At 67.7% G+C, this 97,011-nt stretch carries 80 protein-coding genes, 2 tRNA genes and 2 pseudogenes; 42 read left to right on the top strand and 42 right to left on the bottom strand.

Features of this window, described 5'->3' with window-relative positions; translation table 11 throughout:
- The 3 genes and pseudogenes from ACN469_RS12495 to ACN469_RS12485 form a co-directional block, all read left to right on the top strand.
- A pseudogene (locus ACN469_RS12495) lies at positions 1-376 on the top strand (right-handed parallel beta-helix repeat-containing protein); the annotation flags it as partial.
- Positions 377-497: 121 nt separating this feature from the next.
- Entirely contained in the window at positions 498-1,157 is a 660-nt protein-coding gene (locus ACN469_RS12490) for a hypothetical protein (RefSeq protein WP_498767447.1), read from the top strand.
- 90 nt (positions 1,158-1,247) lie between these two features.
- The gene (locus ACN469_RS12485; RefSeq protein WP_498767445.1) at positions 1,248-2,723 is read left to right on the top strand and encodes an amino acid permease; all 1,476 of its coding nucleotides are present in this window, start codon (positions 1,248-1,250) and stop codon (positions 2,721-2,723) included.
- 19 nt (positions 2,724-2,742) lie between these two features.
- Here ACN469_RS12485 and ACN469_RS12480 read toward each other — a convergent pair whose 3' ends face one another.
- Positions 2,743-3,210, bottom strand: coding sequence for a carbonic anhydrase (locus tag ACN469_RS12480; RefSeq protein WP_498767443.1), 468 nt, complete (start codon positions 3,208-3,210; stop codon positions 2,743-2,745).
- Positions 3,211-3,350: 140 nt separating this feature from the next.
- Here ACN469_RS12480 and ACN469_RS12475 point away from each other — a divergent pair, with 140 nt between their 5' ends.
- Together ACN469_RS12475 and ACN469_RS12470 are read left to right on the top strand one after the other, a co-directional pair.
- Positions 3,351-4,427 (top strand): MBL fold metallo-hydrolase, encoded by a 1,077-nt coding sequence (locus ACN469_RS12475; RefSeq protein WP_498767441.1) that lies wholly within the window; start codon positions 3,351-3,353, stop codon positions 4,425-4,427.
- Positions 4,428-4,535: 108 nt separating this feature from the next.
- Positions 4,536-5,135: a hypothetical protein gene (locus tag ACN469_RS12470; RefSeq protein ID WP_498767440.1), complete on the top strand. Its 600-nt coding sequence runs from the start codon at positions 4,536-4,538 to the stop codon at positions 5,133-5,135.
- Between the two features lie 43 nt (positions 5,136-5,178).
- On the opposite strand, the gene ACN469_RS12465 is transcribed toward ACN469_RS12470, so the two are convergent.
- Positions 5,179-6,504, bottom strand: a complete 1,326-nt coding sequence (locus ACN469_RS12465; protein WP_498763318.1) for an IS701 family transposase — start codon at positions 6,502-6,504, stop codon at positions 5,179-5,181.
- A gap of 243 nt (positions 6,505-6,747) precedes the next feature.
- Positions 6,748-10,158 carry an Ig-like domain-containing protein gene (locus ACN469_RS12460; RefSeq protein WP_498767438.1) on the bottom strand — a complete coding sequence of 1,137 codons (3,411 nt, stop codon included), beginning with the start codon at positions 10,156-10,158 and terminating at the stop codon, positions 6,748-6,750.
- Between the two features lie 184 nt (positions 10,159-10,342).
- Here ACN469_RS12460 and ACN469_RS12455 point away from each other — a divergent pair, with 184 nt between their 5' ends.
- The gene (locus tag ACN469_RS12455) at positions 10,343-10,711 is read left to right on the top strand and encodes a hypothetical protein (RefSeq protein WP_498767436.1); all 369 of its coding nucleotides are present in this window, start codon (positions 10,343-10,345) and stop codon (positions 10,709-10,711) included.
- Between the two features lie 3 nt (positions 10,712-10,714).
- Here the strand turns inward: ACN469_RS12455 and ACN469_RS12450 are convergent, their stop codons facing one another.
- The 5 genes from ACN469_RS12450 to ACN469_RS12430 all read right to left on the bottom strand — a co-directional run bounded on the left by ACN469_RS12450 (position 10,715) and on the right by ACN469_RS12430 (position 15,145).
- Positions 10,715-11,368 (bottom strand): tetratricopeptide repeat protein, encoded by a 654-nt coding sequence (locus tag ACN469_RS12450; protein ID WP_498767434.1) that lies wholly within the window; start codon positions 11,366-11,368, stop codon positions 10,715-10,717.
- Between the two features lie 513 nt (positions 11,369-11,881).
- Positions 11,882-12,613, bottom strand: a complete 732-nt coding sequence (locus ACN469_RS12445; protein WP_498767432.1) for a DUF7873 family protein — start codon at positions 12,611-12,613, stop codon at positions 11,882-11,884.
- A gap of 74 nt (positions 12,614-12,687) precedes the next feature.
- Positions 12,688-13,326, bottom strand: coding sequence for an immunity protein Imm33 domain-containing protein (locus tag ACN469_RS12440; RefSeq protein ID WP_498767430.1), 639 nt, complete (start codon positions 13,324-13,326; stop codon positions 12,688-12,690).
- Positions 13,327-13,367: 41 nt separating this feature from the next.
- Positions 13,368-14,159: an enoyl-CoA hydratase/isomerase family protein gene (locus ACN469_RS12435; RefSeq protein ID WP_498767428.1), complete on the bottom strand. Its 792-nt coding sequence runs from the start codon at positions 14,157-14,159 to the stop codon at positions 13,368-13,370.
- Positions 14,160-14,236: 77 nt separating this feature from the next.
- Positions 14,237-15,145, bottom strand: coding sequence for a hypothetical protein (locus ACN469_RS12430; protein ID WP_498767426.1), 909 nt, complete (start codon positions 15,143-15,145; stop codon positions 14,237-14,239).
- Between the two features lie 306 nt (positions 15,146-15,451).
- Between ACN469_RS12430 and ACN469_RS12425 the strand changes: the two genes are divergently transcribed.
- The gene (locus tag ACN469_RS12425; RefSeq protein ID WP_498767425.1) at positions 15,452-16,279 is read left to right on the top strand and encodes an SDR family NAD(P)-dependent oxidoreductase; all 828 of its coding nucleotides are present in this window, start codon (positions 15,452-15,454) and stop codon (positions 16,277-16,279) included.
- A 24-nt stretch (positions 16,280-16,303) separates the two neighbouring features.
- Here ACN469_RS12425 and ACN469_RS12420 read toward each other — a convergent pair whose 3' ends face one another.
- The 3 genes from ACN469_RS12420 to ACN469_RS12410 all read right to left on the bottom strand — a co-directional run bounded on the left by ACN469_RS12420 (position 16,304) and on the right by ACN469_RS12410 (position 19,979).
- Positions 16,304-16,690 (bottom strand): hypothetical protein, encoded by a 387-nt coding sequence (locus tag ACN469_RS12420; protein WP_498767423.1) that lies wholly within the window; start codon positions 16,688-16,690, stop codon positions 16,304-16,306.
- A 29-nt stretch (positions 16,691-16,719) separates the two neighbouring features.
- Positions 16,720-18,903 (bottom strand): methyl-accepting chemotaxis protein, encoded by a 2,184-nt coding sequence (locus tag ACN469_RS12415; protein WP_498767453.1) that lies wholly within the window; start codon positions 18,901-18,903, stop codon positions 16,720-16,722.
- Positions 18,904-19,184: 281 nt separating this feature from the next.
- Positions 19,185-19,979, bottom strand: coding sequence for an outer membrane beta-barrel protein (locus ACN469_RS12410; protein ID WP_498767421.1), 795 nt, complete (start codon positions 19,977-19,979; stop codon positions 19,185-19,187).
- A 304-nt stretch (positions 19,980-20,283) separates the two neighbouring features.
- Here ACN469_RS12410 and ACN469_RS12405 point away from each other — a divergent pair, with 304 nt between their 5' ends.
- The 3 genes from ACN469_RS12405 to ACN469_RS12395 all read left to right on the top strand — a co-directional run bounded on the left by ACN469_RS12405 (position 20,284) and on the right by ACN469_RS12395 (position 24,780).
- Positions 20,284-22,251, top strand: coding sequence for an APC family permease (locus ACN469_RS12405; protein ID WP_498767419.1), 1,968 nt, complete (start codon positions 20,284-20,286; stop codon positions 22,249-22,251).
- A gap of 335 nt (positions 22,252-22,586) precedes the next feature.
- Complete coding sequence (locus tag ACN469_RS12400) at positions 22,587-24,242, top strand: DUF6923 family protein (RefSeq protein ID WP_498767417.1); 1,656 nt, start codon at positions 22,587-22,589, stop codon at positions 24,240-24,242.
- A 13-nt stretch (positions 24,243-24,255) separates the two neighbouring features.
- On the top strand, positions 24,256-24,780 hold the full coding sequence (locus ACN469_RS12395; RefSeq protein WP_498767415.1) for a hypothetical protein: 525 nt from the start codon (positions 24,256-24,258) through the stop codon (positions 24,778-24,780).
- 65 nt (positions 24,781-24,845) lie between these two features.
- Here the strand turns inward: ACN469_RS12395 and ACN469_RS12390 are convergent, their stop codons facing one another.
- The 8 genes from ACN469_RS12390 to ACN469_RS12355 all read right to left on the bottom strand — a co-directional run bounded on the left by ACN469_RS12390 (position 24,846) and on the right by ACN469_RS12355 (position 34,093).
- Positions 24,846-26,297, bottom strand: a complete 1,452-nt coding sequence (locus ACN469_RS12390; RefSeq protein ID WP_498767414.1) for a serine/threonine-protein kinase — start codon at positions 26,295-26,297, stop codon at positions 24,846-24,848.
- Between the two features lie 208 nt (positions 26,298-26,505).
- Positions 26,506-27,132, bottom strand: a complete 627-nt coding sequence (locus ACN469_RS12385; RefSeq protein WP_498767412.1) for a hypothetical protein — start codon at positions 27,130-27,132, stop codon at positions 26,506-26,508.
- 289 nt (positions 27,133-27,421) lie between these two features.
- A complete protein-coding gene (locus tag ACN469_RS12380) occupies positions 27,422-28,666 on the bottom strand; it encodes an endonuclease (RefSeq protein ID WP_498767410.1) in 1,245 nt (414 codons plus the stop codon).
- 117 nt (positions 28,667-28,783) lie between these two features.
- Positions 28,784-29,320 (bottom strand): DUF4833 domain-containing protein, encoded by a 537-nt coding sequence (locus tag ACN469_RS12375; RefSeq protein WP_498767408.1) that lies wholly within the window; start codon positions 29,318-29,320, stop codon positions 28,784-28,786.
- Between the two features lie 262 nt (positions 29,321-29,582).
- On the bottom strand, positions 29,583-31,229 hold the full coding sequence (locus ACN469_RS12370) for a hypothetical protein (RefSeq protein WP_498767455.1): 1,647 nt from the start codon (positions 31,227-31,229) through the stop codon (positions 29,583-29,585).
- 204 nt (positions 31,230-31,433) lie between these two features.
- Entirely contained in the window at positions 31,434-32,825 is a 1,392-nt protein-coding gene (locus tag ACN469_RS12365; protein WP_498767406.1) for a hypothetical protein, read from the bottom strand.
- 140 nt (positions 32,826-32,965) lie between these two features.
- On the bottom strand, positions 32,966-33,628 hold the full coding sequence (locus ACN469_RS12360) for a hypothetical protein (RefSeq protein WP_498767404.1): 663 nt from the start codon (positions 33,626-33,628) through the stop codon (positions 32,966-32,968).
- A 60-nt stretch (positions 33,629-33,688) separates the two neighbouring features.
- Complete coding sequence (locus tag ACN469_RS12355) at positions 33,689-34,093, bottom strand: hypothetical protein (protein WP_498767402.1); 405 nt, start codon at positions 34,091-34,093, stop codon at positions 33,689-33,691.
- A 305-nt stretch (positions 34,094-34,398) separates the two neighbouring features.
- Between ACN469_RS12355 and ACN469_RS12350 the strand changes: the two genes are divergently transcribed.
- From ACN469_RS12350 to ACN469_RS12330, 5 genes are all read left to right on the top strand, one after another.
- Positions 34,399-35,160: a hypothetical protein gene (locus tag ACN469_RS12350; protein ID WP_498767400.1), complete on the top strand. Its 762-nt coding sequence runs from the start codon at positions 34,399-34,401 to the stop codon at positions 35,158-35,160.
- A 348-nt stretch (positions 35,161-35,508) separates the two neighbouring features.
- Positions 35,509-36,765 (top strand): glycosyltransferase family 4 protein, encoded by a 1,257-nt coding sequence (locus tag ACN469_RS12345; protein WP_498767398.1) that lies wholly within the window; start codon positions 35,509-35,511, stop codon positions 36,763-36,765.
- A 154-nt stretch (positions 36,766-36,919) separates the two neighbouring features.
- Entirely contained in the window at positions 36,920-37,786 is an 867-nt protein-coding gene (locus tag ACN469_RS12340; RefSeq protein ID WP_498767396.1) for a TolB family protein, read from the top strand.
- Positions 37,783-38,436 (top strand): M23 family metallopeptidase, encoded by a 654-nt coding sequence (locus tag ACN469_RS12335; protein WP_498767394.1) that lies wholly within the window; start codon positions 37,783-37,785, stop codon positions 38,434-38,436. Before ACN469_RS12340 ends, ACN469_RS12335 begins: the two co-directional genes overlap by 4 nt.
- A 292-nt stretch (positions 38,437-38,728) precedes the next feature.
- On the top strand, positions 38,729-40,744 hold the full coding sequence (locus tag ACN469_RS12330; protein WP_498767392.1) for a M36 family metallopeptidase: 2,016 nt from the start codon (positions 38,729-38,731) through the stop codon (positions 40,742-40,744).
- Between the two features lie 108 nt (positions 40,745-40,852).
- Here the strand turns inward: ACN469_RS12330 and ACN469_RS12325 are convergent, their stop codons facing one another.
- From ACN469_RS12325 to hrpA, 8 genes are all read right to left on the bottom strand, one after another.
- Positions 40,853-41,200: a hypothetical protein gene (locus ACN469_RS12325; RefSeq protein ID WP_498767390.1), complete on the bottom strand. Its 348-nt coding sequence runs from the start codon at positions 41,198-41,200 to the stop codon at positions 40,853-40,855.
- 173 nt (positions 41,201-41,373) lie between these two features.
- Positions 41,374-41,736: a hypothetical protein gene (locus ACN469_RS12320; RefSeq protein WP_498767388.1), complete on the bottom strand. Its 363-nt coding sequence runs from the start codon at positions 41,734-41,736 to the stop codon at positions 41,374-41,376.
- A gap of 11 nt (positions 41,737-41,747) precedes the next feature.
- A complete protein-coding gene (locus ACN469_RS12315) occupies positions 41,748-42,542 on the bottom strand; it encodes a tetratricopeptide repeat protein (protein WP_498767451.1) in 795 nt (264 codons plus the stop codon).
- A 77-nt stretch (positions 42,543-42,619) separates the two neighbouring features.
- Positions 42,620-44,086 carry an ammonia-forming cytochrome c nitrite reductase subunit c552 gene (locus ACN469_RS12310; RefSeq protein ID WP_498767386.1) on the bottom strand — a complete coding sequence of 489 codons (1,467 nt, stop codon included), beginning with the start codon at positions 44,084-44,086 and terminating at the stop codon, positions 42,620-42,622.
- The gene (gene nrfH, locus ACN469_RS12305) at positions 44,083-44,610 is read right to left on the bottom strand and encodes a cytochrome c nitrite reductase small subunit (protein ID WP_498767384.1); all 528 of its coding nucleotides are present in this window, start codon (positions 44,608-44,610) and stop codon (positions 44,083-44,085) included. The genes ACN469_RS12310 and nrfH overlap by 4 nt, the downstream gene beginning before the upstream one ends.
- Before the next feature lie 114 nt (positions 44,611-44,724).
- A complete protein-coding gene (locus tag ACN469_RS12300; protein WP_498767382.1) occupies positions 44,725-45,615 on the bottom strand; it encodes a class I SAM-dependent methyltransferase in 891 nt (296 codons plus the stop codon).
- Between the two features lie 155 nt (positions 45,616-45,770).
- Positions 45,771-46,130: a DUF1428 domain-containing protein gene (locus ACN469_RS12295; protein ID WP_498767380.1), complete on the bottom strand. Its 360-nt coding sequence runs from the start codon at positions 46,128-46,130 to the stop codon at positions 45,771-45,773.
- A 332-nt stretch (positions 46,131-46,462) separates the two neighbouring features.
- Positions 46,463-50,173 carry an ATP-dependent RNA helicase HrpA gene (hrpA, locus tag ACN469_RS12290; protein ID WP_498767378.1) on the bottom strand — a complete coding sequence of 1,237 codons (3,711 nt, stop codon included), beginning with the start codon at positions 50,171-50,173 and terminating at the stop codon, positions 46,463-46,465.
- Between the two features lie 161 nt (positions 50,174-50,334).
- On the opposite strand from hrpA, the gene ACN469_RS12285 reads away from it, so the two are divergent.
- From ACN469_RS12285 to ACN469_RS12270, 4 genes are all read left to right on the top strand, one after another.
- On the top strand, positions 50,335-52,674 hold the full coding sequence (locus tag ACN469_RS12285; protein WP_498767377.1) for a DUF1588 domain-containing protein: 2,340 nt from the start codon (positions 50,335-50,337) through the stop codon (positions 52,672-52,674).
- Positions 52,675-52,679: 5 nt separating this feature from the next.
- Positions 52,680-54,077 carry a DUF1552 domain-containing protein gene (locus ACN469_RS12280; protein ID WP_498767375.1) on the top strand — a complete coding sequence of 466 codons (1,398 nt, stop codon included), beginning with the start codon at positions 52,680-52,682 and terminating at the stop codon, positions 54,075-54,077.
- A gap of 275 nt (positions 54,078-54,352) precedes the next feature.
- On the top strand, positions 54,353-55,258 hold the full coding sequence (locus ACN469_RS12275) for a DUF6310 domain-containing protein (protein WP_498767373.1): 906 nt from the start codon (positions 54,353-54,355) through the stop codon (positions 55,256-55,258).
- Positions 55,255-56,010 carry a DUF5953 family protein gene (locus tag ACN469_RS12270; protein WP_498767371.1) on the top strand — a complete coding sequence of 252 codons (756 nt, stop codon included), beginning with the start codon at positions 55,255-55,257 and terminating at the stop codon, positions 56,008-56,010. Before ACN469_RS12275 ends, ACN469_RS12270 begins: the two co-directional genes overlap by 4 nt.
- A 558-nt stretch (positions 56,011-56,568) precedes the next feature.
- Here the strand turns inward: ACN469_RS12270 and ACN469_RS12265 are convergent.
- The 7 genes and pseudogenes from ACN469_RS12265 to ACN469_RS12235 all read right to left on the bottom strand — a co-directional run bounded on the left by ACN469_RS12265 (position 56,569) and on the right by ACN469_RS12235 (position 62,974).
- Positions 56,569-57,030: a hypothetical protein gene (locus ACN469_RS12265; protein WP_498767369.1), complete on the bottom strand. Its 462-nt coding sequence runs from the start codon at positions 57,028-57,030 to the stop codon at positions 56,569-56,571.
- A gap of 61 nt (positions 57,031-57,091) precedes the next feature.
- Positions 57,092-58,651: an IS66 family transposase gene (tnpC, locus tag ACN469_RS12260; protein ID WP_498767367.1), complete on the bottom strand. Its 1,560-nt coding sequence runs from the start codon at positions 58,649-58,651 to the stop codon at positions 57,092-57,094.
- Between the two features lie 16 nt (positions 58,652-58,667).
- Entirely contained in the window at positions 58,668-59,033 is a 366-nt protein-coding gene (tnpB, locus tag ACN469_RS12255) for an IS66 family insertion sequence element accessory protein TnpB (protein ID WP_498767365.1), read from the bottom strand.
- Positions 59,027-59,353 carry an IS66 family insertion sequence element accessory protein TnpA gene (gene tnpA, locus ACN469_RS12250; protein WP_498767363.1) on the bottom strand — a complete coding sequence of 109 codons (327 nt, stop codon included), beginning with the start codon at positions 59,351-59,353 and terminating at the stop codon, positions 59,027-59,029. The genes tnpB and tnpA overlap by 7 nt, the downstream gene beginning before the upstream one ends.
- A gap of 69 nt (positions 59,354-59,422) precedes the next feature.
- A pseudogene (locus ACN469_RS12245) lies at positions 59,423-60,139 on the bottom strand (serine/threonine protein kinase); the annotation flags it as partial.
- 157 nt (positions 60,140-60,296) lie between these two features.
- Complete coding sequence (locus ACN469_RS12240) at positions 60,297-62,102, bottom strand: serine/threonine protein kinase (protein ID WP_498767361.1); 1,806 nt, start codon at positions 62,100-62,102, stop codon at positions 60,297-60,299.
- Positions 62,099-62,974, bottom strand: coding sequence for a DUF2381 family protein (locus ACN469_RS12235; protein WP_498767359.1), 876 nt, complete (start codon positions 62,972-62,974; stop codon positions 62,099-62,101). Before ACN469_RS12235 ends, ACN469_RS12240 begins: the two co-directional genes overlap by 4 nt.
- A gap of 229 nt (positions 62,975-63,203) precedes the next feature.
- Here ACN469_RS12235 and ACN469_RS12230 point away from each other — a divergent pair, with 229 nt between their 5' ends.
- The gene (locus ACN469_RS12230; RefSeq protein ID WP_498767357.1) at positions 63,204-64,016 is read left to right on the top strand and encodes a hypothetical protein; all 813 of its coding nucleotides are present in this window, start codon (positions 63,204-63,206) and stop codon (positions 64,014-64,016) included.
- A gap of 92 nt (positions 64,017-64,108) precedes the next feature.
- On the top strand, positions 64,109-64,996 hold the full coding sequence (locus ACN469_RS12225) for a hypothetical protein (protein WP_498767355.1): 888 nt from the start codon (positions 64,109-64,111) through the stop codon (positions 64,994-64,996).
- Between the two features lie 742 nt (positions 64,997-65,738).
- On the opposite strand, the gene ACN469_RS12220 is transcribed toward ACN469_RS12225, so the two are convergent.
- Entirely contained in the window at positions 65,739-66,506 is a 768-nt protein-coding gene (locus ACN469_RS12220) for a hypothetical protein (RefSeq protein ID WP_498767354.1), read from the bottom strand.
- A 313-nt stretch (positions 66,507-66,819) separates the two neighbouring features.
- On the opposite strand from ACN469_RS12220, the gene ACN469_RS12215 reads away from it, so the two are divergent.
- From ACN469_RS12215 to ACN469_RS12190, 6 genes are all read left to right on the top strand, one after another.
- Complete coding sequence (locus ACN469_RS12215; RefSeq protein ID WP_498767352.1) at positions 66,820-67,290, top strand: hypothetical protein; 471 nt, start codon at positions 66,820-66,822, stop codon at positions 67,288-67,290.
- A gap of 436 nt (positions 67,291-67,726) precedes the next feature.
- Positions 67,727-67,963, top strand: coding sequence for a hypothetical protein (locus tag ACN469_RS12210; RefSeq protein WP_498767350.1), 237 nt, complete (start codon positions 67,727-67,729; stop codon positions 67,961-67,963).
- Between the two features lie 278 nt (positions 67,964-68,241).
- On the top strand, positions 68,242-69,357 hold the full coding sequence (locus ACN469_RS12205) for a hypothetical protein (RefSeq protein ID WP_498767348.1): 1,116 nt from the start codon (positions 68,242-68,244) through the stop codon (positions 69,355-69,357).
- Positions 69,354-70,880 carry a DUF5906 domain-containing protein gene (locus ACN469_RS12200; protein WP_498767346.1) on the top strand — a complete coding sequence of 509 codons (1,527 nt, stop codon included), beginning with the start codon at positions 69,354-69,356 and terminating at the stop codon, positions 70,878-70,880. The genes ACN469_RS12205 and ACN469_RS12200 overlap by 4 nt, the downstream gene beginning before the upstream one ends.
- Positions 70,877-71,098 (top strand): helix-turn-helix domain-containing protein, encoded by a 222-nt coding sequence (locus ACN469_RS12195; RefSeq protein ID WP_498767344.1) that lies wholly within the window; start codon positions 70,877-70,879, stop codon positions 71,096-71,098. Before ACN469_RS12200 ends, ACN469_RS12195 begins: the two co-directional genes overlap by 4 nt.
- A complete protein-coding gene (locus ACN469_RS12190) occupies positions 71,095-72,285 on the top strand; it encodes a tyrosine-type recombinase/integrase (protein WP_498767342.1) in 1,191 nt (396 codons plus the stop codon). Before ACN469_RS12195 ends, ACN469_RS12190 begins: the two co-directional genes overlap by 4 nt.
- A gap of 90 nt (positions 72,286-72,375) precedes the next feature.
- On the opposite strand, the gene ACN469_RS12185 is transcribed toward ACN469_RS12190, so the two are convergent.
- Positions 72,376-72,448: transfer RNA gene (locus ACN469_RS12185), tRNA-Glu, on the bottom strand.
- 13 nt (positions 72,449-72,461) lie between these two features.
- Positions 72,462-72,534: transfer RNA gene (locus tag ACN469_RS12180), tRNA-Lys, on the bottom strand.
- Between the two features lie 194 nt (positions 72,535-72,728).
- Here ACN469_RS12180 and greB point away from each other — a divergent pair.
- From greB to ACN469_RS12155, 5 genes are all read left to right on the top strand, one after another.
- Entirely contained in the window at positions 72,729-73,268 is a 540-nt protein-coding gene (gene greB / locus ACN469_RS12175; protein WP_498767449.1) for a transcription elongation factor GreB, read from the top strand.
- A gap of 8 nt (positions 73,269-73,276) precedes the next feature.
- A complete protein-coding gene (locus ACN469_RS12170) occupies positions 73,277-74,224 on the top strand; it encodes a deacetylase (RefSeq protein WP_498767341.1) in 948 nt (315 codons plus the stop codon).
- Between the two features lie 157 nt (positions 74,225-74,381).
- Complete coding sequence (locus ACN469_RS12165; RefSeq protein WP_498767339.1) at positions 74,382-75,701, top strand: PhoH family protein; 1,320 nt, start codon at positions 74,382-74,384, stop codon at positions 75,699-75,701.
- 33 nt (positions 75,702-75,734) lie between these two features.
- On the top strand, positions 75,735-76,040 hold the full coding sequence (locus tag ACN469_RS12160; protein WP_498767337.1) for an HP0495 family protein: 306 nt from the start codon (positions 75,735-75,737) through the stop codon (positions 76,038-76,040).
- 86 nt (positions 76,041-76,126) lie between these two features.
- Entirely contained in the window at positions 76,127-76,888 is a 762-nt protein-coding gene (locus ACN469_RS12155; protein ID WP_498767335.1) for an SAM-dependent methyltransferase, read from the top strand.
- 49 nt (positions 76,889-76,937) lie between these two features.
- On the opposite strand, the gene ACN469_RS12150 is transcribed toward ACN469_RS12155, so the two are convergent.
- Complete coding sequence (locus ACN469_RS12150) at positions 76,938-78,032, bottom strand: diacylglycerol/lipid kinase family protein (RefSeq protein WP_498767333.1); 1,095 nt, start codon at positions 78,030-78,032, stop codon at positions 76,938-76,940.
- Positions 78,033-78,429: 397 nt separating this feature from the next.
- On the opposite strand from ACN469_RS12150, the gene dnaK reads away from it, so the two are divergent.
- From dnaK to ACN469_RS12120, 6 genes are all read left to right on the top strand, one after another.
- Positions 78,430-80,331, top strand: a complete 1,902-nt coding sequence (gene dnaK / locus ACN469_RS12145) for a molecular chaperone DnaK (protein ID WP_498767331.1) — start codon at positions 78,430-78,432, stop codon at positions 80,329-80,331.
- Between the two features lie 239 nt (positions 80,332-80,570).
- Entirely contained in the window at positions 80,571-81,440 is an 870-nt protein-coding gene (locus tag ACN469_RS12140; protein WP_498767329.1) for an SRPBCC family protein, read from the top strand.
- A gap of 28 nt (positions 81,441-81,468) precedes the next feature.
- Positions 81,469-81,873 (top strand): thiol-disulfide oxidoreductase DCC family protein, encoded by a 405-nt coding sequence (locus tag ACN469_RS12135; RefSeq protein ID WP_498767327.1) that lies wholly within the window; start codon positions 81,469-81,471, stop codon positions 81,871-81,873.
- Between the two features lie 27 nt (positions 81,874-81,900).
- Complete coding sequence (locus tag ACN469_RS12130; protein ID WP_498767325.1) at positions 81,901-84,432, top strand: AAA family ATPase; 2,532 nt, start codon at positions 81,901-81,903, stop codon at positions 84,430-84,432.
- A gap of 40 nt (positions 84,433-84,472) precedes the next feature.
- A complete protein-coding gene (locus ACN469_RS12125) occupies positions 84,473-86,752 on the top strand; it encodes a vWA domain-containing protein (protein WP_498767323.1) in 2,280 nt (759 codons plus the stop codon).
- Between the two features lie 16 nt (positions 86,753-86,768).
- Positions 86,769-87,326 carry a hypothetical protein gene (locus ACN469_RS12120; RefSeq protein WP_498767321.1) on the top strand — a complete coding sequence of 186 codons (558 nt, stop codon included), beginning with the start codon at positions 86,769-86,771 and terminating at the stop codon, positions 87,324-87,326.
- Positions 87,327-87,336: 10 nt separating this feature from the next.
- Here ACN469_RS12120 and ACN469_RS12115 read toward each other — a convergent pair whose 3' ends face one another.
- Positions 87,337-88,218, bottom strand: a complete 882-nt coding sequence (locus ACN469_RS12115; protein ID WP_163869244.1) for a DNA integrity scanning protein DisA nucleotide-binding domain protein — start codon at positions 88,216-88,218, stop codon at positions 87,337-87,339.
- A gap of 126 nt (positions 88,219-88,344) precedes the next feature.
- Between ACN469_RS12115 and ACN469_RS12110 the strand changes: the two genes are divergently transcribed.
- A complete protein-coding gene (locus tag ACN469_RS12110) occupies positions 88,345-88,707 on the top strand; it encodes a TraR/DksA family transcriptional regulator (protein WP_498767319.1) in 363 nt (120 codons plus the stop codon).
- A gap of 74 nt (positions 88,708-88,781) precedes the next feature.
- Here the strand turns inward: ACN469_RS12110 and ACN469_RS12105 are convergent, their stop codons facing one another.
- A complete protein-coding gene (locus ACN469_RS12105) occupies positions 88,782-89,549 on the bottom strand; it encodes an FHA domain-containing protein (RefSeq protein WP_498767317.1) in 768 nt (255 codons plus the stop codon).
- Between the two features lie 113 nt (positions 89,550-89,662).
- Between ACN469_RS12105 and ACN469_RS12100 the strand changes: the two genes are divergently transcribed.
- The gene (locus tag ACN469_RS12100) at positions 89,663-91,351 is read left to right on the top strand and encodes a protein kinase domain-containing protein (protein WP_498767315.1); all 1,689 of its coding nucleotides are present in this window, start codon (positions 89,663-89,665) and stop codon (positions 91,349-91,351) included.
- Between the two features lie 39 nt (positions 91,352-91,390).
- Here the strand turns inward: ACN469_RS12100 and ACN469_RS12095 are convergent, their stop codons facing one another.
- Positions 91,391-92,548, bottom strand: coding sequence for an FHA domain-containing protein (locus tag ACN469_RS12095; RefSeq protein ID WP_498767313.1), 1,158 nt, complete (start codon positions 92,546-92,548; stop codon positions 91,391-91,393).
- 148 nt (positions 92,549-92,696) lie between these two features.
- Between ACN469_RS12095 and ACN469_RS12090 the strand changes: the two genes are divergently transcribed.
- Together ACN469_RS12090 and ACN469_RS12085 are read left to right on the top strand one after the other, a co-directional pair.
- Positions 92,697-94,910 (top strand): RelA/SpoT family protein, encoded by a 2,214-nt coding sequence (locus tag ACN469_RS12090; RefSeq protein ID WP_498767311.1) that lies wholly within the window; start codon positions 92,697-92,699, stop codon positions 94,908-94,910.
- Between the two features lie 70 nt (positions 94,911-94,980).
- On the top strand, positions 94,981-95,376 hold the full coding sequence (locus ACN469_RS12085; protein ID WP_498767309.1) for a RidA family protein: 396 nt from the start codon (positions 94,981-94,983) through the stop codon (positions 95,374-95,376).
- Positions 95,377-95,475: 99 nt separating this feature from the next.
- Here ACN469_RS12085 and ACN469_RS12080 read toward each other — a convergent pair.
- Positions 95,476-97,011, bottom strand: a 1,536-nt coding sequence (locus ACN469_RS12080) for a DsbA family protein (protein WP_498767307.1), incomplete at its 5' end; no start/stop codon positions are given.

Raw genomic sequence — 97,011 nt, 5'->3', positions numbered from 1 at the left:
CGTGTGGAGCGGCTTGACGGTGAGGCCCCTGCTTGCCTGGCCCAACTCGCAGAACACCTATGACCTGGGTGGCGGCGGGGCGCTGCACTACTTCCAGCCGAACAATGACAGCATCTTCAACAACGTCTTCGAGGGCAACTTCGTGACGAGAGGCCCGGCGGCGGCCATCTACCTGGAGGACGTTGGCACCCGCGCCGTCACCCTTCGAGGCAACCGCTTCACGGGCAACCATGCGGGCGCGGGAGGCGTGGTCGTGTGCAACCGAGGCAACGGCGAGGTGGAACTGGTCGAGAGCAACAACGCCTTCGACGGGAACGATGTGAATGACTCGCCCGCCCCGAACGTGACGGGAGACTGCACCGTCGAAGATCATTAGTCGGCCTGGGTCCTACCTTGTCGCCATCCGAGGAGGCCTGGGGCCTCGAATAAAGAGGCCCTGGGGGCGTCAGGAGCTCTGAACACGCAAGCGAGCTTCGCGCTCACGAGGACCCCCCACCATGAACGCCTTTTCATCCGCCGTGCTCGCGGGACTGCTCTTCGCGGGAAGCGCCCAGGCCCAGCCCCGCAACAATCAGTGGGAGCGCGCGCAGAACCGCTACGAGACGCACGAGGACCGCCGCGAGCTCCGGGACGACCGGAAGGACGTGGAGGAGCTGAAGTCCGTCCTGGCCCGCTTCGACAAGGCCTGGGCGCGTCGTGACATGCGGGAGATGGATGCCGTGGAAGATCGGCTCCACCAGCTGCTTCGCGCGGAGATGATGGAGGGCCGCAACGAGCTGTCGTCCTCGCAGCGCGAGGCTCAGCGCAGCCAGCGCGAGGTGCGCGCGGAGCAGTGGGAGGTCCGCGACGATGCGGCCTGGGGTCGCCGGGCCGCGCATGTCAGCGACAAGCGGGACCTCCGCGATGACCGGCGGGATGCCCGGGACGACCGGCGCGATGTGAAGGCGGAGGCCGCCTCAATGCGCTCGCGACAGGTCATCGCCCGGGAGCTCGCGGAGCTGGAGGGCCGCAGGGCTGGAGGCGCGCTGCACCGCAAGCGGGACCTCATCCAGGAGCTCATCCGGCTGGCGGAGCGTGAGGTTCGCGACGGCAAGCAGGAGCTGCGCGAGGACCACCGCGAGCGGCGCGAGGACCGCCGTGAGCACCGCCGAGGCTGAGTCCGGCGATTCGCTCGCCGGGTGACACTTGTCGCCAATCCGTGGCGTCCAGGCTTTCGATTGGTCGCGGTCCGGCATTGACTGGCGCCCGTGGGAATCTGGTCGAAGAAGAGCCTCACGAGGCTCCAGAACGAGGATGGCGAGGGGCAGGAGCTGCATCGCACCCTCAATGGGCTCCAGCTCACCTTGCTGGGAATTGGAGCCATCATTGGCGCGGGCATCTTCGTCGTGACGGGGACGGCGGCGGCGCAGCATGCGGGGCCCGCCATCGTCCTGTCGTTCATGCTGGCCGGCATTGGCTGTCTCTTCGCGGGGCTGTGCTACGCGGAGTTCGCCTCGATGATTCCCGTCGCCGGCAGCGCGTACACCTACGGCTACGCCACCCTGGGCGAGCTGGTGGCGTGGATCATCGGCTGGGACTTGATGCTGGAGTATCTCTTCGCGTCCTCGGCCGTGGCGGTGGGGTGGTCCGGCTATCTGACCGCCTTCCTTCGCGACTATGCCGGCTGGGAGCTGCCCGCGGCCCTGGCGAATGCGCCGCTGGGCACCACGCCCGGCTCGCTCGTACCGCACGCCACTGGAGCGCTCATCAACCTTCCGGCGGTGCTGCTGGTGGGCGTGATTACGGTGCTGCTCGTCGTCGGCATCCGTGAGTCCGCGCGCGTCAACAACATCATCGTCTTCGTGAAGGTCGCCATCGTCCTGCTGGTCATCGTCTTCGGCGCCTTCCACGTCGAGCGTGAGCACTGGACGCCCTTCATCCCTCCCAACACGGGGCGCTTCGGGGAGTTCGGCTGGAGCGGGGTGCTCTCGGGGGCAGGGGTCATCTTCTTCGCGTACATCGGCTTCGACGCCGTCTCCACGGCGGCGCAGGAGACGCGCAACCCGTCGAAGGACCTGCCCACGGGCATCCTCGGCTCGCTCATCGTGTGCACGGTGCTCTACGTGCTGATGGCGGCGGTGATGACGGGGCTCGCCCCGTACAAGACGCTCGACGTGCCCGAGCCCGTGTACGTGGCCATCTCCGAGGGCGGCCCTTCCTTGCAGTGGCTGCGTCCCATCGTCGGCGTGGGCGCCATCGCGGGCCTCGCCTCCGTCGTCCTCGTCATGCTGATGGGGCAGCCCCGCATCTTCTTCGCGATGTCGCGCGACGGGCTGCTGCCGCCGTTCTTTGGCCGCATCCACCCGCGCTACCGGACGCCCTATGTGTCCACGCTCATCACCGGAGGCGTGTCCATGGTGGTGGCGGGGCTGTTCCCCATCGGGTTGCTCGGGCACCTCGTCTCCATCGGGACGCTGTTCGCGTTCGTGGTCGTCTGTGCCGGCATCCTGGTGCTGCGCTACAAGCAGCCGGAGCTGCCCCGTCCCTTCCGGACGCCCTTCGTTCCGGTGGTGCCCGTGCTAGGCATTCTCGTCTGCACGGCGCTGATGCTGGGGCTCGGCGTGGAGACGTGGCTCCGGCTCATCCTCTGGCTCGCCCTGGGGCTCCTCATCTACTTCGGTTATGGGCGCAGGCACTCTCGCGTCGGACGCGAGGACGCCGCCGCGCGAACGGACCCGCGCTGAGTCGACGGGCTCCTCGGTCTCAGGGGTGGAGGTCCACGGGCTTGAAGTGGATGTGCTCGGCCTCGGGGTGGGCGTAGAAGGCGAACACGCGGATGCCGGTGTGTTCCTTCTGGAGTTGCTCGGCGGCGTGGCGCAGGTCGTTCACCTGTTGCTCCGCGATGTACTCCGGGCCCATCGTTCCGTTGCGGGACTGGTAGTAGCCGCAGTTGGCGTGCGCGAGCAGGAGGACCTCTTCGATGTGGTGGCCGATGATGAGGAAGCGGGCCGCGCGGGTGATGGTGTCGCTCTCCAGGTAGTCGGCTGTCCAGCGGTTGAGCAGCGCGGGGCCGCCCGGAATCGTCAGGGTGTCGATGCGCTCGTGGCCCAGGTGGGTGGCCAGGTCCTCCACGCCATCGGTGAAGCGTCCATCCGAGCAATAGATGGCGAGCACCGTCGGATGCTGGTGCTCGTAGCGGTGGCGGGAGACGAACGGCTTCTCGTCGATCATGGGCGCACCCTAGCGGGTTTCATCTCCCAGGGTTCGAGCGGTTGCCTGCTCAGGGGCGTACGCCCACCAGGGAGGGGGCCGGTGGCCTGGCCTCTTGGTGGGGTGGCCAGATTCGAGCCAAGGCGTTAAACACGGGGAGCATGTCTACTTCCAGTCGTGGTGGGCACATCTCGGGGCTGCGACTCGAGCGGGTGAAGGCGTCCCGCCAGTTCGCGGAGGGCCGGTTTCGCAACACCGCGCCCGTGGGGCCTGGCCTCCAGGGCAACCCCTTGCCGTTGCTCGGCGAGTACTTCTTCGGGGGCGCGCAGCGCACGCCGCCGGGACCGCTGCCCATGGAGAACCCGCTGGAGTCCTGGGCGCGGAAGCCCGACACCGGACTGCGGGTGACGTGGCTGGGGCACAGCACGATGCTGCTGGAGGTGGACGGCGCGCGCATCCTGACGGACCCCGTGTTCGGCGAGCGCGCCTCGCCCATGTCCTTCGCCGGGCCGCGTCGCTTCCACGAGGCGCCGGTGTCCCTGGCGGCGCTGCCGGAGCTGGACGCGGTGCTGGTGTCGCACGACCACTATGACCACCTGTGTCGGCCCACCATCCAGGCCTTGGCGAAGCGGCGCGTTCCGTTCGTCACCGCACTGGGCGTGGGTGCGCACCTGGAAGCCTATGGTGTGGCGCCGGAGCTCATCACCGAGCTGGACTGGTGGGAGCGGACCACGGTGGGGCCGGTGGCGCTCACCGCCACTCCGTCGCAGCACTTCTCCGGGCGCGGACTGGCGGACCGGAACCGGACCCTGTGGGCGTCCTGGGTGCTGGAGGGTGACAAGCATCGCCTCTTCTTCAGCGGCGACACCGGGCTGACGGAGGAGCTGCGCGAAGTGGCGCGGCGCCATGGTCCGTTCGACCTGGTGATGTTGGAGGTCGGCGCCTTCCATCCGAGCTGGGGCACCATCCACCTGGGGCCAGAGAACGCCCTCAAGGCCCACGAGATGCTGGGAGGCGGTCGGCTGATGCCGGTGCACTGGGGCACCTTCAACCTGGCCCTGCACGCGTGGGACGAGCCCGCGGAGACGCTGCTCCGCCTGGCCTCCGAGCAGCAGGTCCGACTCTTCACGCCCCGCCTGGGGGCCGCGAGCGAGCCCCTGCGTCTGGAGCAGGCCACGCCCTGGTGGCGCGAAGTCTCGGCGGGAGTGCTGGCCCCGGGGCCCGTGCTGGGCGGGTAGGCAGGCGTTCCATCGACCGGGCGGCGGGGGTGCTCGGGGCCGTTGAGTCGATGACTTGGAACGCGGGCAGGGGGATGGGCATCTCTCTCCCAGCAGGTGGATGCGACCATGACCTTGCCCCTCATCGCCCTCGCGGCTGTCGGTTCAGGTGCGCTGCACGCACTGGCGGGACCGGACCATCTGCTGAGCCTCGCCCCGCTGTCGGTGGGGCGTCGACGGGGCGCATGGCGGGTGGGGTTGCTGTGGGGGCTGGGTCATGGACTCGGCACCCTGGCCGCGGCGGGCGTGTTGCTGGTGCTCCTGTCCGCCGTTCATCTGGAATCCGTCGACCGCTGGGCGGAGCGGCTCGCGGGCCTGGCGCTGCTGGGCATGGGCGTCTGGGGGCTGCGGCGCAGCAAGCTGGGCGGTGGTGACGAAAGCCACGCCTCCCGAGGAGTGCTCGCCGTGGGCCTGGTGCATGGGCTGACGGGCGCGTCCGCGCTGCTGTTGCTGCTGCCCATCGCGGTGTCGGGCACGGGGCCGGAGCAGGCGCTCTACCTGGGCGGTTTTTCCATCGGCAGCACGCTGGCCATGTCCGCGCTCACCGCCGGCATCGCCGCCTTCTCCCGCATCCGTCAGGTCTCATCCCAGCTGGCCACGCATGTGCCCCGCGTGGCGTCCACGGTCTCCATTCTCGTCGGCAGTGCGTGGATGCTCGGGAGCTTCTGACTCGACTTTCGCTCTTTTGTGGCGAAGGGGCGAGCGCTGCGGTCTACGCGGCGCGCCCCTGGGGCAGCGTGGCGCGGGAGGCGGCGCGTAAGTTGGCGCGAAGTCGACGCGGCGAGTGCCAGCGGGCACGGGCCAGGGTAGCTTGAGCCAATCGCAGGACATCCGCGAAGCTGACAGTGGCCTTGGTGGTGTACCAGGGTCGCATAGGCAACTTCAGTTGCTGCCAGCTGGCGGCCAGCTCCAGGTACCAGAGGACGAGCAGGGTGTAACTCAAGCCCGCGAAGGGAGCGGTGCGCAGCACGGCCAGGCGGCGGCGGGCACGCGAGTCGGCGAAGCCAAGCAGCTGTTTCAAGTCTCGGAAAAGCACTTCGATGCTCCACCGGAAGGCATACCGTTCCACTACTTGGAGGGCCGTGAGGGAGGCGTCGGTGCAGAAGAAGACGCGCAGGGGGCGGCTGCCGCCCGTCATCCGCACGACGACGACCTTGAGCATCCGCTCACCGGCAGCACTCTTCCAGCGGGCCACCACCTCCTTGCAGTCCACCTGCTGCGACTGGCCGTAGAGAAAGGCCGTCAGCCGCTGCCAGGGGAGCGCGGCATCCCGGGCGAGGGCCTGGGGCTTGGGGACCGTCACGTCGCGTGTCAGCCACCGGCCCGTCTTCGGCGAGCGGCACCGGTGAGTGCGCGGGCGAGTCAGCACTGCGTCTGGGCGCATGGCGCCGACGAAGACGAGCCGTTGCGGCAACTGCTTGAGCACGGTGCTGCACGAGTAGGCCTCGTCTGCGGCAAGCTCCACGGGAGCCGTGGGCAGCCAGCTGAGGACACGCTCCACCAGCTCTCGGCCCAGCTGCGTCTTCTTGCGGTGCGCAATGCCTTTCTTCTGGCACTCGGCCTGGGTGCGGTAGAGCCGAAAGAGGATGGGCAGCGCCCAGGGGCGCGAAGCGAAGGGCACCTGCACCAGCACCGCCAGCGTCACCCAGACGTGGCCGAAGCAGAAGACGTGCACACCTCGGGTGGAGTGCACCGCATCCAGGTGGCTGCCCAGCCCGAACACCTTCGGCCCTTTGTGGCTGCACAGGGTGTCGTCGAGCACCAGTCGCAGGGGCCCCAGGGCCGAAAGCTTCAGCAGCAGGAGTCGGCCCACTTCGTCCGCACTCCAGCGAGCCCGGGAGAAGAAGCGATGGAAGGCCGCGTGGTGCTGCACGCCCGAGACACCCGCGGCCACCAGCGCCTCGGTGACCGCGTGCGTGCCGCCACTGCACACCCAGCCGGCGAACAGCACCAGGAAGCGCAGGAACGAGGGCTCGGTGAAGGCGGGCCGAACCAGCTGCAAGACTCGCAACAGTGCATACAAATGGGAGGCGGCCATCGGGAGACCTCGAAGGTGCTGGTGGAGGCGTGTCTTGCCGGACACCTCTCTCAGCTGGCCTCGATGGCCGCTCTTCTCCTACCCTCAGCCCCTTCTCCCCTCGCCCCCCTGCTTGGGCCTCCCGGCCCAAAAGGGCGAAAGTCGAGTCTGAGTCAGCGCGCGGGCTGCTTCGGACAGGACTCGGGCCGGACTCCACGCGTTTGGGTGGAGCCCGGCCCAGTCACTTCGTGTGTCCGGCGCGTCTCAGTGGACGCGGCCCGGAGGCAGGTTCGAGCGGGGCGGGAAGCCCGGCACGGCCCCGTCCAGGTTCTTCGCGCTGCTCAATGAGCGCGGCGCGAGCAGCGCCTCACCCACGGAGCCGGTCATCGCCTGGAGGCTCTGCGGCGCTCCGCACACCAGGTTCTCCAGGTCGTCGTCTCGACGGCCCAGGTCGTTGAAGACACGCACCGTGGAGGGGGACACGGGGTCCGGAGTGGGAGCCAGGCTGGTCATGAAGGGAGAGGGGGCCGAGGCGCTCCCGGCCGAGCGCGGGAAGACGTGGAGGAAGGTGGTCTGCGTCTCCCCCGCGTGGCAGCCGTTGCACGTGTTGAGAGAGAAGCGGTGCCGCGCCTCGGGGTCCGCGCCTGGCGCGTTCCAGAAGAAGAAGAACGGCGTGAGCGCGGAGCCCGCGAGGAAGGGCTGTCCCTCGAAGAAGGCCGGCACGTCATGCGTGCCGCTCATCAAGGGCACCAGGTTCTGCTGCACGTAGTTCGTCACCAGGGGCGTGCCGGCGTGGAACAACTCCGGCGTGAGCGCCACGGGCGCGGGAGCCAGTCCGGTAGGCCCGAAGTGGAACTCACGCAGCTCCCACAGCGGGTCCAGCACGTTCTCGTTCGTGCGCACCTGATGGATGGCGCTGCCCATGAAGTGCCCCGGTGCCACGAACGACTGCGTGAAGCGGTCCGTGAGCGCCTGGAGCTTCGTGTTGTACGCCGTCGTCCCGAGGCTCAGCGTGCCCAGCTCGTGCCAGTCACGGGCCCAGCGCTGGATGTCCTCCGGCCCATCGCCGGGCAGCATGTACTCCAGGATGACGGTGAACGGCATCGGCTGGCCGGAGGGCGTGGTGACGCCGAAGATGAAGCGCCCTTCACCCGAGTGCGTGCCCTCGCTGCGCAGGTCGATGCGGTTGACGATGGCGAGCAGCCGGAACGGCGCCGTGTTGAAGTCGAGCGGCGCGTTGGGGCCTCCGCTGCGGGACTCCCAGGGGCCGAGCACGTCGGGGCGGATGCGGGTGCGCGCGGGGACGAATGAGGCCTCGATGAACTGGTCCTGCTCCCACGTCTTCAGCCAGTTGCGCACCAGCTCGGAGGGGTTCTGTCCCCCGTTCATTCGACGCATGAGCGTGCCGAACGTCCAGACCCCGTTGCCCGTGGTCCGCACCGGGTCCTCCACCACGGACAGATCGGTGATGAGCAGCTCCCGGTTCGGCGTCACCTGACACACGCCAGGAGCGCAGGCCGTGGCGGACTCGCAGCCGTTGACCGCATTGCCATCGCAGTCGAAGGTGCCCACCGCGCAGCCGAGGCCGCACGTCCCCGCGCCGCAGACGCCGCTCGCCGAGGCCGCGCCACCGCACACGGTGCCGCACGCGCCGCAGTTCGCCGCGTCGTCCATCATCGAGGTCTCACACCCGTTGCTCGGGTTGCCATCGCAGTCCAGGAAGCCGGTGACGCACGTCTCCGTGAAGGACGTGCAGGAGGACTGATTGCCCGCCGCATCCCGGACCCGCGCGAAGACGGTGACGCCCACCTGATTGGCGAGCAACGGCACCAGCGCGCCCCCTGTATTGTCCAGCGCCACCTCCGTGCCCATGGGGAGGGTGCAGCCCGCGTTCGAGAAGAGGATGATGCGGGTCCGCGGCTCGGCCAGCGCGCGCACCGCGCTGACGAAGGGCGCCTGCGGGAAGGGCACCAGGCCCGGCGTGAAGGTAGGCGGCAGCGGTGCGAGGTTGTCGTGCGTGTACGCCACCGTCGGCGAGCAGCCGGAGGTGTTTCCGGCGGCATCCACGGCGCGGAACGTGAACGTCGTCACGGAGTTGGTCCCCACGGACAGGTTGAGGCTGAAGTTGCCGGTGGTGGCGTTCGCCGTGGTGGTGGTCAGCGGAGTCCCTCCGCAGCTGGAGTTCTGGAAGACGCGGACGAGCGCGCCCGCCTCGGTGCGGCCCTGGAGCAGGGGCGTCACCTGGGTTCCCGCCCCACTGGGGGAGAAGGCGAGCTGGAACGGCGTGGTGGGAGCGAGGTTGTCGTGCACGTAGCTGATGGCGGCGGAGCACGCGGAAATGTTGCCCACCGAGTCCTCGGCCTTCGCGGAGAAGATGCTCGTGGTGTTGACGGTCATGGTGAATGCCCGGGTGAAGGTGCCCGAGGCGTTGGCCGTCACGCTCGCGAGGGGGCTGCCGGCGCAGCTGCTTCCGGTGAAGAGGCGCACGGTGGCTCCCGCCTCCGTGGTTCCGGCGAGCGTCGTGCTGGTCTGCGTGCTGGGAGACGCCGGCGTGAAGCCCGTGAACACCGGCACGATGGGTGCCACCGTGTCGCGCACGCAGCCGAGCAGCTCCAGCCGCGCCAGGGACACGACCTCGACGCCGGTGCGCGGGTCATTGTCGTCCGTCACGTTCAGCCGGAACTTGCTGAAGGTCCTCGGGGTGCTGAGCGTGTACTCGCGTCGCTCCGAACCCAACCAGCCCATCTCGTCGATGCGCGTGTCGACCGTCACCCACGCGCTGCCGTTCCAGCCCTGGAAGGTCCAGTTCTTCGGCGCGCGCGTGGTGATGTCGCCGTTGGCGTACTTGATGGCGTACCGGCTGATGATGCGAGGACCGTCCGTCCACTCATAGGCCAACCACGCCGGAGTCTGCTGGATGGCGGAGATCCACATGGACGCCCCGGTGGCCACGCTGTCGAACGCCTTCCAGGCGTCATATTCCGGCTCCGCGTCGATGACCCCAGAGGCCGTGACGATGCCGGACGGTGCGGTCGCGCTCGTCATGTCCGGCACCTGGTTGACGCTGGCGGCGCAGGCGCAGTTGTAGAAGCTCAGCTTGCCGATGGAGAGGACGTCCACGCCCGTGCCGGTCGCGTTGTCCTCCGTCACCACCAGGCGGTACTTGCTGTAGGCCGTCGGGGTCGCGACCGCGAACTCGCGCTGCTCGGCGCCGCCCCAGTTCGTCTGGAGCGTGCGCGAGTCAATCGTGTTCCACGCGGAGCCGGACCAGCCCTGCAGCGTCCAGTCCCTCGGCGCTCGCGCGTTGAGCGCGCCGTTGGAGAACTTGATGGCGTAGTGCGTGACCGTCTTGGGACCGTTGAAGAACTCGTAGGTCAGCCACTCGGTGGACTGTCCGCTCGCGGAGAACCACATGGTGGTGTCGCTGCCATCGAGCGCCATCCAGCCGGGGTTGGAGGCGCTGAGCTGGCTGGAGGCGATGGCGAGCCCGCTCGGGGCATCGCCGGCCGTCATCGCGGGGATGAGGCTGTCGCCGCAGGTGAGGCCCTGGGTGGCGGCACCCAGCGGCTCGGAAGGGGAGTCATCGGGCGGCGGGGCGTCCTGACACCCGGGCACGAAGGCCAGGGTGAGGGCGCTCGCCAGGAAGAGGCTTCGGATGGACATCGGGCGATGCATGGACACGCTCCTCGCAACGGGCCGCCGGAGAACGCCGGAGGCACTGGAGGACCGTGTCGTAGCGGGACGTGTCGACGGCGAGGTCCGGCATGTGACGGAAGCGCCGACGCCGGTGACGAGTCGTCCTCAGCGCGGGACGAGCATTTACACCCAAGGTGCGGCACGTCCGCTAAGCTGGCGCTTCATGACCGCCTCTACCTTCACCTCGGAGTCCCACCGGGGACCGGCCCTCCTGTCCTGCGCGGTGGCGGTGGGGATGTTCGTGCTGGCGTGGGCCTGGTTCCTCTACGTCATCAACACCCCCTACACGGGGGGCGGCTTCACCGACACCGTCACCTTCCAGCCGTTGGCGGCGATGTCCCTCATCCAACTCGCCGCCAGCTTCCACTGCCTTCGCATGAGCGTGAAGGCTCATCAGCACGGCCAGATGGGAGTCGGGTTGATGCTGGTCTCGATGGGACTCGCGTCGCTGCTGGGCCTGCTGGGACTGGTGGGCGTGCCCCTGTTCCTCTTCCTCCAGTCGGGCGGGGCGACCATCCCCTTCAAGGGCTGACGCTCAGCGGCCCAGCAGCACCGCGCGCAGCCACGACGTGAAGGTGCCCACGCCCGGCGTCACCTGCGCCTGCGTCCACCGCAACCTGCGCACGTGGCGACGACTCTTCGCCTCGGCGGCCAGGGGCTCCAGCACCGCGAGCGCCGCGTCCCGCTGCTTCTGCCGCGCGAGCAGCAGCGCCAGGTCCAGCTTCACCTCGAACAGCGTCGCATCCAACGCCAGCGTCTCGCGCAGCAGGAGGATGGCGCCGGGCCGCTCGGAGCCTCGCCGGAAGTGGAGCCGTCCCCGGAGCAGCGTCTTCACGGCTTCCGCGCGGTGTCCCTTCACGACGTGGAGCTGCGACACCTGGCGCCAGAGGTCCAGCTCCAGCGGGAACAACTCCGCCGCCTGCGCGTACACAGCGAGCGCCTTGTCCGCGAAGCCCTTGTCCAGGTGCACCTGGGCCGCGGCACGGAAGCTCTCCATCGCCGCCTCCGGCTGCTTCACGCGGGCCAGCAGCGGCGCGAGCTTGCCCAGCACCGCCGCGTCCTTCGGCTCCAGCTCCAGCGCCTTCTTGTAACCGGAGATGGCCTTGTTCAACCGGCCCTTCGAGCGAGCCAGATCCGCTTCGCTGACGAGCTCCGAACGGGACGGCGGCGTCTTGCTTCCGAACAGCATCTCCACATTGAAGTCGCCCCGCGCGCCGGGAGCAACCCTACGTGAGCCGCCACGGTGGGACGTGTCCGACACGTGAAACAGCCGCGCTGGAAGTTTCTGACGTGGAAAATAGGTGAGCCCGATCAGGGTGTCCTCCTGACCGGGCTCGGGGTGCTGCCATTGATGAGGCCCGCACGTTTAAGACTTCGCCTCAGTGTGATGCCCCGTGTCCTGCGATTGAACGACCGCCGCGCAAGCGAGTGGAGCGGCGGGCTGGAATTGCACCAGCATCTCGGGGAGAAGGGCGAAGACGGTAGATCGGACCTGCGACAGCGAATGCTGAGTCTGGAGTGAGAGTCTGAGCGTGGGGTGCTTCGCGGGCCCTTGATGTCGCTTGCCTCTACCCGTTGGGCTACCCCGCCGTAGGAGTGGCGGGGGCAGGCTTTGAACCTGCACTGAAGGCGACCGGGGCACGCTCGGCGTCAACTTGCTGCTGAGTTTGAGTTTGTACTCCGAAAGGACTGCGCGCTGAGTCTAGCCGAAGAGATAGCCGAGGAGAACTTCACCCGACTTCATCTCTTCCACCTCCACGGCGTTGGCTTCCTCGCGCGCGAACTTGACCGCCTGCTGGAGCTTCTCCACGCGCTCCACCAGCTCATTGACCCGGACGGCGGGGAGGGCGCCCGAGTACTTCACCGTCTTCCAGTAACCGACGACGATGTCCTCGTAATAGACCTCCACCTGGGCGGGGTGCTTCTCGGTGGCCTCGGCCTTCACGTGGTTGCGGGGGACCTTCTTCGTCTTCGCGGTCTGCACGGGCTCCGTGGCCCACAGGCCCTGCGCCGGGTCCGGAACCCAGGACTCCGACGGGTCCAGCGTGGGCAGCTTCTTCACGAAGGTCTGCAGGTCGACGAGCTGCTTCTCCAGGAAGAGCAGGTACGTGGCGGGCGCGCCCTTGAGCAGCACCTTGCCGTCGACACGCACGTCCGCCTTGGCGTGGCAGTTGGTGAGGTCCTTGGTGGCGGTGACGTCGAAGAGCCGGGTGAGGATTTCCTTCGTCTTCTTCAGCACGTCGTCGGTGCGCACCTGCACGCGCGTGGACTCGGGGGGGAAGCGCTCACCCTCTTCGTCACGGGGCTGATAGGTGCGGGAGATGCCGTTGAGCAGCTGCGGCTTCTGGAGGTCGTGGTGGGCCTGCGTCAGCTCCTGCTGGGAGCGGTTCTTGACGCCCTTCTCGACGGCGATGATCTGATTGAGCTTGGTCATGATGTTCGTGTCTTCGAATTTGAGTTGGGGGCCAGGACGGCGCGCCCCGAGCGTACCTGACGCCGGCCCGAATCTCAGTCGGGCTTGCCGTAACCCACGAGCGTGTCGTCCTCGAACTCCGCCACCCAGCCCCCTGGCAGCGCGAGCGCGGCCAGCAACGCGGGACGACGACGCAGCAGGGAGTACACGGGGAAGGTCTCGAAGGTCTCATCGCCCGGAGGGCCAGGGGGGACGATGAGCCAGCCGGAGTCGGTACCCTCGGGGGCCCGGGCACGCGCCATGGCGACGCGGTGGCTCCTGTCCCACCCGGGCACGGCCGCGACCTTGTCCCCATAGCGAGGAAACAAGGGCTCGGTGCCTACCGTCTGCGTCGTCTCGAGCATCCGCCCCTGGATGCGCAGCGTCACGGTGATGTCGTCGCGCCAGTCGGTCAGCGGGTTGCCGTCGAAGTCGGGCTCCGTCACCACCAGCGAGTCTCCGCGCGGGTCCAGGCGCAGGTTGGACCAGCCGAAGCGCAGCGTGCGGCCGGGGATGAGCCCGCCGGGAGGAAGGCGGGTGAGCACGCTCAGCACCCACTCGGCTTGTTCCTCCGCGTCGTCCGCGCACATGAGCACCACGTGCACCCCGTGCAGGTGTCGCTCCAGTCGAAGCTGTCCCATCTCCATCCCTCCCGCCGCTGCCTCACGTCCACCGCGAGGGCCGAAGGGCAGCATGTCGCGAACCTACGCGTCGAGGAAGCATGGCGGTGGGCGGATTACCGTCCCTGGAACACTGGGGGTCTGCGTGCCACCGCCGCCGCGAGTCCCTCGCCCAGGTCCGCGCTGCCGTAGCTCTCCGCCTGGAGCCGCGCCTCTTCCTCCAACGCGCGCTGGAGTCCCGCGCGGTCCAGGCCGAGTCGCTGCTTGAGTCCCCGCGTCGCCAGCGGAGCGTTCGCCGCGATGGACGTCGCGAGCGCGCTGGCGCGGGTCCGGGTCTCCGTCGCGGCGGTGGACTCCAGCGCGAGCCCCAAACGCACCGCCTCTCGGCCGTCGAAGCGCCGCCCCGTGAGCAGCAGCTCCGCGGCGCGCTGGGGGCCGGCTCGCAACGGCACGAGATACGTCGCGCCCATGCCGGGATGCAGGCCGAGCTGCACGAAGTTGAGGGCGAGCTTCGCGTCCTCGGAGACGATGCACACGTCGCACGCGAGCGCGACGCACAGCCCCGCGCCAATGGCCGCGCCCTCCACCGCCGCCACCGTGGGCACGGGCAGGTCGAGGATGCTGAGATAGCGCGAGTAGAAGTCGAGCATGAACACGCGGGCCTCCTCGAAGGAGACCTGGCGCAGGCGCTCCAGCATCTGGAGGTCGCCGCCCGCGGAGAAGGTGCCGCCCGCTCCGGCGAGGACGACGGCGCGCACGTCCTCCCTCCGACGCAGCTCCTCCACCCGCGCACGAAGCGCATCCCCCAGGTCGGGAGTCATCGCGTTGCGGCGCGCGGCGTCGTTCAGCGTGAGCGTGGCGACTCCACTTTCGATGTCGAGCAGCACGCCCGTGGCTTGGACAGTCATGCGCGGACTGTAGCCGCATCCGCCCTCGCGCTCGGCGCCAAAGGGCACGGTGAGCGCGAGGGCAGGGGACGCGTCGGCTAGAACGCCCGGTTCACGGCGTAGCCGCAGATGCGGTGCTCGGCCTTGTACGTATTCGCACCGGGAATCCCGTCGATGGGGCCCGTGTAGCCGAAGTCCCGCCCCACCGTCTGGACGCGCTGCCAGTAGATGGTGCCCGGGACTCCGTCGTCCTGCGCGGAGGTGCGCGGGCCGCCTCGGCGGTTGAGCTCGCGCGCCGTGATTCTCACGCGAAGCTTCTCCGTGACGGGCCCGGTGACTCCGTCGATGGGACCCGTGTAGCCGAAGTCCCGCTGGCCCACCGTCTGGATGCGCTTGTAGTAGATGGGGCCGGGCACTCCGTCGTCCTCGGTGGACGTCCGGGGAATGCCTCCGCCACCCCCACCGGGCAGGGGCCCGTGGTCCGGGATGACGCTGCCCGCGTAGTCCAGCGACCAGCCGAGATACCGCGCGCCCGAAGCCGACGAGTACCCGGACACGCTGTTGATGCCGATGGCGTTGCCCCAGCTCTGCGACAGCTTCCGCGTGGCCATGAAGACGGTGGTGCCTCCGCCGTTGAGGTCCAGGCCCACGTGGCCGAACGAGCCGATGTCCCACCAGTGGAAGGCGCCCGCGGGAGCCTGGGAGGCCGCATACGGCTGCCGCGTCGACGCGTGATAGGCCTCGATGGCCGACGGCCGGGCGGAGGACTCGGGGAACCCTCCGAAGCGCCACATCAGCGAGCCGCACCACTGGTCCCACGTGCCGCCGTCTCGCGTGGGATGGGCAGACGCATAGGCGCGCGCCCGGTTGTAGATGGCGGTGTTCAGCTCGGCCGTGCTCGTGTCGAGCACCTCGGGCGCGTCCGCCACCACCTCGCCCTCACCACCACATGCCGAGAGCCCGACGAACAGCAGGGCGAGGAGCCACGTCATCCGTTTCGTGTGCATCTTTCTTCTCCAGGCGGGTTGTCCCCGCGAGCAGTCCTGGGGCCGAGCGCGGCGTGCCTGTGTCTCGCCGCGATTCGACCTCAGGGGTCCACACGTTGTCGGCGCGTGGCTGTCCGGAGTTTCCGATTAATCGAAATTCAAGAAGCCGCTATCGTCACGGAGCGGTGGGCGGCATCAGGCTGGACGATGGGGTCTATCGCGATGTGATGAGCAGGTTTGTCATTACGGCGCCCAGCTGGCAGGGGCGCCGGCTCAGGTTCCCTTGAGCTTTTTCACGAGATGAATTCAACCGGAGGGGAAGCTGTCATGGTCGAGTTGTCATTGGGTGCGGGGCGGGCACGTCGAACGGTGCTGATTACCGGCGGGTCCAGCGGTATCGGCGCGGAGGTGGTGCGGGCCATGGCTGCCCAGGGGGACCGGGTCTGGCTGACCTACCATCGAGGCCGGGAGCGCGCGCTGGCGCTGCTGGAGGAGATCAGTGGAGGAGCGGAGCGAGGGCATCTGGCCCTGCCGCTGGACCAGTCGAACGCGGCCCAGGTGCAGGAGCTGGTTCGCGGCCTGCCCGGCCCGGTCGATATCCTCATCAACAACGCGGCGCTGGGGACGCAGACCGTCAAGGCCGAGGGCGGTGGGTCGGCGTGGCTCGAGGACGAGCTGTTCTTCCGGGTCAACTGCCTGGGACCGCTCTGGCTGACCCGCATGTTGGTGCCGAAGATGCTGGAGCGGGGCGGCGGCACGGTGGTGATGCTGTCCAGCGTGGATGGCGCCTTCGCGGCCTTCCCGGGGTTTCGTGCCGCGGATGGAATGAGCAAGGCGGCCATCGCCTTCCTGACCCGGCAACTGGCGGCGGAGCTGGCTCATGAGCCCGTGACGGTGGTGTGCGTGGCGCCGGGGGCCACCGACACGCCGATGTTCCGGGCGAGCACCCTGGAGCCCCTGAGCGCCCAGTCCCGACGCGCGCTCATCGCGCGACTGCCGAAACAGCGGTTGATTGAGGCGTCGGAGATCGCGGAGCTGGTGCGCTGGCTCTGTGAACCCCAGGCCCGTGTCCTTCACGGCGCGGTCCTGGATGCCTCCCTGGGGCTGGGCGCTCATCCAGGGCTGCTGACAGGTCGCTCTGAATCCTTGGACTGACTCCGGCGGAGCACGCCGGGGTGGTCAGTAGATGGTGAGCGAGAGCTCGTCGCCGGGACGGACCGACATCTCCTGCTCGCTCTCGAAGGTTCTATCGCTGCCCAGGCTCTTGTGGCCCAGGGTGCCGATGATTTCGATGCCGAAGCGGATGCGGTCCGTGTTGCCCACCATGTCCGGGGGCAACACGAAGTTGCGCGACGTCATCCCCGGCACCGTGCCCAGCCGCATCCGCCGTGTCCCCGTCAGCGCGTAGAGGTTGACGTCCACCAGCTTCCGGCTCTCCACCACCACCGTTGTCTTGGGGGGTGGAGGCCGGTTGGGGTCCGCCGCCGCCCCGTGCGCTCCTCCACACGCTGAGGCCACGGCGGTGAGCACGAGGAGCAGGGCGGGGAGGGCGGACGGGGTACGCATGGGACCTCATCTTCCGAGGAAGGGAAGGACTACCTGGGCAGTGAGACTTGTGTGGAGCCTTCCGCCCGGAGGGACTGGGTGGCGAGGCCGGACATGCTCTCCGCCAATCCCTGCACGGAGCGGGTGGCCTCTTGTGTCTCCTGAACCGTCTTCAGGGTGCGCTGCATCTGTCCGGACAGCTCCTGGATGGCCATGGCCATCTGCTGGGTGCCCGAGTCCTGCGCGCTGACGGCGGCGGTGATCTGCCGCATGCTCGCGCTGGAGTCACCGATGAGGATGGCCAGCTCCTGGAACTGGGCGCTGGAGGTGCGCACGGCATCCAGGCTCTGCCGGACGCGCTCGTCGCCCTTCTCGCTGAACTGGGCCGCCTCTCGCATGCTCGCGCTGACGCCGTTGAGCACCTCGCGGATGCGGTGCGTGGCGCGGATGGACTGGTCCGCCAGTCCGCGCATCTCGCGCGCCACCACGCCGAAGCCCCGGCCGCTCTCTCCGCTGCGCGCCGCTTCAATCGCCGCGTTGATGGCCAGCATGTTGGACTGGTCCGCCAGGTCCTTCACCGAGTCGACGATGCCGGACACCTCGCGCGTGCGCTCGTCGAGCGCGAGGATGCGACGGGCCATCTCCGACACCTCGGAGCGAATCGCCGCCAGGTCCGCCAGCGTCCGCTCCAGCGCGGCGCTGCCCTCGCGGCCCACCTGCTCGGCGCCTTCCGCCGACGCGGCCAGCGAGCTGGCCTTCTCCGCCGTCATCTGCGACGAGCGGCGGATCTCCTTCACCGTCTGCTCGGCCTCCTGCAGCGCCGCGGCCTGACGGCTGACGCCCTCGGTCTGCTGGTCGCTGGTGGAGCGCAGCTGCTGCACCACCGTGGCCAGCTCGCCGGCGCCGGTGCCCATGCGCTCGGCCAGGTTGCGCACCTCCAGCTGCCGCTCCTCCAACTGACGGGTGTGGGCCTCCAGCGAGCGCACCACCTCCATGGAGCGCCGCGCGACGATGCCCAGGAGCGACAGGGTGAGCGCCAGGTAGCCCCAGTGGGACACGTTCCCCAACGAGAAGGGCAGCACGCCGATGACCGGCAGCACCGTGAGCGCGAGGAAGAGGACGAGCCCCGCAAGGCCCGCCACGAAGATGCGGGCGTCGGGGTTGCCGCGCCACGCCTCCAGCGCCGCCACGCTGAAACAGATGAGGAGGACGGTGAACGAGAAGGGCAGGAAGGGGATCAGGATGCGCTGCGCGGTGCCCAGGTCCAGGAGGGCGGACAGGGCCGCCACCACGCAGAGCGCCGTGTAGCCCATCGCTCCGATGCGGAACCAGCGCCGCTGGTTGTTGAGGAGCGCGTCCGACACGAACTCGATGAGGCCCGACACGAGCAGGAAGATGCCGAGCACCGTGAAGCGCGTGGCGGTGATGGGCGCGTCCCAGAGCGCGTTGGGCATGCCGCTCAGGGACAGCAGCACGAAGCCGCCGCTGAAGGAGAACACCGCCAGGCCCGCGAGCATCCGCCGACGCCAGTGCAACAGGAACGCTCCACCGGAGCCCACGGCCACCGCCAGGAGCAGCATGCCCATGACGAACGGCGCCTGACCCTCGCGCGTCACCTTGGCGAGCAGTTGATGCCGGGAGCCGATCAACGCGGCTTGCGCCACGCCGATGTTCGGGTTGCTCGACTGGACGCGCAGCAGCAGATTTCCACCGAGCGCGGCGCGCGGCACCGGCACCACATGCCAGGCCATGTTGTCGGACAGCTCCGCGCCGGACGTGTTCAGCCGTCCGCTCACATAGATGCGCTGGCCGTTGGCGTAGGCCTCCACGGCATTGGTGACTTCACCCAGCATGACCGCGGGCTCCGCCCACGGACCCTGCGGCAGCGGGATGCTGATCCACAGGAAGACGTTGTTGCCGCGTCCCGGCGGCGGCTTGAGCGCTTCCATCGTGCGCCACTCGTCCGCGATGTTCGCGGTCTGTGCCCACAAGGGAATTCCATCCGCGCCCTGGGGCGAGTCACCCCAGCGGTAACGCCAGCCTTCCAGCAACGGGGCGATGGAGCTTGGTTCCTCCTCCGCGCGGGCCGTGGGGGCATGGAAGAGCGCGATGAGCAGCGCGCAGCCCAGCAGCACCAGCCGCGAGCTTCTGCGCGACGATGCGTGAAGCCTCACGAGGGTGTCGCGTGAGGCAAGGCTGTCGAAGGGTGTCGGGGAAGGGCGGTGGGCAGCCATGAGGTAGCCAATGCTCGACTGCCAGCGCATGGCTGTAAATAGGTCTGCATCCCCTGACATGTAGGAAAGGGTTCGGAAGGGGCTGTAGGGGAGTGGGAGTGAAACTTTCTCGACGCGCCACGCCACCATTCGGGAGGGGCGTTTGTGACCCAGATGCACGTGTTTCGCGACATCGTGTCAGGACTGGGCGCGTGGAGAGGCCTTGACGGGGAGTCTTTCGCAAGGTCGGGCGCGCCGTCGCGGACGGCTCGCCCGATGTTCCGCCTGGAAAAGCGCGCGCTTCAGAACGAGCGGAAGACGCCGCGCACGCCCAAGGTGAAGAGCGCGTGGAAGCCGTCGTCCACCGCGGTGACGGCGGAGGTCTGAGCGGGCAGGCCGGTGACGTTCACGGTCTGGTCACCTGTGCGCACGGTGTAGCTGCCCACCGACGCGGTGATGATGGGGCCGAAGGCCAGGAAGCGCGAGACGCGCACGTCGCCTCCCGCGCTGAGGCGCAGGAAGGTGGGGCCCCGGTCCGTCACCCGGGTGTCGATGCGCGCGGGCACGCTGCCTCCGCCCGGCAGCGGGACTTGCGTGTCGCCCTTCACGTGGCTCTTGAGGAACTCCAGGCCCAGAGCCAGCCCCACCCACGGGTCGAAGCCCGACGCAGGGTTGAAGTGGAGGCGCCCCTCGGGGCCGAAGCGCCACTGCGAGTTGTCGCAGTCGAAGCCCTCCGGACACGAGATGTCGTTCGTCTTGGGGAAGATCTTCTCCCAGCTCCCCCAGACCCCCGCGTAGAAGCGGGGGTTGAAGCGATAGCCCACCTCCAACAGGAACGGGATGGACGCCTTGGCGGCGTCGGTGATCTTCAAGTCCTCCTGTGTCCCCGTGCGCGACGTGCCGTCCTTGTAGACGTGCCCCAGGCCCAGGCCCAGATTGACGCCCAACGCGAGCTGGAAGCCGGACATCCCGTGCGCCGCGCGGACATCCATCTCCACCGCGCCCGGCTCGCGCGTTTCCGACTCCTGCGCCAGCGCCGTCCCGGAGATACCCAGGGTGGCGATGACAGATAGCGTCCAGCAGTGCCTCATGGCCATACGAGCTGCCCTCCAATGCGATTCGTGGGGTGGGACGTGAAGTGATCAATGAGGGGGGCCTCCGTGAAGCGGACCGCGGGGCCGAGCGTCGGGGGAGGACACAACCTCCCCCGGGGTGTTGGCCGCCCATCACCCCGGAAGGGGTCAGGTGTCCACGCGAGGTCATGAGGCGACGTCCCAGGTCTGTCGCCTCCAACAAGGAGTCGCGCGCCTGGAGCGCCGGCCGCTCTCCCTGGAGCGAGGCATCCCCAGGTTGCCCGTGATGAATCTCCGGCGCGGGTGGCCACACGGGAGAGAGGGCGGCATGGAACACGCGAGGGAGGGCCGCCGGAGCTGGATGGACGTGCTGCTCGGAAAGCCGCTCACCACCGCGCAGGCGTCGCACGAGCAGGTCGGCGTGCTCGCGGGCGTGGCCCTCCTCGGGCTGGATGCGCTGTCCTCCGCCGCGTATGGACCGGAGGCCGCGCTCACCGTGCTGCGCCCGCTGGGGCCCTCGGGTGTGAAGCTGCTGTTTCCCATCACCGCGTGCATCGTCGGGTTGCTGGTGGTGGTGGCGTCCTCCTATCGGCAGACCATCGCCGCGTATCCCCGCGGAGGTGGGGCCTATACGGTAGCGAGAGAGAACCTGGGTCGTCGGATGGGGTTGCTCGCGGCGTCCGCCCTGCTCCTGGACTACCTGCTCAACGTGGCGGTGGGCATCTCCGCCGGGGTGGGCGCCCTCGTCTCCGCCTTTCCCTTGCTGCGCCCGCACACCCTGGGACTCGCGCTGGGGTTGCTGGGCCTGCTCACGCTGGTGAACCTGCGCGGCGCCCGTGAAGCGGGGGCCCTCTTCCTGCTGCCCACCGCGATGTTCATCGGCTCGCTCTTCATCCTGCTCGCCGTCGGCGCCTTCCGGGCCTTCACGCAGGGAGGCGCGCCAGCCAGCGATATCCCACCGCCCGCGCTGCCCTCGCCCTCGGCGAGCGTGGGGCTGTGGCTGGTGTTGCGGGCCTTCGCCAGTGGCTGTACGGCGATGACGGGCGTGGAGGCGGTCAGCAACGCGGTGCCTGTCTTCCGCGCGCCCTCCGTGAAGCGCGCCAGGCTCACGCTGTCGCTCATCATCCTCGTCCTGGTGCTGTTGCTCCTGGGCGTGGCCGCGCTGTGCCACGTGTATGGCGTCGGGGCCACCGCGCCCGACGGCCCGGGCTACCAGAGCGTTCTGTCCCAGTTGTTGGCCGCGGTGACGGGGCGGGGTGTCTTCTATTACGTGGCGATGACGTCCATCCTCGGCGTGCTCGCGCTGTCCGCCAACACCAGCTTCGCCGGCTTCCCGCGCGTGTGCTGGCTGCTGGCGTTGGATCGCTACCTGCCCGTGGCCTTCGTGCACCGGGGACGGCGCCTGGCGTACTCTCGAGGCATCCTGTTGCTCTCCGTGCTGGCGGGGCTGCTCATCCTCGCCTCGGAGGCCATCACCGACCGCCTCATCCCCCTGTTCGCCATTGGCGCGCTCCTGGCGTTCACCCTCTCGCAGACGGGCATGGTGGTGTACTGGACGCGCCGCCGCGATGCGGGGTGGCAGTGGCGCCGGGTCCTCAACGGCGTGGGCGCGCTCTTGACGGGGCTGGCGCTGTCCATCGTCATCGTCGCCAAGTTCACCCATGGCGGCTGGGCCGCCGTCGTCATCATCCCGCTGGGCGTGTTGCTCTTCAGCCGCGTCCACCGGGCCTACCTGCGTGTTCGCGAGACGACGGACCTCCAGCGCCCCCTGGTGTTGGACCCGGTTGGGAGCATGGTGGCGGTGGTGCCCATGAGCCGCTGGTCCCATGCGTCGGAGACGGCCCTGCGCTTCGCCCTGGGGCTCTGCCACGACGTCCGCGCGGTGCACGTGCGCACCGATGAGGAGGAGGACGCGCCGGGCGCCCTGGCCGCGCGGTGGGCCGCGCTCGTCGAGGAGCCCGCGGTGCGGGCTCGCGTCCAGGTACCCAGGCTGGAGGAGGTGCCGTCTCCCTACCGGGGACTCGTGCAGCCCTTGCTGGACTACGTGGACGGGCTGCTCGCGGAGAACCCGCACCGCACGGTGGCTGTCGTCCTGCCGGAGCTGCTGGAGCGCCAGTGGTACCGGGCCGTCATGTATGGGCGCCGCGCCGAGCTGCTGCGCAGCACGCTGCTGTTGTCCGGCGCCCGGCGTCTCGTGGTCATCAGTGTGCCCTGGTACCTGCGCACCGGGGACCAGGCCCAGCCCGGGTCCGCCCTAGGGCCCACCGGGGAGTCCGAGCCCACGGCCCCCGCCTGATGCGCACCGGTGACCGAGCATCCCGACTGGAGTTGTTGCAGGGCTCTTTTGCCAAAAATTTCCGTGTAGGTTGTTTCCCGCGCGTGCTGGCCCGCAGGCACCGTCGCCCTCGGGGGCGAGGGTAAGCCATTCATTAATCAGGCATCGCCTCTCGGGTGCCCAGCATCCGGGAATATGTGTCTGCCCATGACGCCTGGCCGTCAGACGGACAAGACTGGCGGGCATTCATAGACTTCAATCGGAATAGTTTGAGAGCCAAGCCAAAGCAGGCACTCCCCGTGCAGTACCTCCCGCGTCCCTGGTTGCAAAACCCCCAAGGGCGCGGAGGCGCAAAGATGAATCGCAGATGGTTTGGAGTCCTGCTCGGTGGAGCGTTATGGGCCCCGGGTGTCCTGGCCCACGATTTCCGAGCGGAGAAGCTCGTGAACGGCTTGAAGCTGGCCTCGATCAACACCTATCCCAACACGCTGACCTTCACGTTCAGCGCCACGAACATCCATCCGACGTTGTCGTCGATCCTCCAGTCCGCGGGGGACCCGCTCCTGTCCTCGTGCACGCTCACGCCCGCGCCGCCGCTGACGGTTCCCGTGGGTGGCAACGTCACCTATCAGTGCACCTTCCCCGTCGCCAACTTCGAGGTCTGCGAGGCCCTGGGCAGGCTGGACACCAACCCCTCCACGCCCAATGACAGCGTGTCGTTCACCAACGTCTTCAGCATCGGCTGGGACAACGGCTCCGCTCAGGACGGCGTCAACGTGCTCTGTGAGCAGGAGCGCATCATGGTGTGTGATGACACGGTCTATATCTCGACCGCGTCCTCCTCCAGCACCGGCCTGCCGGTGGGGCCCTCGCGCCTCTACGTGTTCGACCCCGCAACGGCGACGCTGGCGCTCCAGGGGTCCACGCCGATTCCGTACAACGGCCTCGCGTTCAACCATGTCAATGGCTTCTTGTATGCCATCAACTCCAACGGCGTGAACCCTCCCAACCTCATCCGGGTGGACGCCAACGGCTCGGGGAACATCATCGCGCCGCTCGTCACCGGCGCGGCGAACACGGCGCTCTGGGGCGCGGGCGCCATCCTGGGCGACGGTTCCTACCTGGGGTTCGAAATCACGAGCAACCACCTGGTTCGCGTCAACACCACCACGGGCGCGACCTTGTCGGACGTCGTCGTGGGCACCCCCGCGACGTTCCGGGTCGCCGACTTCGCGGTGAATCCCCTCAACGGCCTGCTGTATGGCTTCAACAGCGCCACTCAGCGCGTCACCATCATCAATCCGTTGCTGGGCACCCACACGGACTTCGTCCTGCCCACGCGCATCAACGGCGTGCTGTCGGTGGGCAACTCGATGGTCTCCGCGGTCTTCACCGCCACGGGTGAACTGTTCTTCTACGGCTCCACCAATGCGAACGTGAGCAGGGCCAACACGTTCTATTCGGTGAACCTGGTGACGGGGGCGCTGACCACCGTCTCCACCGGTCCCACCACGCAGTTCGCGGACGGCGCGACGTGCGCCTTCCCCCCTCCTCCTCCCGTGGGTGGAGATCAGACGCCGATGCTGACGCGAGACCACGGCTTCTTCGGCTCCAGTGAGGAGGCCCTGGGCCAGTGTCTGGCGCAAGGTCCCATCTCGCTGGGCAACCTGGGCAAGGTCACGACGGAGGAGAACGCGCTGGGCATCCTCTGGGCCAACCCGGCCATCTCCCAGGGTGGGGAAGTCCGCTCGGACTTCGAGGCCCTCAAGGTGCGGGTTGCCCGTGCGCTGCTGACGGCCACGTGCAACGAGCGGTTCTTCGGCACGAAGGCGCCCGAGCTGACCGGCATGGAGGCGTGGGTTTCTCCCAGCCGGATGATGATGGAGCAGGCGCTGGAGGTGCTGGAGAAGCACAACCGCTCCGGGGAGCGCAGGGCGGTGCCGTTGAGCAAGAAGATCTGGAAGATGGATCCGCTGCTGGGGCTGGAGCGGGCCGTGGAACCGAAGCTCTGAAAGGGGGGATGACATGAAGACGAACTCAAGATGGATGGCCCTGTCCGGGATGTTCCTGGCGCTGACGCTGAGCGCGTGTGATGGCAACGGCGGGACGGACCCCGTCGACGTGCCCGAGGGAGACCGCTTCGAGCTGCGGCTGCTCGGTCAGGACGCGGAGCTGTACGAGAAGGTGTTGTTGGGCGTGGGGCGCATCGAGGTCACCGCGCAGGGCAAGTCGCTGCCGTTCCAGCTCTCTCCGTCCGCGCGGTCGATGGACCTTTCAAAGACGGACCAGGCCCACCTGCTGGGGTATTTCTACCTGCCGGCGGAGGCGGACGGGGCGGACGTGCGCGTGCACTTCGATGACGTGGGCGCCTTCCGCGAGGCCGGCGCGTCGGGCCTCATCAACGCGCTCTCGGGCTCCATCCTGTTCTCGACCAAGCGCGTGGAGCTGGAGAAGCGCAAGCACGTCGTCATCCAACTGCACCTGAAGGACAGCCTCTTCCAGGGCCGTGGTTCCAAGGTCCTGCTGCCGTCGACGTTCATCGTCCACTGAGGCAGGAGGAGCGGGGGCGCTTCGGCGCTCCCGCTCTTGGGTCGGAGGTCGCCTCGGCGACCGCGCTACAACCCGAGCGCTACGCCCACCACGATGCCGAGAAGGGTCGCTCCGACGACGAGGAGTCTCTCCTTCAAGGCGGAGCGACGGCGGTGGGGCTTGGGCGACGGTGGCGGCCGCGGTGCGCGGTCGTCCACCGGGGCGAGGTTCGGCGAGGTCACGACAAGACGGGTCGCGGGCTCGGCGGCGAGTTGGGGGACGGGCGTGGCGTTGAGCCGCGTCGCGGGCTCGGAATCGAGTTGGGGCGCGAACAGGGTGTCGAGCCGGGTCGCGGGCTCGGCATCGAGTGGGGGCGCGAGCGGAGTGTCGAGCTGAGTCGCGGGCTCGGCGTCGAGTGGGGGCGCGAGCGGAGTGTCGAGCCGAGTCGCGGGCTCGGCGTCGAGCTGGGGCGCGAGCGGAGTGTCGAGCCGCGTCGCGGGCTCGGCGTCGAGCTGGGGCGCGAGCGGGGTGTCGAGCCGCGTCGCGGGCTCGGCGTCGAGTGGGGGCACGTGCGAAGGCGCCGTCTGTGTCGCCGGCCGGCCCGCGAGCCGCGGCGAGGTCTCGGCTCGCTGTGCGTGCGGCTGCGTGACCTCGTCGTCCAGCGCGGTCTCCGCGTGAGCCGGGGTTGCCCACGGCCTGAGCGCGCTCGCCATCTCCCTGGCGTCCGTGAAGCGCTCCGCGGGGCTCTTGTGCAGGGCGCGCGCGAGCACTCGTGAGAACTCCTCGGGCACCTCGGGCCGAAGCGTGGAGGCCAGCGGCGGCACCCGCTCCACGATGGCGGAGAAGAGCGCCACCGTATCGGCGACGTCGATGGGCTGCCGCCCGGTCACCATCTGATACAGGCACGCCCCCAGCGAGTAGAGGTCCGCGCGCGCATCGACCGGCTGGCAGCGGACCTGCTCGGGCGCCATGAAGGAGGGCGTCCCCACCCACGCCCCCGCCTCCGCGCCCACCCCCGAGGCATCGTCCTCGTGGAGCAACCGCGCCACTCCGAAGTCCAGCACCTTCACCTTGTCACCGGCCTCGCTCGACACGATGAAGAGGTTGTCCGGCTTGATGTCGCGGTGGATGACACCCGCGCGATGCGCGGTCTCCAGCGCGGACAACGTCTGAATCGCGAGGTCCACCGCGCGCCCCAGGGGCAGGGGGCCCCGCTGCTTCAACAGGAGCCGGAGCGTCTGTCCGTGGAGCAGCTCCATCACCATGAACGGAGGCTCGTCCGGATTGCACTGGAAGTCCTTCACCTCCACGAGGTGCGGATGCTGGAGGCCCGCGATGGCGTGCGCCTCGCGCCGGAAGCGCGCGATGACCGCTTCGTCGTCGACCAGGTGCTGCTGCAGCACCTTGATGGCCACCGCGCCGTCCTCGTCGACACCGGCCGCCTCGTAGACGATGCCCATTGCCCCTACGCCAATCCGCTGACGCAGTTGATACTTCTGGCCCAGCAATGTCCCGACCGAAGCTGACGAGCGGCTCATGTCATCACGGGTATACCGAAGGCGCCCACATGGCGAGGGGCATCCGCCCGATGACGTATGTTTCAATCGTTGATATCGGGGAAGCCCAGATGACTCCGATGGAGCGAGACAAATCCCCCCTCGAATCCGCGCGGGGACGTCTCGGCACGTGAGGGGTTGGTTCTCAGCGTGCGAGAGCTGGCGCGGCCTGAGTACCGCGACACTGGATTCAGAAGGTGATGCCCAGGCGCACCAGGTCCACGTTCAGATCCGTGACGGGGCCGTCCGAGCGTTCATCCTCCAGGGAGAAGCCGTACGTGTAGCCCATGTCGAACGGCTGGCGTCGCTGGTTCACGCCGTAGCCCATGCCGAGTCCGAAGACGGGCTCGAAGAAGAAGCCGGAGCGCCGCGTCACCGCCCGGTAGCCCACGTCCAGCCCGAGCGTGGCCTGGAAGCCGTGCTCCTCCTCATAGGTCAGCGCGGCGGCCCTGCCCGACGGACGGAAGCGCTGGGTGTCGACGCTCCACATGCCGGTCAGCCGGGGTTGGATGAAGAAGCCTTGTCCACGGGCCTTGGGCCACGGCTTCCACGCCACGCCCAGGGAGACCTTGAGCTGACGCAGCGACGAGCAGCGCATGGACTCGCGAGGACAGGTGGTGCGCGTCATCATGGGGGTGACCTCGAGCACCGCCATGGTCGAATCCGACAGGTTGCGGCCCACGCCGATGGGAACCGCGACGTGGAGCCGCTCCTGCGTCAGGCCGGACCACACGAACAGCGAGGCGTGAGACACGGGTGACAGCCAGATCGACGTCTTCGGGACGTCCGCGGACCGCTCGGCGGGAGGGGGAGGCACCTCCACCTCGGCATGGACCACGGGCGCGAGAAGGAGCAGTGCGAGGAGGGCTGTGCGGGTCAGACGGTCGCTCCTGTGATTGGGTGGCGATTGTCCCTAAGCAACACCCATGCCCCGTGGCGCCGCCCTGGGCCGTGTGAGTGGCGAGTCGTCCAGCACGACACGGCTGTCACTCTTCTTCGCCCCGGGGTCCTGCCAGCGATGTCGCGAAGGCTGAGTCCGCCACGTGAAAGGGGTTGGACGGCTCGCGCCATCCAACCCCTCCTTGCTGCCTCGGCGTGGAGTGCGACTAGAAATCCTTGACGCGATCCGCGAGGTCCGCGTTGTCGATGAACGCGTTGGTGTTGCCCTGGATGTTGGCGACGCGGCGGTTGCGCTCGATTTCAGCGGTGTCGACCCCGTCCAGCTTGTTCCACGCCTTGAGGGCGGCTTCCTCGTCGGCGGGGATGGGCTTGTTGTACGTGGACGAGAAGTAGAACATCGCGCGCGCCACGTTGCCCTTGTGGGAGTCGGGCGGCTCGAACACGGTGTTGCCCTTCGCGTCCGTGCCCAGCTTGGCGCCGTTGTGGCTCCACTTCACGTTCACCACTTCGCCGAACGGGAAGCTGCTGCGGCGCGAGTTGGCCTTGCTGTCGGTGGGGAACAGGTGGTGCAGGTCGCTCTTGGCCGCGCCCGTGGCGCCCTTCGACTGCGGCCAGGTGTGCTCCACGTTCATCACGGCGTTGTTGGGAATCTTCCCGCCCTTGGTCTCCACGCCCGTGTAGACGCACTCCACGTTGCCGGCCGCGTTCACGTCCAGGCTGGAGAAGATGATGTTGCGCGCCTCGTTGTAGCTGACCACCTTCTTGCCGGAGGACGCGTCCCTCACGGCCTTCAGCAGCGCGTCGTCGCGCAGGCCATCGAAGGGGTCATCCGACGGCTCGGGGTCCGGCTCGGGCGCCTTCGTCTCGGGGACGATGTTCATGCCCCACTGCTTCAGCGTGCCGACGTCGCCCTTGGCACTGTCCCGCACCTCCAGCTTCCAGGCGCCCTTGGTGGACTCGCCCGCGAACTCCTTCAGGTCGAACGAGCCCTTGAGGTCGTCCTCCGAGCCGCCCGCGCGGTTGGACACCACCGCGGTCTTGCCCGACGGGGACGTCAGCGTCACCGTCAGGTCGCCCCGGTAGGTGTGCGCGATGTCCAGGTCCAGCTTGAGCGACTCCACCTTGGCGTCCTCGGCGACGTCCAGGGTGCTGGTGACGGTGGCGCTGTCCTTGATGGCCGCGTTGGGGCTGGTGCTGGGGGTCAGCGGAGTCGCCGCCGCGCCAGCCGCCGCCTTCAGGTTCGTGGCCGCCGCGTTCGCGACGGTGGGGGCCACGGGAACGAAGACGGCGCCGAGCTTCGTCAGCAGCGACGGGGTGAGTCCCTGTCGGGAGGGCTCGAACTCGTTCCGGGCCTGGGCAGGGGCCCTGGGTGAAGTTGTTTCACGCGCGGTTTCAGTTTCAGTCGGGCGAGCAGAGAGGGGCGAGCGGCGGGGGCCGACGACACTGGTCATGCGGGCATTATCGGCCCCGCAGCCCCAGAGGTTGTTACTCCCGTGTGGATTTTTTGACGCGGCCGGAATTGCGGGAAATTCCAGCGGTGTCGCATCGATATCCCGGGGGGAGGGGGCCTATCGGCGGATCAGCTCGGAGACGGGCTGTCCCTCGGGACCCACGCCATCCAGCCGCACGAAGTCCACGGAGAAGGGCCAGGACGTCTTCACGAAGATGTGCTCGAGCTGGGACACGTTGGCGCCGAGCTTCGTCCACGCCTGCACCGAGCACCGGCCACGCACCTGGGCGGTGGTGATTTCGATGGGACGCCCGGGGAAGGACTTCAGCCGGAGGTGCACCCGCCAGCCCTCGGCGGTGGCCTCCACCTGCTGGGCGTCCTCGAGGCCATACGCGGGCTGCTCGATGCCCAGCAGCTCCTCGACCTCGGCCTCGCCCCGCTCCAGCATCCGCCAGTACACGTGCACCGGACGCGCGCCGACAGGGCGGCAGCTCTCGTCCAGGCTCACGGCGTAGTGGACCTGATTCCGGTTCTCGCTCCGGGAGAGGAAGAAGGCGGACGGAGCCTGGGCCGCCGTGGGCTCGGCGGCGACGGCCGTGCAGAGCGCCATCAGCGCGGTGGCGGCGCCACTCTTGAACCAGGTCTTCGGAAACATGCGGGTCCCCTGTCTCGGCGGAGTGACTGGGGCCGCGACGCTGGGAGGTTGAACACCCCAGGTCTCCCAAGCTGTCACCCGGCCCAGGAACTTCGGCGGGCGCTGCCTAGCACGGAAGACGGGGCAGGTCCGCAAATTGGCGTGGCGGAGTCTTCAACGCCTGACAGTCCGGCCCGGGCTCGGCGGGGGAGGGGGGCTGCCCGTTCGAGCCCAGGCCTGGGGGGCAGAGAGGTCGCGTCACCCTCTCGGCCCCCGGAGTCCATCAGGGCGTGGTGATGAAGGAGCTGACGGCGTCGGCGCTGCTGTACGGCAGCTTCTCGTGGGACGTGAACGGGCGGCGTTCGAGGTCGAAGTCCGGGGCGTCGATGGCGCCCACGCGCAGGTAGTAGATGCTGTCCGGCTGGAGCATGTCGGGGGGCAGGCGCACCTGCGTGGCCGAGCCCGGCGCATAGAGGGTCCTCGCCAGGAACGCGAAGTTGAGGTCGGGGTCATACCGGTAGAAAGCCAGACGGTAGGCCGTGGGCGTGCCGAGCGTGGGCGGCACCCAGGCGATGACGGGGCTGACGGTCCCCACCTCGCGCGGCACGCTCGCGGGCACGCCGTCGATGGTCAGGGAGCGGGGCGGCGACACCCGGGGTTGGACGGGTCCCGCGATGACGTTGTCGAGCGTGTCGAACGAGGAGATGCTGCCCGAGATGTTGATGGAGCGGCCCGAGCCGTCTGGCACTGCGGCGAGGTGTCGGAAGGAGTAGCCGGCATAGCCGATGACGCCCCAGCTCTGGGGAAAGGGATTGCCGAACTTCAGGCGGGTCGTGAAGTCGAACGAAGTCGCACGGGGCATTGAAAGGGAGAGCAGCTCACCGGAGTAGCCGACCCAGCCTTCGGACACACCATGGGCGGCGGGCAGGACCTGGAACGAGGGCAGGTTCGCCGACGCCAGCGGGTGGACGTCCGCGGCGAAGCGCGTGTACGCCGGCAGGCGCCACTCCATGGGGAACTCGCGCATCGTCACCGGTTGGAGCACGCCGGTGGCCGGCAGCGGGTTGATTCCATCCGGGATGAAGTCGAACGCGCCCATCTCCACGGCGCGCTCCACGGCGGAGTAGCCCAGCGGCGTCCCATCCGGCAGCGTCCCCGCGCTGAATTGGCTGAGCTGACTGACATACATCCGGTCTCCTCGGTCCGCCTCGAAGATGGGGATGTTGTAGCCAGTGCCGAGCGACAGGTCCGCCTCGTTGGTGAGGAGGTGTGTCTGTCCATCGGGAATCATCTCGAAGAGGTTCGCCCAGCCGAAGATGTCCACCTGCGCGGAGGTGAGCTGGAGGCTGGAGCCGGGTTGCAGGCTGCCACCCCAGTTCGTCCACGGCGCCATGTTCACGAGGTTGAACTGGAGGGCCGTCCAGTTGACGTCGGAATAGACGGCGTCCGCCCGGCCCAGCCGGTTGCGGCCGATGTCAACGTGGCGAGCGGAGGTGATGACGTGGGCGTTCCCCGTGCGCAGGTAGTACGGCCCCTGGGGTACGCCCCTGAACTCCCAGCCGCCGGGGACCGCGGAGCCCAGAATCAGGGAGAAGGTCGCCCCTTGCGGCACGAGGATTTCGGGGGGATTCGCCGACAGGTCCTCGACCCGCTCGGACATGCCCACCGATGTGAAGAAGCGCGTGGTGCTCTTCACCAGCACCGCGTCGGGCGATGGCCCGCCATCCGTGGTCGGCGTGCCAGCGTCAGGCTCACAGCCGGCGCCCGTGGGCTCGCCCATCCACGTCCCATCGCCCGAGGGCCCGTTCTGGGGGTCGATGTTGGAGAGCCCATCCGTCAGTTCGGTCGAGTCGGTGGGCTCATTCCCACACCCCACCAGCAACGCGGCGCAGGCCGAGCCCAAGACGACGGTAAATCGCAGCAATGTCATGAAGACCTCCGAGAAGAGTAAGGCTTGCATACCGTACCCGGCGGTCCTGACGCTGCACACGCGAGGGGCTGACAGGCCATCACGGAGCAACCATCCGCCTGGGGTTTGCGCAATCCAGGCGGAATGGGTGTCATGCCTTTTCAGGCCCATCTTCGAAGCGACGAATCCAGGGGCTCCGTGGACCCGGTGCCGGCCCGAGAGGGGTCACCTTCGTGGGCAGGGGATGAACCACGGCTGATAGGAGCCCGTGTCGTCCACGGCGCGGAAGTAGATGCGGTCGCCCACGCGCGTGAAGCCATCCGCGCGGGATGACGCCGGGCCGGGCCAGATGTCCACGAGGGGCCCGGTCGTCGCGACGCTGCCTCGCGTGAACCAGGGCTCCAGCCCCGTGTCGCTCGTCGAGGCGACGAACAGCGCGTCACCGTCGCCGGTCGGGAACAAGGGCGAGTAGTACTCGTCGCCCAGGCTCAGCGCGCTGGAGAGCTCGCGGGTTCCCGAGGCGGTTCCATCCGAGACCCAGAGGCTCACCGCGCGAGGCGCGGGGCCGAGGGTGGCGATGGCCACGGAGAAGTAGAGCCGGTTTCCCGAGACGGCCATCTGCTGAAGATAGGGGTACGCGGCTTCCTGGCCCGCATAAGGATTGGGGAGCGTCTTGACGGAGGCCTTGCCGCCCCCGTTCAGGGAGAGACTCTGGATGCGCATCAGCATCGTCTCGCTGTCCACGGAGGCGAGGTAGACGGTGTCGTGCAGCGCCCCGAGCAGGAAGGCCGTCTTGCCGAAGGCGTCCAGCCGGACGGTGCCCGAGGCCGTGCCGTCCGTCTTCCACACCTCCGTGTTCGCGCCGTCGTTGAACAGGAACAGCCCCACGGCTCCCGCCTGTCCCGTGTTGCTGAAGAAGTAGACGACCTGGGCATCGAGCTTCTTGACGAGCACGGTTCCGCTCGCCGTTCCGTCGGTCCGCCAGAGCGCGGTGCCTTGCTCCGGTGAGGCGAGGAAGAAGAGCAGGTTGTCGCCCACCCGCAACGTCACATTGCCGAGCATCGAGGCGGTGCCGAAGTTCGCGAACCGCACCGTGCCCGCGTCCGTGCCATCCGAGCGCCACAGCTCCACCTGGGGATTGCCAGGGGCGACGCCCCACTGGCGCAGGAAGGTGAGCTTTCCGCGCTGCTCGGCGAACGCCGCGAGGTAGGTGTCGTCGGGGCCGGGAGTGAGGTCCTTGACGAGGTGGGTTCCCGCCTCGGTTCCGTTGCTGACCCACAGCTCCCTGCCTGTCCCGGGCTCATCGAACTGGAAGAAGACCTGGTTGCCCACGGGGAACAGGTTTCGCAGCGCGGGGGAGGCGACGCTCGCTGCTGGGAAGGCCTTGACCGGGACGGTGCCGGCCTCCGTGCCGTTGCTTCGCCACAGGGTCGCGCTGGTGTCGGAGAGGTTGGTGGCGAAGTAGAGCGTCCCCCTCACGTCGACGAAATACTCGGGGAAGGGGCCACTGACGGAGGACCCCGACCCCGGTGGGATGACGACCTTCAGGCGCGACGCCGCTCCAGGACACGCATGGAGCGGGGCCTCGCGAATGCCTTCGTCCGTGCGGGGCTCCATGGCGGCTGCCTGTCCCGCGAATCCCAATCCCAGCAGGACGCACCAATGCCTTGCTTGCATATCCGTTCCCTCTCCGGCCCAGAACCGACAGAGGGTGGGATGCGCGGCTCTGTTCGCCAATCAGGCTTCGAGACGAGCGCCTATTCGGGAGTGGACACAGGGGCCGTGGGCATCGGGTGGCCCTGGCGGACAAGGTAGCCGATGACCGTCACCGACCCCCGAGCGCTGTCTCGCTCGATGAGGGCCAGGCTGGGGCCTTTCCACAGGCGCCCCATGGCACCCGGGCGGCCCAGAGCGCTCCGGAAGTCTGTCTCCACCGGAAAGTCGACCTCGAGGCGGCAGAGCGTTGCCCGGCAGTCCAGCCCCCGCACCGACGCCGTCGACGGCAGGAGGGTCGACAGGCTTTCACGAACCTCCCGCTGGGCGTCGGAAGCCCAGCCGCTGTCGGAGGCCTCTTGCTCGAAGGTCCGTTCCACATGGGCTTGTGCGGCGTTGGAGTCGAAAGGGGCGGTTGCCGGGCGTGCGGGGGCCAGGGACTCGTCGAGCTCGTCCGAAGGTGCGACGACGGTGGGTTGCGAGGGCTGCACGGGCGGGGGAGTCCAGCGAGGCCCGGGGGCGACCAGCGCCGGGAGCTGGCTTCCATGTGTCGAGGAGGTGCGTTGCAATTGCTCCACGGAGAGGGAGACACGGTCCAGCTCACCCCTCAGGAGGGCCAGGGCTTCCCGCTGTTCTCGGGCATTCAGCCACTGGAGGGCCAGGCCGCCGACGAGGACCACGCCGATGATGATTCGCTCGACTCTCATTGCCACCCTCCTTGGGGAGACGACGGGAACGGCCACCAGGCCGTTCCCGTGAGACAAGGCCTACCAGAGAATCCCGTTGACGCCAGCGCCGGGGCCGACGTCGCAGCAGACGTAGAGCTGCCCATTGCCCGGCACCACCGCACCCACCAGGGTGATGTATCGCGCGCCCGAGCCGAAGGACGACACGTAGACAACCCCCGACGACCAGACGGCGGAGATCGCGTCATTGACGCCCGCCGCGGAGCAGCCCACGGTTGCTGAAGGCGTCGGCGCGAAGGCGACGACATTCACCGTGTACGCGCCAGCGGGGTCGACCACCCCGGGGATGCACCAGGTCCGGGGGGTGGAGCAGTTGTTGCGAGCGGACCCGTAGTAATTGCTGAAGCAGCCCGCATCCGCCGGGTCCAAGGGACTGCCCAGGAAGCCGGGCGCGGCGCGCGCGAAGGCCGCTCCAGGGACTGCCATCGACAACAGGACTGCACCAGCAATCAGAGGGCGAATCGGTGACATGGGAACCTCACGAGGATGGATGAGAGACATCGGTGGCTGTACAGAGCGAGCGCAAATTGCCGCTCGAAGACACACGTCAAGCCAGAGGCGGTGCGCCCGATGAGAGGCCATCGCATCTGCTCGTCATGGAACGAGGGCGCCTGGATTCCTTCGCTCGCGCCGTCTCTTCATGTGCGGCCCTTTGGAGCCTGGGATGGCGTCGCGCCAACACCTCGACACCGCGCCATGAATCCTCTCTGATGGCCGACGAGGTGGCACACATGAGGAAGCAGGGTCCGTTCATCGCCGTTGCGTCGGCGGCAGTCTTTCTGGCGGCGACGGGATTGGCGCGAGACGCGAAGCCCACGCCGGAGGACAAGGTCGCCTGTGCAGGTGAGGCCCCGCTCACCGAGCAGTTGGTCAACGACGCGGCGCAAGGGGGGCTCAAGGGCATCGCGACACGCGGAGACCTGCTCGTCGGCAAGCTGAGCTACATGCGCGAGCCACGGGAGGCCGCCGAAGCCGCGAGCGGGGTGGTGCTCTTCATCAAGGGTCCGAAGGGCTGGCGCGCGGTGGTTCCTCGCCATGAAGAGGAAGAGGTCGGCCTCTACGTGACTCCTTCGAGCCACCAGGTCATCGTCATCACCCAGCGGCAGATTGGAGACCCGGGGCAGTCGTTCACCGTCGTCCGCTCAGACGATGACTTCGTCACCGCGACGTGTGCGACGCTGGGCTTTCCTCGGGACCTGAACCAGCCTACGTGGAACGGCGAGTACCTCGAGGTCCACGACCTCGACATCAGCGCGAGGGGGCGAGGAATGCTCGTCGGCTCGGCGGCGCTCGAGCGTCCCGACGAGAAGCCCCGCACGCTGTGGTTCTCCTATTCCACGCGCGACGACGGACGCTCCTGGGGGCCCCCGCGAAGGCTGACGAAACAGCAGGATGCCCCCAAGGGTACGCTCGTTCCGGCAAGCCTCGTGGAGGCCACGGCCCTGGAGGCGGACCTGCGCGCCTTCGTGGCGCGGGGCCGCGCTGAGCCGTAAAGGCTCCCCCGCATGGAACGCGCCGAGGGACGGCCACCCGCCTCGAGACGAGGCGGAGCAGTTGAGTAAGAATTGACTCGCCTGACGCGACCGGGGGTTCCCCAGCGGGACCGAGATGGACGGGAAGGCAAGCTCGCACCCGGAGGTGGTGTAGTTTTGCAGCGCGCCTGGAGCGAAGTGGCTGCGTGAGTGGAAAGACTTTCCTTCGAGTGCGCAGGGTTCGCGAACTCTTACGGGCGCGGAAAAGGCATTCTACTGCCGGTTCGCACTGCTCACTTCTTCACCACTCTCAGTCCGACGTCCTTTGGCTGTTCCACGGCCCGGACCCTTTTGGATAGAACCCAGGTCATGACGGTCGCCCCTTTTCGTCTGGGTATGCTCATCCCAGAGTTCCCGACGCAAACGCATGCCTTCTTCTGGCGGGAGATCACCGCGCTGCGTGCCGCTGGCATCGAGGTGCACATCTTCTCCACGCGGCGTCCGGTGGAGGATTGCCCGCATGAATGGGCTGCGCGTGCGGCTTCCGAGACGACGTACCTCTACCCGCCGCGACTCTCGTCGGCACTGCTTTCGCCGAGGGACTTCCCGGGCATGGCCCAGGCCCTCGCGTATATCTCCAAGCTCTCGGTGAACGTGAAGCAGAAGGCGCGAGCGTTGGGGATGTTGGCGTGCGCGGTGGACTTCCTCCACTACGCGCGAGAGCGGAAGCTGGACCATGTTCATGGCCATTCCGCCGCGGACGCCGCGCACGTGCTCGCGCTCTGCAGAATCCTCGGGGGTCCTCGCTACAGTCTCCATCTCCACGGCGACCTTCCGGTGTATGGAACGGACCACGCCGCCAAGGCCTGGGACGCCACGTTCGTGGCAGCCGCCGCACGCCCCATGCAGCGTGAGCTCATCGAAGCCGTGGGCCTGTCGCCGGAGCGGACCTACACCCTGACGATGGGGGTCGACACGGACCGCTTCCGCCCGCCCGCGCAGCGGGTCGCGTCGCCTCTCGGTCTGCACCTCGTCTCCATTGGCCGGATGCACCTCTGCAAGGGGCACGTTCATACCTTCGCGGGGCTGCGCAAGGCGTTGGACCGAGGGCTGAATGCACACCTCACGTTGGGGGGCAGGGGTCCACACGAGGCGGAGATCCGCCAGTCCATTGTCCGCTTCGGGCTGCAGTCACACGTGGAGCTGGTGGGGCCGCTCGGAGAATCCGCGGTGATTGAGCTGTTGCACAAGGCGGATGCCTTTGTGCTCTCCAGCATCGGCCTCGGCGAGGCTTCTCCTGTCGCGGTCATGGAAGCCATGGCGTGTGGCGTCCCGCCGGTCTGCTCCATCATCGGGGGTACGCCGGACATGATTTCCGATGGGACGGAGGGACTGCTGGTGGCCCAGGGGGATGAAGAGGGCTTGGCGAACGCCTTCCTCCGGCTCGGGCAGGACGCCGCGTTGCGCGAGCGGATGGCGCAGGCCGCACGAGAACGTGCCGTGCAGTCTTTCGACTACCGCGAGACGAGTCGTCGATTGCTGGATGCCATCCAGGCCTCGCGCGCGCCACAGCGTCAGGCCGCGTCGAAGGGGACTGACCCCCGTGCGGACCAAGCGGCGGCCTGACGCTGTCCGCGCCGTGAGAAGGCCGGATACGCACCCGGTCTTCAAATTTACGCGCTCGAGTAATTATTGATTTCCGAGCAACTCGTTCCTGAGCGGTAGGAAAACCCATTCGTCACACATCACCGAATGGGTTTCCCCTCACCCCTGGAGCGACATGAGAAGACACTTCCTGGCACTCGCTGTCTTGACGCTGGCTGCGACCAGCGCCGCGGCGGCGGACCGTATGAATCCGGCGGACTTGCGCCGTGTGACGAAGGCGCGTGAGAACATTGCTCCCGCCGTCGCGAAGGAGTTCGGACCCAAGGCCCGGTTCGTCCACCTCTTCGGGCAGGGCAAGGGGATGCTGGCGGGCGTCGTCGCGGAGATTCCCGCCGAGCCCCTGGGCACGGACGAGCTGCCGCTGCTGGCCATCGTCCAGTACGACGAGGCCACGGGCGCGGTGCGCGTGGTGGACCGTGAGTTCAAGTATCGCGAGGCCCGCACGGTAGGCCCCGAGGTGGCGCTGCTGGATGGCGAGGGCAACCTGCGCCTGCGCGACGCCAACGGCCGTGAGCGATTGCTGGCGCAAGGCGTGGGCGGGGACTTGTTCCCCACGGCGAAGGGCGACGCCCTGGTGGCCACGCTGGCGATGTCCCGTGGCCCCAAGCACGAGACGTCCGTGGGCATCATCGACATGAAGGGCCGGGTGAAGGTGCTGGCGGATGGCCCCGGCGTGGACGCGACGCCGAGCATCTCTCCGGATGGACGGACGGTGGTCTTCGTGTCCGGCCGCACCACCGTGGCGTCGTTCTACGTGACGGACGTGGACGGCGCGGCCTCGAAGCAGCTCACCAACGTGGGGATGGACAGCACGATGCTGTATGGCGGCCCGCCCAAGGGCTTCGTGCCACCGCCCGTCTCCAGCCACCACATGGAGTGGGTGAGCGACGACGTGCTCCGCTACAACGCGGGCGGCGGGGAGTTCTGGAAGCTGAATGTGCGGACGGGCGAGGCCCTCGCGGACCTGGGAGGTGAGAAGTGAGGCGCGCGATACTGAAGCACCTCACGGTGGCGCTGGCCTTCTCGCTCTTGGCCCTTCCGGACCTGTCCTCCGCGCAGACGATGTTCCGCTTTCCCGCGTCACAGCTCGCGGACCAATGTGGCAACGGCGGTTGTACCGTGAGCGCGTACAAGGATTACGGGGGGCGGGACTACGCTTGTGGTGGCGTGCGCTACAGCGGCCACACGGGCACGGACTACGCGCTGGTCGGCGGGTTCAGCAAGATGGACTACGGCGTCTGGGCGATGAATGCCGCGCGGGGCTACATCGAGTCCAACGTGGATGGGTATTACGACCGGTGCAACTACTGGAACCAGTCCAACCCCTACGCCGCCTGCGGCATCTACACCGCCAACTACATCATCATGCGGCACCCGGATAACACCCAGACCTGGTACTGGCACCTGAAGGCCTACACGCAGCAGTTCGCCCGGGGCACGTCGCTCGACTGCGCCTATTGGATTGCGCGAGTGGGCTCGTCGGGTGCCTCCACGGGCCCGCACCTGCACTTCGAGTACTGGGTGCCGGGCTACGGCACGGATGACCCGTATGCGGGCTCCTGCGGTACGCCATACACGCGGTGGACCTCGCAGGGCGCGTACCGGGGGCTGCCCGGCATCGCCTGTCAGTAGCGGCGATGTGAGTCGCAATCCGTGACATGGGCGCCCCCGACCTCGTGCCGGGGGCGCCTGCCCGAGGGGCACTGGATTCCCCTGGCTGGAGTTGAAGCGAAGTCAAAACTTTCAGACGCATGTGCGTGTTTGCATTGTCCTGGGAATGTCTGTCTCCTCTCAAGTCGGCACCGCCCCATGCCGGGGCGGCTCCCCGCAGGAGCACGGCATGTCCACAAGTGCTGACCGAAGGCGGCTTTTCCACGCGGTGGTTCTCACGGCGACCCTGACAGGGTCCGCTGCTCTCGCTGTCATGCCGGGGCCCGACGGCAACCGGCACTTCGATGCGCGCGACGCATACAATGCACAGTCGCGCTTCAGCTTCTCCGCGGCGCAGCAGGCGCACGTGGAGACGCTGCGGCAGAGCGTGCCGGAGTTGCTGGTGGAGGTGGATGCGTCCAACGGGCTGGTGCGCTCGCTCACCAACCCCGTGGGCGCCCTGTCCGGCCCGAGCAGCGGAGATCCGTTGGCCATCGGCCTGGACTTCGTCCAGAAGCACCATGAAGCACTCGGACTGGGGCTGGGCGACCTGGCCCATCTGGAAGTGACGGACCGAGTCTTCTCGAAGGTCAGTGGGGCCACGCACCTCTACCTGCGCCAGACGTACAGGGGGCTGCCCGTCTATAACGCGCAGCTTCAAATCAACGTGGGCAAGGATGGGAGTGTGCTGGGGGTGCACAGCGACTTCCTGCCCTCGCTGGAGTCATCGATAGCGGGGGTGGAGCCGCGCCTGGGCGCCACCCAGGCCGTGGCGGGTCTGGCGAAGCACCTGGGCGTGAGCCTCCTGGACGTCCCCTGGTCGCTGAAGGCGGAGTCGGGGGTGAAGCAGCGCACGCGCGTGGAGGTGGACGGCTTGTCGCGCGAGCCCATCGTCGCGGAGCTGGCCGTGCTGCCGATGCGCCGGGGCGAGGCGCGGCTGGTGTGGCACTTCCAGGTGCACACGCTGGACTCGCGACACGACTATGACGTGACGGTGGATGCCAGCACGGGCGAGGTGTTGACGCGCTTCGACTGGGTGGCCGGGGATTCCTACAAGGTCTATCCGATGCCGGTGGAGAGTCCCAACCACACCTCTCCCTTGCCCCTCTCGGACGGGCGGGTGACGGTCATCAATCCCGCCAACCCGACGGCCTCGCCCTACGGCTGGCATGACACCAATGGCGTGGCCGGCGCCGAGTTCACCATCACCCGTGGCAACAACGTCCACGCATACGAGGACCGAGACAACAACAACCAGCCGCCCACCAGCGGTGAGCCGGACTGTGGGGTGCTCCTCGACTGCACCTTCGCCCTCAACCTCTCCGGCGCGCCCTCCACGTACATCTCGGCGGCGGTCACCAACCTGTTCTACTGGAACAACATCATCCACGACGTCCAGTACCAGTACGGGTTCGACGAGGCGGCGGGCAACTTCCAGTACAACAACCACGACGGCTCTGGCGGCCTGGGGGACGACTACGTTCTCGCCGAGGCGCAGGACGGAGGTGGCAGCAACAATGCCAGCTTCTCCACCCCGCCGGACGGCCATCGTCCGCGCATGCAGATGTTCGTCTGGACGGCGCCAAACCCAGACAAGGACGGTGTCCTGGACAATGGCATCGTCGTCCACGAGTACGGCCATGGCATCTCCAACCGTCTCGTCGGCGGCCCCTCCAACGTGTCGTGCCTCACCAATCGTCAGCAGCCGGGCGAGGGCATCAGCGACTTCCTCGCGCTCGTCTACACGGCGAGGGCCGGACATTCGAGCAACATGATTCGAGGGCTGGGAACCTACGCGCTGAACCAGGCCACCACGGGTACGGGCCTCCGCACCCAGCCCTACACCATGGACCCGACTCGCAACACCTGGACCTACGCCAGCATCAACGGCATGGGTATTCCGTACGGCGTGGGCTCGGTCTTCACTCAGGCCTGGTGGAGGGCATACCGGCTCCTGGTCGAGTCATATGCCTGGAGCGATAACCTCTACGACGCCACGGGCAGCGCGGGCAATCAGCGGATGATGCTGTACTTCACCGAGGGCTTGAAGCGCACGCCGTGCAACCCCACCTTCACCCAGGCGCGTGACGGCATCATCAGCGCGGCCACCACCCTGCACAACGGAGAGGACGTCTGTCGGCTGTGGACGTCGTTCGCCGCATTCGGCCTGGGCACCAACGCCGTCTCCGGCGGCTCGGCCAGCACCACGCCCACCAACGGCTTCGCGGTGCCCAGCTCGTGTGCGGGGGTGCTCGGCGCCGGGAGTGCTCCGGCAGTCCCGCGGCTGTAGTTCCACGCGCGGACCTTCGTCCCTTCCGTGGAGTCGTCGCCGGTGGCCTGCCGCCCCGCGCGAACGCAGCCCGCCCACGCACGAGCGCTGGGCGGGCGCGCGGAGGAACTACCGCGTGCAGGTATAGCGAACGATGCAACCGCCCACGTACACCGGGGTGATGATGCCGTCCTCACAGAAGCCAGGGCCCGGGTAGACCGGGTTGGGACAGATGGCGTTCGCGATGACGTGGGGAACGCAGTTGAAGCCGACGAGGCACTTGCCCGAGTAGATGGGGTAGAGGTCGCCGTCCTCGCACAGAGGAGGCATCACCTGGGGGCAGATGGGGGAGGGCGCGGGGCCGATGGTCTGCGTCGCGGTGGTGTCCTCCGGGCTCTCCGTGACAGGGGCTTCCGGACCGCAACCGACCAGCGCAAACAGGCCGCACACCGCAACGAGACGTCCAAGGCTGTTCATCTGTGAACTCCGCGACAGGCCCGTCAAAGCGGCGGGCGTGCGGATCGTCTACCAGTCTCGTCGGAGCCCAGCAAACCCGGCGGCCAGCCTGAAGAGTCCAGTGCCGGGGCGCCGCCCCACGAAGGGTGACGGTGAGCGCGCATTCGCTGACCGCGGATGCGCGCTCTCACCCACTATTCACCCTCGCGCTGCACCTGACCTTCGCGGACGGCGGCTTCGACCGCATCGGCGAACGGGCAGTTCGAGACTCCCGCCTCCCTCGCCGCATCCCGGATGACCTGGGCCTTGCTCCCAGGATCGACATGGGCGATTGCGCTCAGCAGGGCCTGGCCGTCCTTGGAGCGCGCTCGTTCGCCAGCCCAGGACTCCGCCGCGGTCAGGACGTTCGCCTTGTCGATAGGGCGGTCTTGGACCTTTGAGCGCTCCACGGAGTGACAGAGGTTTTCCATGTCACTCTTGTAGCTGTTGCAGCCCACGGCGAGCCCGACGACGGTCAGCCAGAGGGTGCGGCGGCAGAGCGGTTTCTGTCGATTCATGAAGGCGGACACTACAGGCAGTCGCCGCTCAGCGGGCCGAGGCTCAGCGGGCCCGTCGTCCAGCCGTGCTCCTCTGGAGTCGTTCCTCCGTCTGGCTCGAGCCAGACCTCGAAGTAGAAGCGCTTGCCCTGGTCGAAGTAGTATTTCCCCGCCAGCAACTTCCAGGGCCGCGCGGGCTGCTTCTCCTGCGTGAGTTCCACGCCATTCGCCAGAGGGCGCCACTTGCCCGTCGAGTGCTCGGTCATGTCCTGCTGGGTTTCCATGACGCGCTTGTCCGCCGCGAGGGTGATGCTCTTCGGGAGCTGCCCGGGTTGCAGGAACCACCAGTCCGACGTGGTGCCCAGCACCTTCTCCTTGATGCCCTTCTCGTTCACGAAGACGGAGATGGCCTTGCGCCATTTCTTGTACTCGTCACTCGCCTTGAGTGCCTTCAAGCCCTTCGAGTCCTCGTCAATCTTCGGCAGGAGGGCCTGGGCATCCTTCTCCACGGCCACCGACAGGTCGGCCAGCGCCAGGTACATCCAGTTGCTCTCGAAGGCGCAATAGTTGAAGTCGTCCGCGTCCTCCTTGCCCTGGTTGAGCAGTGTGGTCGTCCGCGCCCGGTTGAGACGGGCGTAGGCGTTGGAGGGGTCCTGCTTCAGCGCCTTCTCGAAGAGGGCATGTGCTTTCGCGTAGTCCCCCTTGGTGTACGCCGCGAAGCCCTGGGCGTTGGCATCGGGGGCCTTGGCCAGTACGGGCCCCGTGATTCCCAGACAGAGCATCAGGAACAACACGACACGAGGGGGCAAAGTCGAGAAGGGAGTCATCACGCTCCCGCCTTCTAGCACACCCAGTGTGTCCCCCCAATCGCCGCTGGAGGTGCATCCGTGACGGGGCTCCGTGGCTACCGCGAGCCCCCGCCCTCGGCGTTACTGGGTGCTCCCTGGGGCCGCTGGTTCGGCGCGGTGGAGGCTCCACCACCGGGGCGCAGTGCATTCTGTCCCAGGCGCGAGAAGTTGATGGAGTTGCTCAGGATGCGCACTGCTTCCTGGTCCGCGTGGAAGCCCATGGAGTTCTCCGCCTCCACGAAGTCCAGGTAGAACTGGGCGCGCTTCTGAAAGTCGCGGGCCTTGGCCAGAGCGTCCTCGGGCAGCCCGGTCTTCTGTGCGCTCTCGAGGTCGTGGATGAGGTCCACCAGCGCATCCATGGCGATGTTGCGCGTCTCGAAGGTGCGGGTCTGGATGGTCTCCGCGCGGTTGAGCAGCTCCGCCTCGCTCCACTTGTGGCACGTCTGGCAGGCGCGGTTGATGTTGAGCAGCGGGCTGCGCACGTGGTGGTCGCTGATCTTCATCGCCCCCTCGCGTTGGTAGGGCATGTGGCAGTCCGCGCAGGCCACGCCGCTCTTCGCGTGGATGCCCTGGCTGTACAGCTCGAACTCGGGGTGCTGCGCCTTGAGGACCTTCGCGCCGGTGAGCTTGTGCGTCCAGTCGGTGTGCCCGTCCTCGTCGTAGTAGGCCATGATCTGGTCGATGTTGATGCCCTTGGCCCAGGGGTAGGTGAGTCGCTTCTCCTTGCCCTTGAAGTAGTACTCGACGTGGCACTGCCCGCACACGTACGTGCGCATCTCCTGGCGGGTGGCGTGCTCATTCACGCGGAAGTCGGGCACGCCCTGGCTGGCCTTGAGCGCGGCGATGCCCTCGATGAAGCCGGGGCGCGTGACGCGCAGCTGCATCGTGGTGGGGTCGTGGCAGTCGATGCAGGACACCGGGTGCTCCACGAGCTTGCGCGCCTCGGCGAAGGGCATCTGGTTCATCTTCTCGAAGCCCTTGATGAGGTCCCCGTCGCCCAGCTTCTTGTAGGGCACGTACACGCTGCCGTGGCAGTGGATGCAGGTGCCCGGCTGCTGCGTCACGTGCTGACGCTCGGTGAAGACCTGGTCATCGAGCATGTGCGCGTGGCCGCGCTCCTCGCGAAAGTCGGTGGCGAAGGCGTAGCCACTCCACATGGTGACCAGGCGCGGGTCCTCCTCGAGCCGGCTCTGCGCCACCACCGAGCGCGGGTCCGCCTGGGTGGGCGTGCGCGCCACCGCCTCGCTGCCGCCGTAGCGGGTGCGCTGCTGGTCCACGGTGCGCTTGTAGCCGTCGTACTGCAGCGGGAAGTTCTTCCCCCACACCGCGGGGTCGGTGATGGTGTCGTCGAGCTCCACCACCCGATAGAAGGGGTTCCGCGCCTCCTGCTTGCGCTCCATGATGTTGACCAGGAGGGCGGTGACGCCCGCCGAGGCCATCGCCGCCGCCACGGCGACAGCGACCACGAGTCTGGTGCCGCTGAACCGCCGGCGCTTCTCCGGAGCCTTCTCGGGCTCGGTCATCGTGCAGTCTCCTTACGGATGAGCTCGGGGTTGCCCGAACCTTCGGGATGGCCCACGGAGTTGTGGCAGGTGAGGCATTGCAGTTGCTCGCCGGGTGCCACCTGCTCGTGGCCCGTGGGGGGCGTCTCGATGGCCTCCACGATGGAGGCGTGGCACTTGCGGCAGGCGTTCTCCGTCACCACGCGATTGCCAGGACGCAGTCGGATGGGGTCCGGGAAGGTGCCGGTGGTGAAGTAGTAGGAGTGCCAGAAGCCGTTGCGGGCCTTCGTGTAGTACTTGGGCAGGAAGCCCGAGGGCGTATGGCAGTCGTTGCAGGTGGCCACTGCGTGGTGGCTGCTCTTGCGCCAGCCTTCGTACTGCTCGTTCATGATGTGACAGTTGGCGCAGGCGGCCGGGTCGTCTTGGAGGTAGGACGAGCCCTTCGCGTAGACGAAGGTGAAGCCGCCGAGGCCGACCGCTACACCGATGGCAATCCCGAGGACCACGGCCAGGAGCGTGCGGGAGGCGGAGGGCACGCGGGGCAACCTAGCAACGCTCGTGCTACGGGGAAGGGGATTGTTTCATCGAAGCATGGACGGAGATGGGGGCCGGGTTCGCGATGTCTGCGAATGGGCGCAAGGTTTGCGTGGGTCTATCGGTCAGCGCAGTTTTTGCGCGCCGCGCGTCTGGTCTGGGCCAGGATTGGCCGCTGTCCTCCGCGCGACGGCGAGCCAGGTCACTCCACCGAGCTGGACCTTCCCGTCCCGTCGATGGTGCTCGCATTCGCGGACCACGCCCGCTTCCCAGGCGCGCTGCGCTTCGGGCGGCAGCTCCGCCACGAGCTTCGCGACGGGCCCTCCGAAGTCTCGAATCCAGCGCGCGACCTCCGCTCCATCCGCGGCCTCCATCACGGGGATATGCATCGCCTCGACGTGCTCCAACGTGAACCCGCTGTGCGCCAGCACCGTGCGCAAGCGCTCGGGGTCGGAGAAGCGGAACACGCCAGGGGCCGCCGTATCGATGAGGGGAGGCTGGTGGAAGGGCTCAATGCTCTTGCGTGGCAGGGACACGTACTCCACCTGCTCGAGGCCCGCCCAACAGGCGCACACCAGACGTCCGGAGGGACGCAGCGCCTGCCATACCCGCGCGAGCGTTTGCTCGGGCCGGGCCATGTACATCAGCCCCCAGCGCACGGTCGCCGCATCGAAGGACTGCTCTGGCAGGTCGAGCGCCTCCGCGTCCACGGCTCGAAACTCGATGTTCGAGAGGCCTTGGGCTCGCGCCTGCTCCCGCGCGGCCTCCAGCATGCCGTCGACCAGGTCCGTGCCCAGCACGAAGCCGGTGGGGCCCACCCGCAGCGCGGCCCGGAGGGAGGGCTCACCCATTCCCGAAGCCAGGTCGAGCACCCGCATCCCGGGTTGGAGGCACGCCAGGTCGAGCATCCGCTCACTGACGGGCGCGGTGAGGCGGGACTCCATTTCATGGTACCGGCGGACGATGGCGACGCGCTCGGACCAGGGGGACTGCTGCGGGAAGCTGGGGGCTGTCATGGGATTGATTGAACGGGTTGAGCCTGGAGCAGCCGGCCCTATCACGCCGAGCACCCGCGCGGGATGGGGGTGGCTTTTACACGCTCCTGCTCAAGGTGGGCGCCGAGGGCGTGCGAGGATGGATTCTGACCTGAGTCCCCGCACGCCGGCCCGGGCTACTTTTCCAGCACCACCACCGGCGCGAAGCCGCCGAAGATCATCCGCGCGCCGTCGAAGGGCATCGGGTTCTGCTCGGGGCTCATGCGTGGGTCCTTCATCATCTTCTCCATGCCAGCGTCGCGCGTGGCCTTGTCGGGCCATTCAATCCACGAGAAGACCACCGTCTCATCGTCCTTGGCCTGCACGGCCCTGCGGAAGTCGGTGAGCTTGCCGCTCGGCACGTCGTCTCCCCAGCACTCCAGCACGCGGAGGGCACCGCACTCGATGAAGACGGGGTCGCCCTTGCGGGCATGTGCGATGAACTTCTCCTTGTTCGCGGTCGGCACGGCGATGACGAAACCATCGATGTAGGACATGGGATGCTCCTCTGGGAATGAGAGGACGCCGGCAGGGCGCCTTCAAGAGCGCGACGATTGGGCGGCGCGGGGATCGACACGAAGCGCTCCGCTGACTCGTGAATCTGGCGACGACGACGCCTCCGCGCGCCATGCCGGGGACAGATGGCGGAGCCCTGCCTGGGGGGCCCACGGCCGGCCGAACCGGCGATTTCCCATCCAGGTGACGTACCGGACACCTGGGGCTGGGGGCACTCGTCGCGACGGCTCCCCCTGGACGCGGGCCTTGAGGCTTCCTGTTCAGTCCGGCGTCCCCCGAAGGGGGCGCGTCGCGGACGCACAGCCACTCGTTTCTAGCGCAGCGCCGCGAGGGCCGCGCCGACCTTCGCCACCGTCACCGACACGGGCGTCGTCACCTCCGGAGCGAAGATGGCCACGCGGAGCTCCTCGAAGGCCCACCGCAGCTCCTGCGCCGCCGTCTGGTCGCGGATGGTGGCGGACCTTGCGAGGAAGGTCTCCCACAGGGGAGTGAAGGGCTCGGCCTTCCCTGCGTCCTTGCCGGGGTTCGCTACCGCACGCGACAGCCGTGCCTGGGCCGCGCGGAGGTAGCGCGGGTAGTGCATCAGTCGCACGAAGGGAATCCACTCGATGAGGTTCGCGGGAAACAGGTGCCCGAGCTGCGAGCGGATGTCCCGCACGGCCGCCGAGCCGCTCGGGCCCTTTGATGCTGTCTTGAGTGCGGCGAGCGTCGCGGCGAGCTCCGAGGAGGTGACAACGACGGCGTTCGTCCAGTCCCGGGCCGCGGGCTCGATGCGCGGTGAGCCCTCATGGATGAGCGCCTCGAAGGCAGCCTTGGCGCGGGGCAGCGGCGCACCCGGTGCGAGCTTGAACGCGTCGTCGACGCTGCGTGCGAGGACGAGCGCCCGGAAGGCGTCGGCCTGGCCCCGCGCGGGCGGCGCGCCGTCCAGGGACGGGAAGGGCAGCGGCATCCGCGAGGCGCTGACAGCCACGTGTCCGCGCGCGGCGAGCATCAGGAGCCGGCGGACACCCGTGCGCGTGGCCGCGTCGGCGGCGGCGGAGGTCTCGAGCAGCACCAGGTCCACGGCGGCGCCCCGGTCGACGAGCGCGGGGTAGCTGCGGACCTCGAGCCCGCCGACCCGCCGGGTGACCACGGGGGGCAGCTCGCCGAAGGTCCACGCCGTCAGCCCCTTGCGCTCCCAGTCCGAAGTCGGTGCCGCGCTGCGCAGCGCCGCCCGTGCACGTCCCCCGTGCTGCTCGAGCAGCGCGTCGGCGTCGCGGCTCCGCGCGAGCTCCTTTCCCCGCTCGTCGAGCACCCGGAGCGTGATGCGCAGATACGGCGCCACGGCATCCGCTCGGAAGGACTCCTCGGGCACGTCCATGCCGCTCAGCCGGGACACCGCACGCGCGAGCGCTGGACTCATCGGCCCACGAAAGGGCACGAGTTCCTTCTCGAGGCGGTCGACCAGGGCCGGCACTGGCCCGAGCTGCTTGCGCTGGGCGCGGGGGACCTGCTCGAGCAGGGCGGTGAGCTTCTCCCGCTGCCACCCGGGGATGGTCCAGTCGAGCTCACCTGGGACCAATTGGGCGAGCAGCAGCAGCGGCACGCTCAGGGTGATGCCGTCGTCCTCGGCCGAGGGGTCGAAGGTGTACGTCACCGGTACGGACGCGCCGCTCAGGGTGATGGCGTCCGGGTAGTGCGCCTGGGACAGGCCCGGGTCGTGCGAGAGGGCATCCTCCATCGAGAGGACGAGCACGTCGGGGTCGGCCGCCTCGGCCTTGCGGCGCCAGGCCTCGAAGCTCGCTCCGTCCGTCACGTCCGCCGGGACTCGCTGGTCGAAGAACGTCAGCAGCGCCTCGCTGTCGAGCAGCTCGCTGCGCCGGGCCTTGTCCCGCAGGCGCGCCACGCGCTCGAACACCTGGAGGTTCTTCTCCTGGAATGCCCCCCGGGTGCGGTACTCGCCGCGCACCAGGGCATGCTCCAGGAACATCAGCCGTGCCCGGGCGGGGTCCATGCTGGCCAGGGACACGGGGCGCTCCTTGAAGACTTGGAGCCCGAAGAGGGTCGCGTTCTCCTTCACCACGGCGCGCGCGGACTTCTCCGACCAGTGTGGCTCGGAGTAGCTGCGCTTGAGCAGGTGGGGGGCCGCCGCCGCGAGCCACTCCGGGTCGAGCTTCGCCACGGTGCGCGCGAACAGCTGGGACGTCTCCACGAGTTCGAACGCCATCACCCAGGCAGGGGGCTTCTTCGCGAGCGCCGACGAGGGGTGGACCATGAAGCGCGTCTGCTTCGAACCCGTATATTGGCGCTGCTCCGGGTTCCACTGGCCGATGCGGGACAGGAGCCCGGTGAGGAGCGCCTGGTGCAGGACGTCCCCGCGCGCTGGGGTGCCCCGGCCCTTGCGCGGCAGGCGCAGCTCGCGGACGGTCTCCTCGAGCTGGCGCTGGACGTCCCGCCACTCGCGCACCCGGAGGAAGGACAGGAAGTTGTCCCGGCACACGCGCCGCAGATGGGACGTCCCCCGGCCTTCGGCCTCGCGCACGAACGCCCACAGCTTGAGGAGCCCCGTGAAGTCCGAGTGCTCGTCACGGAAGCGCCGGTGCAGCTCGTCCGCCTTCTGCGCGAGCTCCCGTGGCCGCTCGCGCGGGTCCTGCAGGTTGAGCGCCGCGGCGACGATGAGCACGTCTTCCAGGCACCCGTACTCGGCGCCGGCGAGAATCATCCGCGCGATGCGCGGGTCCACCGGGAAGCGCGCGAGCTGGTGTCCGAGCGGCGTCAAGGTGCGCTCCTTGCCCTCGATGGCCCCGAGCTCCTCGAGCACCCGCCAGCCCTCGGCGATGGCCCTCGGCTGGGGCGGGTCGAGGAAGGGGAAGTCCTCGACGTCACCGAGGCCGAGGGACTTCATCCGCAGGATGACCCCCGCGAGCCCGGTGCGCTTGATCTCCGGGTCGGTGAAGGCGGGCCGCGTGGTGAAGCTTGCCTCGTCGTAGAGGCGCACGCAGATGCCCTCGCGCACGCGTCCGCAGCGCCCTTTGCGCTGGTCGGCGCTGGCCTGGGAGACCGGCTCGATGTGCAGGCGCGTGGTGCCCGAGCGTGGGTCGTAGCGCGACAGGCGCGCCACCCCCGTGTCCACGACGTACACGATGCCCGGGATGGTGACGGACGTCTCCGCGACGTTGGTGGCGAGGATGACCCGGCGCTCGGGGATGGTGGAGAAGACGCGCGACTGCTCGGCGGCCGACAGGCGCGAATACAGCGGCTGCACCACCGTGCCGCGGAGCGCCCGCGCGTTCAGGGCATTCTCTGTCTCGCGGATCTCCCGCTCCCCTGGGAGGAACACGAGGACGTCGCCATCCGGGTCGAGCGAGAGCACGTTCGCCACCGAATCGGCGACGGAGTCGGCGAGCTCGTCGTCCTCGGGGGGCGGCTCATAGAGCACGTCCACGGGAAAGGTACGGCCCTCCACCTGGATGACCGGAGCGCCCCCGAAGAACTGCGAGAAGCGCTCGGTCTCGATGGTGGCCGAGCTCACCACCACCTTGAGGTCGGGGCGCTTGGGGAGGAGGCGCTTGAGCCACCCCAGCAGGAAGTCGATGGTGAGGCTGCGCTCGTGGGCCTCGTCGAGCACGATGGTGTCGTAGCGGCGCAGGAGCGGGTCGCTGTGAATCTGCGCGAGCAGGACTCCGTCGGTCATGAACTTCACGGCTGTCTGCCGGGACGAGCGGTCCTCGAAGCGAATCTGGTAGCCGACGTCCGTACCCAGCTCCGTGCCGAGCTCGCGTGCCACGCGCGCCGCCACGCTCGTCGCGGCGATACGCCGGGGCTGGGTGACGGCAATCTGGCGCGGGCGGCCGCGCCCCATGGCGAGCAGGACTTTCGGCAGCTGCGTCGTCTTCCCCGAGCCGGTGGCCCCCGCGACGATGACCACCTGATGGGCGGAGATGGCCGCGGTGATGTCCTCCACCCGGCTCGAGATGGGGAGCTCAGGGGGGAAGTGAAGGGTGGGCAAGCCGCCGGGGGCGGGGACGGGTGAGTCGCCGGACATGGCGGCATGGCCTAGCACTGAAGCGCGGGCTCCGCCCCTGCCGAATCGTGTGGGCACCCGCGCGCCCCCACCGGCGGCACCACAGGTCGCCCAGGGAGGTCTGAACCCATTTGATACAGCCTGCTTGCCATCCTACCGGCCGTCCGTGCCAGTCTGGCCGGATGAACCGCGTCCTCTTGCTGGCCGGATTGCTGAGCCTCGTTGCGTGCACGGGCTCCTCCACCACGCCAGGCACCACCCCCGACGACCCCAACAACCCAGGGGGGCCCGGTGGGCCCGGCGGCCCTGGGGGGAGCGCGAGCGCCGCGTGCGTGGTGCAGTCGGTGCTCTCCGATCGCTGCGCCAGCTGTCACGGCGCGCTGCCGACCCAGGGGGCGACGATGCCGCTGCGCACCCTGCACGACATGCGGGTGAGCTCGGCGATGGATGGGAGGCTCAGCAACGCCCAGCGAGCGCTCATCCGCATGCGCGACGACGCGTCTCCGATGCCGCCGGCCCCGCATGCGCGCGCGAGCGCAACCGAGCTCGCCGCGCTCGAGACCTGGATGGGGGAGGGGATGCCCCTCTGCGCTGGCACGGGCGGCCCGCCCGCGACGGTGGTGTCCGAGCCCAACCTGCTCGATCAGTCCGCGCTCTTCAGCTGCACCGAGGGCGTGCGCTCGGATGCTCCGACGCGCATCCGCCGCATGAACCGGCGCGAGTTCACTCGCAACGTCGGTGGCTCGGTGGAGCGCAGCTGGACCGGGTTCAGCTTCTACGACAACCCGCTCGATCCCAGCGCCATCGAGCAGTACAGCTCCTGGGCCACGGACGAGACGCTGGACGAGGCCACGGTGGAGCTCTTCCTGCCGGTGGTCGGCGCGGCCGCCTCGCCGTGGACGATGAACTACCCGGAAGGCAACCGGATGGAGCGTGTCTACACCAACAACCGCTTCAGCTGCATGTTCGGCGACGCGAACCCGAGCGACACCTGCAAGCGCTTTCACCTTGGCCAGATGCTCGAGTTCGGCGTCTTCTTCCGCCCGCCCACCGAGGATGAGCTCACCCGCCTCACCGCCTTCGCGACCGCGGTCATCGCGCAGGAGCCGAGCAACTCCCCGCAGAACCGCGCGGCCTCCATCACGCGGATCTCCAACGCCGCGTGGATGATGACCGGCGCCATGTTCCGCCGCGAGATGGGCGGCGCGCCGGCCGACGGTCGCGTGGAGCTGACCAGCCTCGAGCTGGGCTCGCAGATGGCCTACGCGCTGTCGGGGCGCGCGCCCTCGGCCACGCCGAGCTTCGTGTGGCCCCACTACTCCGCGCCCCTCGAGGGGCATCTGGCGGATGTGGCCACCGCCGCGAAGGACGGCTCGCTCGCGCGGGATGCGACGGCCACTGCCCTGATCGCGAAGCACCTGGGCGGCGTCGACGCCAACCTGAACGGGACGCCGCGCTTCGATCTGGTGCAGGACTACAACGAAGAGCAGCGCTCCAAGCGTGGGCAGTACTGGCTGGGTGACGGAGTCGCGGGCTTCTTCCGCGAGTGGCTTGGCTACGAGCACGTGTCCGCGGTGTTCAAGGAGTCCCCGGCGGCGACCTCGCGCTTCGAGATCGAGGGGCTCGGCTACATCAGCGCGGTCTCGTACGACAACCTGCTCACCAACTTCCATCCGCTGGAGCCGACCTTCATCCAGCAGTTCGACGATCTGATCGCGCGGGTGGTGGTCGAGGATCAGGACGTGCTGGCGAACCTGCTCACCACGCGCACCTTCTACGTGCCCTCCATGCAGAACGCGGCGTACGACTCGCACAAGGGCCTCTCGCACCCCTACAACGTCAGCGAGATTCTCCCGGCGACCGTCGCGGGCCGCTGGAAGAAGCTGCCTGCCACCGAGCGCGCGGGCGTGCTGACCCACCCGGTGTGGCTGGCCGCGCACGGCGGCAACTTCGAGGATGATCCGTCCATCGTCCACCGCGGCAAGTGGGTGCGCGAGAACCTCCTGTGCGGCTTCGTCCCGCCGCTCAGCAGCGTGCAGGTGGCAGCGCAGGTCGGCGCTCATGCGGCCGACAAGAACGCGCGCCGCCGCCTGCAGGAGGCGACCGCCGGCTCGCAGTGTCAGGGCTGTCACCGTCTGATGGAGCCGCTTGGCTTGCCCTTCGAGATCTACAACCACGCGGGCTTCCTGCGCGCGCGGGACCACTCGACCAGCGGAGGCTGGACCACGCCGGACGGAAGCTCGACGCTCACGTCGATGCCGGACCCCGCGTTGAACGGCGCGGTGCGTGACGCGGTGGAGCTGAGCGAGCGCCTGGCGACCTCGCCGCACGTGAAGCGCTGCTTCGTGCGACAGGCCTTCCGCTACTTCATGGGCCGTCCGGAGAACCAGAGCGATGCCTGCACGCTGACGCGGATGGAGCAGTCCTATGATGAGAACAACGGCTCGTTCTCCAAGATGCTGACCACGCTGATGACCAGCGACACCTGGAAGACGCGGCGAGTGCCGCAGGCTGGAGAGTGACTGCCATGTTCTCGCGACGAACTGTCCTGAAGGGCATGGCCGCCGGCCTCTTCGCGCCCTACTTCCGCGACGTCTACGCCCAGTCGTCGGCGTTGCCGGCGCGCTTGGTGCTGGTCCTCGAGTGCAATGGCGTCTACCCCCGCGCGCTCCTGAGCACGGGCACCCGCGCGGCGCTGGGTGGACGCGCCACCACCACCGACCGTCTCTTCTGGGACTCGTACAAGGACGCGCCGCTGGTGCGTGAGGACGACAATCTCGCCAGCGCGATCAGCCTCGGGCCGCTGGCGGCGTCTTCCGGCAACATCGACCTGGTGAAGCGCTCCGCCGTGCTGCTGGGGCTCTCAAGCCTCATCGCGGGCGGCGGGCACTCCAGCGGGACGGGCGGGCTGAGCTGCGCGGTGAACGGCGCGGGCGCGACCTTCGACGCGGTGATTGCTCCTCGCCTGCGCCGGGGTGCACCGTTCGATGTGCTGCGCCTGGGCACCAGCTCCGCGCGCGTGTCGATCGTGTATGAGACCTGCGCGCTCGGACCGCGCAAGCCTGCGGGAATCATCGTCAACCCGTCGCTCGCGTTCGACAGCACCTTCGGCTCGCTGCTCGGCGGCTCGACGAATGGGCGCGATCGCAAGATGCTCTTCGACTTCGCGCTGGCCGACTCGAGGAAGGCGCTGGCGGAGTTCAGCGGCAACTCCAACGAGCGGCTGAAGCTGGAGCGCTACCTCTCCTCGCTCGAGTCGCTGCGCACGCGGGAGGATCAGCTCGCGGGCATGGCGGACCGCGTGCGGCCCTACCTGCCGCTGGCGCCGAAGGACAACCCTCTCATCACCGGCGCGGGCTCACCGCCCGACTCGCTGAAGTGGTTCGAGGCGCAGTTCCAGATCGCCACGGCGTCCCTCCTGGGCGGGCTGACGAACACGGTGGTGCTGGCGACAGGCACCTCGGGCTTCGATGTGGCCTACGGCCCGGACGTGGCCGACATCGCGCGACACAGCCTGCAGCACGGCCTGGATGCGGGGCAGAACTGGGATCGCGTGGCCGAGGTCACCCGCCGCCACGTGCAGCTGGTGGCGAACCTGGCGAGGACGCTGGCCGCCACGCCCGAGGTCGGCGCGAGCGGCTCGATGCTGGATCACACCGCGATCGTCTTCATGTCCGACAACGGCGAGCAGCACCACTCGACGTCGCGTGAGTGGCCGAAGCTCGTGGTGGGCGGCAACGCGCTGGGCCTGAAGAGCGACGGGCGCACAGTGGTGTACCCGAAGTACGACGCGGCCCGGAACCGGCAGGTCTCCAACCTCTTCAACACGCTCGGCCACGCGTTCGGAGACGCGGACTTCAACACCTTCGGGCAGGAGGGCAGCACGCGCATCGCGCCGGGACCGCTGAGCGAGCTGTATGGCTGAGCCGTGAGAGCGTGCTGGGCGGCCGTGACGCCTCCTGTGCCTGACGATTCGGTGGACACCTGTGCTCAGTCAGAAGCGCGTAGAAAGGGTGTCCAATGTCGAGCGAGAAGAAGATGCAAGAGCGCCGGAACCCGCTGCCAGAATTCAAGGCGGAGACGGTGCGACTGATGCGAGAGCGGGCCCGGAGCGTCGGCCAGTTGGCCGGGGCTCTGGGGCTCGCGGATAGCCTCATCAGAGGCTGGGGTACCCCCTGGCCTGATTGAAAGGATGTGACCATGCGATTACGCGCCTGCGCCGCACTGCTTCTCTTTCTCTCAGCTTGCGCTACGTCGGCGCCGGGCCCGAAAGAGTCCGCAGCCCGGAACTCAAGGGGCGCCAACCTCCAGAGAGCGGCGACGCTGCCGTGGGCAGATGGCGGGCGATGCGTGGTGCGGGAGGCATCCAACGAATGGGCAGTGCTTGTGGAGCGGTGCTATCACGCGCTCGATCATGACCGGATCGAGTTTCGCGATGTCACGGGAAGATGCACTGTCGCCTCTGCCGGTGCTGCGACCTTAGGGTTCGGAGTCTGCATTCTGATAGCACCCGAGATCGTCGTTGGAGCCGTGATTATAGCTGGCGCAGTCGTGGTGGCAGTCGCCATCAAAGACGAGTTGGATGCATATCGAAGGGCATCCCGTGAGCGTGCGAAGCCTGAGACTCAAACGAGGCCATCCAATGAGCAGGAGCGTTTGGCGCACCGAAAGCCCAAGCCCGAGCCAACAGGGCAGGACTGGTTTCCCCCAGCGCCGACCGAGCCACTGGACCAAGACCGCCGCTGGTGCGAACCCATTCCGGAACCGCACGCGGGCGAGGATGCCCCGCATAATGAGTGCGCCGACAAGTTTCCGCCCAACCGCTACCCCGGAATGGACGTGCTCGTGGGCGGCGCGAGCTTCGATGCGCTTCAAGTCGGCGTGCGTGTGCTGTGGGAGATCAAGACCCATCAATTTGATACGTACCCTGACTTTGTCCAGGATCAGGAGATCAAGAAGGAAATGAAGCAATTGAACAAGCAGCGAAAAGCTGCGGCGGCATGTGGATATGACTTCGTCATTGGGGTGAGCACCCAAGCGCACAAACTCGCGCTGCTCGAAGCGGATACCGCACTTCACGTCGTCGTCACGGGGTGCAAACGATGACCAGGCGTAAAGCCCTGACCATCATCGTCTATGCGCCTGCGCTTGTGGGCAACGACCGCCGCACGCTCGATAGCGTCCATGGAATGGAAAAGGCGCTCCCCGGCTTGCGCCTGGAGTGGCGGCTCTCCGAAGCCGGGCGCCCCATCGCATTGCCGCAGCGCGACGCGTGGCTCGTAGAAAGCATTGAGGACGGGGGCTTCCCGCTGATGTGCAACGGGGACGAGAGTTACCCCGTGACGATTAACGGGAGCGAAAAACCTGGACTGCTCAGCCCAGGGGGGCAGGCCCAGTTTGAATTGCATGCGAAACTGCCACTGGACGAGCCCGTGCTCGCGTCAGCGGCGGCTGTGCTTGAAGGCGTGGCGGAGGGGGCGCGCGCGTACTGGGGGCATGCGTCGCCGTATGGCTATGGCTCGGAGGTCGCGCAGCAGTTTCGCCGATCGCCTCATGGACCGGAGTGTTCACCCCGTGGGCTTCCCATGCTCAACCTTCCAGAGAAGCTGCCCGCGCCTGATCTTCCCTGTTTCCTCGGATGGCTGAACTACTGGTCTGCCTCTGCTGCGCGGGCCATCGGGTTCCCGGATCCTGCTCGCGACGCCGAACTGCTCACGCGGGCGCGGCGCACGGCATCGGGAGGGTGGGTTGTGCAGCTCACTGATGCGCCGCTCGACTACGACAACCCCGCCCATCTGGACGCGCTCCTGCGGGCCTATGAGTGCTTCCCGGGGATCGGGGGGCGCTCCGTGCTTTGACTCCTGGGCGCGCTGTCTCAGGATGGCTCTCCAGCGGCTATTAGAGGGCCTTTCGTCTTCTGGGCGTACGCGGCTTGGCACTCCATCCGCTCGACCACTGAATCTCCACTTTCGTCCATCCGGTCCGCAAGAACTCACTCTTGGAGACACGGAACTCCCGGCGACTGGCCCAAGAACACGCGCTTTCTGGTGACCATCCACAGAAGCGCTGGGCAGAAGGTGCCTGGAGTCTCGATCCTGAGTGACTGATGCTCCCCAGCCTCTATGCCGCAGTGGTGCATACTCTGAGCGGAACGGTCCGATCGGGGCAATGTTGGGGTGGTCAAAAGCGAACGGGGCTGGACGGTTTGCACCGTCCAGCCCCGCGTTCCTGATTGTCCTCGACGGGATTCGAACCCGTGGGCCAAGGCGATAGGAAACCCAGGCAGGACGCGCTGTTACCCCCTATCTCCTTGATTTCCCTCGGGTTCGTCATCCCGCCCCGTCCCATGCTGTTCCCTGGTGTGCTCCCTCAATCCACGCTGGAGGGGCACACTGGGGGCACATGGAAGCACGGCGTCAGTTCGTGCTGATTCGGTCCTGGGAAGACTGGAGGCCACGGGGGCGCCGGATGCCCAGCTCGACCATCACCTCGCGGGCTCTCCTGGCCATCTCGTGCAGCTCGGCTGATGCGTCCTCCCGGCCGTAGGCATCTCCCTCTCCGAGCCAGCGACGCAGGTCCGCCGCCAGTTCACGCGCCGATTGATAGCGGTCATCCGGACGGGGCTGGAGGAGCTTGCGGAGCACCAGGCCCAGCCCCTGCGGAAGCTGTGCCGTCAACACCTCCAAGTCCGCCTGCGTGTAGGTCGCCGCGCGCCAGATGGCGTCCGCCACCAGGGGCTCGCTGCCCGCGAGCTGGGCGCGCTTGATGGCATGCCGGACACGCCTGCGCTGCCTGACCGACAGCGAGCCCTTCACCTCTTCGGTCAGGGAGTCCGAGGCATCCAGGAGGTTCTTCCCCGTCGGTAACCGTCCGGCCAACGACGTGGCGTGAGAGGTTGATGACGGACGAGGGCTGTGTTCGGCGCGCGCCGCGATGAGCTCAGAGGCTGGGGTGGAGGTGTGACTCGGGCGGGTCGGTGGTGTGTCGATGCTTCCACTCGTGAGAAAGCAACTCACCGATGCGCGAGTTGGGATGCGCCTGCACGCGCAGCAGGACGTCGGCGAGGTACCCCTCGGGATTGACGCCGTTGGCCTCGCAGGTGGCCACCAGCGCGTAGAGGCCCGCGAGGTTCTCTCCCGCGGCCTCGTGCCCGACGAAGAGAAAATTCTTACGTCCGAGGGCTGCCTTCCTGAGCGCCGCCTCCGAGCGATTGTTGTCGAGGGGCAACCGCTCATCCTCGACGAAGCGGCTCAGCGCGTCCCACTGCTTCATGGCGTAGGAGATGGCCAGCCCCAGGGGGCCCTTCGGCAGGTGGCGTGGGGCCTCTTCCTCGAGCCAGGCGCGCAGTTGCACGAGGATGGGTACGCTATGGGACTGGCGCAGCTCGCGGTGCGCAGCGGTGCGTACCACGCCCGCGTCATGCGCCTGGGCCTCCACCCGGTAGAGCGCGAGGATGAGGTCCAGGACTTCGCGGGCCTCGGGGGCGGTGGCGAGCGCGTCGAAGAAGCGGCGGCGGACATGCGCCCAGCATCCAACGCGGATGCGCCCTGCTGGCAGCGTCACCGCGTTGTACCCGGTGTACCCGTCCACCACGAGCGCGCCCGTGGTGCCACCCAGCACCTGCTTGGGCGTCTTGCCCGCGCGGCCCATGCTGAAGCGGTAGCCGATGAGCCACTCGCCTCGCTCGTTGCGCGTCAGGAATGTCCAAAGATAGCCGCGCTTCGTCTTCTTCACGTCCAGCACGTGCAGCGGCGTCTCGTCCGCCCACACCACCTCGGCCGAGGCGATGCACTGCAGCAGATGCTCGGACAGCGGCAGCAGTACCGAGGCGGACTGGTGGAAGAGGTCCGTCAGCGTGCTGCGGCTCATGGGGAGTCCTCCCCGCTCCATCCGCTGCGCCAGTCGGTGAAGCGGCATGGCGTCGGCACACTTGGAGACCACCACGTGCGCCAGCAGGCCCGGGCCATACTCGCCCCTGTCTACCACCCTGGCGGGCGCGGGTGCCGTCACCACGCCCGCACCGCACTGGCACGCGAGGACTTCCTGCACGTGCACCTGTCGCTCGAAGCGGGCCGGCAGGTACTCGTACATCTCGGTGGTGCGGCCCTTGCCCAGCGGCTTCAAGTCCTCACTGCCGCAAGCAGGGCAGTGGCGCTCCTGGGCTGGGACGGCGTGGCGAATCTCGCGCGTGGGCGCCTCCTGGGCCCTGCGGGCCGCGCGCTCCCGTCGCCTCTTCATCGCCGCCTCGTCCCGCGCGGCCTTTGCCTCCGCGCCCGTCTCTTCCTCGCGCAGCTCGGCTGCCACCGTCGGCAGCTTCTCCGCCTTCTTGCCGAAGACATGGCGCTGGAGGGCCGCCATCTGCCCCTTGAGGACATCCAGCTCCCCGCCGATACGGCCCACCTCCGCTTTGAGCTCCTCGGCTTCCTCGCGCCAAGGGCAATGGTGGTCGAGTGGCAACTGACGGGGCACCCGCGAGCAACAACCCGCCGGGTGGACCATTGCCCTCGTGAGGTGCTCAGCGGCCTGCCCGCCCCGGAGGCGCCCAGGCGGGCTGGCGCTTGACCTCAGCCACGTCAATGCCATCCAGCAGCATCGCCAGTTGCGTGGCGTCCAACAGCACCGACTGGGCATCGGCGTCCACCGGCGGCAGCCGGAAGCGGCCCGTCTCCAGACGCTTGTAGTACAGGACGAAGCCGCCGCGGCTGAAGGTGAGGATTTTCACCCGGTCTCCGCGCCGACTGACGAAAGCGAAGAGGTGGCCTGAGTAGACGTCCTCGCCCCATGCGGTGCGCACCAGCGTCATGAGCCCATCAATCGACTTGCGCATGTCCACCGGCCCGGTGGCCAGAAGGATTCGCACCGAGGCCGGCAGTGTCAGCACGCGGTGCGCTCCAGCGCCGCCACCAGTCGGGCCACGTAGTCCACGTCCGTGCCGGGGGCGAAACGCACGCGCGCTCCAGCGGCGCCAATGACTTCCAGCGCCAACGCCTCGAACGCTGGCTCCCGGCTCACCCGCACCGGGAGCAGGCGCACAGCCGGCTCGACCTTGGTGCGCACCTGGCGCCGACGGCGGTAGACCCAGGACTGCACGGTGCTCAGCCGCAGCCCCCGGCGTCCGGCGAACTCCCGCTGCGTCAGCCCGCTCGCTTCGAACTCCTCCGCGACGCGCACCCACTCCGGCTTCTCAGCTCTCTTCTGCATCTGTCGAGGGATGACCTGCCCCGCTCATCCCGGCAACGCCCCGCAGCACGTCGTCCGTCGGACGGATACCCCCGTCGCGAGTTCAAGCAGGACGTTCCCCAGCGCGAAGAGGTCCGAGCGCGCGTCCACGCGGCCCGTCAGGAGCATTTCCGGGGAGGAGTAGAACGCATCCCCATGCGGCCGATGCACCGTGGAAGAAACGCGACCGGGCAGGTCCGACATGGCGAGCCCGAAGTCGGAGACCTGCACGTCGCCGTTCCAATCAACGAAGAGGTGCTCCACGTCGAGCGCCCGGTGGACGATGTTGAGGGGGCGCCCCTGCTCGTCCTGCGCCTCCTGGGCATGTTCCAGGGCCTCGGCGACGCGAAGCCCGACATGGAGTGCGAAGAGGGGAGAGAACCGGCCACCGCACTCCCCGGAGAGCGTCAACAGGGTGTTGATGCTGTGCCCCGACGGATGCTCGGTGATGACGTACCAGCAGCCCTCCGCCTTGTGCAGCCCGTGGACACGGAGGATGACCGGATGGTCGAGGTACGTTGCGAGGCGCACCTGCTCCTCCAGCTTCGCCCGCGCCCGCTTGACGCGAGGTGGCTCCAGCAACTGCGAAACGCTCGCGGCCTTGAGCAGCACCTTGCCTCGGATGCTGCCCTCCGAGGTCCGGCGCCGGGCGAGCAGGAGGCTCAATCCGTGGTGGACCTCTCCCAGGTCTTCGCGGAACTCGTACTGGAAGCCGTCCCTCATGAAGAGAATCGCTCCGCGTGGGAGCCTGAACTCACTTGCCGACATGCTCGTTTCTCCTTCGCGCAGGCATCCTTGGCCAGCGCGTCGCGAGCGATGTTACCCGTGAGATGGGCAGCTACGGAACGACCCTGGGAGGTCCTGTCTCGTCTGGAGAGGAGGGCTCCGGAATCGAACACCTACCCAACACGTCACCCGGCGCCACTCAGGGCCAGCGGGCCACGACATAACCAGCGCTCCGATTGAACCCCTTCACCTTGCCGTCCTTGAACGCTTTGACACGCCCCTCCACCACGAAGCAGATGGGCTGCTCGTCCTGCCCTGGAAGCTTCACGCGGTCATAGCGGATGACGAGCGCTGGCCCATCCGCACGTCCCATCTTGTCGGAGAGGTAGTACGCCTTGCCGTAGAAGCGTGTCCCTTCAGGGGCGACCGCCGCTTGCCGGTCGTCTTCGATGCCCCACGGAACGATGCTCACCACCGCCGCGCCAGCCGTAAACCACACGTCTGCAAAATCGTCCTCGCTGGCGTCGAGTTTCAGGCTGAAGCGCTCATCGAGCTCCCAGTGAAGCTGGTGCCGCATCGCCTCCTCTGCTCCAGCCGGACAGGTGAACGCCTCGGGCCGGATCTGGGCACTGGGACAACCCGCCGCCAGCGCCGCGACGAGCGACAGCGACGCGCACTCCACGGCGGCAACGGACTTCTTCGGGACTCGGAGTGTTCGTCCTGGGGGCGGCGTTTCAGACGGTGGGGTCTTCACGGTGGAACCTTCTTTCTGTGCGTCGTCGATCTCCTGCTCCGAGGGAGCCACGGGAGAGAGAGCAGGGGAGGACATAGCAGGAGGGGCTGTCCTGGGCGGGGGGGATTGTGGGGGGCTGGGAGGGCGCGGGCCTGCGGCGATGCGCGGTTCGACTGGGGGCCCGGGGACCGCCGCCGAGTAGCGCCAGAGGGCCGCCGCAACGACGAGCACCACGACACCCAGGAGGCCTGGGAACCACCCTCCTAATGAGCGCGGTCGCCCCATCATGGCCACATGCCGTTTGAGGGACTGGGGAGGGGAGGGAATCGTCAGTGCCGCAGGTGGTGGCTCGCCTTGACGCTGTTCAGCGGGCGGATGTGCCGGCACATCATACTCAGCGGAGCGCTCGGTAAGGAGATCCGCCAGTTCGCGGCGCAACGCCTCGGTGTCGACCGGACGCCGCTTGGGGTCCAGAGCCACCAGATTCTCAATGAGATCACTCACTGCTTCTGGAACCCGCGCATTCGCCAGTCGGGGCGACGGCGGTGGTAGAGCCGCGTTGTTCAAATCGAAGCGCGGACGAAACTTCGTCGGTCGCGGGTCCGTCAGCAGTTCATGAAGCATGACGCCGACCGCGAAGATTTCGTCGGCGACCTGGAAGGCGTAGCGAGCCCGATGTTCGTCCTTGTGATCACGCAGGAACTCGAACTGCTCGGGCGCGCGATAGCGTTCCGTGCCCGGAGGCAATCCCCCATCCGTCAGGTCTTCGGCGAGCGTGTAGGTTGCGCAACTGAAGTCGATGATGAAGGGCTCTCCGTCACTCTTCCGGATGAGCACGTTGGACAGCTTCAGGTCCCGATGAAGGACGCCCCGGCCGTGCATATATGCCAGCGCGCCGGTGAGCTTCTCGAAGACTCTGAGTATCTCGCGAACGGTCGGGTGCTTGCGCTCGGCCCATTCCGCGAGCGTCCAGCCATCCACGTAGTCGAGCGCGAGGTAGAGGTTTCCACTCTCCGCAAGCCCATACCCTTGTGGCCGGACGATGTTCGGATGGTTCAGCATGAGCAGCGCCGTCAGCTCCCGCAGCGTCCGGGCATGGGTCTGCTTGGAGTCGCCGCTGCACTCCCGGTGCTGGGCCACCTTGATGGCGCGGTGCCTGCCGTTCTTTTCTCCAAGGAAGACGCACGCGAAGCCTCCGTCGCCAAGGGCCTTGGAAACCTGCCACCCGTCAATCAACGAACCAGGCAGGGCGTGGAGCAATGTCGGGTTCATGGGGTTCCTCCTGAACGAGGACGAGGGAAGCGCACGTCCGGAATCGTGATGCGACGCCCCCCATCCCCACGCACCTCCAGGGTGAAGACGAGGTCCGACTTCGTCTCTGGCACTTCAACGACCGCAAGCACTTGCCTCTCCTTTCCCGCAGGGATTGCCCCCGGCGTCTTCGCTACGAGCCGTGCCCGCAGGGGGATGCCGTCACGCCCCAGGAACGTTGCCTCTTGTGGTGTCCATGCAGTGCGGTTGCGCTCGTTCACGATCATCACGTCCATCAGGATCCAACCCTTTCCCCGGATGGCTACGGTCACTGGCGCTGAAAGCCCTTGTGCGGCGTCGTCCACTCCTTTGCCGAGGGTCGTCGTGACGCCCGTCTTGTCCACGTAGCCGAGCAGCACGAAGTCTTCCGGCTTTGGCGCCGGGGCTTGTGCGGTGGGCTGGCAGGCCGCATTGGCTGGCTCCGGGCGCTGCACGTCGATCAGTGCGTCAACGTTGCGCGGGTCTGTCACGAGCACGAAGGCGGCCCGGGTGGGAACCTGGCCGTCAGCGAAGAAGACCCCGATCTCCTGACGCTCGCCGTCGGTGAGATTGGCCACGGGCTGAACGATGATTGAGCGCTCGCCCGCATCCAGGACGCGAATCCGGGACTCGTCGAAGGTGAGGGTCCTCCGCTGGATCGGCGCCGAGAACAGGAACAACGTCCGGGTGTCCGCCGCGACATGGACGACGGGCAGCGGTTCGGCAGGCGTGCTGGCGATGGTCACGGAGCGCTTGCGGTCAACGCGCGCCTCCGTGGCCGGCTGGGCCTGCGCGGTAGCTCCCCACGCGAGCGCCAGCGTCAGGGGAAGAACCAATCTGAAGGGTTGGAGCAAGGATGCGTGACCTCCCGAATGGGAAGGCTACCATCGCGAATGCACGCGCAGTGGGTCTCTTTCCTACAGCGCGCCGCAGCCCGTGGGGGCACCGGTACACTTGGCCGCTCCTGGCGAAGGCACCGTTGACGAGGGGCAGGGTGAGGATCGCTACGCGCTCCGAGGGTCGCAGGTTCGGAGTCCACCGGCCACTGAGCATCGCTTCCGGAAGCCCGAACACGTCGCGAGTGTGCGTCGCGTGTTTGCCGGTGGGCCGCTCGCCCCCATCGGCGAGCAGGACAACACCCTGAACGCGTTGATGTCCCGTGCCGCCTTCGTCCTGTCCCCAGAGCTGATTGAGAAGTGGTTCGCGCGGCGGAAGGCATGGAACAAGGAAGTCTGGGAGGAACTCAAGGGCGAGCGTCGTGAGCACCTGGACTCGCCGGGACTGCTCACCAAGGCAGCCATCCGCGCGCACATGTCACCGCCCTACGAGGGCGACAAGCCTGTCTGGCACGCGGGGACGTGGTCGGAGTGGTCAGAGATTCATGCCGCCGTGCGGCCCGAGCCCCAAGCCGTTTGGGTGTCGGACTTTCTCGTGAAGGACGCGGCGGAGTGGGCGCGCTCGCGGGTGGGAATCGTCTGGGTCGAGTACCCGGAGTTGGGCGAGCGCATCGCCAAGGCGGCGGGTGTGCCGTTTTACGGCGGGGGGAAGGCGGCGTCCGAGTCCATCATCCGTGAGACGGGGAAGCGCTCCGTCGTGGCGAGCATCAAAGCGCACGCCACGGGGAAGAACCTCCAGCAGTTCTCTCGAAACCTCGTGGTGACGCCACCTTCGGATGGGGCCGCCTGGGAACAACTCCTCGCGCGGACGCACCGTCCCGGGCAACAGGCTCCATGCGTCGAGGTAGACGTGTGCCTCCACACGCAGGACTACGTTGAGGCATTCGCGACGGCACAGGAGCGAGCACGATTCATCCAGCAGACGGACGGGCAGCCTCAAAAACTACTGGGGATTGCCAAGCGCACTGTTCAAGGCGTCCTCCAGGGCGGCTACTCCTGAAGCACCGCCGTCCCCTCTTTCAACCATCCTGCTTTCCCTTTACACTAAGACAGAGCAGCCTCACACAACACGCCTAGCCCACTGGAAACAACATGCCCAAAAAGAAAAGTGCGCCCTATAGATTCCTAAGGAGCCTCAAAAAATCATTCCTTCAAACGTCTAGCCCTCGATTCATCCGACGAAGGTTGGCAGCCATCCGCCGCCGAGAAGCAGCGGTCACTGAACTTGAGAGCAGAATGGAAAAAGTCACCGCAGATGACTTTCTCCCGAAAACCGAAAAAACGATAGCCGAATACCGAGAACTCGCTGAGACAGTCCGGCAGCTGGAATCCGAGCGACAGCTAAATCCAGAAACCTTCACGCCCAAACACAAGGCACTTCTAAAGAGCGCACGAGACAAGCTCGCATCCTGGACCATCCTAATAGCAAATACAGAGAAGAGGGCAAACGAAGCCAAGTCCCTATCCAGGGACATTCGGCTCACGAAAATTTCAATCAAAGTGGATAGGCTGCGCTATCTCTATTCGATAGTAATTTCAAATCTGCAACTGATAACCCTTGCCTTTATTGCAGTCTCGCTTATGTGGAACCTAGGCGTCATCTCCAAGGCAGTCGCATTCATCACGTCAGGGAGCACAGTCGCCAGAGTAATCGGCGTCATCGGGATATTCTCAATTGGCTCCGCTTTTTATTGGCTCAGAGTAAACTGGCGCAGACTCTACGCCGCAACGGAAATCAGTATTGCGATCCTCACGGCGTGGGTGACGCTTAAGGACCACGTCATCATGGTAGACACAAGCAAACAACTCACCTTGGCGGGCGCGATCTATCTCATAGTGCGAGCACTCGACAACTTCATGCAGGGGCAAGAGGCCGCAACCACAAAACAAAAATCCCACACAGCTACAGTGACCAGCCTCCCTGCCTCGGGAAAGTCTACTCAGGAACTTATCTCACCCCAGGCTGATTCAGTTCAGTAAAGACAATCCCCTCACGACGTCAACTTGACGACAAACCAGTTTCAGCAGTCACCCTGTGGGCTACGGCCAGATCGCTGGGTAGCGCTTTCGATAGAGCTCAAACGCGATCACCATAGCACGAACCATCGGAGCGATGCTGCCAGCCAACACCCCAATCACACGCTGGCTCTCATTCCACCATTCATCAGTTGTCCTTTCGGGGGCAAGAGTGGCCAGTAGAATCTGTGTCGCCAAATGAGGTCTCATCCAGCCATCAGCGCCCATCTCAAGAAAGCCATCTGTCGACGAATCAATCGCACAGCAACCCTGCCTCGACATGCTCCTCAGCATGAGCGCCGAGGTGATTTCGGACGCGCTCGATAGTCTGTCCACCGCGATCAAGTTCTTTCTTTGCCGCACTCCACTCCCTCTCCATGTCTGGCTCTTGAGATAACCACTCACTGAATCGCGCATCTGCTTTGAGTCTATCGAGCAACTTTCGACCCGACCACAGTGTCCGACTCGTTGAGCGAACAAAGTAGAGTTGACGCTGCTGCCTCTCCGACTCGTTCACCCCTTCGGACGACGAGCCGCCTCCTAACTCTTGACGCTCAAGGTTGAGATCGGCCAGCAGGACAAACATCCTTGCCATCAATCCGGCTAGAGGCTCATTTGCCGGAAGTGCTCGCCCAAAATTAACGACGGCCGTTCTTGATCTAGTCATTGAGATTCCTTAATTCCAGAACAATGTGCACAAGAACCCCTATCGCCGCTTGCGACCAGTCTTTCGCTGAGGCCGGGGCTTTTCATCCGAAGTCTTCGCAAGAGCATCAATGCTGACAACGTTCTGAGTCAGCCAGGGAGCCGCCTGCGCTTTAGTCTTCATGTAGAGCCGAGCACCCAAGAGAGCACGATAAAGCATCCGACGACGTGAACTCCGAGTAGTTGAAATCCAGCCTATCACCGTAAGCACGACGACAGATAAGCCAAAAACAACAAGTCCGATCATTGTAATGCCAAATGCATCATCAAACCTTTCCTTTTGAAGAAGAAAAAGAAACGAACCTGCGCAGGTAGTAGTGAGCAGGAATTTAAGTATCGCAGCAGAGGCAGGTGGAATCCAAGGCTCCCTAGAGTCCTTCACGCTGGCATCCAGCGCTTGCAGATACTCGATACCCGCTGCTATTTTTTCGACATCTCCATCAACCCTTGGATGGCTGGCTACATAGCGAGCCTGCTCCTCCTCTACACAGGAGATTCCGTCATCAATCGACGTCACCGCTTTCCCAGTGCGCTTTGACCATTTCGACCGCTCCATCTGAAGCCTAACTAAAACGAGAGCTACAACCATGAGCGGCATGGCGGCTAGTGCGACAGCCTGAATGATCGTTGAACGTGGAGTTGCAACAAGAATATATGAAATCAGCAGTGCAATCCCTCCAGACAGAAATGCGGCCTTTTCCGTGTTGGTGGGATTTGAGTTCGCCTTTACAAATTCAGAAAAGTCTCTTTCAAGCTCGTGAATCACCATGCTCTCCGCGAAAGTGGGGACCACCACTTCACCTTTTAAGCAGGATAAGTGCCCAGTAAAAGGAACACTCGGGAAGGAAGGGCCTCTATGCGCGAGGGCAACGCGAATGGACTCGGCCGTGGCCTTCTCCAAGCGAGAGTTGAGCCCACTCCCGGAAAGCGTCCCCGTAAGAGAAAATGAGGACGTCCTCTCGACGTCCCGCCACCTGACTGGGAACACGGGACATGAGCAACGCAGCACTCGCACGAATCGCCACCTCTCAGGCCGCCCTCTCGGAGATGACGAGGGCGGCCGATACCCTCTGGCCCTGCTGGTGCGGCGCCACCTCGGCCTCGACATCAGCGCCGACAATCACGCCCCCGACGCGTGGCGCCTGCGTTACGGAGCGCTGGACGGCGTGCCGCTGGAGCAGTGGCCCGAAGGCGCCGTGAAGTACCCGCTCCGCGACGCGCGCTTCACGCTGGACGTCTACCTGTCCCAAGAGCGCGCCGCGTCCAGTATCCCCAACGGCGGCAACCTCCACGCTGAAGGGGACCAGGTCCGCGCCGCCCTCGCGCTCCACCTCGCCTCCGTCTGGGGGCTTCGCACCCATACCGGTCGCGTCGAGGAGCTGTGCCGCCGCGTCGAGCAAGAGTGGAAGGCCAACCGCGCTCACTTCCAGGCCGCCGGCATCTTCCGCGCCAACGGCACCAAGGACTCCAAGCGCCTCGCCCAACTCGTCACCGCCGCCTACAACGGCTCGCCCCCCGTCACCGCACCCAGCGAGCGATTCTCCGATGGCTAGGTCGCAACCGACCGTGACACGCTGTTCGGCTCGGGTGACGGGCTTCTCGAAGACCAGGGGAAGAGCGGGAGCGTCGACGAGTACAAGTCGACTTACCTGGACGGCGTCGAAGCCAGCACCGCTCTCCCGGTCACCCCGCGCTTCAACGTGCTCGTCTGTCGTTTCAGCAAGAAACCGGGGGGTACGCCGCGCATAACGAGCCCCTGCGTTTTCCCTGAGAATTTTTCGAGCGTGGGGGACCGCCGAGCAAGGCGTGAAGGGACCTCGCTCCGGAAATCCGAACCGGGGGGCCTGCCCAAGCACCGTCGAGTGAGCCGCTCGCAGAAACCGCACGCATTTACAGGGGGACAGCACACCGTCAAACGCGGCCAACGAAGTCTCAGCGGGGCCAGTCGGGGAAAGCGTCCCCATAAAGAGAGTTGAAGGAGATCGACGCATGCTTGAACAGGTTGAGCAGTACCGCCCCCACGTCATCGCCGCGCTCACCAACGCCACGCCCCAAGGGCTCACCGTGAAGGAGCTGTGCGGCGCGCTCGGAGCGGGAGAGCAGGCCATCCGCCGTTGCCTCGCGGCGCTCGTTCTGACGGGCGTCCTGCGTGAGTCCGCACGGTACACGCCCGGCGCTCGTGGTGCGGTGCCGCGTGCCTACAGCCTCAACCCGAGGGCCGAATGAACGCGTGCTGTCCCCAGCCCCACCAGGGCGCTGACGTTGTGACTGACGGACAGTGGTCCCTCCTCCCCTTTCTATCTTTTCTTCTTAGGAATGAGAGGACTCCGTCACTCCGTCATCTACAGAGTGAAAAAGGCCATGACGGAGCAGTGACGGAACCCTCCAGCGCCCGAGCGTTCGTCACACCACCTGCACCCATCCAGGCTCCGCAAGGTGTCGCCGCTCCCGTGCAATACCGCGCCGTGGCCATGCCTCAATCGAGTTCCCCAGCGTCGTGCCCCATGAGTTGGACTCTCTGCCTCACCCCCTCGCGCTTCACGCCCGACCAACTCTCCGTCAGGGAGTTCTCGTCCATCGATGAACTCATGTCGGAGTTCTTCGAGGACGCCATGGACCCGGTGCTCCGCGCGGAGAAGGACGGCCACTCGCTCATCCCCGCGCGGCCCTGCCCACCTCGCGCTGATGGCCTCTACGAAGGCAAGGGCGGCCAACCCACGCCTACTCCATACAGGCGCAATGCGAACTTCTCGCATGTCACCCTGGCCGTCGTGGACTTCGACTGCGAGGAACAGTCCGCGCTGGATTCGTGGCTCGCGGCCCTGCGCCAGCGTGGCCTCTGGTTTCTCGCATACCCGACCCACTCCTACGGGCAGCCTTCCAAGCCCATCCGCTACCGCGTCGTCCTGCCGTTCAGTGAGCCCGTCGCTGTTGGCTCGCCCAGCAGATGGGCCGACAGCCTTTGGCCGCGTCTCATGGACGCCCTGGGGCTCGCATCTCAGGCCACAGCCGCGTTGAAGGCGGATCCAGCATGCAAGGATGTGGCGCGGCTCTACTACCTGCCAAGCTGGAACCCTTCCAACCCCACCCAGCGCCCAGCTCCCGAGCATTACCGAGGACAGCCGCTCAATGTGGAGGCGCTGTTCGGCCCGCTCTTGCGTCAGCCCTTCGCGCGCTACGTCGAGCGCCCCAGCGAGCAGCAGGTGACCGGTGCTAGGTCAGCGGACCTCCAGGCCGTTCGTGCGCGACTTCGTCGATACAAGCGCCAGGACTACCGCCAGGTCATCGCGCAGGTGGACGCGGGCGAAGTCCTCATGCTCGATGGACAGCGCCACCTCGGCATCAACAGGCTGACGGAGATGCTGGCCCGGGTTGCCAAGCCCGATGAAAGCTCGGAGAGCCTTCTCGCCATCGCCCAGCACTCACTCGATGCGCTCGGCAAGCTGGAGCCCTCCCGCGACGTCTGGGGCGAAGCGCTTCGAGGGTTGGACGGAGCACGCGCCAAGCTTCCGCAGTGGGACCTTCAGCGGAAGGCCAACCGCGAGGCGGAAGATGCCAAATGGCGTCGGACCGTCATGCTCGCGGCCACCTCCAGCCACCGGCGTGGGAGCACTCCATGACTCCGAACTACCCTCCCGACAATGAGGCCGCCTCGAACGCCGACCGCGAAGCGGCACGCGCGGAGGTCGCGAGCCTTCCTCTGGTGAAGGTCGTTCCCTTTGAGCGCTACCTTGCGCGCCGGCCGGGTGGTCGCTCCTTCAATTCGGACCTCCTCACCCAGAAGGCGGCAGAGGACTACCTGATGCTGCGTGGCCTCCTGCCGTCGCGCGACACATGGCCCCGAGGAGCCAGCCCCTTGGCCGTATCGCCCGACGCGCCGAAGCTGTGTGTCGGGGTCATGGGGCTCGAATGCCGCCCCAACGCGCCGGAGCTGTTGGCGCGTGAGGACGACACGTACTCGGTCAATACATGGGAAGCGCCAACGCTCCTCCCCGCGCCGGGCGAGTGGCCTGATGTGCGGCGTGTCCTTCTCTGGCTCGCGGAGGACGACGCTGGGCTCGACTGGCTCCTGAACTGGATTGCGTTCAAGGTCCAGAACCCGGGCTCCAAGCCGGGAACCGCAGTCCTGCTTCAAGGCCCCCCGGGCACCGGGAAGAACGTGCTCTATCGCCTCCTGGCGCACGTACTCGGCCCCGCGAACTGCGTACAGATTGGAGAGGCGGACCTCGCCAAGCCCTACAACCACCACTTCGCCACGAAGCTGTTGGTCTTCGCCAACGAACTACTCGACAACCACAAACGTGGTGGTTCGCTTGGCGACGGCCTCAAGGCGACCATCACTGATAGCGAGGTGTTCCTGGAGAGCAAGGGTATTGGCCGCACGCCAGCGGTCAACCGCGTCGCGCTCCTCGCGGCAACCAACCGCACCAAGCCCATCGAACTGGAGGAGAGCGACCGGCGCTGGACGGTCTTCCACAACAAGACGAAGCCCGCCGAGTACCGCCACCCTGACCTGGAGATGACCCATCGAGACTTCCTGGAGGCGCTCCACGCTCCAGGCGCGGATGATGCCTTCACCTCGGAGTTCATGCAGCAGGTGGCCGCCTTCGCTTACGAGATGGGCGCCTACGCGGTGGACATGAAGCGCGTCCGCAGGCCGCACACGAACGCTTCCCGCGACGAGCTACAGCAGCTCAGCGAGCCCGTGACGGAGCAATTCCTGCGCGAACTCAGCGAGAGCCCCGACCCGGACCGGCAGCTTCGCGACTGGGTAACGATGGTGCCTCACGCCTCCTCGTCCCTGCACGCTCCTTCGGGGCCCCGAGTCGGCAAGACCCATGCGTTCGTGAACGACGTCCTCTTCGCGGCAGTGGTGGGGTTCTGCAAGGCCGTCGGTCAGAAGCACCCACCGCAGAAACGGACTTTCCTGGCCGCGTTGAAGGCCGCGGGCTGGATTGAGCAGCGAGACAGCAAGGCTCGGGGCGGGCTCCCGCCGTGGCACGCGACAGGAAGCGACGCACCTGCACACCAGGACTCGAAGGTCGTTCCGCTCAACCCGCCGCGCACCCCGGTCGCTCCATGCTCCACCACCGCGCATCCCGGCACGCCGCAGCCAAGCACCCAGACTGAGCACTCCCGATGAATGCCTGCCCGTCCCAGGGCGCCCACGGGCCCGAGTTCCTCACCGTGAAAGAAGCAGCAGCGCTCCTGCGCGTGAACCGGAAGACGCTCTACGAGGCCATTCGACTCGGGCAGGTGCCTGGAGTCGCACGCATCGGAAAAGCCCTCCGCATCCGTCGACGTGCATTGGTAGAATGGCAGCCGGGTAACAGCGGTCCTGCGCTCGGAGAAAACCGATGAGCGTCAGACTGCGGAAGTGGAAGGCGAAAGAGGGCAGGGTGCACGAGGCGTGGTGGGTAGACGTGAAGTACCAGCACCCCGATGGGCGGGTAGAGCGCGTCCGCAAGGCGTCTCCACTCAACACCCGTCGCGGTGCCGAAGAGTACGAGCGTCAGGTCCGCCATGCCCTCCTTGCTGGCACCTTCGGAAAGGAGAAGCAGCGCGAGCCGGAACGAATCCGGACCTTCGGGGAGTTCGTCCCGCGCTTCATCACGTACAGCGAGAACAACAACAAGCACTCCACCGTCGTCACCAAGCGGCAGATTCTGGATGACCACCTGCTCCCGGTGTTCGAGGACACGCCTCTCGATGCCATCGGTCCAGCGGAGATCGAGGAATTCAAGGCCGCGATGCGGAAGAAGCCGTCAGGCGCACGTGCCCGGAAGGACGCCCCCAAGCGAGCGGCCCTCCTCAAGCGCAAGGGCTCCGGGGTGGAGCTGCTCAGCCTCAAGTCCATCAACAACGTTCTCGCCGTGCTGCACAAGTTGCTGGCACTGGCTCAGGAACAGGGCGTGCTCGAACACGTCCCGCGCATCAAGCTGTTCAAGACGGACAAACCCGCCTTCGACTTCCTCTCGTTCGAGGAAGCCGAGCAATTGGTCGACGCAGCGGAACCGGAGTGGCGAACGCTCATCCTGTTGGCGCTCAAGACGGGCCTGCGGCACGGGGAACTGATCGGGCTCCAGTGGGGCGACCTGGACTTGCAGCGTCGCAAGCTCAAGGTGCGGCGTTCCATCTGGCAGGGCGTGACGGGACTGCCCAAGGGTGGGCGGGAGAGAACGGTGGACCTGCCCGCGTCGGCTGTGATCGCACTCAAGGGGCACCGGCACTTGAGCGGCCCTTATGTGTTCTGCCAGCCCGATGGCCAGCCGTTGACCGCTGGGATGACCGAGCACCGACTGGAGGGGGCCCTCATCCGGGCGGGCATCCGCCGCGAGCAGGGGTTCATCACCTGGCACGACCTGCGCCACACCTACGGGAGCCACCTCGCCATGAGGGGCGTAGCGCTCAAGGTCATCCAGGAGCTGATGGGGCACGCCACCATCGAAATGACCATGCGGTACGCGCACCTCTCTCCGGAGACTCGGGAGAGCGCGGTGCAGGAACTCGACCGGCCCATCCACCAAGAGCGCGCCGTTCTGGGCTAGCGACGCCGGAGGGGCACACTGGGGGCACATGACGGGGTGGGGGAAAAAGAAAAGCCCAGCAACCTGTGAAGATTGCTGGGCTTCCCATGTTGTCCCCGACGGGATTCGAACCCGTGTTACCGGCTTGAAAGGCCAGCGTCCTGGGCCTCTAGACGACGGGGACGTCGCCACCTACATGAGTCGCGGGGGGATCGAACCCCCGACCCTCGGCTTAAAAGGCCGGTGCTCTACCATCTGAGCTAGCGACTCGCACTATTCTTTTGTTCAAAATCCACGGGCTGCCCTCCCGGGCCTCGGAGGCAGGCGCTTCCTACCCGAACTTCTTCGCGCTTTCCACTGGCGAGCGCACCGTTCCCTTCCTGACGACGACTCCACGACTCCCGGTGAACGCCTGGGGCCTCGCCCCCACGCCGGAGTCAGGCATCGGCGGTATAGAAGGTGGCATGGCCCAGGACCTGCCCCCAGAAGAACACGATGACCTGGAGGCCGAGGACGGCGAAGAGCAGGCCCCGTTCCGCCGCTACCTCACCCGCTCGGGCGCCGAGCGGATGCACCGGGAACTCGTCCGACTGCTCAACGAGGAGCGCCCCAAGGTGACCGCCGAGGTCTCCGCCGCCGCCGCCCAGGGGGACCGCTCCGAGAACGCCGAGTACATCTACGGAAAGAAGCGCCTGCGCGAGATCGACCGCCGCATCCGCTTCCTGAAAAAGCGCCTCGACACCGCCACCATCGTCACGCCTTCTGAACAGAGCGACCGTGCACGCGTTTACTTCGGAGCCACGGTCACCCTCGAGGACGAGGACGGAGCACGCACGAAGTACCAGATAGTCGGGTCCGATGAAATCGATGCCGCCGGAGGTCGCATCAGCGTGGAGTCCCCCATCGGGCGCGCCCTGCTGCGCAAGTGCGTGGGCGACTCCGTCGAGGTGCACCGCCCCCGGGGCGAAATCGAGCTGACCGTCATCGACATCCGCTACGACTAGGAGGCCCCATGCCTCGGACGCTGCCCATCAACACCCGCTTCCGCCGCATCTATCAGCACCTGAGCGGGGCGGACCTGGCCGCTGCCGAGCCCGAGGAGCTCTCCCTCGAGGACCTGGGCCTGGGCGACTCCCAGAAGACCCGCGTGGGCCTCCTCTTCGGGACCTACAGCCACCAGGGTCTGGAGCGCGTGCTCCGCGCCTACGGGCTGCTCCAGCGCGCCGAGGAGCGCGTGGGGCCCATCGAGCTGCGCATCCAGGGCGAGGACCCGTTCCGCCCCCGCGTCATCCTGTGGAGCCGCCGCTTCTACGCCCCCGTCGCCGACCTGTCCCTGCGCATGGCCACCGGCGCCGAGGTCGGCCTCGGTGACGCGCTCGCCACCGCGCCCCTGCTCTATGTGGACGCGCTGCTGCTCCAGAACCCGGGCCGCTCGTTCGACTGGCACCGCCCACCGCTGCCAGGGCAGAGCCACCCGGGCCTCGCGCTCTCCGCGCCCCTGCTGGAGCTCCTGATGCTCATGGCCCGTCGCATCGGCGCGGAGGCCCTGGCCCTCACGCCTTCGACTTTCGCCGCCGCGAGCGTCTATGACCGGCGCTTCCTCTTCGTGGACGGCGCGGCCCAGGGGCGCTTCCTCGCGCTGCGCGGCGCCGGCGGAAAGCGTCCCCGCTGGCTGCTCGCCTGGGCCGTGGAGCTGGGGTGCATGCGCGACGCGGACGGTCAGCACCTCCCCTTCACCCCCATGCCCATGTTGTCGCCGCTCAGCCGCCGGATGATCCGCTCGTTCGACGTCAAGGCCTGGGCCGAGGCCCGTGAGCAGACCGGTCGCCAGGTGCTGACGCTCGACGAGGAGGCGCTCCAGCAGCGCTTCCCCTGGGAGCGCATGCCCCCGGGGCCACCGCCCGAGCGACTGGCGGAGCTGCTGGGGTACGACCCGCTCGCCCCCGTGCTCGCGCACTGAGCGCCAAGGCGTGGGGTTTCGAACAGCCAGCACCTCCGACGCAGAGCAGGCTGCTTCCGTGGGAGCCCCTGTCTATATTGGAGTGGGCGTCAGGCCCAGCCACGTCGCACGGTCCCCAGCGGTCGCACCCGAACCAATCAGGTCGCGCGAACCCACGATGCGAAAGAACTTCATCCTCGATACCAACGTCCTCCTCCATGATCCGCGCAGCATCTACGCGTTCGAGGACAACAACGTCATCATCCCCATCTACGTCATCGAGGAGATCGATCAGTTCAAGAGAGACCTCTCCGAGCTGGGCCGCAACGCCCGCATGGTGGCGCGCTACCTGGACACGTTCCGCGCGGAGGGCTCGCTGAAGGAAGGGGTGCCCATGCCGAGGGGCGGCATGCTCCGGGTGTGCTTCACGGAGCGCGACCTGCCGCTGTCCATGGCGGACAGCAACCTGATGGACAACCGCATCCTCGCGGTGGCCATCGACCTGATGGAGCAGGAGCCCGACACCCAGGCTGTCTTCATCACCAAGGACACCAACCTGCGCATCCGCGCGGATGCGCTGGGCCTCATCGCCGAGGACTACGACACCGAGCGGGTGGAGATCACCGAGCTGTACACCGGCTTCACCGAGCGGCTCGTCCCCAAGGAATTGGTGGACCAGATGTACAAGCCCGGCGCGGAGGTGGAGCTGCCGGACGTGGACACGCTCTTCCCCAACCAGCTGGTGCTGCTCAAGGACGAGACGAACCCGTCGCACACCGCCATGGGGCGCCTGCATGGGCTCAAGAACCGGCTGGTGCCGCTGCTCCGCCAGAGCAAGGAGGGCACCTGGGGTATCCGCCCACGCAACATGGAGCAGGCCTTCTGCCTGGACCTGCTGCTCAACGACGACATCAAGCTCGTCACCATCGTCGGCAAGGCGGGCACGGGCAAGACGCTGCTGGCCATCGCCGCGGGGCTCCAGAAGGTGACGGAGGAGAACCTCTACCAGAAGCTCCTGGTGAGCCGTCCCATCTTCCCCCTGGGGCGGGACATCGGGTATCTGCCGGGCAGCGTCGAGGAGAAGCTCAACCCCTGGATGCAGCCCATCTTCGACAACGTGGAGTTCCTGATGAACCTCAGCCGCGCGGACAAGAAGGCCGGCCGCGGCTACCACGAGCTGTTGGACCTGGGGTTGATGGAGATCGAGCCGCTCACGTACATCCGTGGCCGGAGCATCCCCAACCAGTTCATCATCGTGGACGAAGCGCAGAACCTCACGCCCCATGAGGTGAAGACCATCATCACCCGCGTGGGAGACAACACGAAGATCATCCTCACGGGGGACCCGTTCCAGATCGACAACCCCTACGTGGATTCGACCAACAACGGCCTGGTGCACGTGGTCAATCGCTTCAAGAGCGAGAAGATCGCCGCGCACATCTCCATGGCCAAGGGCGAGCGCAGTGCCCTGGCCGAGCTCGCCGCCAACCTGCTCTAGGCACCTGCCCGTGCCCGCGCGAAGAGACGTGTCATGAAGAACGACGGCCCTGAAGAGACCCCTCCGGAAGACGGAGAGAAGAAGCCCCTCATCGAGTACCCCTCGGTCTACACCTTCAAGGTGATGGGCCTTCAGGGCCCCGGCTTCGCGGAGCACGTGAGGGATTTGTTCCGGAAGATGATGGGCACCGAAATCTCGCCGGATTCCATCCACGAGCAGCCCAGCAGCAAGGGCAAGTACGTGTCTTTCAGCGTGTCGGTGTACCTGTTGTCCGAGGAGCAGCGGCGCTCCATCTATGAACAGCTGAAAAAGGACCCGCGCGTCGTCTACTACCTGTGACGCCGGACGCGCGAGGCCTCCTCCTCCGGGTGGGGGGCCCGCGCCGTCTCTGGAAGTCCGGGCGGGGTTGGGTATATGAGGAGCCCATGAGCCCGGCAGACTCCTTTCCGCTGTACCACCCCGCGGACGCCCGGCGCGCGTTCAGCTCGGACGACGTGACTCGGCGGTTCGCCAAGGTGGCCCAACTGGAGCCGGGTGCTCGGGTGCTGGTGCTCGGGTGTGGCGCGGATGCCGCCTCGGCGCTGCTCCTGGCCCGGGAGATGGGCTGCTCCGTCGTCGCCGCGGACATGGACGAGGCCCTGGTCTCCTCCGCCCGCGAGCGCGTGCGCAACCAGGGGCTGGCGGATCGCATCGACGTCCGCGGCGTGACCGTGGAGTCGCTCGGCCTGCCGGACGGCGCCTTCGACGCCATCCTCGTCCAGGGCCGGGTGCTGTACACCCTGCGCGGGACGCTGGCGGCCCTGAGGCCGCTCCTGGCGAGGCGAGGGCGGCTGGGCATGACCTTCCCCGCGAGGGTGGGGCGCATCCTCCCCAAGGCCGCCGCCGAGCTGTGGGAGCGCCGTCTGGGCGCACCCCTGTTGCTGCCGCGCGAGCTGCTCCAGTCGTTGGAGCTGGGCGGCTTCGAGCCGGAGTCGGCGGAGTCGCTGCACGACGTGGAGCTCGACGACTACTACCGCGAGGTGGAGGCCTGTCTGAGGCCCACGTCCGGCCCCCATGCAGCCCCGCTGCGCGAGGAGCTGGCGCTGCACCGCGAGAGCAACGGCAAGGCGAGCGTCAGCTATGCCTTCCTGGTGGGGCGCCGCAAGGAGCCGGGCGAGAAGCCTCCGGCCTCACGCGACAGGGGCTGAGCAGGAAGGAGGGGAGGGTGGGAAGCCCACCGTCCCCCCTCGGCGCGGGCTAGTTCAGCGAGCCGTTGAAGTCGACCAGCTCAATGGACTCGGGCGCCACGGACAGCGACACCTGATCCCGATACCCGGCCGCGTCGCCGCCCACCTGGAAGGGCATGGGGCGCGCGAAGCGGATGGTGGCCTCGCGGACGTGGAAGTCGTGGAGGCCCTCCGGGAACCAGCGGCCGTTCCACAAGCGGGGCAGGTTCGTCAGCACCTGCGTGGGCGTCACCTGGCCCAGCCGCAGCTGCATGAAGCCGCGCCGGCCACACGCGAAGGGGAACATCCGGAAGCCGTAGCCGTAGAAGGGCATGGTGCCCGCGGCGGCCATCATCAGCTTGCCCCGGAAGAGCAGCTCGCCGGGGGCCACCGGCTCACCCACGGGCTGGCCGTCCGCGCCAAGCCGGTACGCCTCGCCGGCCTGCCCGTTGACGACCTCGCACTCCACCCACGTCGAGTGCGTCAGGTAGTGCGGCACCGTCTTGCAGGCCACGGCGGAGAAGTAGCCGCCGCTGCCGGACAGCATGCTCTTGAAGAGACCCTTGCCCAGGTTCTCCTTCACCCAGATGTAGTCGTTGAGCACCTTGCCATCCACGCCCAGCCCCGCGAAGGGCGCGCGCTGGCCGTCCACCATCAGCAAATCCATGGGGCGGAAGCCCGGGACTTCACCGGTGCGGGCGCGCAGCACGTCATTGAGGATGCCGTCGCCCCGGGTGCCGGAGGCGTTGACGTGGGCGGCGATGCCGTTGCCCGTGCCCAGCTTGAGGATGCCGAAGCGGGGCGCCTGCTGACCGGCGAAGCGGCCTCGGGGGCCGACCTGCTGGAGGACCTCGTTCACGAAGCCCATGAAGGTGCCGTCACCACCGCCCGTGAAGACCATGGGATAGCCGCGCTCCAGCACCGTCTGGGCGATGCGGCGGCCGTCGAGCTGCGAGCGGGAGAGGAACAGGTCCTGCTCCGGAACCACGTGCGACAGGGACTTCACCACCCGGGCATCCACCTTCCGGGCATTGGCGTTGAGGAGCACCGCGACCTTCGGTTCGACGGACACGTCCGCCGACGGGGAGCGGCGGAGGTCCGGAGAGCGCAGGGGCTGAACCAGCATGGGGACAGGCTCCAGTGTAGGTGCGGGTGGGGGAACCCGACATCGACGCTCCGTCGCAATGTGCACTTTCATTGCCAACGGGTGACGCGAGGCGTCAGCAGGCGAGCAGGCATGTCATTCCAAGGGGTTGCAGCGTTGGTTGCAGTGCGGAAGGTCGCCCGGTTGCTACCTGGGGGTGACGGAGGTGTAGAGCGCGTTACGCACCCGTGCCGTGAAGGTGGCGATGGCGTGACGCGGCAGCCGACCTCGTGCGCACTGCGCTACGCACCCAGGAGCATCACCTTGTGCCAGAGGGCCCGACGTCACACCCGGTTTGACACAAGGGGGTGGGTGGTTACGTTGGGCATACATCAGGAGCTTTCGCAGAAAACGCAGTTATTTCCGGAGGATACGAACCGTGGGCAAGATTATTGGGATCGACCTGGGCACCACGAACAGTGTGGTGGCGATCATGGAGGGTCGCGAGCCCAAGGTCATCGTCAACGAGGAAGGCAGCCGGATCACGCCCTCGGTCGTCGCGTTCACCAAGGACGGCGAGCGGCTGGTGGGTCAGGTGGCGAAGCGCCAGGCCATCACCAACCCGGAGCGCACCATCTACTCCAGTAAGCGCTTCATGGGCCGGCGGCATGACGAGGTGACCGAGGAGGCCAAGCTGGTCCCCTACAAGGTTGCTCGGGGGCCCAACGGCGATGCGCGCATCGAGCTGGACGGCAAGCAGTACAGCGCGCCGGAGATCAGCGCGCAGATCCTGCTGAAGCTGAAGCGCGCGGCGGAGAACTACCTGGGTGAGAAGGTGACGGAGGCGGTCATCACCGTCCCGGCGTACTTCAACGACGCCCAGCGCCAGGCCACGAAGGACGCGGGTGAGATCGCGGGCCTCACGGTGCGGCGCATCGTGAACGAGCCGACCGCGGCGGCGCTCGCGTACGGCCTGGACAAGAAGAAGGACGAGAAAATCGCCGTCTACGACTTCGGCGGCGGCACGTTCGACATCTCCATCCTGGAGGTGGGCGAGAGCGTGGTCGACGTGCTCGCGACCAACGGCGACACGCACCTGGGCGGTGACAACATCGACCAGCGGATCATGGACTGGCTGATCTCCGAGTTCAAGAAGGACACGGGGCTGGACGTCCAGAAGGACAAGATGGTCCTCCAGCGCCTGAAGGAGGCGGCGGAGAAGGCGAAGATCGAGCTGTCGAGCGCGACGGAGACGGACATCAACCTGCCGTTCCTCACGGCGGACGCGTCCGGTCCGAAGCACCTCAACCTGAAGCTCACGCGCGCCAAGTTCGAGGCGATGATCGATGACCTCATCGAGCGCTCGCTGGAGCCGTGCCGCAAGTGCCTGAAGGACTCGGGCGTGGACCTCAAGGACCTCAACGAGGTCGTGCTCGTGGGCGGTACCACGCGCATCCCGAAGGTGCAGGAAGCGGTGAAGCGGCTGTTCGGCAAGGAGCCGAACCGCTCGGTGAACCCGGACGAGGTCGTCGCCGTCGGCGCGGCGGTGCAGGCGGGCGTGCTCTCCGGCGAGGTGAAGGACATCCTCCTGCTGGACGTGACGCCGCTGAGCCTGGGCGTGGAGACGCTGGGTGGCGTGATGACCAAGCTCATCGAGCGCAACACCACCATCCCCACGCGCAAGTCGGAGACGTTCTCCACGGCCGCGGATGGCCAGTCGCAGGTGGAGATCCACGTGCTCCAGGGTGAGCGCGAGATGGCGAACGACAACCGGAGCCTGGGCCGCTTCCACCTGACGGGCCTGCCGCCCGCGCCGCGTGGCGTGCCGCAGATCGAGGTGACGTTCGACCTGGACGCCAACGGCATCCTCAACGTCAACGCCAAGGACAAGGCGACGGGCAAGGAGCAGAAGGTCACCATCACCCACTCGTCCGGTCTGGCGAAGGACGAAGTGGAGAAGATGGTCGCCGACGCTCGCTCGAACGAGGCGGCCGACAAGGAGCGCCGCGAGCTGGTGGAGCTGAAGAACCAGGCGGAGGCCCAGTCCTACGCCGCGGAGAAGCTCGTCAAGGAGAACAAGGAGAAGCTCACTCCGGACGTGGCGAAGGCGCTCGAGGACAGCGTGGCGGAGCTGAACAAGGTCCGCGAGGGCCAGGACAAGGACGCCATCAAGTCCGCGCTCGAGAAGCTCCAGGCCGCCAGCTACAAGGCCGCCGAGGAGATGTACAAGGCCACGGGTGGGGCGCCGGGTGGCGAGCCTCCTCCGGGCGGCGCTGCTCCTGGGGCTCAGCCGGGCGCGAAGAAGGACGACGTGGTGGACGCCGAGTTCCGCCAGTCGTAGCCCCCAGGCCGTGAGGCCCGGGTGGTGAAGCAGAGGGCCGGTGCTCCCGCCACACGCGGGGGGCCGGCCCATCTGCGTTTCTGGCGCGCCGGGCTCGGGCTCGGGAGGTTCCGAACCGCTGGATGGCCGTATGCGAGGCGAGACGCGGCGGGGGCGCAAGGGGTTGAGGGGACTGGGAAGCGTGTTGGTGATGGGGATGCAACGAGGCGGGGCTCCACGTCTTCGTGTGAGGTGCCCGCATGACTCGCGTCGCGTCCCCGCTGTCCTCCGCCACGTCCCTGCCTGTCGAAGGCGAGGTCGGGGCGGCGTCCCTCGACTCCGCTTCCGTCCGTGGCACGCCGCCTTCGATGAAGGGCTCCTCGGCCAGCACGCTCGAGGTGTTCCAGGGCCTGATGCCCGGAAGCGCGGCGGGCGTCTTGGTGCCGGGTCCTCGCTGTGGCCCGAGGACGGGTGCGCCGAACGGCTTCGACTTCGCGGTGGGCGGCTCGTTTCCTCCTCGACCCATGGGGAGCGTGCGGGAGCAGATGAAGCAGGGCGCCTTCACGCTGGCGCAGTCCGACGCGGCCACCGCGAGCCTGGTGATGAGGGGCGGGAGCGTGGTGGAGGCCTATGCACGGGGACACCTGCGGCTCCTGGAGCCCAGCCCTCCCATCCTGGGGGCGCCCACGTCCCTGACGGACTACACCAGCGCGCTTCCGGGTGTCCCGCCCGAGGCTGCCTTTGCCTACTTCGTGCGCAACCCGGGGCCCGTGTTCGAGTCCGCTGGCATCCGCCTCCAGCCGGCCACCGGAGCGCTGGCGGATGGGGCGAAGGTGTTCCTGGAGGAGAAGGGGCCGCCTCCGGTCTGGGCCCCCGTGGCGTTCCGGCTGGAGGCCAAGACGCACACCGTGCACATCACCACCCTGGACGGGCACCCGCTGCGGGGGACGAATCGCTTCGTCTTCGAGGAGGATGGGGAGGGTGGGACGCGACTGCGCCAGTACTCGGCCTTCCAGGGAAGCTCACCCGCGACGGCGGTGGGCCTCAAGCTGATGGACCCCATTGAACGACAGCATGACATCTGGCGCGGCGTGCATGCGCATCTGCATGACACGCTCGTATCCCGCTGACATAGAACCCAGGGTGGAGGTGACGCGGATGGTGCTGAGGACGACGCCGCCGGGGAACGATGTAATCCTCTACGACGGGCATTGCCGCATCTGCAGCGGCGCGGCCCGCGAGTTCCAGAGGATGCTGGGGGGCCGGGGGACGCAGCTCCGCTCGTTCCGGGACGAGGGCGTGCTGGAGGGCTTCCCGGGCATCAGCGCGGAGCGGTGCGAGAACGCCATGCAGCTCATCCAGGCGGATGGGCGGGTGCTGCAAGGGGCGGAGGCCGTCGTCAGGGCGCTGGGCAGGCACCCTTTGGGTCGGCTGCTGTACGTCTACTACGTCCCCGGGCTCCGCCAGCTCTCGGACCTGCTCTACCGGGTCTTCGCCCGCTACCGGTTCAAGATTGCCGGACGGACCTGTTCGGACGCTGGTTGTGCGGTCCACTTCAAATAGACAGAGGGCGGCGGGTAGCATGGGTTCGTGCAAGCCCATCCGCCGCCCTATCTCCAGGCCGCTCGCGCCTTTCGCCACTTCTTCAGTGAGCTGCGGGACGTGTACCTGGAGCGAGAGACGCTCTTCACGCAGCTCGAGCTGGCCCTCCTGAGTCGGGAGCACGTGCTGGTGATAGGCCCCCCCGGGACGGCGAAGAGCGCCATCGCCAGCGCGGTGCTGGGGCGCATCATCGACGAGCACACCGGCCAACCCTCGCTGTTCTCCAAGCAGCTCGCTGAGTCCACCGTGCAGACGGACCTGCTGGGGCCCGTGGACTTCAAGGTCCTGACGGAGACGGGGCGCACGGAGTACCTCACCGACGAGGGCATGCTGGGCTCGCAGCACGCGTTCCTGGATGAGATCTTCGACGGCCGGGACATGCTGCTGCGCTCCATCCTCAACGTGCTGTTCGAGCGCGAGCTCAAGCACGGCCGACGGGTGACGGCGGGGCGCACCGAGTGCGTCATCATGACGAGCAACCGGTATCTCTCCGAGGTGCTGGCGCGCTCGCCCGAGCTGCTGCTCGCCTTCGCCGACCGGCTGAGCTTCATCAGCTTCGTGCCCAAGTCCTTCGCCCGGAAGGAGAGCCGGGCAGCCATGCTGCAGCGCTTCGCACAGGGCGCGCGGGCGGACCTGCGGGCCCCGCTCTCCCTGCAGCAGGTGGACCTGCTGCAGGACGCCGTCTCGCGGGTGAAGGTCCCCAGTGAAGTGCTGGAGGGCGTGGAGTTGCTGGCGGAGGCCCTGGAGCGGGCGCTGACGGCGCAGGTCTCCAAGCTGCCCGACTACGTGCCCACGAAGTACTTCTCCCAGCGCTCCGCGGTGAAGGCGCTGTGGGCGCTGAAGGCCGCGGTGGTGAGAGACCAGATCTACCGGCGGCCCGAGCGACCGCTGGAGGCCACCGTGGAGGACCTGGACTCGCTGCGCTGGTTCTTCCTGCTCGGCGGTCCTCCCTCGGCCGAGACTGAGGCGCTGCTCAAGTCGGTGGTGGACCCCCGGGAGCGGGCGCAGCTCGAAATCGTCCGGCTGGAGCAGCGCACGTTCGACGAGGTCATCGCGAAGGTGCGGCAGGAGCTGGGCGGGGGCCAGGAGCGCGAGGCCCAGGCGCTGGGCTCGTCCGATGAGGCGTCGGCGGTGGAGGCGCTCTCACGCAACTGGCAGCCGTCCATGGCGTCCACCTCGGCGCGGGGCCTGTTGGCGAAGCTGGTGCCCGGACCGCGCCATCCGCAGAACCGCGCCCCGTTGCTGGTGTCCGCCCGGGCGCTGGTCGCGGCGATGGACCAGCGGCTCGCGCGAGGCCTGGCGGGACAGGGAGAGGGCAGGGGCGGGCTGGCCCTGCTGACCTCGTTCCAGGACGTGCTGGAGCTGTGCCGCGTCATCCCCGAGCTGAAGGTCGGACTGTCGCCACTGAGCGAGTCCACGGCCCGATTCGTGGATGGGGCCCTGGAGATGATTGCCCTGACCGCGGAGAGCGCGGACTTCGAGGATGGCCTCAAGCTGGAGGGGCTGGTGGGGCTGGCGGACAACCTGGAGGAGGAGCTGTCCAGGACCGCGGACCTGGTGGGCATCCTTGGCGAAGGTGCCCCCGTGGCGGTGGAGCGGCTGCGCAAGGCGGAGGCCGCCGCGCGCAAGCGGGTGGTGGGCGCGTTGCGGCGACGAGCGACCGTCGCGTTCCAGGGGATGTCCGCTCGAGGGCGCAAGGAGCCGCTGGAGACGCTGGCCGCGGACTCGCGGCGGCTGTCCCAGTTGGAGCAGTCGCTGGTCGCGTTGGACCCGACGCAGCGGAGCTTCAAGGAGGAGCTGTTGCTCCCCCTGGGCTTCGCGTATGCGCGCGAGGTGCTGGCCTCCACTCCGTTCGAGCGCATCGAACAGTATGGGCGCGCGGTGCAGGCCGTGGCGGAGAACCTCCGGCGCGAGGGCCTGCCCGTCGACGTGGTGATGGGGGAGTGCCAGAACATCCTCGACGGTCGGCTGCGCGAGCACGCCCGACTCCTCACGCGCGAGGTCTCAGCCCCGCCGCCTCCGGCAGCCTCCGTCCTCAACGGCGATGCGTACGTCTTCTATCGGGGCGAGTTCTCCGCCAAGGCTCCGGATGGCGAGCTGGCGGCGTTGCTGGGCCTGGACGGACAGCTCGCGTTCACACGGGGGAGCTCGGCCTCGGCCTTCTTCTCCGAGAGTGCCCGCGCGGCGGTGGCCCAGGCGGAGCTCACCTTCATCCACACGCGCGTGAAGTACCTGCGAAGCTGGCTCACCCAGCTCCTCACCTCGTTGCCGACGCCCGAGGCGTTGACGGAGCGGCCCGAGGTGGAGCGCACGGTGGACCGACTGGTGCGCAGTCGCTTTCCGCTGCTGGCCCTGAAGGAAGGGGAGCTGGTGCGCCTCAAGGGTGTGCTGTCGCTGCTCGCCGCCATCCCAGGAGAGGTGGGCGAGAGCGCGCAGCGGCTGGACGTCCAGCTGAGGGGCATCGACGAGGACTTCGGACGCTACAGCCGGCAGGTGTTGGAGCGGCGGTCCGCGGCGTGAGCACGTCCTCGTCGGATAGGGCGCGGAGAGGCGGCTGAGCATGCTCTCGCGGCGGCTCACGGACCTGCGACGGCGCCTGGATGCGCTCCGCCACCCGGCGCCCCCCGGGGGAGGGCCGCGCTGGTGGACGTTCGGGCGGAAGGTGTCGGGGCCCGGCGACCTGGCCCTCCCCGTGCTCGCGGTGTTGGACCGGGAGCTGGACAAGGTGGGCGTCCACACCTCGGCGGATGCGCAGTTGCTGCGCGAGCTGGGGGCTCGTCGTGGGCTGGCCGGGGCCTTGTCCCAGGGGCTCCAGTCGCGGGCCGGACAGGCCCTGCAAGAGCTGGAGGAGTGTGTGGAGCGCGTGGAGCGCGCCTGGCGCGCGGGGGTGATGCCGCCAGGAACCGTCACGGTGCTCGAGCGGGCCTTCGTCCAGCTCGCGCGGGCCGTGAAGGTGGCGGACCTCTTCGCCCATTCGCCCTCGGCGCCCGTCGATGACGATGAGGACTTCATCGCCTTCGAGCGCCCGGCTTCATTGCGAAAGCAGCGCCCGCCCAGCAGCTCCCGGATGGCCGTGGCCGAGTACTTCGCGCTGCGCGCCCAGGAGAACGTCGTCGACGTCGTGCAGAAGCGCAGGGACCTGGACCTGGCCCACGAGATGTTGCTGCGCCTGGGCGCGGACCATGACCGGGAGCGAGGCCTGCCGTTGCGCCGCGAGGTGGCGGAGGCCCGTGAGCGCACGCGCGCCGTGCCGGCCGTGCGCTCTTTGGAGGAGTTCCTGCGCCACGTGCGGCACGCGGCCCGGCATGACCCCCAGGCCGCATACCGCTCGCTGCGAGGCCTCTACGAGCGCGCGCTGGAGGCGGGAGACCTGGAGCTGGCGGCGTCCGCGCGCTCGGCCCTGGCGCCCCTGTTGCCTTCCCGCTCCCAGCTGACCCACCTGGTGGAGCGCGCCGAGCGGGATGCGCTGGCCCACTGGTTCGGTGAGGCCGCTCCCCAGGAAGCGCGGCCCGAGACAGCCACTGCGCGCCCGGACGAGCTGCTCGCGGACCTGGCCTTCTCGCTGCGGCCCGAGCAGATCGCTACCTTCGAGCTGGCGGCGGGCTGTGCCCGTTACTTCGACGTGGAGGACGCGCTCTCGGAGGAGATCGTCCTGGCGGAGACCCAGGTGGCGCGGCCCGTGCCCCGACGCGTTCCCTATCCCACCCAGACGATGACCTTCGAGGTGACGGGCGGCCTGCACGAGGTGCACAACTTCGTGCTGACGGACCCCCGGATGCTGCTGAGAGACCTCGCGGCCAACCGGCAGCTCGTGCGCGCCTACGTGGAAGACGCGCCGCCGCCCCAGTCGAAGAAGGTGAAGCGCACCGCCGTGCGCGTCTATGTCTGCGACGCCTCCGGCTCCATGCACGGCGCCAGGGCCCGCTTCCGGGACGCCCTCATCATCGCCGAGCTGAACAACCTGCGCGTCAAGGCTCGCCGTGACGAGACGTTCGACCCGCTCTACTTCAGCTTCTTCAACGACGTGCCCACCGAGCTGGCTCGCGTGGACACCGCCGGCGAGGCCACCCGGCAAATCGAACGACTCTTCCGGGACTCGCCCGCGGAGGGCCAGACGGACATCTCGCTCGCGCTGATGTCGGCCTTCGACTCCATCCGCGCCGCGCAGGGCAGGGACCCGTACCTGGCCCGCGCCACCGTCGTCCTCGTCACGGATGGCGAGGACCGCGTGGACCTGGACCTCATCCGCCGCACGCGCGCGCCCATGGGCTCGCTGGACATCGCCCTGAGCTTCATCTCCCTGGGCGAGGAGAACCCGGACCTCCGCTCGCTCGTCCGCGAGCAGCGCGCCTCCGGCATCCGCGCCTTCTACCACCACCTCTCCGACGAGGAGATTCAGTGGGCCCGCACCGAGTTCGACACGCCCTGGCGCACGCTGCTGCCCCGGGATGTGCCCGCGACGGCGGATGCGCTGGAGCAGCTCGCGCCGCACCTGGAGGCGCTGGAGCGCGTCGCCCATGGGCGGACCACCGGGGCCCCCGTCGCCGTGGAGGCCTCGTTCGAGGCCCTCTTCCCCGAGTCACCGCCGCGCCCCGAGGGCGGACAGGTGCCCGGCCCGGACGTCGTGGGCCGCGTGGTGGACATCCTCGGCGCGCTGGTGGAGGCCGCGTCGCTGGCTCCCGCCGACAAGCGCGCGACGGAGAGCGTGGTGCTCCTCCAGCACCTGCTGGCGGTGTACGGGCTGACCCCGGCGCGCTACCTCGCCGCGCTGTCCGTGGGAGGACCGTCGGTGACGGACGCACTCGCTCGGGTGCGGCTGTTGTGCCGGCCCTTCGGTTAGGCTCCGGGCCACCGCCATGTTCTTCGGCCTCTGGAAACGCAAGAAGGAGCGCGCCCGCCCGGCTGACCCGCTCGTCGCCTTCGACGCGCTGCTCGAGAACCTCGACCGACAGGCCGCCGAGCTGCGCAAGTCGGCGGCCACGCTGCTCGCCCTGAAGGGGGACCTGGCCCGGGCGGTGGAGCGCTACTCTCGTCGACTGGACGAGCTGGCCTCGCGCCATGCCACCGCCGCGTCGCGAGGGGACACGAAGGCCGTGGCGGTGCTCACGAAAGACAGGACGCAGGCGGAGGCCCTGCTGGCCACCACCCGCGAGTCGCTGGAGCGCGCGGACTCGGACGGCAAGCTGCTGCTGGAGGCAGCCTCCGAGCTGGGAGACCGGGTGGAGGAGCTGCGCCACGAGCGGGAGAGCGCCTCCGCGCGCCTCACCCTGGGCGGCATCGTCACCGACGCGCTGAAGGAGCAGGTGGCCCGCTTCGAACAGGCGCTGGTGGTGGACGCGGCCCGCGACGAGGTGGAGCGCGCACACGCCCTGGCGGAGGTCTACCGAGAGGAGCGTCGAGAGAAAGCGGACTGAGCCGGCGGGCTCAGGTGCGGCGCGCCGTCTGGTGCAGCTCCAGGACGATGTTGCCGCCCTTGAAGAGGCGCACCGCGCCGGACGTCTGGCTCACCACCAGCGCGATGCAGGCCGTGGAGGAGGTGATGCCCGCGGCGGCCGCGTGGCGGGCCCCCAGGCCGAGCGGAATCTTCACCAGCTCGTCCTGCGCGGACAGGTATCGCCCGGCGGCCAGCACCACGCCGTCCTCGCGGATGATGAAGGCGCCGTCCAGCACGGAGAAGTTCTTGATGGCCTCGCGAATCTTCGGGTCCAACACGTTCCGCTCGGCCTCGGACAGGCCCTGGAACGGGTTGATGGTCATCTGCCGGCTCTTCTCCAGCACCGTCGTGTGGTCGCCGATGGTGATGATGGTGCCGATGGGGTGGCCCTCGAAGCCCTCCTGGCCAATCTGGAGCGCCAACTGGATGAGCGCGTCCACCACCTGGGAGTTAAACTCCTCGCCCAGTTTCACCCCTTCAATCGCGAGCCGATCATCCAGAGACCCACCGATTCGCATCTGCATCAGCGTGTCAGGCGCACGGCCCACACGGCCCGTCATGCAGAGCACCAGGTCGCCTTCCTTGAACGCCCCCTGGGAGAGCGCGGAGACGAGCGCCACCTTCACCCGCTCGGTGCGCGAGTAGTCGTAGGCGGGGATGACGAGCGCACGAACCTTCCGAAGCAGGTGCTCCTGTGCCAGCTTGTCCAGCGTCACCGCATACACGAGCTTCTTGCGAGCAGGCCGGCCCCGGAGCTCCTCGGGAGGGATGGGCGTGTCACAGATGTAGAGAAAATGGTCCACATCACTCTTGGCGGCCAGCGAGAGGGCCGAGCGCAGGAACTCCCGATCAAACTTCGTGTTCTCGCTCAACCGCCCTCCCATTCACCCGCAGTCATGACTGGGTCAGCTTGACACCGACGGTTCCCTGAATAAAGCTTTCGGGCCCGTTTTTTGGGGGACAGGGCCCAAAAACCCTCGCGCACTGGAGCGAAGGCTGTGAATTCGAAAGATCTCAAGCGTTACAAGAAGATGCTCGAGGACAGCAAGACGAGCCTGCTCGAGAGCGCCAAGAAGACCCTGCTGGAGGAGGCGAACTTCGACACGGATGACCTCCCCGATGAGATTGACCTCGCCTCTTCCGAGTACGCGCAGTCGATGCAGTTCCGACTGCGGGATCGGGAGAAGTTCCTGCTGACGAAGATCGAGAAGGCGCTGGCCCGCATCGAGGACGGCACGTTTGGCGTCTGCGAGCGTTGCGAGGAAGACATCTCCCCCAAGCGGTTGGATGCACGTCCGGTGACGACGCTCTGCATCCGCTGCAAGGAGGAGCAGGAGAAGAAAGAGAAGTCCTACGGCTGAGGCCGTGGTCGCCCAGGGCCGCGCGGGAGTTCCCCGTGCGGCCCGGGCGCGGCGAGTGCCGGGAGGGTGCCGCCTCAGGCCAGCGGCGCCTGGATTTCCACCCGGAGCAACTGCCGGCCAATCAGGTAGTGGTCCCCGTTGTCCACGAAGGTGGGGCCGGCCAGCCGCATGAACGTGCCGTTGGACGAGCCGACGTCCCGCACGGACAGCCGGTCCTGGCGGACCTGCAGCACCGCGTGACGTCCGGAGACGAAGCCGTCGGTGGGGAAGGTGAGGTCGCCCTGCTCGCGTCCCAGCAGGTTGTCGCCCTCACGCAGCGGGTAGGCCCCGCCCCGAAGTCCCCCCTCCAGCAACTGGATGAGCCGCAGGCGGTAGCCGGGATCCGGCGAGCCCCAGATCTGCGTTCCCCCTGGACCCTGTGTCGCGGTGGGGATGGGCTCCAGCACCAGCCGCTGCCGGCCCAGGCGCAGCTCACCGCCAGGGGACAGCTCCCGCTCCTGGCGCAGCCGCACGAAGACGCCGTTGGCGCCGCCTACGTCCTCCACCGCCAGCCGTGAGCCGGAGAAGAAGAAGCGCATCTGGACGGGCATGATGAAGGGGTCGTCCGGGAGGGAGATCTCCCCCTGCTGGCCGCAGGTGAGGGTGTCTCGCTGCATGCGGACGACGGATTCAGGGCCGCCGTCGGCCCGCACCACGCGGATGGAGACCTGGGGGCGCGTGGACAGGCTGGCCACGGCCATGACCATCGTCCCGGAGCGCAGCGGTGAGCCGCACGCTCGGCAGACGGTGGCATCCCGGGGGTTTTCGGCGTCGCAGCGGGGGCAGTATTCCATCGCTTCCATGAGGGCTCCGCGTTTCTACCAGGGGTGGCTCGCGGTTGCTCGTCTTGCGAGCGGCTTGCTCACCACCCGAGCGACGTGGTGAACTCCGTGACCCACCCTTCGGGGAAGTTGACTTGCACTGCCCCTCCTGCGGCGCTGACGCCCAAGAATCCTCCCGTTTCTGCCCGGCTTGCGGTGCGACCCTCGTGCGCACGCCGGATGCTGACGACTACGTCGGCTTGACCATTGCCCAAAAATACCGGGTCGAGGCCCTCATTGGCGAGGGCGGCATGGGCCGGGTGTTCCGAGCCCGGCAGATCTCCCTCGACAAGGTGGTGGTGCTCAAGGTCCTCCGGCACACGCTCTTGTCTGACGAGCGCACCGTGGCGCGCTTCCAGCGCGAGGCCAAGGCGGCCAGTCGTCTGAACCACCGCAACTCCATCAGCGTGCTGGACTTCGGCCAGGCCGAGGACGGCGCGCTCTTCATCGCCATGGAGTACGTGGCGGGGCAGGACCTGCACCAGATTCTCAGCCGCGAGTGGCCCCTGGGCGAGGGGCGCGTGGTGCGCATCGTCAGCCAGGTGCTCGGCGCGCTGTCGGACGCGCACGGCGCGGGCGTCATCCACCGGGACCTCAAGCCCGAGAACATCATGGTGGAGCAGCGGCGCAACGAGCCGGACTTCGTCAAGGTGCTCGACTTCGGCATCGCGAAGATCACCGACTCCACCGACGACGGCCCCGCCCTCACGCGCGCGGGCTTCGTCTGCGGCACGCCCGAGTACATGTCCCCGGAGCAGGCGCGCGGCGCGACGCTGGACCACCGCTCGGACCTGTACGCCGTGGGCGTCATCCTCTACCAGTTGATGACGGGCCTGTTGCCGTTCGAGTCGGACTCGGCGGTGGGCTTCGCCACCAAGCACCTCACCGAGGAGCCGCCGCCCCCCACGCGGCGCCGGCCCGACGCGCGCATCTCCCCGGCCATGGAGCGGCTCATCCTGCGCACGCTCTCCAAGAGCCCGGATGACCGGCCCGCCAACGCGGAGGCGTTCCGCGCCGAGCTGATGGCGGTGGAGAAGGAGCGTCGTCGCACGGACTCGCCTTCCCGGCGTCCCCAGCCGTCGGCGGTGCTCGCGCCGCTGCCGCGCAAGTCGTCCACCGGTCGCAACGACGACGCCACGGCGCCGGAGTGGGGCAACGAGATGACGGTGGAGGCCACCGTCCGAGCGCTACCGGACGTGCTCTCGCCGCTGCCCTCCAACGCCGCCGTCATGTCCGCGGCGCGGGAGAAGACCGACTCCATCATCCCCACGCAGCCCGGGGTGAGCGGCGGAGGGCTGGGCTTCTTCTTCAAGTCGCTCACCGTGCTGCTGGTGCTCGGCGCAGGCCTCTTCTTCACCTACTTCTATTACTTCAACGGTGGCGGGAAGACGGGCGGAGCCTCTCCCTTCCCGCTTCCGCGCAACGCGCCCGTGCCGGGCAACGTGAGCACCTCGGCGGGCGACGCCGAGCAGCCGCTGTACGAGAAGCAGATCTCCGCGACGAGCCGCAACCTGGAGGAGTCCCGCTTGCATGCGCAGGCGGGAGATCAGGCGCTGGAGCGCGGAGACGTGGGACTGGCCAGGTCGAAGTACCTGGATGCCTTCCAGCGCAACCCGGACCCGGAGCTGGCTCTCAAGCTGGGCGAACTCTACTGGCAGCGGGATCAGCTCGAGGAGGCGCGAGGTTGGTGGTCGCGGCACCTGCGCGATGTGGCGGACTCGAAGGCCCGTCCCCTCATCGAGCAACGCCTGGGTGGCGCGGTGGCCCGCCCGTCGAGCCCGTAGCGAGCGCGCCGGGCGAAGTGCCCTACGCGCTCGCGCTGACTAGCCGAGCGTCTCCACCTGGAGCACGTGCTGGCCCAGGCGGACGCGGTCTCCCGGGCGCAAGGGACGCTCCTCGCCCGCGGGAATGCGCACGTAGGTGCCCAGGCCCCCGGACAAGTCTCGCAAGAGCGCTCCCGTGGGCGTGGGGGACAGCTCGCAGTGGCGACCGGCGAGGCCCTCGTCTCCCGGGAAGCTCAAGTCGCAGTGCGCCTGTCCCAGCGTGAGCAGCGGGGCGGCCGTCACCACCGCGCGGCCGCCTCGGCCACCGAAGATGACCTCCTCCACGCCGTACACGGCCTGGCCGAGCGGCACCGGGGCTCCGTAGACGAGAGGGCGTCCGGCCACCGGCGCGGGCGACTCCAGCCGGCCCGTGAAGCGGAACAGCCGCTGGCCCGCGCTGAAGTGGGTGCGCGCGGTGATGGCCTCCGTGCCCGCCACCGTGACGAACACGCCCGAGGCGCTGGACTCGTCTCGCACGAAGAGCGCGCCGTCCTTCACCAGGAAGGTGGCGTGCAGCGGCGAGACGAAGCCGTCGTCGGGGAAGAGGATGGCGCCGCGCTGGCGGCCCACCACGCAACCGGTGACGGGCAGCTTGTAGCGCTGGCCTTTCGTGGAGCCCGCGATGACCGCCAGGCCGAACCGCGACGCGGCTGGAGCGGGGCGGGGGGCCGCGACGGGGGGGGCCGTGGCGCCCGCGCGGCCGGGCAGGGCGGCATCCGGCACCGGAGGCGGCGGACGGGTGTTGGCGGGCCCCGCGGGCGCCGTGCCTCGGGGAACCAGAGAGGGCGGAGCCGCGGGCGGGCGCGTGTTGGCGGGCCGCTCCACCATCAACCCGGCGGCGGCCGTGGGCGGCGGCGTCCGTGCCGAGGGGCGCATGCCGGGAGGAATGGCGCTGGGCGGAGGCGGAGTGACGGGGGGACTGGTGGGCTCGCCCGCCCGGGGGCCAGGGAAGGAGGCCACGGCGGCGGGGCGCCCTCCTTGAGGCGTCGCGGCGGGCGGACGGGCCGTGGGGGGAGCGGACTTCGCGGCGGGAGGCCGGGCGGCGGGCGCGTCCCCCAGGGCCTGACCGCAGAGCACGCAGGAGGCCGAGCGCGGCGGATTGAACCCGTCACAGTTCGGGCAAACCACGGAGAGAGCCGACAACAAGAGCTGTGACATGGGCGAAGGCGAATCTACGGGCCCGTAAAACGTCGGGTCAACGAAAGCGAACGCGATGGGTGGGACAAGCCTGGAAGAGAAATACGACAGGTTCCGTGGGGCAACGTTGCCCCCCCTCCGGCACGAAGTTACGATTCCCCCTGCTTCGATGATCCGCCTGAACGACATTCTCCAACGGGTTTCCTCGTACCACCCGGACCCCGACCTGGACATCATCAAGAAGGCCTACGTCTACTCGGCGAAGGTGCATCAGGGCCAACTGAGGAAGTCAGGTGAGCCCTATCTCGTCCACCCGCTGGAGGTCGCCGGCATCCTCGCGGACCTCAAGCTGGACGAGGCGTCCATCGTCACCGGCCTGCTCCACGATACCATCGAGGACACGCTCGCCACCGCGGAGGAGCTCACGGAGCTGTTTGGCGCGGAGGTGGCCCAGCTGGTGGACGGTGTCACCAAGCTGTCCAAGTTCTCCGCGTCCGCCACGCTCTCCCAGGAGGAGAAGCAGGCGGAGAACTTCCGGAAGATGATCATCGCGATGGCGCAGGACATCCGCGTCATCCTCGTGAAGCTGGCGGACCGCACGCACAACATGCGGACGCTGGACCACATGAACGAGGAGAAGCAGGCGCGCATCGCCCAGGAGACGCTGGACATCTACGCGCCCCTGGCGAACCGGCTCGGTATCTCCTGGATCAAGACGGAGCTGGAGGACCTGAGCTTCCGCTACGTGAAGCCGCAGGAGTTCTTCAGCCTTCAGGAGAAGCTCAACAAGCGCAAGAAGGAGCGGGAGAAGTACATCGAGGACACCTGCGACCTCATCCGCTCGAAGCTCGCGGAGCGAGGGCTGAAGGGCGAGGTGTCTGGCCGCTTCAAGCACGTCTACAGCATCTACAAGAAGATCAAGTCGCAGGGCATCGACTTCGATCAGATCCACGACATCATCGCCTTCCGCATCATCTCTCCCGCCGCGCCCGCCTGCTACGAGGCGCTGGGCCTGGTGCACGAGATGTGGAAGCCGGTGCCGGGTCGCTTCAAGGACTTCATCGCGATTCCGAAGCCCAACATGTACCAGTCCCTGCACACCACGGTGATTGGTCCGCTGAGCGAGCGCGTGGAGGTGCAGATCCGCACGTCGGAGATGCACAAGATCGCCGAGGAAGGCATCGCCGCCCACTGGAAGTACAAGGAGGGCAAGGCCGTCATCTCCAAGGATGACGAGAAGTTCGCCTGGCTGCGCCAGCTCATGGAGTGGCAGCAGGACCTGAAGGACCCGAAGGAGTTCCTCGAGACGGTGAAGGTGGACCTCTTCACCGACGAGGTCTTCGTCTTCACGCCCAAGGGCGACGTGCGCTCGCTACCGCGCGGCGCGACGCCGGTGGACTTCGCGTACGCCATCCACTCGGACGTGGGTAACCGGTGCGTGGGCGCGAAGGTGAACGGCAAGATTGTTCCCCTTCGCTACAAGCTGAAGAACGGCGACACGGTGGAGGTGCTCACCAGCCCGCAGCAGCACCCGTCCAAGGACTGGCTCACCTTCGTCAAGACGAGCCGCGCGCAGCAGCGCATCCGCGGCTTCATCAAGCAGCAGCAGCGCGAGAAGAGCCTGCAGCTGGGCCGCGAGCTGACAGACCGCGAGTTCAAGCGCTTCCAGCTCAACTTCAACAAGCTGCTCAAGTCCGGCGAGGTGAAGAAGGTCGCCGAGGAGCTGGGCTTCCGAATCGAGGACGACCTGCTGGTGGCCATCGGCTACGGCAAGGTGACGCCCCAGCAGCTGGTGCATCGCCTGGTCCCCGAGGAGAAGCGCCACGAGGCGGAGGCCACGCCTCGAGGCGAGGGCTCCGGCAATGGCGTGCCCGCGGGCGGTACCTCCATGCTGCCGGGCCTGTCCCGCGTGACGGACCTGGCCAAGCGCCTGGTGGGCCGCAGCAACCGCAGCGGCGTGCAGATTGGCGGCGTGGACGATGTGCTCGTGCGCTTCGGACGGTGTTGCAACCCCGTCCCCGGCGACCCCATCGCCGGCTTCATCACCCGGGGACGGGGAGTGACGGTGCACACGGTGGGCTGTGAAAAGGCGCTCGCGACGGACCCCGAGCGGCGCGTGGACGTGAGCTGGGATGTGAAGGGGGACTTCAAGCGCCCCGTCACCCTGCGCGTGCTGACGGCGGACCGCACGGGCCTGTTGGCCGACATCTCCAACATCTTCTCGAAGAAGGGCGTCAACATCTCCCAGGCCAACTGTCGGGCCACGGGCGATGACCGGGCGGTGAACACCTTCGAGGTCATCATCTCCGACCTGAAGCAGCTCACGGACCTGATGCGCACCATCGAGCGCTTGAGCGGCGTCTACTCCGTGGAGCGAATCTAATCCGCCGCCTTTCGTGCTAGAGCGCCCGGGAAATCCGGCGGCCCTTCTCCGGGCCGCCCGAACCCTCGAGGTGCGCTCCATGGCTCGGAAGACCCTTCACTCGGACCAGGCTCCCAAGGCCATTGGCCCGTACTCGCAGGCGGTGCAGGTGGACGCCGGGAAGCTGACCTTCCTGTCCGGTCAGATTCCCCTGGACCCCGCCACGATGGAGATGGTGACGGGGGACGTCGTCGCCCAGGCGGAGCGGGTGATGCTCAACCTCCAGGCCGTGCTCGCCGCGGGCGGGCTGGACTTCAGCCACGTGGTGCGCTGCACCATCTTCCTCACGGACCTGGGTGACTTCGCCAAGGTGAACGAGGTGTACGGCCGCTACTTCACCGGCGCGCCGCCGGCCCGCGCCACCGTGCAGGTGTCCGCGCTGCCTCGCGGCTCCAAGGTGGAGATCGACGCCATCGCCGTCTCCTGAGCGTCCTTCCACCGTCGTGCAAAGCAAGAGGCCGCCGGACCTTGTCGGTCCGACGGCCTCTGGTGCTTCAGGGCTTTGGAAGCAGCCCGGTGGAGCGGATTACTTCCCGTCCGCCGCGACGGCGCCGGCCTTCTTCAGCTCCTCATCGATGATGCGCTTGAAGGCGTCCACCGGCTGGGCGCCCACGAGCGTCCGGCCGTTGATGAAGAACGTCGGGGTGCCACTGGCGCCCAGGCGGGAGCCCTCGGCGGCGTCGGCGTCGATCTGCGCGCCGAACTTGTTCTCGTCCAGGGCGGCCTTGAACTTGGCGACGTTCAGGTTCAGCTCCTGCGCGTACTTCTCCAGGGACGCGCGGTCCAGGGCGCGCTGGTTGGCGAAGAGCTTGTCGTGCATCTCCCAGAACTTGCCCTGCTCGTGAGCGGCCAGCGCGGCGGCCGCGGCGGCCTTGGCGTTGGCGTGCATGGGCAGCGGCTGGTTCTTGAAGGCGACCTTCACCTTGCCGCCGTACTGGTCTTCAATCGCCTTGAGCGTCGGGACGACGCGGCTGCAGAAGGGGCACTCGAAGTCGGAGAAGGCGACGATGGTGACGGGCGCGTTCTTCGGGCCCTTCACCGGAGCGTTGCCCACGTCCACCTTCTGCACTGGCGGCTCGGCGGGGGCGCCCGCGGGAGGCGCGGCCGGGGCCTCGGCGACGTTCTGCGCGTTCAGCTTCGCGTACAGCTCCTCGGCCTTGGTACCAGAGGCCAGCAGCTTGTCGGCCTTGGTGAGCTCCTCGTCGATGAGGCGCTTGAAGGCGTCGAAGGGCTGCGCGCCCACCAGCTCACGGCCGTTGACGAAGAACGTCGGGGTGCCACTGGCGCCCACCGCGGAGCCCGCGGCGCTGTCCGCCTCGACCTTCGCCTTGAACTTGCCGCTGTCCAGCGCGGCCTTGAACTTGGCCATGTTCAGGCCCAGCTCCTGCGCGTACTTCTCCAGGGAGGCCCGGTCCAACGCCTTCTGGTTGGCGAAGAGCTTGTCGTGGAACTCCCAGAAGCGGCCCTGCTCGTGAGCGGCCTCGGAGGCCTCTGCGGCGAGCTTCGCGTTGGCGTGGAAGGGCAGCGGCTGGTGACGGAACACCACGCGCACGTCCTTCGGGTAGTCCTTCTTGATCTGCGCCAGCGTCGGGCCCGCGCGGCTGCAGAAGGGGCACTCGAAGTCGGACCACTCGACGATGGTCACCTTGGCGGTGGCGGGACCGAAGGCGGCCGCGTCGGCCGGCACGTCGATCTTCTTCACGGCCGGGGCCTGCTGCGGCGGGGCGGCCTTGGGCGCGGCGCGCTCGGAGCCCTTCTCGATGATCTTCGCGTAGACCTGGCTGGCGGGAACGCCACCCTTCACCAGGGCCTCCGCCTTGCCCAGCTCCTCGTCGATGAGGGCCTTGAAGTTGTCGATGGGCTGCGCGCCGGAGAGGAAGCGGCCGTTGATGAAGAAGGCCGGGGTGCCGCTCGCGCCGAGCTGGCTCGCCAGGGCCTGGTCCTTCTGGATGGCCTCGGCCAGCTTGGGGCTGGTCAGGTCGGCCTTCCACTTGTCCAGATCCAGACCAATCTCCTGCGCGAACTGCTGCAGGGAGGCGTCATCGAGCTTCTTCTGGTTGGC

This window comes from Corallococcus terminator (assembly GCF_049194865.1).
GTDB classification, from domain to species: Bacteria; Myxococcota; Myxococcia; order Myxococcales; family Myxococcaceae; genus Myxococcus; species Myxococcus terminator_A.
The sequence above is the reverse complement of the archived record's forward strand: the minus strand, read 5'-3'. Positions and strand labels throughout refer to the sequence as shown.

Excerpts from the sequence above, each read along its gene's own strand:
- ACN469_RS12360 (WP_498767404.1), bottom strand. The coding sequence starts at position 33,628 with ATGAGAGTCGAGCGAATCATCATCGGCGTGGTCCTCGTCGGCGGCCTG.
- tnpA (WP_498767363.1), bottom strand. The coding sequence starts at position 59,353 with ATGCAGAAGAGAGCTGAGAAGCCGGAGTGGGTGCGCGTCGCGGAGGAG.
- ACN469_RS12105 (WP_498767317.1), bottom strand. The coding sequence starts at position 89,549 with ATGGAAGCGATGGAATACTGCCCCCGCTGCGACGCCGAAAACCCCCGG.
- hrpA (WP_498767378.1), bottom strand. The coding sequence starts at position 50,173 with ATGTCCGGCGACTCACCCGTCCCCGCCCCCGGCGGCTTGCCCACCCTT.
- ACN469_RS12450 (WP_498767434.1), bottom strand. The coding sequence starts at position 11,368 with ATGCTGTTCGGAAGCAAGACGCCGCCGTCCCGTTCGGAGCTCGTCAGC.
- ACN469_RS12195 (WP_498767344.1), top strand. The coding sequence starts at position 70,877 with ATGAATGCCTGCCCGTCCCAGGGCGCCCACGGGCCCGAGTTCCTCACC.
- ACN469_RS12340 (WP_498767396.1), top strand. The coding sequence starts at position 36,920 with ATGAGAAGACACTTCCTGGCACTCGCTGTCTTGACGCTGGCTGCGACC.
- ACN469_RS12365 (WP_498767406.1), bottom strand. The coding sequence starts at position 32,825 with ATGGAGCCCCGCACGGACGAAGGCATTCGCGAGGCCCCGCTCCATGCG.
- ACN469_RS12300 (WP_498767382.1), bottom strand. The coding sequence starts at position 45,615 with ATGACAGCCCCCAGCTTCCCGCAGCAGTCCCCCTGGTCCGAGCGCGTC.
- ACN469_RS12270 (WP_498767371.1), top strand. The coding sequence starts at position 55,255 with ATGACCAGGCGTAAAGCCCTGACCATCATCGTCTATGCGCCTGCGCTT.
- ACN469_RS12225 (WP_498767355.1), top strand. The coding sequence starts at position 64,109 with ATGCCCAAAAAGAAAAGTGCGCCCTATAGATTCCTAAGGAGCCTCAAA.
- ACN469_RS12390 (WP_498767414.1), bottom strand. The coding sequence starts at position 26,297 with ATGAGCCGCTCGTCAGCTTCGGTCGGGACATTGCTGGGCCAGAAGTAT.
- ACN469_RS12465 (WP_498763318.1), bottom strand. The coding sequence starts at position 6,504 with ATGGCCGCCTCCCATTTGTATGCACTGTTGCGAGTCTTGCAGCTGGTT.
- ACN469_RS12150 (WP_498767333.1), bottom strand. The coding sequence starts at position 78,032 with ATGCTGGTTCAGCCCCTGCGCTCTCCGGACCTCCGCCGCTCCCCGTCG.
- ACN469_RS12280 (WP_498767375.1), top strand. The coding sequence starts at position 52,680 with ATGTTCTCGCGACGAACTGTCCTGAAGGGCATGGCCGCCGGCCTCTTC.
- ACN469_RS12380 (WP_498767410.1), bottom strand. The coding sequence starts at position 28,666 with ATGACCAGTGTCGTCGGCCCCCGCCGCTCGCCCCTCTCTGCTCGCCCG.
- ACN469_RS12275 (WP_498767373.1), top strand. The coding sequence starts at position 54,353 with ATGCGATTACGCGCCTGCGCCGCACTGCTTCTCTTTCTCTCAGCTTGC.
- ACN469_RS12330 (WP_498767392.1), top strand. The coding sequence starts at position 38,729 with ATGCCGGGGCCCGACGGCAACCGGCACTTCGATGCGCGCGACGCATAC.
- ACN469_RS12295 (WP_498767380.1), bottom strand. The coding sequence starts at position 46,130 with ATGTCCTACATCGATGGTTTCGTCATCGCCGTGCCGACCGCGAACAAG.
- ACN469_RS12400 (WP_498767417.1), top strand. The coding sequence starts at position 22,587 with ATGAATCGCAGATGGTTTGGAGTCCTGCTCGGTGGAGCGTTATGGGCC.
- ACN469_RS12420 (WP_498767423.1), bottom strand. The coding sequence starts at position 16,690 with ATGCGTACCCCGTCCGCCCTCCCCGCCCTGCTCCTCGTGCTCACCGCC.
- ACN469_RS12355 (WP_498767402.1), bottom strand. The coding sequence starts at position 34,093 with ATGGCAGTCCCTGGAGCGGCCTTCGCGCGCGCCGCGCCCGGCTTCCTG.
- ACN469_RS12200 (WP_498767346.1), top strand. The coding sequence starts at position 69,354 with ATGACTCCGAACTACCCTCCCGACAATGAGGCCGCCTCGAACGCCGAC.
- ACN469_RS12170 (WP_498767341.1), top strand. The coding sequence starts at position 73,277 with ATGCCTCGGACGCTGCCCATCAACACCCGCTTCCGCCGCATCTATCAG.
- ACN469_RS12160 (WP_498767337.1), top strand. The coding sequence starts at position 75,735 with ATGAAGAACGACGGCCCTGAAGAGACCCCTCCGGAAGACGGAGAGAAG.
- ACN469_RS12135 (WP_498767327.1), top strand. The coding sequence starts at position 81,469 with ATGGTGCTGAGGACGACGCCGCCGGGGAACGATGTAATCCTCTACGAC.
- ACN469_RS12125 (WP_498767323.1), top strand. The coding sequence starts at position 84,473 with ATGCTCTCGCGGCGGCTCACGGACCTGCGACGGCGCCTGGATGCGCTC.
- ACN469_RS12395 (WP_498767415.1), top strand. The coding sequence starts at position 24,256 with ATGAAGACGAACTCAAGATGGATGGCCCTGTCCGGGATGTTCCTGGCG.
- ACN469_RS12140 (WP_498767329.1), top strand. The coding sequence starts at position 80,571 with ATGACTCGCGTCGCGTCCCCGCTGTCCTCCGCCACGTCCCTGCCTGTC.
- ACN469_RS12165 (WP_498767339.1), top strand. The coding sequence starts at position 74,382 with ATGCGAAAGAACTTCATCCTCGATACCAACGTCCTCCTCCATGATCCG.
- tnpC (WP_498767367.1), bottom strand. The coding sequence starts at position 58,651 with ATGGTCCACCCGGCGGGTTGTTGCTCGCGGGTGCCCCGTCAGTTGCCA.
- ACN469_RS12220 (WP_498767354.1), bottom strand. The coding sequence starts at position 66,506 with ATGGTGATTCACGAGCTTGAAAGAGACTTTTCTGAATTTGTAAAGGCG.
- ACN469_RS12350 (WP_498767400.1), top strand. The coding sequence starts at position 34,399 with ATGAGGAAGCAGGGTCCGTTCATCGCCGTTGCGTCGGCGGCAGTCTTT.
- ACN469_RS12345 (WP_498767398.1), top strand. The coding sequence starts at position 35,509 with ATGACGGTCGCCCCTTTTCGTCTGGGTATGCTCATCCCAGAGTTCCCG.
- ACN469_RS12370 (WP_498767455.1), bottom strand. The coding sequence starts at position 31,229 with ATGACATTGCTGCGATTTACCGTCGTCTTGGGCTCGGCCTGCGCCGCG.
- ACN469_RS12430 (WP_498767426.1), bottom strand. The coding sequence starts at position 15,145 with ATGCACACGAAACGGATGACGTGGCTCCTCGCCCTGCTGTTCGTCGGG.
- ACN469_RS12240 (WP_498767361.1), bottom strand. The coding sequence starts at position 62,102 with ATGAACCCGACATTGCTCCACGCCCTGCCTGGTTCGTTGATTGACGGG.
- ACN469_RS12095 (WP_498767313.1), bottom strand. The coding sequence starts at position 92,548 with ATGTCACAGCTCTTGTTGTCGGCTCTCTCCGTGGTTTGCCCGAACTGT.
- ACN469_RS12190 (WP_498767342.1), top strand. The coding sequence starts at position 71,095 with ATGAGCGTCAGACTGCGGAAGTGGAAGGCGAAAGAGGGCAGGGTGCAC.
- greB (WP_498767449.1), top strand. The coding sequence starts at position 72,729 with ATGGCCCAGGACCTGCCCCCAGAAGAACACGATGACCTGGAGGCCGAG.
- ACN469_RS12475 (WP_498767441.1), top strand. The coding sequence starts at position 3,351 with ATGTCTACTTCCAGTCGTGGTGGGCACATCTCGGGGCTGCGACTCGAG.
- ACN469_RS12405 (WP_498767419.1), top strand. The coding sequence starts at position 20,284 with ATGGAACACGCGAGGGAGGGCCGCCGGAGCTGGATGGACGTGCTGCTC.
- ACN469_RS12410 (WP_498767421.1), bottom strand. The coding sequence starts at position 19,979 with ATGGCCATGAGGCACTGCTGGACGCTATCTGTCATCGCCACCCTGGGT.
- ACN469_RS12480 (WP_498767443.1), bottom strand. The coding sequence starts at position 3,210 with ATGATCGACGAGAAGCCGTTCGTCTCCCGCCACCGCTACGAGCACCAG.
- ACN469_RS12455 (WP_498767436.1), top strand. The coding sequence starts at position 10,343 with ATGACCGCCTCTACCTTCACCTCGGAGTCCCACCGGGGACCGGCCCTC.
- ACN469_RS12120 (WP_498767321.1), top strand. The coding sequence starts at position 86,769 with ATGTTCTTCGGCCTCTGGAAACGCAAGAAGGAGCGCGCCCGCCCGGCT.
- ACN469_RS12460 (WP_498767438.1), bottom strand. The coding sequence starts at position 10,158 with ATGCATCGCCCGATGTCCATCCGAAGCCTCTTCCTGGCGAGCGCCCTC.
- ACN469_RS12205 (WP_498767348.1), top strand. The coding sequence starts at position 68,242 with ATGAGTTGGACTCTCTGCCTCACCCCCTCGCGCTTCACGCCCGACCAA.
- ACN469_RS12415 (WP_498767453.1), bottom strand. The coding sequence starts at position 18,903 with ATGGCTGCCCACCGCCCTTCCCCGACACCCTTCGACAGCCTTGCCTCA.
- ACN469_RS12375 (WP_498767408.1), bottom strand. The coding sequence starts at position 29,320 with ATGTTTCCGAAGACCTGGTTCAAGAGTGGCGCCGCCACCGCGCTGATG.
- ACN469_RS12490 (WP_498767447.1), top strand. The coding sequence starts at position 498 with ATGAACGCCTTTTCATCCGCCGTGCTCGCGGGACTGCTCTTCGCGGGA.
- ACN469_RS12285 (WP_498767377.1), top strand. The coding sequence starts at position 50,335 with ATGAACCGCGTCCTCTTGCTGGCCGGATTGCTGAGCCTCGTTGCGTGC.
- ACN469_RS12155 (WP_498767335.1), top strand. The coding sequence starts at position 76,127 with ATGAGCCCGGCAGACTCCTTTCCGCTGTACCACCCCGCGGACGCCCGG.
- ACN469_RS12310 (WP_498767386.1), bottom strand. The coding sequence starts at position 44,086 with ATGACCGAGCCCGAGAAGGCTCCGGAGAAGCGCCGGCGGTTCAGCGGC.
- ACN469_RS12210 (WP_498767350.1), top strand. The coding sequence starts at position 67,727 with ATGCTTGAACAGGTTGAGCAGTACCGCCCCCACGTCATCGCCGCGCTC.
- ACN469_RS12090 (WP_498767311.1), top strand. The coding sequence starts at position 92,697 with ATGATCCGCCTGAACGACATTCTCCAACGGGTTTCCTCGTACCACCCG.
- ACN469_RS12435 (WP_498767428.1), bottom strand. The coding sequence starts at position 14,159 with ATGACTGTCCAAGCCACGGGCGTGCTGCTCGACATCGAAAGTGGAGTC.
- ACN469_RS12425 (WP_498767425.1), top strand. The coding sequence starts at position 15,452 with ATGGTCGAGTTGTCATTGGGTGCGGGGCGGGCACGTCGAACGGTGCTG.
- ACN469_RS12315 (WP_498767451.1), bottom strand. The coding sequence starts at position 42,542 with ATGACTCCCTTCTCGACTTTGCCCCCTCGTGTCGTGTTGTTCCTGATG.
- ACN469_RS12445 (WP_498767432.1), bottom strand. The coding sequence starts at position 12,613 with ATGACCAAGCTCAATCAGATCATCGCCGTCGAGAAGGGCGTCAAGAAC.
- ACN469_RS12325 (WP_498767390.1), bottom strand. The coding sequence starts at position 41,200 with ATGAACAGCCTTGGACGTCTCGTTGCGGTGTGCGGCCTGTTTGCGCTG.
- ACN469_RS12320 (WP_498767388.1), bottom strand. The coding sequence starts at position 41,736 with ATGAATCGACAGAAACCGCTCTGCCGCCGCACCCTCTGGCTGACCGTC.
- ACN469_RS12470 (WP_498767440.1), top strand. The coding sequence starts at position 4,536 with ATGACCTTGCCCCTCATCGCCCTCGCGGCTGTCGGTTCAGGTGCGCTG.
- ACN469_RS12440 (WP_498767430.1), bottom strand. The coding sequence starts at position 13,326 with ATGCTGCCCTTCGGCCCTCGCGGTGGACGTGAGGCAGCGGCGGGAGGG.